This is a genomic window from Oliverpabstia intestinalis (assembly GCF_009696065.1).
Classification (GTDB): Bacteria; Bacillota; Clostridia; order Lachnospirales; family Lachnospiraceae; genus Oliverpabstia; species Oliverpabstia intestinalis.
On the sequence record NZ_VUMS01000007.1, the window covers coordinates 57672 to 139771 of the forward strand.

The following is an 82100-nucleotide window of genomic DNA, read 5'->3' on the forward strand; positions in this document are numbered from 1 at the left end:
GTACAATACGCTGAAAACCAGTTCTATCCGAAATAGAAATTTATATGATGATAATGGTACCGCATTATCCAATACAAACCCAAGATACAATGAAGCCCTTTACGATTTTAATGAAGGAAATAATTTCTACTTCGGCATGTATGGAACGGCAGATTTTTATCAGCCGGTAAACGGTCAGGTCAACGGCAGTGATATGATTTATGAATTCACCGGTGACGATGATATGGTTGTATACATCGACGGAACCCTGGTTCTTGACCTTGGTGGTATTCATGATGCACAGAGCGGTTTTATCAATTTTGCTACCGGTGTTGTCGGGTATACCAATCAGAAAACGAATCAAGCAGTGAACTGGAATTATACAACCATTAAAAATATGTTTGAAAAGGCTGGAACCCTGAATACAACCAGATGGGATGAAGACACCTTTGCCGATGGTACAGAGCACAAGATTCAGATTTTCTATCAGGAACGTGGTGCCGGTGCATCAAATCTGAAAATGAAGGTAAACATCCCTCCGATTCCGGATGGAAGTATTACCGTCAGCAAAACAGTAGAAGGCCTGGATTCTACTCAGGCAGCAGAAGAAACCTATATTCTTCAGTTAAAGAAAAAAGTTGCCGGAAGCAATGAATATGTCGGAGCCGCTAATCAGAAATATACCTTATCGGATGAAACGTCAGTATCTCATACCACAGATGCAGACGGCAAGTTCAGTATAAAGGCCGGACAGATTGCCACATTTGCAGGTATTGAAGCCGGAACTGAGATTCAGGTTGTGGAACCGGATACTGGAAGAATTTATGATGTTACTTATACCTCTACAGACAGCAGTGGTAACCTGATTAATTCGAGTGAAGGCGGTTCTGCCGTAGTTCCTGCCGCCGGTTATGTAGCGGTTAAGGTAAAGAATAATGCAGAGCGGCACTCGAAAAGCCTGACAATTAAGAAAAAGTTCTTTGTAGAAGGAAATGAAGTTGAGGCCGCACCTTCCACGGAAAAATATAACGGTGCAACCTATACCCTGAAAGAAAGCTCTGACAATGGTGCTACCTGGAATGAACTTTACACCATCAGCTATTCAAGCTTTACCAATGCAGAGTATACCTTCCGTCAGCTTGACCCGAGAAAACAATATCAGGTTATTGAAAATATCACCTCGGACACAGACGGAGCAGCAGCCGGAACCTATTATGAGAAGACAGAATATGAAGTGGCTGTCGGCAGTAATGGGAACGGAACGGTTGCTTCGGGAGTGAAGCTGGAAGATTCAAAGAATAACTTTATTGATAACACGGTTACCTTCAAAAACCATTATCAGAAAGATTATGTTTCCTTTATGAAGCATAACGAGGGCAATGACCCATTACCGGGAGCGGTATTTACCCTGTATCAGGCGGATGGAACGACTGTCGTAGAAGATAATCTGGAATCCGATGAGAATGGAGATTTTACGCCAGACCAGAATTACAAGCTCTCCGAAGGAACCTATTATCTGGTAGAAACATCCGCACCGGCGGGATATAATAAGCTTGCACATCGTGTAAAAATCGTGGTAGATGCCCTCGGCAGCATCTCCGCAACGATGGAGGGCACCTCCGTCGGAAAAGAACTGGCTGTATTAAACGCAAATACCAACACTTACGTTATTACAATACAGAATAACCCGGGAATTGAACTCCCGAACACCGGTGGTTCCGGTACCTTACCTTATACATTAAGCGGATTGGCATTAATGTTCATCGCCGCTTGGATGTACGGTTTCATCATGAGGAGTAGAGGAAGGAGGTTAAATTAATTGCCTCTGATCTCGACGAAAAAAACGCCGAATCTGAAACCAGATATAAATAATTAAATACATGGCTGTCTGGAAGATAGTCAGTCGAGTAATCAGACAAACAGCCATAATATACCAGCTGTGGTTAAACAGCAATAATAACCTGCCCTTCACGGGCGAACAACAATATGATTGTCCCAAAGGGACAGAAAAGAAAGGAATGAATAATATGAAGAAATTAAGAAAGATCTTCGCTCTGCTGATTGCTATGGTAATGGTACTTGGTATGAGCGTGAGCGCATTCGCTGCGACAGTTCAAGTCAAAGAAGTTATCAATGGAGAAGAGTATACTGCTTATAAGATTTTGAACTACTCTGACAATGGTAAGACTGGTGACGAGCGTGCGGTTTCTTACTATCTGACAAAAGCTGAATATGATCAGATTGGTACTGTTCTTACGGATGCAGGTTTCACATTTAAAGCTTCTTCCGATGGAACGCAGTATACAGTAAGTAATGCAGATTTAGTTGATGTTGCTGGAGCAGCTACGTATCTGAAAGAACACTTAACTGATCTGGGTAACGCTCTTGGCAAGTTTGGACCGGTAACTGGTGCAAATCATCAAGCTAATTTTACTGGTCTGGGAACAGGATATTTCTTTATTACATCTACTGCTGGTTCCTTCGCTGCTCTGCATGACGAAACCGACATTGCAACTGTAGTAGAGAAAAACACCGTTACTACTCCTGATAAAAAACAGGGCCTGGAAGATGGCACATATGCGGATGCACAGCTTGATGTCAACATCGGCGATACAGTTTATTACGATGCTGAGATCAAGATTGGTAAAGGTGCAAATTACGAAATCACTGCAACCGATACCCTTTCTACTGGCCTTACACTGAACCATACTGATGGTGAGATTACAGTAGAAGTAAATGGTACAGCTGTTCCGGCTGCAAACTATGAACTGACTGCTACAGATAGTGGATTTGAAATCGTTTTTGCTGCCAATTATATTGCTACACTGGCAGAGAATACTGTCATTAAGATTGAATATAGCGCTGTTGTAAATGAGAATGCAGCAATTGCAACTGCTATCCCGAACACATTTGAGATTGATTATTCTAAGCAGCACTTTGTGGATCACACCGATATTAAGACCTATGATGTGAATCTTAAGAAAACTGACGGAACGAATGCACTGGCTGGTGCTAAGTTCAACCTCTTCACATCCGAGAAAGGTGGCACTGCACTCACGTTCTCAAAAGATAATACTGGCTATTATCTTGATGCAGAAGGAACTGCTGAAATCGATGCTGGCGATGGTACTGGTGTAAACATCCGTGGTCTTGAGCCGGGTACTTACTGGTTCGAAGAGACAGTAGCTCCGGATGGATATAATAAGCTCGATGTAAGAAAATCTGTAGAAGTGGTTAAAGATGCTACTAATACAGCAGAAATCACTGTTATTAACGAGCAGGGTACAGTTCTTCCGTCCACCGGTGGCAGCGGTACCACAATCTTCTACATCATCGGTGCAATCCTTGTAATCGGTGCTGGCGTTGTTCTGGTAACTCGCCGTCGCATGAATGCTAACAAGTAATTGGAACACCTGATCAACGCACATGGCACCTCGGCATTTGAGCTTTGAAATCAGAGTGAAGAATGATAGGGGAACTAAGCAATACTATTGAGGCCACCTGCCACTTTTCCGGTAGGGCACCTCACCAAAACAAAACATTAACCCATCAAAAAGGGAGCCTGACCGACAGGCCGGGCTCCCGGGGGTTACAACTACTTACATGATGCCTTAGCATCACCGGAACGAAAAAGAACCGGGTGATACACCCGATCCGGACTTGGTTCCGACAACAACAGAAAATGGAACAACAACAGCATTAAGTGGTTCAAATACAGCAGCGATCGGTGATGTTGTTAATTATCAGATTACATTCAATGCAACAAACTTTGAAACAAATGATAAACTGACGAAAGCTATTACACAGTATGAAGTTGAAGATACTCCAACTGCTCTTGATATTGATGCGTCTAGTGTAGATGTTAAAGTTGGTAATACTACTTTAGAAACATCTAAATACACTGTTAATAAAGCAACAGATACAGGAAAATTAACTATTACTATCCCATGGCAGACAGACAATGGAGATGGTACCTACAATGCATTATATGATTCTCCATCTTTGGTTACTATAACATATTCTGCAACAGTTACTGGAGAAGCAATAGATTATGCAACGAATGCTGCAAAAGTTAAATATAATGACGAAGAATTAAATGGCGGAACAACAACTACAGAAACATATTATTTTGATATTGTAAAAGATAATGATAAAGATGAAGTATTAACAGGTGCAGAATTCAAACTTTATGATGCAGCAACTGGTGGAAACGAAATTCCTGTTGTTAAGATTTCTGATGGTGTTTATCGTGTAGCAGAAGCAACTGAAACAGGAGTAGCTATCGAAGCAGGTAAAGCACGAATTCAGGGTCTTGATGGAACAAAGACATATTATCTTGAAGAGACAACAGCTCCAGTTGGATATAATATTCTTACAAGTCGTGTTGAAGTAGCAATTAATAATAATGACAATCCAGCAACTGTAGAAAATGATCAGGATGTTACAAAATATGTAAGTGGTGGTGTTGAAATCGTGAACCAGCGTGGTGCTGAGCTTCCATCCACAGGTGGCATCGGTACAACAATCTTCTACGTAATCGGTGCAATCCTTGTGATCGGTGCCGGAATCGTTCTGGTAACCCGCAGAAGAATGTATCATAACTCATAATATGTCTATCTGAATCATCCATAGGAGGAGCGGCATTAATGCCGCCCTCCGGGGGTGATCGTCTGATTTATATGAGGATCTGTATCCATTAGTATAATTCGTTCTTGTTAATGGATAGAGATGTTCATATCGAACAGATGCATAAGATAAAAATAATTATGAACATGGCAGAATGGAGATTCCATTGTCGCGGCATTTGGATATACCGAGATAAATCGGTATATTTTTATCGTATAGGAAACCTTGTTCTAATATGGTAGAATAGTTGCGTGGGAATCCGTTGCCACAGAAGTTTGTTTAACAGGGGCATGAATTTATGAACTGGATGAAAAAAAATTGGACAACAATTCTTCTGGTCTGTATCTTATTGCTGGGAGTGGGGATATTTGCATATCCGACCTTCAGCGATTACTGGAACTCGTTTCATCAGAGTCAGGCAGTGACAAGCTACGTTGAGAATGTAGCAAATCTGGATACGGAACAGTATGAGGCATTGTGGAATGAGGCAGTGGCTTATAATAAGAAGCTGGCAAAGAACGGTATCCAGTGGAATATGACCGATGAAGAAAAAGCAGAATACAATAAGTATCTGGCAGTGGATGATTCCGGAATCATGGGATACATCGATATTCCGGTGATTGACTGTTCTCTGCCGATCTACCACGGTACTGATGAATCCGTACTTCAGGTTGCGATTGGACATATTGAAGGATCTTCACTCCCGGTTGGAGGAGAAGGAAGCCACTGTGTGATTTCCGGTCACCGTGGTCTGCCTTCCGCCAGATTATTTACCGATCTTGATAAGCTTGTTGAGGGAGATATATTTATTCTCCATACACTGGATGCGACACTGACTTATGAGGTGGATCAGATCCGTATCGTAGAGCCGACAGATCTTTCCGATCTGCAGATCGAAGAAGGTAAGGACTACTGTACATTAGTGACCTGTACACCATACGGAATCAATACACATCGGCTTTTGGTGCGTGGACATCGGATCGAGAATCAGAATGCTACAGACATTCGTGTCAGTGCAGATGCAACCCAGGTGGATCCTGTGCAGGTTGCACCATTTATCGCAACACCGATCCTGATCGTACTTCTGATCTGGGTATTTGTCGGAGGCAGGAGAAAACGCTAGTATACTGTAAGCGATGAATAATACACCGCCTACCATACTTCTAAATTTAATAAAAGCAGTAAACGACTCCCGTTTACTATCAATTCCTCTGCTACACATCCGGCAGGGGAATTCTTTTTTCCGGAACATTAGATTCCACATCAATTAGCCCTAAGCATTGCTCCTTTATAAATTCACTCCATGGCATCAACTGCTCTATACCTGCGGACGAATTCAAGTAATCCGGCATATACAGAAGTACCGTATAGAGATATTGGAAAATATTCAGATTGTTTGCTTTTGCCGTTTCTACGATGCTGTACATCACCGCACTTGCTCCGGCTCCGGCCTCTGATGTATGGAACAGGAAAGCTTTCCGTCCAATTGCATAGCTTTTGGCCTTTCGCTCAGCTCGATTGTTTGAGATCTCACATCTGCCATCCAACAGATAATTCATCAGCGTCTCATGGTGGTTTTGGGCATAGATCACCGCTTTCCCAAGCTTGCTTCCGCCAGTTGGATGAAGGGTATCCAGCCAGTTCCAGAACTGTTCCCATACAGGTTGTTCCAAAACTGTTCTTTGTTGTTTTCGTTCTTCGGGATCCAAATCCTTCAGTGTGCGCTCCAGATAGAAGAGTTTATTGCAATACAGCAGTCCGATTTCTGCAGGAAGCAACTGTTTTGCTTCTTCTTCATCTGGAAGATTGATATCTTCGATTGCCACATCGGAGTTGATATCCAATAGTTTCAGCCTTTTTCGCATGGCTGCCGGAACTGCCTCGAAGAACTTCCGTCTTGCATGTGCAAGACAGCATACCAGTATGACATCTTCCAGTTGGTTATAACCCTGGTATCCGTCACACTGTACCAGTCCATGAAATCCTTCCAGGAAGTTTTGTGCACAGGATCCTTTGCGGCTTGGCTGGTAATCACATTGATGCTCTGGGTGTCAGGTGTAATTAAAACTTGATAAAATTTCTAAATATCATTTCATAACACCTGACACCAACTAGTGTAACACATCCGGAGAGGATCGTTTATGTGAGCTGCGATTCCGCGACGCTGGCGCGGGATCTGAAGTATTTGTGCGGGCATGGGTATGAGCTAAAGAAGGCGACGGCAGCAGATATGTTCCCGCAGACGGTGCATGTGGAGACGGTATGTCTTTTGTCCAAATTCCATGAAGCGAAGCATCATGTGAATGTGACGGTGGATATGGATGAGATGGATCTGACCAGTGCGGAGAGTAAGGCTACGTATGAGGAGATTAAGAAATATGTAGCTGTGCATAATGATGGAATGAAGGTGTCTAACCTTTATATTGCACAGGTACAAGCTAAGTATGGAATCATAGAGCGTGAGAACTATAATTTGCCTAAGTCGGAAGATACAAAGCATCCACAGTGTCCAAAAGAGAAAGAGGATGCGATTGTGGACGCATTGAGATTTTTTCGGATGATTTAAAAATTTGATTGACAATTGAGTATTACAGTAGTAACCTAAATCTAATATTTTTTGAAAGGAAATTCTTCGGATGAGCAGATTTGTATCCAAATCTTCATACGTCAATGTGGTAGCCAAGCATGCGGTACACGTGCATGGTTTTGTTGGTGTATGTAAAGATAGTGGATACAGAGAAGAATAGGATTTCAGAATATATACGATATACGTATACGCTGACCACTTATCTTTTCTGGGTAGGTGGTTTTTTTATTATTTTGGCCGGATAATAAAAGCAATCAGATTAGAAAGTGAGGGATAAAACATGCATGAATATGTAATAGAGACAGAGCGCTTGATATTGCGCCCATTATGTGACAAGGATAGAGATGCTATCTTCAAATGGGTTAGTGATGAGGATGTTGCAAAGTATATGGTCTACAACACTTACACATCAAAAGATCAGGTTTCAGAATGGCTTACTTATTTGAAAAGCGTAGAGAATGAGTATCATTTTGGATTTGTGAGAAAAGAAGACAATGAGCTAATAGGAAGTGGAAGCATTGGACCGGATAGTAAGCGCGAAGATTTTTGGGGCTTTGGCTATAATTTTAGGAAAGACTGCTGGGGCTATGGATTTGCAACTGAAGCAACAAAGGCAATGATGCAATTTGCAAACGAAAAATTTGGTGTTAGTAAGTTTTCTTCAAGCCATGTTGAAGAAAATAAAGCATCAGGTCATGTAATGGAAAAATGTGGACTACATTTTGTTAATTATGGTCAATTTCAAAAACTGGATGGTAGCTGTAGGATGCGCTCTATGGAGTACGAAGGTACCCTTGAGAGTATTGAGTTGGTAGAACTTCAAATAAAATATGCTGAAGATATATGGAATTTCCGTCAGGAGATTATTGATAATGATGCAGATAGTGAAAATCAATTTGCAGGATGCGGTTGTCTTGATAAATGTAATTCTGCAGAGGAATGGATTCGTATATGTAAATTGAGAAATAGCGAGGAAACATGTAACGACGGAGGAACAACGGTACCTTCAGATATGTATCTTGCAGTACGAAAAAGCGATGACAGAATTGTAGGGATTATTGATTTGAGACACCACATTGATCCCCCTATTCTTGGAACATGGGGCGGCCATACTGGCTATTCGGTTCGCCCTTCAGAAAGAAGAAAAGGATATGCGAAAGAGATGCTTCGTTTGAACATCAGAAATGCAAGGAATTTGGGTATCAAAAAAATGCTTGTTACTTGTGATGAAACCAATAAAGCCAGCGAACAGACTATTATTTCAAACGGCGGTATTTTTGAAAAAAGTATTGAAGTTGAAGGAACTATTATAAAAAGATATTGGATTGACTTAACGAAAGTAGGTGAAGAGGGATGAGATACTATCGTATTCACACTGCTGATATAGCATATATCACGCAACAGCCGAGAGGAATTTTTACTGCAATTGGATAATTGGTTGAAGCAGGTATTCTATCCGAGGAGGAAACTGCAGAATACTGGAAGAATCGTGCCTATTTCGAAAAGGTATTGCCGGTGCCTCCCTTTTATGAAGAAGGTAATCCGGACAAGGCTATCACTTGGTTTAAAGATACTCCTGAGGGAAGTCAGATTTATTCTGAAATGACATTTACAGGGAGATGGCAAGAAAATATGGGACGCAGCTATATATGTCTGAGTGTGATGAGATTCCCGGGGAAATCATCTACGAGGATGATTTTCAGATTGCCATCAAGAATCAGAGGACCGATATTCGTATTACAACACATTAAATATAGGAGCATCTTATGAGAAAAATACTATGTTCGACAGGGGCATTGTTTCCGCGAACAACGCCCGAAAAGTATATTGCGCTTGGTGATATGGCAGACAAACTAAACTGCAATGGATTTGAGTTCATGGTGGACAGTACGATGTATGAAAATGTGCACAAGCTAATTCAAATCGTTAAGCCACTGAAGTTATGGATTCCGGTGGTGCACTGTCAGAAATCGCTGGGGGAATCTTTATGTGGTATGAAAGCTTGGTTTGACGAGACAGGATATCATGAATACAGAATGACGGATGAGGAGGATCGGACAGCCTTCCAAAACGGGATAGAACGCTTTCGAGTGAATTTGGAGATTGCAGGTGCCTTCGGTGCTGACAAAATGGTGCTCCACCTCTGGAACGGTATTGTATCTGATAAGAATCTTTCCAAAAACATCGAACGCTTTGGCGTGTTAAATGAACTGGCGAGAGCTTCCCGGGTAGAACTGATGATTGAAAATGTGGTATGTAACCACAAGAATCCTCTCGAAAACATAAGAAGAGTACACGAAGCATACCGATGCGCCACTTTTGTCTATGACACCAAGATGTCTGAGTTTCACAATCAGACCATGGAACTGTTTTCCTCTGAGTGGGACTGGTTGCTTCGCGAGTGTCTGGTATCGCACATGCACATTAATGACTATAATGGCGGGTACATGGACTGGAGCAATTTGAAAACACTTCCCGTCGGAGCGGGAAAGATTGATTTTATAGGCTTTTTTGATAAGCTTGCAAAATATGACTATGCAGGTGACTTCACGGTGGAAGCGACTGCTATTTGCAGGGAAACCGGTGAAGTGGATTACGATATGCTGAATGCATGTTTTGACAGGATTCGGAACCTGCTGCGACATACTGAAACACATAAATAAAGTAAATCAGAGGAGGAAAATCAACCATGAAAAAGAGAATGATTGAAATAATGGACAAATTTCATCAATACAATTCCGACAACATGGCATATCTTGCTTTCGGTCTTGATAAGAATGAACACTATGATGCGCTGGTTGTTGCGCCAAGCTTTTCTCCGTATAAACTTAAGATGGATAGCTATTGCAAGGTCACAACATTAAAGGAAGGCGCATATATTGCGGGATATCTCGTTGAAAAAGATGACCTGAAGATTGCATGGATAAAAACTGCATCATCAGATTCAAATTTGATTGATCATGTGGCAGTATGTGCAGAGCTGACTTTTGACAAAATGATTTTTATAGGTGCAGTTGGCGCATTAAAACCGGAGTTTGAGCTTGGCGATTTGTGCACGCCTTCTTTTTCAATCGCTGGAGGATTTGCACATACCTATCTGAAAGATTCTATCAAAGATTTTGTTCCTTTTGAAAGGGTAGAACCTGATATGGAATTTATAAATAATGTTGTTGGAATCGCGGAAGAAAGCGGTTATGAATTAAAGAAAGCATCTGTATTTTGCACACCTTCAATTGCTGCAGAATACTATCATCTTGAAGAAATAAAAGAGTTCGATACTGACTTAATTGAAATGGAAACAGCGTCTCTTTATCTTATGGCAGATTTATTGGAGATACCGACAGTTGCGCTTCTGGTAGTATCAGATAATTCTGCTACAGGAGCCGCTTTGGTAGGTCGGACAGATGAGGAACAGAGTAGATATGACTATGGGCGAAACGTAGTACTTCCTACAATGATATTAAAGACTGCAGATGCAAAGTGAAGCGTCATATATAGAAATGTAAGGTAAGTTCCTTATTTTGTACCATATGTTAATATGTTCGAGATATTAAATAGAAACTCTGAAAAATTCTTGACAAAAACGAACAAATATTCTATATTATCAACGGTGATTCTATACCCAAAAACAGAAAATGTGAATATACAAACAAAGCTCAAACCCGTGTGGTTTGGGCTTTTTCCAGTTTTGTAAGAATTCTGAGGACAACAATTTGAAAAAAGTCAATTAACACTTTGCGACAGGTTTTGGACAGAATTTTTCACAAAACTGTTTGTGCAACACTAACAAATTTTGGGGAATGTATAGTCTCGCAAAGGTAACAACATGGCAATCGAGTAGTATCGGTTGCTTTTTTGTTGCTCATTTTTAGAAATTATCGACTGTCCCGGAAGAATGATTTCTAAAAGATTACAAATGTGAAAAAAATGGAGGAAAAGAAAAATGAAAGAGTATTCAAAAGGTATTTATGTGAAATTTAAACAGGAGGAGGTGGAGATGATTCATGAACGTATGAAGGAGGCCGGAGTTCAAAATATGAGCGCCTTTATCAGAAAAATGGCTTTGAATGGATATTTGATCAATTTGCGATGGCCAGATTTGAGTAAGGTGTTGTTCTTGCATTCAAGAATTAGCAATAACCTAAATCAGTATTCGAAAAAAGCAAATGAAACCGGAAATATCTACAGAGAGGATATTGCTGAATTAAAAGAGATGCATGCTGAGCAAACTAAGTTACTTAGAAAAACGCTTAAGTCAGTTATTCATCTTTATGATGTAGATTTAAGGAAGAGAAATTAATTATTTTCAAAAAGCGTCAGCGTGGCTCTGCGGCTTGCCAGCAGTTCAAGGGGATTGGGGGCGCAAGACGTCCGGTGGACGTCTGTTCTGCGCGGACCGGAGTGGAACGGAGACTACTCCACAACAAGCAAAAATGCGCTGGGTATATACCGGTGCACTGCTTGCCGATTTGTGAAATAGCATGATAGTTAGTATGAATAATGTCAGAAAGGATTTTAATTATGGTTAAGAATAAAGTGGTTCTAAAAGAAAGAGATGCATGGAGTGATTTGGCAAATTTTATCGGAGAGATGGTAGCAAAGTATGCGGAAGCAATGGATTTGGATAGTTTACCGGATCCGGATCATTATCTTCTCATGAAAAGAATAAAACAGCTGTATGTCGAATTTTATAAAGAGAAGAATATTGAAAAATTCAGAAATACAAAAATCTCTATTGAAAGAAAAGTTGCGGCATGATATTATAACCGTAAAGACGGATATATTAATTATAATATACGGATATGCATAGAATGCTGACGGAGGAAAAATCATGATTATCAGTGAAAGAATTTTTTATGTGATGGAGCAGAAGAACATAACGCAGTTGGAACTCTCAAGAAGAACCGGAATTGCAACGAGCAACATCAGTGACTGGAAAAAGAAAAAGACAAATCCAAAAGCGGATTGTTTGCTTTCAATATGTGATGCATTAGATATTACTCCTGAACAGCTTTTGACAGGAAAAGGAATTGAACCGGAATATAAAGATTCAGATATGGATTATGAAGTTACTAGGTCAGATATTAAGATTTTAAAACAGATACATAGTCTAGGTGATGAGCAGTATAAACGACTGATGGCGTATATAAAGGCCTTGCAGAAGTTGGAACAGATGGAGAGTATTGTGGAGGATTGATTAATCTCAAGTTGCGTTAACGTTCAAGGTGAATTAACTGCACCTTGAATCAAAAATCCATGAAGTCACAATTTGTGACTTCATGAAATGGAATTGAAAAATCAATCTGACGGAACTAATAACCGGTTTGGTAGGGGGAAAAATGGAAGATACAAAGGAATTGATTACTACAGATGATATTCGTAGTAAAGTGTATATAATTCGCGGACAGCAGGTAATGCTAGATAAAGATTTAGCAGAAATCTATGGATATGAAGTCAAACGATTAAATGAGCAGGTGAAGCGGAACATTAGTAGATTTCCAGAGGATTTCATGTTTCAACTAAATAAAGAAGAAATACCGGAGGGATTTTCAAAGTCGCAATTTGCGACTTTGAACGAAAAGAGTAATAGACAGGGATCCAATATTAAAAAGATGCCTTTTGCGTTTACAGAGCAAGGAATCTATATGCTTGCTACAGTACTTCGCGGAGAATTAGCAGAGCAACAAAGCATTTTTATTATGCGTACCTTTAGAGAAATGCGACATTATATTAAACAGAACCAGCAATTTGTAACAAGATCTGAAATGGAGTTACTATCATCTAAAGTTACTGAAATATCAGTGCAGACAGCTGGGTTAATAGATAAACAGAAACAAACAGTCCAAAAGGTTAATTTGATTCAAAAGAATGTTGAACAGCTAAGTGAGAATTTTATTTCGGAAAAGGATGTCAAAAATTTTGTAATTTACAAAGGGCAGAAGTTAGAGGCTGACATTGCGTACATAGAAATCTATCAGCAAGCAAAGAAATCAATCTATGTTGTGGATGATTATATGAATGCAAAGTCATTACAACATCTTTCTCAAAAAGCTGGTGGTGTGGGGATTATTTTATTTACAGAGAATGGAAAAGGTAGTAAAGGATTTCTTACAAAATCTTTAGTAACAGATTTTCAAAATGAATATCCTTCTCTTCGAATTAAGCCTAATCCCGATTGTCATGACAGGTTAATTGTACTTGATTATGGTGAGGAGACAGAACTGGTTTATCACTGCGGGGCATCAAGTAAAGATGCAGGGAAGAAACTTTGTGCTATTAATCAGATTACAGAAACCGCAATTATTCATCCGGTAATAGATAGATTACTCTCGTTGCCAGATAAACAAATATAACTTGCGGCCGATTTTTCGACTGCAAGATTGATGTTATGAGGTGAAAAGAATGTCTAAAGAGAAGATAAAAGTGTATCTCTACACTCGTGTCTCAACAGCTATGCAGATAGATGGTTATTCACTGGAAGCACAGAAAACCAAAATGAAAGCATTCTGTGACTATAATGAATATGAAATAGCCGGCGAGTATGAAGACGCAGGAAAATCCGGTAAATCCATTGAAGGAAGAATTGCTTTTAATCAGATGATGGACGATATCAAATCAGGAAAAGATGCAGTATCCTATGTCCTTGTATTCAAGCTTTCCAGATTTGGAAGAAATGCAGCAGATGTACTTGCTACACTACAGGTGATGCAGGACTTTGGAGTTAATCTAATCTGTGTAGAGGATGGAATTGATTCATCTAAAGATGCCGGTAAACTTATGATATCTGTGCTGTCAGCAGTGGCAGAGATTGAGCGTGAGAACATTCGTGTTCAGACCATGGAAGGCAGGATGCAGAAAGCCAGGGAAGGCAAATGGAATGGTGGCTTTGCACCGTATGGATATTCGCTTATTGATGGCAAACTGGAAGTCAATGAGGAAGAAGCAGTTGCCATCAGAACGATATTTGATCAATATGTAAATACGGATTTGGGAGCGAATGGAATTGCTAAGTATTTAGAAAATCACGGAATCCATAAGATAGCCAGACAAAATGGTACCAATCCATTATTTGATGCTGCTCTTATCAGAAGAATTATTCAGAATCCGGTTTATTGCGGCAAAATCTCTTATGGCAGGAGACGGACAGAAAAGGTTCATGGTACGAGGAATGAGTATAGGAAGGTAAGGAAGGAGCTTCTTGTATATTGGGATGATGAAGAATTTGATTTCTCTAACAAAAGAATCATCAAGATGACTCTATTTGGGGATGAGATTGCTACCACTGATGTAACCGATGCCTACAAAAAAATTCATTCGGCGGTGTACGATTTTGATCCGGCCGAGTATCTTAGGGTAATTAATACTGTTTCTGGTGGGGGTGATATTCGGTGTCCTTACATGGTAGCAAATGGAGTTTACATTACTACAAATATTAGTTCCCAGGCAAAAATGGAAAATATACAGAGATTGTTTGAGGCTTTTGGTTTTGAATCAAAAGATTTAATATTTGAAGTGCGAGATATTCCTAAAGCTTTGAAGTTTGATATTTCTGATGAAAAAACATATTGTGTTTTGAAGGTTGGAGAATTGGCAAAAAGGCTAATAGGGAAAGCCTTGGTCGACAGGAGAATAACCGAGGAAGAAATAGCACTATTACATGATAAGAATTACTCAAAACGACTTTTTCCTCAAAATTACTATCCAGTGCTTGCAGACAGTGTTGATGCACATCGGGGTAAAAGTAAAACTACTCGATACTATAAAGATCCAGTAATTATTGATGGGAGAGAAATATTCGTTTCAAGTCAATGGTTTGAGGACGATAGGGATAATCTTTTAGAATGGTATAGAAATCATTCATAGCATTCTTAATAGAGCGGGCAATTTAATACTAAGTTGTCCGCTTTTTGTATTTTTCTGATTAGCATTTCATTTTCTTATGACCAAGTTTACTGGTCAGCAATCCATTTTTAAATTTAAAGGGGCTTTTTCTAATGGTTTTTAGGGGGTGCATTAGGGGGTGCAATCGTTCATTGTATCAAAATGGTGGTTACGATGAATGCAAAGTAGGCTGTTATCCGTACTCAAAATCTCCTTTATTTTCAATGATTTTTACATTTTTATATACAGTTAGCCTAATCTGAGTTATAATGAGAACAGCCTATACGGGTGTACTCCATAACGATAACGCAGGAGGGCATTATGGCTATCGTTAAAAAATTGAAACAGCATCCGCCATTACCGCCGTCAAGATATGAGGTTGGCATCTATTGCCGGGTCAGCACTGCAAGTAAAACACAAGTCGTGAGCGCTGTTCATCAGCTGTCCGGTCTTATTGCAGATGTGGCTAATAGCCAGCAGGCGCGGCTGTATGACGTCTATTTGGACATTCAGTCCGGCAGGACATCTGATAACCGTAAGAATTTAATGCGGCTCCTGGACGATTGCAGAACCGGGAGAGTGACTCTTGTGTACACCAAGTCCATCAGCCGATTTGCCAGAAATACGGTAGATGTTCTGGCTATTGTTCGGGAACTGAAGAAGATGAATGTCCCGGTCTACTTTGAGAATGAGCAGCTGTATTCCTTTGACAAGGAAGCGGAATTTGCAATCAGCCTTCATGGAACCATTGCCCAGGGCGAGTCTGAGAACAAGAGTGAGAATATCAAGTGGAGCCTGGATAAGGCTGCCCAGAACCCGGATGCTCAGCTCTATAATCGAAAATGCTACGGATACAGCAATGCCGAAGATGGCAGCCTGGTAATCAACGATCCGGAGGCAGAGGTAATACGGCAGATATTCCAGATGTACCTGGATGGATATAGTATCGGCGGGATTAAGAAGTATCTGGAAGAAAAGGGAATTTTGACTTCCAGAGGAAGAAGCACCTGGTCGAAGCGTACCATCGAAACCATACTGGCCAATGAGAAATATGTCGGTGATGTCATTCTCTATAAGACCTTCTCCCCTAACTTCCCGGAGAAGAAGCGAATACCAAACAACGGAGAGCATCAGAAATACATCCAGGAAGATCATCACCCGTCTATCATCTCACGAGAGATGTTCAGAGCCGTACAGGAAATGCGTGAGAGCAGAAGTAACATCGAGCGTCATGCAGATGGGACTGTAACCAGGAAGGCCAAGAGGTACACTGGGAAGAAAGAGTGAAAAGGTTACTGGAGAATTGTGAAAATCGATATTTCGCTGAGGATAGTATTCCCTTAACGAGAGGTAAATACATGGAATTAAAATTTTGCGCAAGAATTCTTCAAAATGAGAATACGGATGCTGCCTATGTAGAGATTCCTTACGATATCAAAGAACTTTTTGGCAAAGGGCTGCTGCTGGTGAATGCAACTTTTGATGGTATTCCGTATCGCGGGCAAGTGGTAAAAATGGGAACTCCGTGTTATATCATCGGCGTTTCAAAACAGATACGTAAGCAAATTGGTAAGAGCTTTGGTGATATTGTTGAAGTCGTTCTTCAGGAAAGAGACAGTGAGAAAATCCCTATATGGAAATGTCCAAAATGTGGAAGAGAGTTTAAGAAAAAGGGCAGAGTCATTACTGCGGTGAAAAGCCAAAGACGATTGATGAATATATCTTGAACCAGGATGAGGATAAGCAGGAAGATCTGCGTTATGTCCGTCAGATTCTTCACAGTGCATTACCGGAAGCGGAAGAACGTATCTCCTGGAGTATGCCGACTTATTGGAAAAAACATAATTTTTCTCATTGGCTGTCCTGATATCATTTCACAGACATCTGCACGGACATTATACTTTTTAGCCAGAAGATAAGATATATATCCATCCCTGAGTTGTTTATTCTCATCTACTACAATCGCATGCGGCAGTTGATGTTTTTTCTGATAATATTTTTCATAATACCATAGCTTCTCTGGCGAAGAATCCAACATCATGTCTGTTTGAATTTTTTCAATTGGGCAACGCCTCTGATCCGCCATATCTGTCAGATATGGATCCAGAATCCCATTCCCGTCATGTGTGCGGTATCACAAAGGAAATTATCCGAAAAGAAAATTTTCAGTTTCCCTTGACAAATTATTTAGAATGATTATAATTAAATTAGAATAATTCTAAAATGGACCATGAAAAGGGAGTTTATATGACCAAATACGAGAAAGAGATATTTTCCATCATAAATACCTCGCAGGAACATCTGGCCGCAGAGCAGATTTTCCGTAAACTGCGGGAGATCCATCCAAACGCAGTTCTCGCAACGGTATATAATAATCTGAACAGGCTTCTGGATGCAGAACTGATCCGCAGAATATCCATGGAAGGTATGCCGGATCGATATGACCGCACAGAGAAACATGATCACCTGGTGTGCAGAGTCTGCGGAAAGCTCGCAGATACAAAATTTCGGGATCTCACGGCATCCCTGCGTGAACAGATGGGTGATGGATTTCTGTATTATGATCTGAAAGTTTACTATGTGTGTCCCGAGTGCAGAAAAAAGCAGCAGGAGACAGCAGATAGGAACCTTACAGATGCAAAAACCTATTCATAATATAAAACAATGAGATTGGGAGGGATACAAAATGTTAAAAGGAAAAACTGCCATTGTAACGGGTGGAACCAGAGGAATCGGTTTTTCGATTGTGAAAAGATATCTGGAAAATGGTGCAAATGTTGCGATCGCCGGCTCCAGACAGGAATCTGTGGAAAAAGCCATGGAAAACCTTGGCGAATATCAGGGACGTGTAATGGGAATCTGGCCGAATCTGGGTTCGCCGGAGGAGGTAGCAGAAGCATTTGCTTCCGTAAAAGAAAAATTCGGAAGTCTTGATATTCTGGCAAATAATGCCGGAATTTCTTCCAGAACCAGTCTGTATGACTATACACTGGAGGAATTTCAGAAAATTGTTGATATTAACCTGACAGCTGTATTTATCTGTTCACAGGCTGCTGCCAGAATCATGAAGGATCAGGGCGGCGGAGTGATCATCAATACCAGTTCCATGGTTGGTGAATATGGACAGCCTTCCGGATGCGGTTATCCGGCAACGAAATTTGCGGTAAATGGTCTGACAAAATCACTGGCGAGAGAACTGGCAAAGGATCATATCCGTGTGAACGCAGTGGCTCCGGGTGTGACAAGGACAGACATGGTAGCCGCACTTCCAAAGGAAATGGTAGAAAGAATTTCTGCCGGAATCCCTCTGGGACGAATGGGAGAGCCTCTGGATATTGCCAACGCTTATCTCTATCTGGCAAGTGATCTGGCAAGCTATGTAACCGGAATTACCCTGCGTGTTGACGGCGCTGCGATGACTTGACAGGAGTGTGATGAATATGAATAAAAAAGCAATGTATCAGCTGACATACGGATTATTTGTACTGACATCCCGTATCGGAGTGAAGGATCACGGCTGTATTATTAATACGGCCGGACAGGTGACCTCCAGTCCGAACAGAATCAGTATTGCCGTAAACAAAGACAACCTGACACATGATGTGATCATGGCCAGCAGAAAATTCAATCTTTCCATTTTGAGTGAAAAGGCAGATTTTGAGATTTTCCGGCATTTTGGATTTCAGTCCGGAAGAACCACGGATAAATTTGCGGATTACCCGTTCTGCAGACGCAGTGAAAACGGACTGTTTTACCTTACGGAAGGAACGAATGCCTACATCAGTGCAAGCGTGGAACAGACCATTGATCTGGGCAGCCATACTCTGTTTATTGCAGCTGTAGAAGATATGGATGTACTGTCAGCAGTACCTTCTGCCACCTATGCATATTATCAGTCCAACATTAAGCCGAAACCGGAAAAGAAAGCTCCCTCCGGAAAAACAACATGGCGCTGTACCGTATGCGGATATACTTATGAAGGAGAAGAACTTCCTGCAGATTTTGTGTGTCCGATCTGCAAGCATCCGGCCTCTGACTTTGAAAAAGTGACGGATATGTAGACTTGCTGAAAGAATTCTATCCGATGTCACAAGTCATTGCCACAAAAATATGCGGTTTTTTGCCATAAAAATGGCTTAAAACCGCATATTTTCTGAATAGTTGCTTCTTTTCTCCGTACAGAAGCCTCCATCTCTATAATACTTTACTTCCATTAGCTGTAAGCTTAAACTTTGCACCCAGAAGTTCCGCTGCTTTTCTGCACATCATCATTCTTCCAAGAAAGATTTCAAAATACTCATACATGGTACAGATATCTTCATCTATTTGCAGGTTCAATGTGATAGAACGTTTCTGTACATTCACCTTCACTGTTGCATTTGTAACTGCATAATTCACACGGTCATGCTTATCAAAGCCGGATTTTTCTTCGTTTCTCACACGATTCCTTCTGACATCAGTTTTATCTGCCAGGATCAATACAGCAGATACTGCATCAACCGCTCCCCATGTAGATTTATCATGATTTCCAATGGCAGACACGATAATGCCCCTGTCTGTCAGCGGAATATCCAGTTTTTCTAGGAGCGAATACGCTAAAATAGCTCCATATTCACCATGATTTTTCCGGTTGATCGCATTTCCAATATCATGCAGAGCCCCTGCAATCTCTGCAAGCTCAATTTCATGCTCGGAATATCCAAACTTTTTCAGAATCATTCCTGCCCGTTTTGCTACAATCGCACAATGTTTTTCCGAATGATCCGTATATCCCAGCATCCCGAGATTGTCATTCCCTTTCTTCAGAAGTGATTTTACTTCTTTGTTTTGTAATATATCCTTTGTATTTCAATTTAACTTATCCTTAAGCTTCTTCCCCATCGTGATCGGAATATTTCAGGAAATACCTTAATCCAATCTGCCCCTGGACTTCATCCACCATATTCATACAACAGTTTCCTCTTTATTAATCCCGTCTTTCCTTTGCTTTTTTTCCCTTCTTTTCAACAACCTTACGCACATCAGCACCAAAGTTACGCTTTACAACCTGCTTATTTACGGACAAGGTTCTTTTTTCAAAATCAATATCATCCCAAGTCAGGGCAAAGGCTTCTGAAATACGCAACCCGGTATAGAAACCAATCATCAAAGGAATGAAGTATCTGCCTTTGATGAGGATCGCAAGGCTACGCTGGAGTGTGGTATGAATGGATTCATCTCGAAGCCATTAGACCTTAAGGAACTTATTCAGGTGTTGAATAGCGTATTGGATAAAAAACAGCAGTAAAAGCCTATTCGATGCTTGACAAATAAATTATAATGAGAAGAAAGAGATATTGACCTTGGCTCGTTGATATCTCTTTTTTCGTGGAAGAAAAGACTACTCTGCAATCCTTCATAAAATGAAGAGCAGTTTAATTCAAAGCCCGGATGGAGGAGGTGCATCTCCTGTATTTAGGGGAGCAAAAGGGGGTGCAACCGTTGAATTGTATCAAAATGGTGGTTGCGATGAATGCAAAGTAGGCTGTTACCCTATACTCCAGATTACCCGTATTTTCAATGTTTTTTACATTTTTATATACAGTTAGCCTAATCTGAGTTATAATCAGAACAGCCTATAGGGGTGTACTCTATAACGATAACGCAGGAGGGCATTATGACTATCGTTAAAAAATTGAAACAGCATCCGCCATTACCGCCGTCAAGATATGAGGTTGGCATCTATTGCCGGGTCAGCACTGCAAGTAAAACACAAGTCGTGAGCGCTGGTCATCAGCTGTCCGGTCTTATTGCTGATGTGGCTCATAGCCAGCAGGCGCGGCTGTATGACGTTTATTTGGACGTTCAGTCCGGAAGGACATCTGATAACCGTAAGAACTTAATGCGGCTCTTGGACGATTGCAGAGCTGGGAGAGTGACCCTTGTGTACACCAAGTCCATCAGCCGCTTTGCCAGAAACACGGTGGATGTTCTGACTATTGTCCGGGAACTGAAGAAGATGAATGTCCCGGTCTACTTTGAGAATGAGCAGCTGTATTCCTTTGACAAGGAAGCGGAACTTGCAATCAGCCTTCATGGAGCCATTGCCCAGGGCGAGTCTGAGAACAAGAGTGAGAATATCAAGTGGAGTCTGGATAAGGCTGCCCAGAACCCGGATGCACAAATATATAACCGAAAATGCTACGGATACAGCAATGCCGAAGATGGCAGCCTGGTAATCAACGAGTCGGAGGCAGAGGTAATACGTCAGGTATTCCAACTGTACCTGGACGGATATAGTGTGGGCGGCATCAAGAAGTATCTGGAAGGAAACGGCATTTTGACTTCCAGGGGAAAAATGATCTGGTCGAAGCGTTCCATTGAAACCATATTGACCAATGAGAAGTATATCGGTGATGTCATTCTCTATAAGACCTTCTCCCCTAACTTCCCGGAGAAGAAGCGTATACCAAACAACGGAGAGCATCAGAAATACATCCAGAAGGATCATCATCCGGCAATCATCTCACGAGAGACGTTCCGGGCAGTCCAGGAAATGCGTGAGAGCAGGAGCAACATCGAGCGTCATGCAGATGGTACGGCAACCAGAAAGGCCAGGAGGTACACTGGGAAGAAAGAGTAAATATTGGTTTAAAGAGTTTTATAACTCGAAATTTTTCTAACAGTTTTTCTGATTTAGGTAATCAATATATTCTTCGCCCCACTCACCAAGAGCATCGAGAACTTTCTCAAATTTTTTTCCGATACTGGTCAATGAATACTCTACTAAGGAAACAAATCGAAAACTTCCGCTTTATTAAACTGAATACCCATTATGAGCACTGGTTAGCAATAACTGGTGCTTTTCTTTGGGTTTAGGTAAACGGCCTATGATCCGGAATGTATTTTGGCTCCTTTTGCTGCAAAGTAAGTTGGAATATTTAGGATTTTTTCGAGTTCTTCATCTTCTTGTCGGTTTCCGTTTTGTATTTCTTGATATAACTTGGAGTCTGGATAAACTGTCAGTATGTTTGGACCACTCAGAAAAGGATGTGGCTGATTAAAAACGTCTGCGGAGGCTTTTTACACTGGCATCACCATTTAATGTCAAAATGACTTTATTATAATTTTAATATTGAAAATCATTATTATAATGGTTATAATAATACGTGCATGGAGGACGAAATGGCAAATTCATCAGATATACGAAAAGACAACAAGAAAAAAATATATAGATTAATGTTGGATCATCAACAATATACAAAACAGCAGATATCTGTAAAAACCGGTTTAAGTGTAGCAACCTGTAATACTTTGTTAAATGATATGACTGCCAATAAAGTACTTGTCACTGGAGAAGAGAAAGAATTTCGTGGTGTAGGAAGAAGTTCCTGGCTTTATGAGATTGATGGCGAGCATGAGCATTACATCCTTGTGAGTTTTGCAGTCAATCAGGGAATGAGGAATGTTGATTATTATGTAGTATCAGCAACAGGAAATATCATAAGAAAAGAATGTACAGTTTGTGAAACTATTGATTGTGAGAACGTTATTTCAGTGATTGATGGATTAATCTCTGATTGCAGCAGCATGAAACAGATTGTGTTGGGGATTCCTGGTGTGATCGACGGGGCAGAGATTGAGTTTTGTGATATTAAGGAACTTGAAATCGCTGATATTAAGAGAAAACTACAGGAACATTTCAAATTGATAGTATCAATGGAAAACGACATGCATTGTATGGCTTATGGATATGGGAGAAAAAAGCAGCTGGTGAACGAGGTTATTACTCTTGCAGGATTTCCAAGCCATATTCTGCCGGGAACGGTAACCATGCATAAGGGTCAGATTATCAGCGGATATAATGGAATCGCAGGGCTTGCAGGATTTATGCCTTTTGGAATTAATCCGGATGAAGTACCGGATATGATGGTGGAAGGTAAGTGCCTTGATATCATATCAAGGATTATAGGTGCTATCATAGCATTTCAAAATCCAAATGAAATTGTTTTTTCTGGAGATCTGATTAATAACAAGATTTTGTCTGAGGTGAAGGATTACTGCAGGAGGAGCATTCCGGAAAAATATATGCCAGTGTTCAAAATGGTTCCTGGTTTCACTGAATATCTGATTGAAGGTATGTTTCAGATTGCAGTAGAAAATAAAGAATTATAAATACAAGGGGCAAAAAGATGAAGGTAAATGCAAAAGAAATGAAATGGATCAGAGAACCAAAACAATATGAGGTTACCGAGGATAAGGTGGAAATAATTACAGAACCGCATACAGATCTTTGGCAAAGAACCTATTATCATTTCAGAAATGATAATGCACCAGTTCTTCAGCTGGAAACAGGGGAACAGTTTTTTTCATTTGTTGTAAAGACTGATTTTGACACGAAGGTTCGCTATGACCAGAGCGGTATCGTAATGTATCTTGACAGTGACAACTGGTTAAAAGCATCTATGGAATTTGAAAATGATCAGATTCAGAGACTTGGAAGCGTAGTAACAAATAACGGCTACTCTGACTGGTCATCTGTTGATGTTGATGCATCTGTTAAATCAATATGGTTCAGATTCAGCCGCAGAGAAGATGATTTTTGTATTGAAAATTCTGTGGACGGCGTGAATTTCAAACAGATGAGAATCTGTCATATGTTTCATGCAAAAGAGAAAATCAACTTTGGTATTTATGCATGTAGTGCTGAAGATTCATCATTCAAAGCAACATTCACTGATATGGAGATCACGGAATGTAAATGGCTTGCTCATGATGGACAGGCTCCTGATGAAGAAATATAAATCATGGTTGGATGTAGGAGAAATGAATATGAAAAAAAGATTGCTAGGAAAAACCGGTCTTCTTGTAAGTGAAATAGGATTTGGAGGTGAATGGTTGGAGCGCCACCCGGAAAGTGAATCCATAGAACTTATAAGGTATGCAGGGGAACAAGGCATAAATATCATCGACTGCTGGATGCCTGATCCGAAATCCAGGGATATTATCGGAAAGGCTATGCTTGGAAACAGAGAAAAGTGGTATGTACAGGGACATCTGGGATCTACCTGGCAGGATGGTCAGTATGTACGTACCAGGGATATGAAGTATGTGAAACCTGCATTTGAAGACCTGCTTATGAGACTTCAGACTGATTATATTGATCTTGGAATGATTCATTATGTGGATACGGAAGATGACTGGAAGTATCTTCAGAATTCTGAGTTTATGGAATATGTAAGAGAGTTGAAAGCGAAAGGTACGATCCGTCATATAGGAATGAGTTCCCATAATCCTAAGATTGCAAAACTGGCTGTGCAATCGGATTTCATAGAGATGATTCTTTTTAGCATTAATCCTGCATTTGATATGTTGCCTGCCAGTGAAAAATTAGATGATTTACTTTCAGAAGGATATAAATATGATCAGAAGCTTTCAGGCATTGATACTGACAGGGCAGAATTATACAAGCTGTGTGAAGAAAAAAATGTTGGGATCACTGTTATGAAAGGTTTTGCCGGTGGCAGATTGTTTGATGAACAACGCTCGCCGTTTGGGGTGAGTCTTTCACCAATACAGTGCATCCATTATGCGCTTACACGTCCCGGAGTATCTTCGATTTTATGTGGTTATGATACAAAAGAGCAGGTTGATCAGGCAGTGCATTATGAGAATGCTTCGGAAATAGAAAAAGACTATGCATCAGTGCTTGCGAATGCGCCATTTCATTCTTGCAGAGGGGAATGTACCTATTGTGGTCATTGTAAACCGTGTGCAGCAGAACTGGACATTGCAATGATCAATAAATATTATGATCTTGCGGCGATGCAGCCGAAAGTACCTGCAACAATAAAGTCTCACTATATGTTGCTGGAACATAAAGCCTCTGAATGTATCTCCTGTCAGGCATGCGAATCAAGATGTCCATTCGGAGTCCCTGTTGCAGAGAGAATGAAGAAAACAGTGGAACTATTTGGATGTTAGAATTGTGGAGGGATGGATGATGACAGAGTGGGAAAAGGCACAGGCTGGATTTTTGTATGATGCGAATTATGATTCCGATTTAATTGATATGCGTACTAAATGTGCTGATCTTTGTTATGAGTTCAACATGTGTAGACCATCGGATGTTACAAAGCAACAAGAAGTATTGCATAAGTTATTTGGACAGATTAAGGGGAATGTTGTTGTAACTGCACCTTTTTATTGCGACTATGGTGTGAATATTTCTGTAGGCGAGAATTTTTATACAAATCATAATGTAACAATTCTAGATGGTGCCAAAGTTACCTTTGGGGATAATGTGTTTATTGCTCCTGACTGCGTGTTTTCAACAGCAGGGCATCCGATTGACACAGAACAGAGAAATCTCGGATTGGAAATCGCTCTGCCGATTACGGTTGGTGATAATGTATGGATCGGCACGAATGTTTCAGTACTTCCTGGTGTAACAATTGGCAGTAATGTGGTAATTGGTGCTGGCAGTGTAGTAAATCGCAATATTCCAGATGGCGTAATAGCGGCTGGGAATCCTTGTCGAGTTATACGAAAGATAACGGAGGAGGATAAGAAAAAGTATCCAATTTATAATTTAAAGTCATTATAAAGAAAATTGTTATTTTATCTAGTGTGTCGACAAATTGATTTCTATATCAAAAATTTATGATATTTTTTGTAAGAATCCAGTACGTTTACAGTAACTTTTAAAAAAAGGTTTTCTTTGAAAATATTTTGTTTATACTAGGAAAAAGACATCGGCAGATTCCTGTTCGAGACTTGACAAGTGAATTATAATAAGAAGAAAGAGATATTGCTTCCCCAGCGTTGTAATATCTCTTTTTTCGTGAACGAAAAGACCACTCTGCAATCCTCCATAGAATGAAAAGTAGTCTAATCCAATGCCCGGATAGAGGGGATGCATCTCCTTGTATTTAGGGGGTGCATTAGGAGGTGCAATCGTTGGATTGTATCAAAATGGTGGTTACGATGAATCCCTGTCCGTGTGGTTATTTTCCATTGTTTCTCCATTGTTTTTTAGGTTCATGTTTCCCACATCCATCACAGGTCTGAGGCCAGTTGATTTTCCATTCAAAGTATTCATTTCTGGTAATCTCGCCAGATTTCAGTTCTTCTTTTCTGAGAACCCATTCTTTCATAAAATCATTGACAAGTCCATAATTAATCCATAATCCCACAGGCGGATGTGCAGGCCAGCTATCGTTATCGTGATAGCGGACAGAGGTATCTTCGCTGGAATTGCATTTTTCTCCGGGATAAGTTTCCATCTGGAACAAGTTTATAGCGGATGGGTTGAATTCATCGATCCAGAACAAGAGTTCCATGAATTCGGTAGCATCCATTGTCGTTGCATCATACAGTGTCCAAGGATTTACGTCCAGTATTTTTGCCATTTCGGTTACCAGTTCTTTTTTGGGAATCCGGTAGTTTGTCTCATACTGGGCAAGACGATTTGCTCCTTTTTCACTCCAACCGAGGGCTGCGCCAAGCTCTGCTTGTGTCATTTTCCGGAATGTTCGGATTTTTTTTATTTTATCTCCAATCGTCATATCAGATACCTGCTTTCCTATTGATAATACTATTTTACTTCCAAAATACTTTTTTGTAAACAGAAACATTCGCTAAAAAGCGAATTATTTTCTTGGCATTCGCAGAAAAGCGAATTATAATGGCGGTAAAGTTGGATTCGCAAAAAAGCGAATTGATGTACATTGAAAACTTCATGAGCTGTATAATCTGCCAACACAGATGCCATGACCCTGTAAGGCTTTATTCTCAGGCGAGCGTCGAAGATACTCCGGAAACGACTGGTAAGTTTGTGAAGAAGCTGCCAGTAATCAGAAATATTCTGATAGAGGTCAGTTGTAACACTGACAGCAGATGATACGAATGGAAGCCAAACCAAGTGCAAAATTTTGACTGAAAGGAAAAAAGGTGTCATGATGGAGCAGGATAGAAAAGAGTATTTGGATAAAGATGAATCGGAAAAAATGTGTTCATCAAAGATTGGCGAGGCTGGGGAAATGTGTTCTCCAGCCGATACCGACACATGTGGAGACGGTATGTTGTCTACATCGGGTGAATTCGTAGAAGTCCTTTGTTTTAGGCACTTTGCGAGATATATGAGTTTCGCACCTACAGGTAAACATGGACGAAAAAAGCAGATTATGGACGGAATCGAGGTATCGGTAGTTCTGCATCTGGTATGAGTGGACACATGAAAAAGAAAATTTCATTTTTATTTGAATATCGTTAAAACAGTCAAAAGGACGCTTGTTTTTCAGAATTTCTGAGAGGTAAGAGTCCTTTTCTTTTATTCAGATTAAATGGAGGATAATTGAGATGACAAAGAAAAGAGTAATGTGTTCATCAAAGGATTACGAGTCGGGTGCAGGTATTGTTCTGGTAAAGGTTTCAGAACTTCATGATTTTAAAGACCATCCTTTTAAGGTGGAGCAAAATCAGGAATTATTTGAATTACGCCAAAGCATGGAAAAGGAAGGGGTTTTGGTTCCGCTGTTAATCCGCCATAATACGGATGGTGACGGTTATGAAATTATCGCAGGACACAGAAGAAAGGCGGCAGCCATATGGGCAGGTATGGAAGAAGTGCCAGCCATTATCCGTGATTTGGACGATGACCAGTCAATCATTGCGATGGTAGACAGTAATCTCCAAAGAGAAAAAATTCTGCCGAGTGAAAAGGCATTTGCCTATAAGATGCGACGAGAAGCAATGAAACATCAAGGCAGAGTAGATGATTCGGCAGACGCAGACGGTCAGTACATGGTTTTGAAATTCTGGAGCTACGAGACCTTTGATAAGGATGCCGTCAATCAGATGAAGGTTGGAGATGTCCTGCTCCTGCGGGGAGAGCCACGAAGGATTGATGCACTGAAGCGCAGCGAGAACAGCCTCGGGGAAACCACCTGTGCGGATATCAACGGCGACATGGCAGAAGATGGCATCACGCTGGCATATGACTACGAGGAAAACTGCTTTCGGGAAGAAGCTGAAAACGATGCCTACGTTCTGTACAGCGTGGGGTCCCGGAAGGTAAAGCTGGCGGCGGATTTCCTGTATGCCGATCATTCCTCGGTGGCAAATCCCGGAGACCCGGAGCCGGAATGGGCCAGAGGCGATGCTGCTGCCTTCCCGGATTATATCGCAGGCAGAGAGCTGTATGGCAATAATTCCTACGCCCAGATTCGCGGCGGAGAACTTGCTGAGTTGAACATCGAGTAGGTGCCGTAAATAGAAAATGTGATTCAGGTCATCCCCGGAATATCATCTTCTGATCAGATGGTATTCCGGGGATTTTTGCGTTTTGGAATGCGTGCTCACAAAACAACACAACTGCATATCCTGCTGAACAAATATCTTTGTAACCCCTCATGAATGAGGGGTGGGGCGTTGAAGTGTCGGAGACACTTTTTTGTATCGTTAATATTGAACAACAAGGATGAAAACTTGCTGTGATTCGTTTTCATGACATATTGACTTCCTAACGAATATTAGGTATCATATTCCTAACGACTATTAGGAATATGAAGATTGGAGAAAAGAAATGGAAAAGATAAAAACAAAGGACAGAATTCTTTTCGCAGCGCTTGATTTGTTTTCTGAAAAGGGATATGACCAGACATCCATTGATTTAGTTGCAGAAGCTGTGGGAATAAAAGGTCCATCCATATACGCACATTATAAGGGAAAGGAAGATATTCTCGATTCCCTGATTGCCATGATGGAACATAAATATGACGAGAATTTCGGAAATAGCTCTCATTTGGATAAGATTCCGGAATCACTGGATGAATTCAAGGAAGATTGTCTGAGACGAGTTGGATTCACAATGAAGGATCCGCAGATACAAAAGGTCAGAAGATTTTGTACAAAGGAACAGTATAGAAATGAAAAGATTGCGGCACTTACATCAAAGCACCAGCTGACCGGAAATCAGGAAATGTATGCTCTGATGTTAGAAAAAATGATGGAAAAGAATTTGATTCGCAGGTTTGATGCCAATCTGCTTGCTCTGGAAATCGTAGCACCGGTAACAGTGATGATAGAGATTGCAGACCGGGAGCCTGACAGGACGGACGAAATGTGGACGCAGATAGGTGTGCATCTGTCACATTTTGTTGAAATTTATGGGATGAAGTAAGTTGATCGTACAAACCATCACCAGTGAACAGATGAATGACAGAAAATTACGGAATGTGTAAAAGCAAATATAGGCATTGTGCAGAGAAAATGAAAAGATATATTGCATTGTTATATTGGAACGCATTATAGGAGGTACAAAACAGTGAATTGGACGATTTATGGAATGGAATGTGTTGGGGCGCTGATCCTGTTCACCTGCATGATCATGATCCCGCTGTGCAAAAATCCGGTTTGGTGGATCCACGATTACCCCAAGGACATTCAGGAAAAATATTTTGAAACCCATGAGCGCATTCCCACCGAGGTGCTCAGTGCCCCGGTGTTCTTGAAAAAGGGCTTTGCAGTGTTTCTGGCTTTATCCATTCTGACGGCATTGGCGCTTGCGGCAGGAGCGACGGATTTCAAGACCGGCTTCCTGTACGCATACGGTCTATGGCTGCTGGTGGACTGGTACGACTGCTTTTTCCTGGACTGGGTGCTGTTTGCCAACGTCAAGCGCATCCGTTTGCCGGGAACGGAGCACATGGACAAGGCGTATCACCGGAAGAAGTATCATGTAGTGCGCTCGGTGATCGGCATGGCGCTTGGTCTAGTTCCCTGCTTGCTGTGCGCCCTGATTGTGGCGGTGCTGGGATAGAGAACGAACAGGGCTTTCTGCTTGTCGGATGAGATTGGAGAAATAGCTTTGATGTATTGTATGGATAGTATTTGGATGAATACGATATGGCAAGGGTAAGATAAATTCTCGTTTACACGACAATGACTTACGATAAAAGCAGATACTAAAATGATAAACGCGCCCCGATGGGCAAGGAAGGAGTATATGAAAATGAGCGTTTCGGAAAAAGAGCTTTGTAAATCGAACGAAGCGGACTTGTCTTCCTCGGAAAGACTTGGAAAGGCGATAATCGCGCTTCTTGTTATTGCGGCTGTGCTGATTGCAGCCCTTGCGGGAGCGTGGACCATGTTCGGCACCCAGCTCACGGCGGCCATGACCATCGAGAAGCTGGATGATCATCTGTGGAGTATGGAATATAAGGGAGACTATGGCTTCGATGGCTTTCTGGAGCAGGGCGGGGCAAAAAGCGATGCCGAGATGGGAGACTACATCGCCTCATTCCTCTCTCACGGCTTCTGGAAGCCGGACACCTCCACCGCCGGGGGAAACTACGGCTGCTCCACCGTCGCGGTGACAAGTCCCGACGGTGCGGCCCTCTTTGGCCGCAACTTCGACTGGGAAGAATGTGACAAAATGCTGGTACATACCATCCCCAAGAATGGCTATGAGTCCATCGCCACCTGCAATTTGGACTTCCTGGGCTTTGGGGAGGACTGGAAGCCCGATGGAAGCATGGGCGATAAGTTCATGGCGCTGGCTTCCGTCTACGCTATCCTGGACGGCATGAACGAAAAGGGCCTGTGCGTGGCTGATCTCATGGTGAGCCACGAGGAGGGTGTCGACCAGAATACCGATAAGCCCGACATTACCATTGTCTCCGGTCTGCGGCTGCTGCTGGACAAGGCGGCGAATGTAGAGGAAGCGTTGGAATTGCTTTCGCAGTATGATATGCACTTTTCTCTGGGCCGGGCGCAGCACTTCTCCCTCTCTGACGCTGCCGGGCGGAGCGTGGCGGTGGAGTGGAAAAACGGCGAGATGGTAGTGACCGACACCCCGGTGGTGACCAACTTCTATCTCCACGGGGACGACGGCACCTCCGGCAGCGGCCAGTCCTATGTGCGTTTTAACACGCTCACCCAGCGGCGGAATGCGGCAAAGGGTGTAATGACCGCCGAGGACGTTCGCGCCGCCCTGGCGGCTGTGGCGCAGAGCAACTTCCCCGGCGAGAACGGCGGAGAGAAAACCTGCTGGAGCTGCGTCTATGACCAGCTGGAATTGACCGCCACCTTCTACGACACCGAGGACTGGGCGCATCCCTACACCCTCTCCCTGGGACAAAAGGATTGGTGTAAAAAGGGAGAGTGAGGAAGTATGAACGAGAAAACATATTCGACACCATTGGGCAAAATCCATTATTGGGTGCATCTGATTTCACCGGACGCAATAACGTTGGTGTTTCTGCCCGGTCTGACGGCGGATCACCGGTTGTTTGAGAAACAAATCGTGTATTTTGAGGGGAAATACAATGTCCTTGTGTGGGACGCCCCCGGCCACGCCGCCTCCTGGCCCTTTGCCTTTGCCTTCGATTTGATGGACAAGGCAAGGTGGCTGGACGGAATTCTGGAGCAGGAGGGGATCACAAAACCCGTTATCGTGGGGCAGTCTATGGGCGGCTATGTGGGACAGGCGTATGCGCAAACTTACCACGAAAAGCTGAAGGGCTTTGTGTCCATCGACTCCGCGCCGCTGCAACGAAAGTATATGACAGAGCCGGAGCTTTGGCTGCTGAAACGAATGGAGCCAGTCTATCGCTACTATCCGTGGAAGGCCCTCTTAAAGTCCGGGACAAAGGGCGTCGCCCTGTCGGAATACGGAAGGAACCTGATGCGGGACCTGATGCTGGTGTATGACGGCGACCAGGAGCGCTACGCAAAGATTGCCGGTCACGGCTTCCGAATCCTTGCCGAGGCTGTGGAGCGGGATTTGCCCTATGAAATCAAATGCCCCGCCCTGCTCATCTGCGGCGAACAGGACAAGGCGGGATCTTGTGTTCGATACAACAAGGCGTGGCATAAAAATTCTGGCATACCGCTGGAATGGATCAAAGACGCCGGACACAACTCCAACACCGACCAGCCGGAAATCGTAAACCGGCTGATCGAACAGCTGGCTCAGCGGGCGAAGTGTCTGGAGGTTTGATTTTACGAAATCAGTGACTGAAAAGAGAAGGTGTAAGCGAATGTGGAGTTACATAGCGGGGGGAGTATTCCTTGCCCTGGCAATGTATTTCATTGTCCAGGGGATACGATGCGGTGCGGCGGTGAGGGAAAGTAAAAACCGTCTTGCCGCTTACAATGCCCAGACGGCGGCATTAAGCTACGGCGAAATAACCTATGTCGATTCGGGTGAGGGCGAGGTGATTTTATCCGTCCACGGCATTTTCGGCGGCTATGACCAGGCTTATGACACCTGTAAGGACTTTTGCTCCGACTATCGGATCATCGCTCCCTCACGGTTCGGATACCTGGGAAGCGACGTTTCCGGCGACGGAACGCCCGTCAGTCAGGCGGCGGCCTATGTGGAGCTGCTGGACAAGCTGGGCATTGACAAGGTGCACCTTCTGGCCACATCGGCAGGCGGCAGCGTCGCGATCCGATTTGCCCTTGATTATCCCCAGCGCACGAAGGGTCTGATTTTATACTGCTCCGCCATGCCGCCTGTGGAGAAGCCGGAGAAATATGCCGAATATGCCGGACCGCCCCCGTTCCTGTGCAACGATTACGTCATGTTCCTGTTAAGCCCTATGTTTGAGCCGATCATGGGGATGGAGCAGTCCACCATTTACAGTATGCTACCCATAAACGACAGAAAAGTCGGCGTGATACTGGACGCTTCCGTTACCAACCCCGATATGGCGAGGGACTTTGGGGTGTATCCGATTGAGGATTTACAGGTCCCCACGCTGATTTTCCACGCAAAGGACGATAAGCTGGCAAGCTACATCGAAACGGAGAGGGCGGTAGCAAGATTCCCAAATTGCACGTTCATTTCCTTTGAAAGTGGCGGGCATTTGCTGACAGGACACGCAGAGGAAATCAAAGAAGCGGTTTCCGATTTTGTGGAAGACAGATCGCATTGACAGAACTTCTTTTGGCACATTGCCGGGGAATGGAATGGGACAGGAGGCTCAAAATGAAAATGAAACGGAAAGACAGAATCGTACTGAAAACCGCCGGGGCAATGCTTGTGCTGCTGTTGTTCTTTTTCGCGCAAGGAGCAATCGTGGTGATCACGGGAATAGAGGGCATTCCCTCCGCGCTGATCAGGGGTGCTGTAATCTGGGGGCTTGTGATTATCACATTGGCGAATTCCATCATCCGATACAAAGGAATCTTAAAGCTGGGATTTCGCAGTGCGGAAAAAGGGGCAGCGAAGAGAATGCTCTATTTTTCGCCGCTTTTGCTCATTGCCCTTTCCCCTTTTACGGCGGGAATAAACTCTAACGGTGGTGCGGCATTGATTTTAGCAAACTTGTTTTTGACGCTTGGAATCGGTATGGCGGAGGAAATCTTCTTTCGGGGCATCATCTGCGGCCTGTGGTTGGAGCGCGGCGTGGGAAAGGCAATGATAATCTCATCTGTTCTATTCGGGTTCAGCCATCTCCTGAACATAGCTGGCGGTGCAGAATTGGGGGAAACAGTTCTCCAGATCTGCTTCGCTCTGGTCTACGGGATGGTATTTGCCCTGATTTTCGCTGAAAGCGGCAGTCTTCTCCTCTGCGTACTGCTCCACGCTCTGCATGACTTCTGTTCCTTCATCAGCGGGGAGGCTTCCGCTCAGTTTGAGATATTTCTGGGTGCGGTACAGTTTATCGTCTTGCTGGTCTATTTCCTCTATCTGTTCCGAATAACTGCTCGCAAAAGGGAACCGGCTATGAAAGGCAGGTGAAAACCGATGAAAAAGTATCAGGTCATGTACTATGCGGGAGCTGCGATCAGCCTGCTGGTGGGGCTGTGGCACTTTACCGTGCCGTGGATGTTTGGCTGGGCTTCCTATATCCCCTATGAGACATTGGTGGTTCCCATCAATTATGTAAACCTGTGCTTTTCCTTTTTGCTGTCTGGGCTGAGCCTTACCGTGATCCTGTGGGGCAAAAAGGTGTTTGCAGGAAACCCGGAGGCGTTCTATCTCTACGGCTTTTTGCTGGCCTTTTGGATTTTCCGGGTGGTTGTGGCGGCGATCTATCCCTGCCCGCCGGACTCAAATGTGTGGATGTCCTACGGGCAGCTGAGCGGCTCTGTTCTGGTATGTCTTCTGCTGCTTGTACCGTTTATCCGAGTGGCCTGCACAAGGAAGAATCAAAAAAAGTAACAGGTTGCCTTGCGCTTTGCTCATGGCTAAAACAAGATTCATTTGAGGAGTTGCATAATGAAATATCCGATGGAAGAACTTCTCCCTTATTCCCTGCTTGCCCTTTTTGTGCTGGCAGTGTTTTACGGCATATATTTTGCCAAGATGCTGGCGCAGAAGCGCCGCGGCATCCGGACGCGGCAAATCGGACAGCGGAAAGAAAAGTCCATTCACACAGTGGAACTACTGATGAGCATGGCCACGCTGGGCGTTGTGATTGCACAGCTTGTGTCCATAGCGTTAGGCTGGAGCTGCCTTGCGGCAAACGCTCGCTTTACCGGCTTTGGCACTGGGATGATCGGTGATCTGATCTTTCTCCTTTCCGTTCTCAGTATGAAGGATAGCTGGAGGGCGGGCATCCCGGATCAGGATCGCACAGAGCTGGTCACATCCGGCATCTATCGGTTCAGCCGCAATCCGGCCTTTCTCGGCTTTGACCTCATGTATATCGGTGTGATGCTGATGTACTGTAATTTGCTGACCGTGCCGCTTACGGTGTTTGCCATTGTGATGCTGCATTTACAAATTTTGCAGGAGGAACGGTATCTGGAGGAAACATTCGGCGCGGCGTACCGGGAATACAAGCGGCATACATTCCGCTATCTTGGGCGGCGATAAAGGATGGTGTATAACCATATTGATTGGACAGATTTTGTTGTAGAGTAAAGGCAACACCTCACAAAGCCGTCAGGCGGTCTTTGCGCAGTGGTGTCTTAAAAGAAAAAGGGAGTGAAAATTTATGCGTGACTTTATGATGGCGGCGCTGCCGCTGGTGGTGACCGGGATCGCTTGGCTGTGTTCTTCGCCGGACTGGCAGAAAAGAAAAAGAAGCAGGAAAAGAAAAACGGCTATGAGGCCATGGGGATGAGCCTGGGGATGTGCTTCGGGGCCGCCGTTGGCACCATTTTCCCGGAGTACATCGGCGTCACCCTGTCTATGGAGATGCTCGTCGGACTGCTGGTCGGTATGTGCGTAAAAAAATTGTGAGGAGGATACCAATGAATTTTTGCCAAAAGGAGGATTGGAGGGCAGCCGTATGGGTTCTTTGCTGAAATCAACGAGGAATACGAGAGCGCTGCCCACGGGAACCTTGCGGTATATCAGAAGCGATTATCCGGGGTGCCTTTCGGATGAAGAAGTCAGCTGGCTGCGAAAAAATGGCGTTACTACAATCATTGACCTGTGAGATAAGACTGAATATGCAGAAAAGCCGTGCAGACTGGAGACGGAAAGCGGGTTTACCTACTATCATCTGCCTGTTACCGGGGGCGGAGCCGTACCAGAATCTCCGGATTCTGTTGCCGATGCTTATATCAAGATGATAGATGGACAGATGGAGCGGATCATTTGTGCCATTGTGAAGGCGGAAAGCAATGTGCTGTACTTTTGCGGCGCGGGAAAAGACAGAACCGGCGTGGTTTCCGCGATCCTGCTGAAACAGCTCGGATTCAGCGACAGCGTGATCATCGAGGATTACATGAAAACGAAGGACAACCTGTTGGACTTCCTGAAAGCGTTCGCTGCGGAGCATCCGGAGGTAAACATTCATACCATTCTCCCAAGAGAGGAGAATATAAAAAAGGTTTTGGCTGCCCTTTCCCAAATCGAGGAGAAAGCGCAAAGCGTTTTTACCGGAGAAGCGGATATATAGAAACGAAATATCGGATCAAACCTGGAGGTATATAAGTGAGTATGGAGAAAAATGCACCGTTTATGATTACGCAGGCGCGGCCGGAGGACGCCGCCGCCCTGCTGGACTATTTGAAATGCGTCGGCGGAGAGACGGACAATCTCAGCTTCGGCCCGGAGGGCGTACCGCTGGATGTAGAGGCGGAAACGCAGTATCTGGCCGCGCAGGTCGCTTCAAAGGACAATGTGCAGTATCTTGCCTGGACGGACGGTCAAATCATCGGAGATGCCAGTTTGAACCGCAAGCCGAGGCGCATGAGCCATCGGGGCGAGTTCGGGATCAGCGTGCGAAAAGCCTATTGGGGCTACGGGGCCGCCTCCGCGCTCATGGAAGCCGTTCTTGCGTTTGCTGTGGAAAACGGCTTTGAGCAGATCAATCTGGAGGTCCGAAGCGACAATCTCCGCGCCATCCGGCTCTATGAGAAGTTCGGCTTCCGCAAGCTGTGTACCTTCCCGGCCTTCTTTAAGCTGAACGGGCAGTACATTGACTTTGATCTGATGAACCGGGACATGCGCTAAGCAGTCATGAGTAAGATTTTTTGAAAGAGGAGAAAATGAAATGAAAAAAATATTGAATAAACTTTTCATCATAGCAAGTTTAGGTTTGATCGCAGCGGGTGCAATCTTTCTGTGCGCCAGCATTTTTGACGGAAATGAGACCACGACACCATTGGCAATCGCATTGGCGTGCATATTGCTGTCAAACCTTTTTAATGTGATTCGGATGAATATGGATAAGAAATAGCAACTTGATCATGTTCAATCAAACCAAATCTGAATCCTGAAAGGAAACCATTATGAAACAGCAAAAATTTTTCGTTATTGTTATAACCGTCTGTGCCCTCCTGCTATCTCTGACCGGGTGCGCATCCAGCTCCGCCTTTGACGGCAGCAGCGCAAAGAACGCGGATTCCTACCACTTGGATGTCAAAATCATGAACGGCACGGACACCCACACCCTGGAGCTGAAGCAGGGTGATACGCTCAAAATTTTATTCGAGACGGTGAAAGGGGCGCTGGAGATGAAGATTACGTCACCGGATGGAACATCGCTCTATCAGGGAGACGGAACCGTGACGGAATTTACCGTGGAGGCTCCTGTGGACGGTCCCTACGCAATCGTCGTTGCGGGGCAGAATGCAAAGGGCAGGATCCACGTTGATGTGGAAAAAGTGCCTGCGAGTACGGAACCGGCGGAGACACCGGAGCCGTCGAATTCCACTGTGGAAGAAGAAATCCTTCCCGCTGAGGCTCCTACCAGGGAAACGACGGACACCTCCGTTTCCATCGCGCCACCGGTGCAGGAGCATAATATCCGGATGCCGTGACAGCGGACGATCTGGTTGTCCCGTGGCATCTGGTGGAAGATGAAAAAGACAATGCCACCGCTATGGAGGCGATCCCCGGCGCTATGGAGTTCGGCAGCAGCATGGAGATCACAAGCGATGGCCATATCTCTGGTATATCGGAGCGGACGGCGGAACCGGAACATATTCGCTGAGCGGCGATATTCTCTCCGCCGACATGACCAATGACTTTGACCAAAGCTCCATGAAAATGGAGTTTACGGCTGAGAAAACGGATGACGGGACTTTCCTGTACACAGAATATAAGGGGCTCTTGCTTTGCTGGTCGCAGGGCGAGGGCGAAACAGGAAAGGGTGGTGATGATGAAGCTGAGTCGGGTTATCCGGGAGCGGATGTGGTAGAGCTTGTGAATCTCCGCGGCGACACGACAACGGTATATAAATTAGCGGACGGCACCTATATGGATCGTATTGAACGCCGTTTTATCTATAACGGTACGGATACTTGGACTGACGAGGACGGGGCGGAGTGGAAATTGTTAGTTTTGAAAATGTAAATACCACATATCCTGAACATACACATATTGAGCCGTGTGTGATATCAGGTGTCAGATTTTTCGAAATTATAAGCGTGAAAAGATGAGAGGAGTTGGTTGACGGATGAAAAAAGATCATGCAAAAAAGCGATATATTGGAAAGATAATCGTGGCGTTTTTATTTGGAGCTGCAATCATGGCATTCATAAGATATATATCTTATGGTGGCATGAACTCCGGAACACAGGTAAATAATGAAGAATTTCTGAAAGTTGCAGAGGAAATCGATGATATTGCGATACCGGAAAATGTAAAGATATTTGCTCTTGGAGAGGCGACCCACGGAAATAAAGAATTTCAGGAATTAAAGCTTGATATGTTTAGAAAAATGGTAGAGGAATATAACTGTAAGGCCTTTGCCTTAGAAGCAGATTATGGTGGATGCTTATTGGTAAATCAATATATACACGGTGAGGGGAAAAATACGGAAGATGATGCAGTGGAAGCACTTGCTTTTCATATTTACCAGACGGATGAAATGAGGGCATTGATTCGCTATATGGCAGATTATAATAAACAGGCAAAACCGGAAGAGATGTTAAGCTTTTATGGGTTTGATATGCAAAACTCCGACTTGGATCAAAAATGTGTAGATGAAGCATTTTCAGAACTTAAGATGCAGTATACCGATATGGAAGATGCTGCGGAAACTTTAAAGAATATACCAGGGATGGAAATGTATGCGCAGGCAGCGAGATGTTATCTGCAAAATCAGGAGCTTAGTAATGCGTCAAATGTAGATTATGCAAAAATAAGGGATCATTATATGGCTGAAAACATCGACTGGATTTATGAGCATGTTCAGAAAGCAAACGAATCTATGCTTATGATTTCGGGGCATAACGGACATGTGGCAAAGAAGAGTACATATACTACATTCATGGGTGAAGAACTGTTTGAAAAATATGGTGATGATTATTTTGTCATTGGCACAGATTTTTACAAAACAGAATGCAATTTGCCTGGAAAAAATGGAAAAAGAATTACGCGAAAATTTTATTCTGCTGATCCTTTGGCAAATACAGCGTATGCCCTTGGGATGGATATGACGTATCTTGATTTTGATAAACTGCAAAAATCAGAAAAAATAAAGAAAATTATCAATCAGAGTATGCTGATGGGATCACTCGGAGAGGGTTATAGCCTTTTGAATAAGATCTTACCAAATAGCTATAGAATCAATGATGTCCCAGCAGAATTATATGACGGAATGATTATTGTGATAAATGCGACACCAACAGATATAAAGCATTAATGAAAAAATATGGAGGGAGGAACAAATGATGATATGATACAGAAAAGGTTTGGCTTGGATATTCCGGTTTTTGTTATTTTGCAGGAAAAGTTAGAAGATATATTAAGCAAGGCTCCCGATTGGTGGGGAACATCTGACAAAGATATATACGATAATCTAATTTTTGTGATGTCTCTTGCTACCGCTGAAATCATTGCGGAGAAAATTGGAGAACCGACAAAAGAATTGGAACAGATATGTATTTGTGATAACACTATTTTTTGGTCTTTCGACAGGAATAAATATTGTGGATTTGGTAAATCCCGAAAAATTATTTTTTATAGGGAACAGAAACTTTGAATTTTCATCTTGGGTATGGAGGTCATTATGGAGCTATTATTTGAAATAGATTTACATGATTATGAGTTAGATGATAATGTTTTTTCCAGACCATCAGCGCGAGGGGTTATTTTTGATGATTGTGGGAGAATAGCACTTGTTTATAGTCAAAAAGAAAAATACTATAAGTTTCCTGGTGGAGGAATTCTTTCAGGTGAGGATAAAAAAGAAGCATTGATACGTGAAGTCAGAGAAGAAACTGGATTGGTTGTTATTCCTAAATCAGTAAGGGAATTTGGAAGTGTTTTACGTCGTCAAAAAAGTAATAAGACCCCTAACACTATTTTCGAGCAGGAAAATTTTTACTATTTTTGCGAAGTGGAAAATATAGTAACAGAACAAAAACTGGATGAATATGAAGCAGAGGCGGGATTTATACTTAGATTCGCGCATTTAGATGAAGCAATTGATACCAATTTAAAGTATAAAACAGAAGATTTTTTCGATGAAATTATGATAAAAAGAGAGACGAAGTTGTTACAAATTCTTAAGAAGAAAAGAGGTACACATGACAACATTCTATTTTGTTAGACACGGACACATGGATACATCCATGGCAGGAAAAAAATTTTACAAAGACTTTAGTTACAACATGATGACATTATCTGAAAAGGGAATTGGCCAGATTAAGGAAACGGCAAAGGACGTAAGGCTGGCAAATGCAGAACTGATTATTGCATCGCCTTTTGGACGAACTTTGCATAGTGCAGCAATTTTATCCAAAGAGTTAAATATAGATATGAAGGTTGAAACGGATTTACATGAATGGTTAGCAGATGCAGTTTCATATGATTTTTTACCGGATGATATTGCGGAAAAGTCGTATAAAGCCTTAAGTGAGAATGAAGGCCGACATCCGATAGGAGAAACATGCTTATGGGAATCTGCGGAGCAGATGAAAAAACGTGTTATGAAAGTTTTGGATAAATATAAGGATTTTGATTCGGTGATTGTTGTTTGCCATGGAACACTAATGCAGTATGTTCTAGGAATACCACATCCTGAAAATGGGCAGATTGAAGTGTTAACATATTGATAGAGAGGAAAATTCTTTAGGCTACAATCAATAGCGGTGTAAACGAAAAAGCAGTCTTAAACTATAGAAGAACTGCCCTTTCGTTTGCACCGCGTTTGATTTTGCCAAAGTGAACAAAGTCGCGTCCGCGTAGCCGATATGTATGGACTTTCAATTCTTGCTTTTTTTATGAATACGAGTGAAATACTAGAATTCTCTGCATTGTTATATGGTGCTTTTGCAAAATCATGGCACGACAAAGAAACCTCATTGCTGAGGCTTTTTGAAATTATTTAGTTAGTCGGTTCTAAATGCGCAAAGGTATTCTCTGCTGTGGTTTTCCAAGATGACCACCACAGCATTTGCAAACAGTAACCTTGATACCATAAAGGGTTTCAAGGATCTGAGGTGTTTCCATATCTTTCAGTCGTGATAGATACTGCTTACAACCAAGAAGATTCCGACATAATGCCAGATGCTTGTTCTTGCTGCGTGTACATAGCAAGCCGTAGTGTCTGATTCTGACAAAGCGTTTTGGCGGCACATGCATAAGGAATCTACGAATGAATTCAACTCCGGAAATGGTGAATTCTTTCCACTTACCTTTTTCGCGATAATCTTTCACATAGTATGTAACAGCATTTTCGTCTATACGGATGATTCGGTGATTACTGATAGCGATTCTATGTGTGTACTTACCAAGATAGTTAATAACAGACTGGGCACCATTGAAGGTTTTCTTGCAGTGAGGGATCCAATCTTTTTCATAGCAGGTGTTAAGAAGCTCTTTGAAGGCATAGTGGTTGCGAGCAAGGTGAGGAAAAAAGCGTGTTCCTAAGTACTTTCTTCGACTGCTTGAGTATTAGGTGAAGGCGGAGCAGATGAATAAGGCGAAGGAGGAACAGAATAATGGCTAAGAATAGAGCTATTACAGTTCAGGGAATACCGGTTACGGTATCGTATGAAGACATAGATGACTTTATCTGTATTACAGATATTGCAGCTGCTAAATCGGATAATTCACGTGCAGCGGATGTTATTCGAAATTGGTTAAGAAATAGAAGTACGTTGGAATTCTTATCGACATGGGAAGAAATATATAATCCAAATTTTAGAGTGTTCGAATCTGAACACTTTAAAAAAGAGGCAGGACTTGTTACGTTTACACCAAGCGTATCAGAATGGGTAGAAAAAACTAATGCAGTTGGACTGTATGTTAAACGTGGAAAATACGGCGGAACATTTGCGCATAAGGATATTGCATTTGAATTTGCTTCTGCTATCAGTCCGGTGTTCAAATTGTACCTGATCAAAGAGTTCCAAAGACTAAAGGAAGCTGAAAATGATTTGCAGAAGTTGGAATGGGATGCAAAGAGATTTCTATCCAAGAATAATTATTTAATTCAAACGGATGCGGTTAAGAATTATTTGATTCCTGTATGCAATTATCGTAAGGATTTACAGTGGCTTCCTTATGCAGAAGAGGCGGATTTACTTAATGTAGCATTATTTGGTTTTACTGCAAAAGCTTGGAGAGGGGCTAATCCAGAGCTTGCAAAAAAGAGTAATGTTAGGGATTATGCAACAATAAATGAATTAACTGTTCTATCGAATCTTGAATCGCATAACGCACAAATGATTCGAGAGGGAATGGATAAGAAAGATAGATTCGAAGCGTTGAAGGAGATTGCAGAGTATCAGCTTCGTGTCCTGAATGAGGCAGAAAAAATCAATAATAGGATAGAGGAGCAATAATGTTCAACCATTTTCTCGGCATTGGCAAAATGGTTGAAATAGATTTTAGAGGAGTGATTATTTGAAAAAGCAACGATGTTACATATATACAAGAGTATCTACTGTCATGCAGGTAGATGGTTTCAGCTTAGATGCGCAGAAGGAAAAACTTAAGAAATATGCTGATTTTCAGGATATGGTAGTAGTTAGAGAGTTTTCAGATGAGGGTAAATCCGGTAAAAATGTTGATGACCGTCCACAGTTTAAGGAAATGCTTTGTTTGAATTGAGATGCAGTATTGAGAAAGAAGGGGTATTAGTTCCGCTTATGTTGAGAAAGAATCCGCATGGTGATGGATATGAAACAAGAATTGCAAAAGCAAATAATATGAGTGAAGAAAAAGTCAGAGCTATTATTGAAAAATGCACTGACAGTAGATTTTTAGGTGCTTTGGGAGAGAAAACAGTAATTGTTCTGAAAGTCAATTTGTTAGACGGTATCCTGTAACGAGTGCTCTCAAAAGATGAGCAAAAGATTTCAAACTTCTGCTCATCTTTATACAATCTTAATTTCAAAACAAACTTACTTACGCTCATTTAATACAAATAAAGATAGAATAAAGGCAATATAAAAAAGAAATTAGGGTTATGGGGATATAGTTATGCAACAGATAAACAAATCAAGACATCGACATATGACATCATTTCAAGTGATTAGTTTAGGGTTTTTATCCGTGATTCTCTTAGGCAGTCTGCTTTTGATGCTGCCGATTGCTACAAAAAGCGGCCAGTGTACCTCCTTTTTGGATGCTTTGTTTACCGCAACTTCTGCGGTTTGTGTGACGGGACTGGTTATTAATGATACGGCAACCTACTGGTCTTTATTTGGCCAAGGAGTTATTTTACTGCTGATTCAAATTGGAGGTATGGGAATTATTACGATTGCTATTGCGATTGCTGTTGTTTCCGGGCGTAAAATCGGGTTGATGCAGCGAAGTACCATGCAAGAGGCAATTTCGGCTCCAACGGTGGGTGGTATTGTACGGAGAACGCAATTTATTATTCGGACTACTATTCTAATCGAAATCATTGGTGCGGCTCTATTAGCCCCTGTTTTTTGCAGGGATTTTGGTTTTTGGAAAGGAATATGGTATTCGCTGTTCCATTCTATTTCTGCTTTTTGCAATGCAGGATTTGATCTGATCGGTATAAGAACACCGTTTTCCTCGTTAACATCCTATTCTGTACAGCCGATTGTAAATCTTGTGATTATGGTGCTGATTGTTGCAGGAGGTATTGGATTCCTTACCTGGGAGGATATAAAGAATCATAAATGGCATTTCAAAAAATACCGAATGCAAAGCAAGGTAATTTTTATGGTAACAGGATTATTGATATTCTTACCGGCTCTTTACTTTTTTTATTTTGAGTTTTCAGATGTGCCACTAAAGGAAAGAGTATGGGTTTCCTTGTTTCAATCCGTTACGCCGAGAACTGCAGGATTTAATACGGCAGATTTGACTTTATTCAGTGAAGTTGGGCAAATGCTTATCATTATGCTGATGCTCATCGGTGGCTCGCCCGGTTCCACTGCAGGTGGTATGAAAACGACGACTCTTGCAGTTCTCGTTTCATCGGCATTATCTGTATTTAGAAAAAAGGAACACACTCATTTTTTTGGCAGACAAATTCCGGATGACACTATCAGATATGCAGCTACGATTTTTTTGATGTATATCGTTTTATTCCTTGTTGGAGGAATGGTAATTAGTAGCACAGAAGATATTCCACTTATGACCGCTTTGTTTGAGACGGCGTCGGCAATTGGGACGGTAGGGTTATCGCTGGGAATAACTCCTGACTTGGGGCTTGTTTCCCATATAATCTTGATTTGCCTGATGTTTTTTGGCAGAGTGGGAGGATTGACCTTAATTTTTGCCACCGTTTCTGAAAAAAAGCCTAACGGTTCAAAATATCCTAAGGAAAAAATTACAGTAGGTTAAGGAGAATAAAAAATGAAATCAATATTACTTATCGGTCTGGGAAGATTCGGACGGCATATCGCTATAAAATTAGATGAATTGCATCATCAGGTGATGGCGGTAGATAAAGAAGATACTCGAGTTGATGCTGTACTTCCCTTTGTAACCAACGCTCAGATTGGGGATGCGACTAATGAAGATTTTTTGAGTTCGCTTGGTGTTGGGAATTTTGATGTTTGCATTGTGGCTATCGGAGATAACTTTCAGAATTCATTGGAAGTAACGTCCCTTTTGAAGGAACTCGGTGCAAGAATGGTGGTGTCTCGTGCCGCTCGTGATGTTCATGCAAAATTTCTTTTACGAAACGGCGCAGATGAAATTGTTTATCCCGAAAGGCAGCTTGCCGATTGGGTTGCGATCCGTTATAGTGCTGATCATATTTTCGATTACATAGAACTAGATGAAGAACATGCAATCTTTGAAATATCTATACCGGGAGAATGGATAGGAAAAACAATCGGTCAGTTGGATATACGAAAAAAATATAACATCAATATTATGGCACTGAAAACAAATGATATTATGAATTTGAAAATAAGTTCCGATACGCAGTTGTTAAAGGACAGTACCATGCTTGTTCTTGGGGAGACGAAACATATTCAAAAATGTTTTCATATTTAATTTTTGAAAGAAGTTGGTGATATGAAAGACTTTGCTTTACTTATAGTGGTGTTGGTAGTATTTATTTATGGTTATTTTCTTATGGAAAAGCTGGATAGATTTCTCGAGGAAAATCAATCCCAAAAACTTATTTCAGGTTCTAAGCTCAGGATTGGATTTGAAACACCTGTAATCATAGATTCTATTGCAGATCTATTAGAACAATTTTCAAGCGAATACCCAAACTATGAGCTGAATCTGTTCTACGGTTCTGTAAGTGAAATAATAAATGGGCTAAAAAATAATAAACTTGATTTTGGCTTTATCATAGAAAGCTCCAACGATATTTTGAAAGATGAGTATTGTTCCTTATCCCTTCAAATAAAGCAAAGTGTCATTAATCCAGACTCTGTAGACGTTGCGGTACATCCCATCAACACGATTGAGAAACCAGCGAGAGTGATATGGCAAAATGACATTAATTGTATAAAGAGTCTATTTGTCGAAAAATTGCGTGATTTTTCGGAGCGTTTTCCGCTTTCGGCTACACGCCCGAATGGAAAAAAGAAAGAAAAGGTGTTATAATCTTTATGCGATTTTAATGTCAGTGCTAAAATACTTTTCTGAATAGCTACTATTATTCTATATAATGTTTTTGTACAAGGAGATAACCGTATGGGTGAAAGCAGACACAACCCGGATCAGTTATTAAAGGAAATTCAAGCGGGTGAAGAAAACCGTAATAAAGGACTTTTGAAAATCTTTTTCGGATACGCAGCTGGTGTGGGTAAAACCTACGCCATGTTAGAAGCGGCTCATATGGAAAAACAGCAGGGAATTGACGTGGTAGCCGGTTATATAGAACCTCATGCACGCCCCAAGACAGCAGCTCTTTTGAATGGCTTAGAAGTTCTTCCTACAAGAGAAGTTCTCTATAATGGTATGATACTGAACGAATTCGACATTGACATGGCTCTGAAAAGAAAACCACAGATTATTCTTGTAGACGAACTTGCGCATACGAATGCCGAAGGATGCCGTCATGCAAAACGGTATCAGGACATTAAGGAACTTTTGAATGCAGGGATTGATGTCTATACGACTGTCAATGTTCAGCATATTGAAAGCCTTTGTGATACAGTTGCATCCATTACGGAAATTGTTGTACGGGAACGCATCCCGGATTCTATTTTTGATAATGCAGATCAGGTTGAATTAATAGATATTGAACCACAGGATTTGATCAACCGTTTGAACACAGGAAACGTATACAGACAGACACAGGAAAACCAGGCAGTAGAAAATTTTTTTACAATAGAAAATTTGACAGCTCTCCGGGAGATTTCACTGCGGCGATGTGCGGACCGGGTGAATATCCTCACAGAAAATACCCGCATAAAAAATCATGGAGATTATCACACAGGCGAACATATTCTTGTATGTCTATCTTCTTCTCCATCCAATGCGAAAATTATCCGTACCGCCGCAAAAATGGCTTCTGCTTTTAAAGGGGAGTTTACGGCTCTGTTTGTAGAAACCCCCGATTTTTCGGTGATGAGCGAGGAAAATGTAAAACGCCTGCGTTCAAATATTCGTCTTGCAGAGCAGCTTGGGGCAAAAATAGAAACAGTTTACGGAGAAGATGTTTCATTTCAGATTGCGGAATTCACCCGTTTGTCCGGTGTGTCAAAGATTGTGATCGGACGTAGTTCTGCTACAAAACGGCATTTGCTCAGCAAACCGACCCTGACAGAAAAATTGATTGATTATGCTCCTAACCTGGATGTGCATATTATTCCGGATACGGTTTCTAATGCGGCAGTGTATCAGTTAAGAGGGGGCAGGAAAAAGAACCATATCGTATTCTCTGTCACTGATACATTAAAATCTACTTCGATCCTGATTTTATCCAGTTTAGTCGGAATGATTTTCCAGAAATTTGGATTTGACGAAGCAAATATCATTACTGTTTTTGTTTTAGGAGTTCTTGTCACCGCTGTCATCACGAAACATCAGATATACAGCCTAATTTCCTCGATTGTAAGTGTTTTGGTCTTTAATTTCCTGTTTACGGAACCTCAATTTACCTTGAAGGCGTATGATCAGGGTTATCCTGTTACCTTTATTATCATGTTTTTGGCGGCATTTTTAACTGGTTCTCTTGCTATACGGATTAAAAACCAGGCAAAACAGGCGGCACAATCTGCTTACCGTACCAAGGTGTTATTTGACACAAACCAGCTATTGCAACAGGCAAAAGATAAAAATGAAATTGTATCTGCAACTTCAAATCAGCTCATTAAACTCTTGGGAAAAGATATCGTTTTTTATTTAGCTGATGGAGAAGTGTTGGATACGCCGCATATTTTTTCTGTAACTGAGGAAAATTTGGAATCGTGTATTTCCGAAAATGAAAAGGCCGTTGCCGGCTGGGTATTGAAAAACAATAAACGTGCCGGAGCTACAACAGGAACGCTTTCCAATGCAAAATGCCTGTACCTTGCTGTTCGCAGCAGTATGGTATATGGAGTTGTTGGAATCGTGATGGGGGAAATACCTCTTGATCCATTTGAAAACAGTATTCTACTGTCCATTCTCGGAGAATGTGCCCTGGCTTTGGAAAATGAGAAAAATGCCCGTGAGAAACAGGAGGCGGCTATCCTTGCAAAAAATGAACAGTTGCGAGCGAACCTGCTGCGTGCTATTTCACATGATTTGAGGACACCGCTGACATCCATTTCCGGTAATGCTAGCAACCTTTTATCCAACGGCGATTCCTTTGATAATGATACAAAAAAGCAGCTATACATGGATATTTATGATGATTCCATGTGGCTGATTAACCTTGTAGAAAACCTGCTGGCTGTAACCCGGATTGAAGAAGGACGGTTGAATCTCCATATAACGGAAGATTTGATGGAGGACGTGATCACAGAAGCGTTACATCATATTAACCGAAAGAGTGAAGAACATCATATTTCCGTTGAAAGCAAAGAAGAATTTCTTCTTGCAAAAATGGATGCAAAGCTTATTGTTCAGGTAATCATCAATATTGTTGATAATGCTATCAAATATACACCTAAAAACTCTCATATTGTTATTCGGACAGAAAAGCGGGGAAAACAAGCAATCGTATCTATATCGGATGACGGAAACGGAATTGCTGACGAAATAAAGCCACGGATATTCGACATGTTCTACAGCGGTGCAAATCAAATTGCAGACAGCCGCCGAAGTTTAGGACTTGGATTATCTTTGTGCAAGTCCATTATTAACGCCCACGGCGGAGAACTTACTGTTTCAGATAATCTGCCGCACGGAACAGTATTCACATTTACATTACCGGCAGGGGAGGTCAAAGTATATGAATAAGTCACTAATATTAGTTGTAGAAGATGACACATCAGTCAGAAATTTAATTACAACAACCTTGAAAGCGCACGAATACCGATATCTGACGGCACCCAATGGTCAATCGGCAATTTTAGAAGCATCTTCACACAATCCTGACATTATTTTACTTGATTTAGGACTTCCTGATATGGATGGTGTTGAGATTATTAAAAAAATTCGTACTTGGTCGAACATGCCAATTATCGTAATCAGTGCTCGCAGTGAAGATACCGATAAAATTGACGCGTTGGATGCCGGTGCAGATGATTATTTAACAAAGCCATTTTCTGTTGAGGAACTGCTTGCCAGACTACGAGTCACGCAAAGAAGGTTATCGATGATGCAAAAAGTATCCCCTGCCGAAGCGGTTGTTTTTGTAAACGGAAAACTTCGTGTAGATTATGTTGCAGGTTGTGCCTATTTGAATGAAGAAGAGTTACATTTAACACCTATTGAATATAAGTTGCTTTGCCTGTTGACAAGAAATATAGGAAAAGTTCTGACACATACTTTCCTTACGCAAAGTATCTGGGGAAGTAGTTGGGATAATGATATTGCCTCCCTTCGTGTGTTTATGGCGACACTTCGTAAAAAAATCGAGAAAGAACCGAACTCTCCACAATATATCCAAACACACATTGGCGTGGGGTATCGGATGTTGAAAGTTGAGTGAACTTCACAACACCATAGTTAAAGTTGGAATATAAGTTATAAACTGACATTTGTACTCAAATGCAATCAGACATTAAAGGTAGAGAATGCGAAAGCAGACTACAGAGCAAATCAGAAAGGGAAAGAGATGTCATAAATGGAGTAGAATAAGGCAAAGCGATTGAATGAAAATGTAACTGAAAAAATGTGTTCATCAGACGGTAACGTGGTTGGGGAAATGTGTTCCCCAGCCGATGCCGACACATGTGGAAACAGTCTGCTTATTATCACGTAAATAAGCGATTTTACAGGCTTTTATGAATGGAGTTCAGTCTATTTGCCACCGTAATTTTTAAAATTATCACTGAACAAATATTGGGAGTTTTTCGTTGATCCGAAAAACGGAACTTTGGAAACAAATAAACCACCTGCTGTGCGGATGGTTGAAGTTGCTTCAGCTTACAGTATAAAACCTCCTTTGTTAAATAATGTTAGGTTCGCCAACCGCATTATTTAACAAAGGAGGTATCCATATGGATAGTAATAGTTTATCACATACGAAATGGAATTGTAAGTATCATATCGTTTTTGCACCAAAATACAGAAGAAAAGTAGCATATGGAAAGATTAAGCAAGATATTGCAAATAGATTAAGTATGCTATGCAAAAGAAAAGGTGTAAAAATTGTAGAAGCAGAAATATGCCCAGATCACGTGCATATGTTGGTTGAAATTCCACCAAGCATAAGCGTATCGTATTTTGTCGGATATCTAAAAGGTAAGAGTACATTAATGATATTCGAACGCCATGCAAATTTGAAGTACAAATACGGAAATAGACATTTCTGGTGCAGGCAGTGCTTGCTATTCTTGATTAGTTAAAGGTTTTTAACTTTCCTGATTTTAAAATAATACCGATCAATAATATCCTGCAATGTAATGGATTTCATTTTTTCATCTACCATATTTTGAATTTCATGATAGAAGTCCCCAATAGCGAATTGAATGTTGATACCGATTCCACAATCCGGATTGGTATCTGTGTCTAGGTGAAACAGCGGCTTATTGCCCTCTACGGCTCGGTAGATGTCATACATATTAATTTTATCTGCCGATTTTACAAGAGTGGCATTCGCATGACCTTGTGTGTTGACAACAATGCCTGCATTTTTCAGGGTTGCCATAAGCTGTCTGACATAAGCCGGGTTTATCTTGATACTTTCTGCAATTTTTGTGCTTGAGAGTTGTTCGGCATCTCCAAGAGCAATAAATATAAGAATATGAATGGTGTCACTAAGCTTTGTGGAATATTTTATTTGTTACCTCGAAGCAAGCAGAAGAATCGAGACGAGAAGATTCGAGTAGTACCGCTTTATAGGGGGCCAGCAAAAGTGCTTGCGATACCGCCCTTTGGGGCGAGCAGTAACAATTGCCGGAAAGATTCCGGAGAATTCGTTTCTTTCAGCAAACAGTTTTTCAGGATCAGTGACGGAAAGAGAATAGAATAAAAGACAGGAAAGAGAGGGAAAAGCATGAAAATTTACTATCAGCATCCACAGACTTGGTTTGGCGATTGTATGCCTTTTGGAAAGGGTGATACTTTTTACCTGTTTCATCAGAGAGATACCAGAGTGCCGTGCCCTTTTGGAGAGCCGTTTGGCTGGGATCTGGCAACCACAAAGGATTTTGTGACTTATGAGGATTGCGGTGTGGCGATTCCGAGAGGAACGGATGAAGAGCAGGATCAGTTTATCTTTGCCGGAAGTATCTGCGAAGACAGAGAAGGAAAATATCATGCATTCTACACCGGTTACAACAGAGATTATCCAAAACAGGGAAAACCATCTCAGGTACTGATGCATGCGGTCAGTGAGGATCTGAAACACTGGACAAAGACGCAGGATGCAGTGACCTTTGTTCCGCAGCCGGGATATGATCCGGATGACTGGAGAGATCCGTTTGTACTGTGGGATGACGAATCTGAAAAATATATTCTGATCCTGGGGGCACGTCTGGAAGGAGACAAGCATAAAACAACAGGAAGAACCGTTTATTTTACATCAGATGATCTTGCAGACTGGGAGTTTCAGGGGGATTTCTGGGCACCGGATCTGTTTACCATGCATGAGATGCCGGATCTTTTCAAGATGGGAGACTGGTGGTATCTGATCACAACAGAATATTCCCATGCATCCACACAGGTGTACCGTATGGCAAAAAGCCTGAAAGGACCTTGGATCGCACCGGATGACGATGCTTTTGACGGAAGAGCTTATTATGCAGGAAGAACCTTCATGCTGAACAATCAAAGGATTCTGTTTGGATGGGTTCCGACACGTGCCAACGAGACGGACAGTGCAAATCTCTGGTACAGACCGGAGGCAGATAAAGAAGATTTTATCTGGGCAGGAACTTTTGTCGCACATGAACTGTATCAGAGAAAAGACGGCACTTTAGGCTGCCGGATTCCGGATACGGTGTGGAATGCGTTTAAGGATGAGAAAAAGCTGGAGGATGTAAAACTGGAAAAAGAATCAGGAAGAGAATTACGGCATGTAGTAACGGAGACCGGTGACTGCTATCGATACGAAGCAGATGTTACATTTGCTGAGGGAACACGTGGATTCTCCGTTGGCGTGCGTGCGCAGGAAGCGGATGATGAATTCTATTCTTTCACATTTGAGTGTCCGAAGGATCGTGTGATCTTCGAGAAATCTCCGAACTGGCCATGGCCACAGATGAATAATATGGGACTGGAACGCCTGATTCGTCTGGTTCCTGGAAAGAAATATCATGTACAGATTATCGTGGATGATACGATTGCTACACTGTATGTGGACGGAGTTGCTCTGAATACCCGCATGTATACAAACCCGGGGGAAGGAATCTGCCTGGGAGTTACAGATGGAAGTGCGGTATTTGAGAATCAGAGTATTGCATATCTGTAAAAGGGAATCGGGCCGCCGTACTGTTTTTGGTGCGGCGGCCCTGATTTTATCTCGTTCTTTTCAGAACACTTCGCGGGATATTACCTGCCGGACAGTTACAATATTTTAAAAGAGAAACGATGTACTGGTGATTCGAGGATAAGTATAATTCACAAAATGGGGTCTGAAAAAACAGGCTCCATTTTGCAATTGTTTACTGGTGAAAAGAAAAAAGTATGTTATAATAAGAAGAATACTGTAAAAAAAGAAATGCAATAAGGAGATGGAAATCCATGAAAGTATCTATGTGTAAAACCATGCGGACTTATGAGTGGAAAAATCTGTCGAAAGATCTTCTGGCGGGTCTGGTGATCATGGCAGTGTCGATTCCAATATCCATGGGATATGCGCAGATCGCGGGGCTTCCGGCGGTGTATGGACTGTACGGCTCAGTTTTTCCGATAGTACTGTTTGCCTTATTTTCTACTTCCCCGCAGTTTGTTTTCGGTGTAGATGCTGCTCCGGCGGCACTGGTAGGATCGGCACTGGTAAGTCTGGGGATTGAAGGAGGATCGAAGGAAGCAATTGCGGCAGTTCCGGTGCTTGCATTTTTTGTTGCTGTCTGGCTGCTGGTCTTTTATCTGTGTCGGGCGGGAAAACTGGTTAATTATATTTCAGCACCGGTGATGGGCGGATTTATCAGTGGAATCTGTACCACGATCATTCTGATGCAGGTGCCTAAATTATTCGGTGGTAAAGCAGGGGTCGGGGAACTCCCGGAACTGGTGCATCATATCTGGGAGAGTCGGACGATCTTTCATCTGCCATCCTTGCTTCTGGGTGTTGGTACACTGGTGATTCTTCTGGTGTCAAAAAAGCTGATTCCCAAATTTCCGATGGCAGTGTTTCTGATGGCAGCGGGTGCGATCGGTACGGCGTTTTTTCATCTGGAAAATCTTGGTATTCAGACGCTTGCAGCAGTGAAACCGGGGCTTCCCATATGGACGGTTCCGGAGTTTGGAGCAATCCCGTTAAAAGAGGTGGTGATCATCAGTCTTTCCGTGGCAGTTGTCATCATGGCAGAGACATTACTTGCGGAGAACAGTTTTGCACAGAAAAATCGTTACCGGATCGATGACAATCAGGAAATTCTTGCATTTGCCATGGGAAATCTGGCTGCTTCCGTTATTGGTTGCTGTCCGGTCAATGGATCCGTATCGAGAACGGCTATGGGAGAGCAGTACCAGGCGAAAACTCAGCTGACCGGTATCGTGGCCGGACTGTCTATGATTGTATTATTGCTTTGCGGAACCGGATTTATCGGGTATCTTCCGATTCCGGTGCTGACAGCGATTGTGATTTCAGCGTTACTGGGAGCGACAGAATTTGATCTGGCGGTGCGGCTGTGGAAGGTGAGCCGCACGGAATATTTGATCTTTGCTGGAGCATTTTTCGGTGTACTGATGCTTGGGACTATCAACGGAGTATTGATTGGAATCATCCTTTCTTTTTCAGAGATGATTATCCGGACATCCAAGCCTTCCAGAGGCTTTCTTGGGATTCAGCCGGGACACCGGCATTTCCGGGATCTGAAAGAAAGCGATCAGATCCATGCGATTGAAGGGGTGTTGATCTACCGGTTCAGCAGCAATCTGTTTTTTGCCAATATTCAGGTATTGCAAAGTGATATTGAGGATAATCTGCGGGAAGATACCAAAGCAGTGATTTTGGATGCCAGTGGAATCGGAAGTATGGATATTACAGCGGCAGATCGGTTAAAACTTTTATATGAGTCACTGAAAGAGAAAAATATACGTTTTTATATCACAGAACATATTGCAGGATTGAATGAACAGATGCGTCAGCTGGGACTTGGATGTTTGATTCAGGAAGGTTGTGTGCGAAGAACGACACATATTGCTTTGAAAGATATGGGTATTACCCGTCCGTATCCCTTAGAGGGCGGTGTGGATAACGAACAGCGCAGTGCGTCCAGAAAACGTGCCGACAACAGGGTGCAGGAATTTGTCTGGGCGTTTGGAAGTCAGGCAGAAGAGGAGATCGAACGACAGATCGGATGTCAGATTGAACAGTTGAAGAAAACCGGTGATGTGGAATATCTGCTTCACGGCCGATGGTCTCATATGGAGGATCTGGATCAGGATGAGTGGCTGGAACATCTGGAAGAGCATCTCAAAGAAATTGTCAATATTTCCGGAAAAGATCAAAAAACCCTGGCAATTCGACTGGAAAAACACCGTCAGGAAGTGCATGACCGTATTGCAAGAGAACATCCGGAACTTGCAGAGCGTTTCCGGGAAAGGCGTCATCTGTTGGATGAACATCTGAAGGAAAAGAGACCGGAAGTTTATGAACTTGTAATTCAGTTGCGCAAAAAGATCAGCGATGAGCAGAGAGAACAAGAGGAACAATAGTTACATTAGAGGGCAGTAAAAGATGACAGAACAAAAGATAACCATGACGATGGAGCAGGTGGAACAGGAGATGGAAGAGTATCGCAGGATTTTTGATGTGGTGCGGCTCATCGAAGAAGAAACGATCCAAATGATGGAAGAGGGCAGGGAGGAAGAAGTTGATCCTGAGAAAGTGGCCTGCTATTCATTCTGGAAGAAAAACAGGCAATGTAAGAACTGTATATCTGCAAGAGTACTCAGGGAAAAGAACCAGGGGACCAAACTGGAGTTTGCGGGAGAAGATATTTATCAGGTAACTGCCTGCTATATGGAAATAGATGGAAAAGCATATGTAATGGAACTGGTGAAAAAACTGAACGAAGAATTCCTTCTGGACGCAGAGGGATGTGAAAAACTGGTTCGAAAACTGGACGGATATAACCAGGATCTTTACATTGATGCTCTGACAGGCTCTTACAATCGAAGATATTATGAGGAACGACTGAAAGGAAAAGAAACTTCTGCCGGTGTGGCAGTTATAGATCTGGATGATTTTAAATTGTGGAATGATACATATGGACATGGAGCAGGAGATGTGGTGCTACAGACAGTGGTGAAAGCGATCCGTCAGTCCACACGGAAAACAGACAGTCTGGTACGCTATGGAGGGGATGAATTTCTTCTGGTCATGCCGGATGTTTCCGATGAAGTTTTTCTGAAAAAACTGGAATATATTCAGAAGCAGATCAGGGACGCGGATATTCCCGGTTTTTCCAGAATGCGTCTTTCTGTCAGTATCGGAGGCGTGACAGTCCGAGAAGAAGTTATGGAAGAGGCAGTACGAAAAGCAGACCGGCTGATGTATCAGGCGAAAATCCAGAAGAATATGGTGGTGACTGAAAGAAAATCAATTGATGCGGATGGAATGATTCATCTGGAAGAAGAGATAAAGCGGACAAAACAGCTGATCATGATCGTAGATGATTCTGAGATAAACCGTGAGATCCTTGCGTCGATTCTGGAAGAAGATTATCAGATCATTGAAGCAGAAAACGGAGAAGCCTGTCTACGTCTTTTGCAAAAGTATGGAACTGAGATATCGTTGATTCTTCTGGATATTGTAATGCCCGGCATGAATGGATTTCAGGTTTTACATGATATGAACAAAAATCACTGGATCGAAGACGTTCCGGTTATCATGATTTCCAGTGAAGACTCCGAAAAGAGTATACGACGGGCTTATGAAATGGGAGTATCAGATTATATCAGCCGTCCATTCGATGGAAAGGTTGTCTATCAGAGAGTATTCAATACGATCAAGCTGTATGCAAAACAAAGAAGACTGATCACGCTGGTAACGGATCAGGTTTATGAGAAGGAGAAAAACAACCGGATCATGGTGAGTATTCTGAGTCGGATCATAGAGTTTCGAAATGGTGAAAGTGGACTGCATGTGGAACATATAAACAAACTGTCCGGTATGCTCCTGGAACGTCTGGTACAAAAAACCGACAAGTATCATCTGACCTGGACGGATCAGTATCTGATCACAGTAGCTTCTGCTCTTCATGATATCGGGAAAATCGGGATCGATGAGAAAATCCTGAACAAGCCGGGTAAACTGACACCGGAAGAATTTGAACTGATGAAAATGCATACGATGATAGGGGCATCCATGCTGAAACGGCTGGAAATATATAAAGAAGAACGGCTGGTGCAGATTGCCTGTGAGATCTGCCGCTGGCACCATGAACGGTATGACGGAAGCGGATACCCGGATGGACTAAAGGGGGAAGAGATTCCGATTGCAGCTCAGGTGGTTTCTATTGTAGATGTCTACGATGCATTGACGAGCCCGAGAGTCTATAAAAAAGCATATTCTCATGAGAAAGCGATGCAGATGATCCTGACCGGAGAATGCGGTGTGTTTCAGCCTTTGCTTCTGGATTGTTTTTATGATATTCAGGAGGAAGTACGGAAGGTGATAAAGGAAAAAAGCGAAAAAGAAGGAAAAATATCCGGATTTGAACTGACAGATCTGAAAGAAACTCTGAAAAACAGTCATCTGATCGGTGATTTAAAACCAGAAAAGAATCACTGACAGGGTAGAAAAACTGGTAATTATGTGATAAGATAAATGCAACGTGTTAAAGTGAAAAAGTGTTAGAGGAGGAATAGTGTTATGTATATTACATGTCTGGATGTGGAAGGGGTGCTGGTTCCGGAGATCTGGGTGGCATTTGCCGAGGAGAGTGGAATTCCGGAACTGAAGAAAACAACCAGAGACGAACCGGATTATGATAAGCTGATGAAATGGAGACTGGGTGTACTGAAGGAGCATGGGCTTGGGTTGAAAGAGATTCAGGAAACCATCGAAAAGATTCAGCCACTTCCGGGCGCAAAAGAATTCTTAGATGAATTAAGAAGTTTCAGCCAGGTTATCCTGATCAGTGATACCTTTGCAGAATTTGCCAGTCCACTGATGGAAAAACTGGGACGTCCCACATTATTCTGCAACAGTCTGGAGGTTTCCGGGAACGGAGAAATCACAGGATATAAGATGCGTGTGGAACAGACAAAACTGACCACTGTAAAAGCACTGCAGTCTATCGGATTTGAGACGATTGCCAGTGGAGATTCCTATAACGATCTGGGAATGATCCAGGCAAGCAAGGCAGGCTTCTTATTCCGAAGCACGGATAAGATCAAAGCAGAGTATCCCCATATTCCGGCTTATGAGACCTATGACGAACTGCTTGGTGCTATCAAAAAAGCAATGGCAGAGTAAATAAAATATTAAAATCACAGGATGGAAGCAGGATTTTGCAAGAAAAAACATATTGACATAGTATGTAATTAATAATATGATAGCAATATCCGGTTCAGTTGCAGAAGAGACTGCGAAAAGAGACAACAGACAGCTGGACAGGATATAATTGTGACCGGGAGTACTACTGCCCGGTTATAATTATATTTACACAGGAATCGGTCCGGTGAACCGGTTCTGAGAACGAGAACAGGGAGAATGATATGTTAAATCAGTTTTCAAGAACACAGTTGCTGCTGGGTGAAGAAGCCATGGAAAAGCTGAAGAATTCAAGAGTGGCTGTTTTTGGTATCGGCGGTGTCGGCGGATATGTCTGTGAGGCACTGGTGCGAAGCGGTGTCGGAGCCTTTGATCTGATCGATGATGATAAGGTATGCCTGACCAATCTGAACCGTCAGATTATCGCTACGAGAAAAACCGTAGGAAAATATAAAACGGATGTGATGAAAGAACGGATGCTGGAGATCAATCCGAATGTGGATGTGCATATCCATAAGTGCTTCTTCCTTCCGGAAAATGCAGATGAATTTCCATTTGAAGAGTATGATTATGTGGTAGATGCAGTAGACACCGTGACTGCAAAAATTGAACTGGTAATGAAATGCCAGGAAAAAGGCGTGCCGATTATGAGCAGCATGGGAGCCGGCAATAAGCTGGATGCCAGCCAGTTCAAGGTGGCTGACATTTATAAAACCAAGGTATGCCCGTTGGCCAAGGTTATGCGCCGGGAACTGAAGAAGAGAAGAGTCAGAAAATTAAAGGTTGTTTACTCGGAAGAACTGCCGAAACGTCCGATTGAGGATATGTCCACCAGTTGCAGAACAAACTGCATCTGCCCGCCGGGAGCCGCACACAAATGTACGGAACGACGAGACATTCCGGGCAGTGTGGCATATGTGCCATCGGTAGCAGGATTGATCATTGCAGGAGAAGTCGTGAAAGATCTGACAACCGTGAAAAAACAGAAATAAAGCAGAAATCAACCAGAAATCAACCGGAAAGGAAAGACAGCATATGGAAGAAATGATTACAAGAGAACAGATGGAAAAACTGAAAAAACTGCAGGATTATTTGAGAAGTCTGGAATCTGTTGCAGTAGCATTTTCCAGTGGTGTAGATTCCACATTTTTATTAAAGGTGGCAAAAGACATGCTGGGTGATAAGGTGATGGCAGTGACTGCCCAGTCCTGCTCTTTCCCCAAAAGAGAGTTAAAAGAAGCGATTGCATTCTGTGAAAAAGAAGGAATCAAACATGTGATCTGTGAATCTGAGGAATTGAGTATCGAGGGATTTGCCCAGAATCCGAAGAACCGCTGCTATCTGTGTAAAAAGGAGCTGTTTGAAAAGATTAAGAAGATCGCCGCTGATAACGGTATGAAAGCCATCGTGGAAGGTTCCAATCTGGATGATAACGGAGATTACCGTCCGGGACTGCAGGCAGTCGCCGAGCTTGGAATCAAAAGTCCGTTACGTCACTGTGATCTGACAAAAGCAGACATTCGTGCACTGTCCCATTACTTGCATCTGCCGACTTGGGAGAAACAGTCTTTCGCCTGCCTGTCTTCCCGCTTTGTATACGGAGAGACGATCACAGAAGAAAAACTTGGCATGGTAGATAAGGCAGAACAGCTGCTTCTGGACATGGGATTTCATCAGGTACGTGTCCGCATCCACGGTATGATGGCGCGAATCGAGATTGATCCTTCCGAGTTTGGAAAACTGATGGAAGAGGAAAACCGGGAAAAAATTGCAAAAACACTGAAAGTGTACGGATTTACTTATGTAACGCTGGATCTGATGGGATATCGTACCGGAAGCATGAATGAAACATTATAAACATATAGTACGCATATTAATATAGAAGAAATAAATACATATACAGATCTGAGAACGATAAAAAGCCCCCGACAATGGAGAAAATTTTCCAGTGTCGGGGCTTCGTTTTTGCGAGCGGTAAGCCAAAAACAAATCTTTATTATGACAGCACTGACCGTGAGCAGGTGAATCAGATTTTATGATCGTCAGATACTGGATTGCCGGTAAATCGCATAGGAAATTCCGGCAGTATTGGAAAACAAAGGGTTTGTCAATAGAGTTTAAAAAATTTATAAAATTTTTCAGAAAAAGGTAGGCAGATGAAGAGAAAACAGATATAGTTATTATTTATCAAAGAAAGAAAAAATCAGAGAAGTTAAAGGAGAAGCGATGGAACATTTGGCGTGGTATGAACTGTTACTGCTGTTTTTTGCCGCATCTTTTCTTGGATGGGTGCTGGAGACTGCAGCGGCAGATATTAAACAGAAAAAATTTGTAAATCGTGGTCTGGTGACCGGTCCGTTCTGCGTGATGTATGGTATCACGACGGTACTTTTAACGGTAGGGCTTGGAGAATTGCGTGGTATCTGGTTGTTTTTATTTTCTGCAATTTATGCGACGGTGGTGGAATGGATCGGGGGTCACCTGATCGAACGGTTATTTCATCAGCGATGGTGGGATTATTCCGGGAAAAAAGGGAACTTGGATGGTTATATCTGCCTGGGTGCTTCTGTGTTCTGGGGTGCTCTGGGATTTGTGATGGTGACCTGGGGAAATGATCTGCTGTTCCGGTTGATGGCGCTGCTGCCGTTGCTGCTGGTAAAAATTTTACTTCTGGTACTGGCTGGCCTCCTGGTGGTAGACATTCTGGCTTCTTATATTCTGCTTCGTGGTTACGGAAACAACATCCGCCAGTGGGAGGAGGCAGATAACCGGATTCGCAAAGTCACGTTACGATTGCAAAACTGGATCGGAACGGTCATTGCACGACGAATCCGAAAGGCATACCCGAAAGCAGCGGAGACAAAAATCGAAGAGAAAAAGGCAGCGAAAGTGACCTCCACGGTATTTGCCGCCGGATGCAGTTTTTATAAAATTGTTCTTTTATTTTTCTGCGGAGCCTTTCTGGGTGATCTGACAGAAACCGTTTTCTGCAGGATCACTGCCGGTGTCTGGATGAGTCGCAGCAGTGTAGTCTGGGGACCGTTCAGCATCGTGTGGGGACTGGCAATCGCGCTGGTCACTGCCCTGCTATACAAATACAAAGATCGTTCTGATTCCTTCCTTTTCGGTATGGGAACCTTTCTCGGTGGCGCTTATGAGTATCTGTGCAGCGTCTTTACGGAACTGGTATTCGGTAAAGTATTCTGGGATTACAGTGAGATCCCGTTCAACCTGGGCGGCAGGATCAATCTGTTATACTGCTTTTTCTGGGGCATCGCTGCGGTGGTCTGGTTCAAACTCCTGTATCCGCGTTTGTCCGACTGGATCGAAAAGATTCCGATGAAAACGGGAAAAATCATCACCTGGGCACTGATCCTCTTCATGTGCTGCAACATCGTGATGTCCTGCATGGCACTGATCCGGTACGACGCAAGGGGAAAAGGCGTGTCTGCAGAAAATACACTGGAAGAATGGCTCGACGAACATTACGACGATGCCCGGATGCAGCGGATCTATCCGAATGCGATCACCGCATCATGAGCAGTGAACGGAAAAAATAAAGACCAAAAAACTCTGTCTCCAGTGGCATCAACCAGCAGCTGAAAAACCCGCGCTCCCGCCCCAGTTTCTCGGCGTCCGCGGAGCCGATAAATAAGAAAATTCAAGAATTTTCCCCTTTTAGCGCCTGCGTAATCCCCTTCACCGAAGAAGCATACTCCATCGGCGCCATCCCCGTAGCCTTCTTAAACTGCTTCGAAAAATAAGGCAGCGAACTATAAGACAAAAACCCTGCGATCTCCGTCAGATTTTTCCGTCCGTCCCGGATCATATCCTTTGCCCGCTGAATCTTCAGTCCGTTAAAAAAAGCGTCGAAAAGAGAGAAAAAAGACTGGATTGCCGCATATATCCTGATTGCATCCGTTACCCTGGGTCTGCTGGTGTTTTATATCTGGCCGTTTATCCAGAATGTCTGGTTCAGTTTTAATGATGTAAACAAATTTAATATGTCTACTTTTGTAGGTCTTGCGAACTACAAAGAAATGATCGGTGATAAAGAAGTATGGAGAACCTTCGGCAATACCCTGAAATACGTTATCGTAACCGTACCGGTAGGGCTGGCGTTATCCACTTTCCTTGCGGCTTTACTGAATGCAAAGATCAAAGGAAAATCCATTTACCGTACCCTGTATTTCCTTCCTTCGGTTACCATGTCTGCAGCTGTGGCCATGGTCTGGAAATGGATCTACAATGAACAGATGGGTATCCTGAACAGCGCTATCAAAGCCATGGGAGGAACCGGTCATAACTGGCTGACTGATTCCAAGACAGCATTGTTTATGATTATGATCGTAGGTCTCTGGATGACGGTTGGTTATAACATGATTATCTTACTGGCAGGTATGCAGGGAATCAACAGTGTGTATTACGAAGCAGCCGCTATCGACGGTGCAAGCGAAATTACTCAGTTTTTTAAAATCACGGTACCGATGCTGACACCGACAGTCTTCTTCGTTATGATTACATCCATCATCAGTGGTTTCCAGGTTTTTGATACTGTTTACATGATGATCGGCAAAGCAAGTCCGGCATTCGAGGCAACACAGACCGTTGTGGCACTGTTTTACCGGACAGCGTTCGACTATGGTTATAAAGGATATGCAGCAGCTATTTCTATTCTGATCTTCGCAGCGATTATGATCGTGACCGTGATCCAGATGATCGGACAGAAGAAATGGGTGAACTACGACTAAGGAGGAGTGAGAACATGAAAGGTAAATTTAAGCTAAATCACCTGATCGTCCATCTGATCCTCCTGGTCGGAGTGATCGTGGTTGTATTTCCATTTGCATGGATGATCCTGACATCATTTAAAACATCCGGTGAGGCGATGAAGATTCCGCCGACAATTTTCCCGGAAAAATTCGTTACAACGGCATATCATACCATTGTAACTTCTGCAATTCCGTTTGCAACTGTTTATATGAATACGATCATTACCACCGTGGTTACCACACTGGTACAGATTGTATTCTGCTCCATGGCAGGTTATGCGTTCGGACGTATCGAATTCCCGTTCAAGAATGCAATCTTCATTCTGGTGTTATCTGTACTGATGGTACCTGGACAGATCTTCCTTCTGCCACAGTATCAGATCGTTCAGAAACTGGGACTGCTGGATACGATCCCGGCACTGTTTCTGCCAAACCTGTTCAGCGCGTTCGGTACTTTCCTGCTGAGACAGTTCTTCATGTCTCTGCCGAAAGAACTGGAAGAAGCAGCCATTGTGGACGGATGCGGACGTTTCCGTATCTTCGCACAGATCATGCTGCCGCTGATCAAACCGGGTATCGTGGCAATGTCCATCTTTACCATCAAGTTTGCATGGAATGACTTCATGTGGCCTCTGATCGTCAACACTTCTATGAATAAGATGACACTGGGACCTGCACTGTCTACCTTACAGGGACAGTACACCACAGAGTATCCGATGCAGATGGCAGGTGCGGTTCTCGCCGTACTGCCGCTGGTAGTGATGTTCTTCATCTTCCAGAAACAGTTCATCGAAGGTGTTGCTCAGTCCGGTATCAAGGGCTGATGCTCAACCTATTGACAATGTAGGAAATCACATGCTACTATAATCCACAGAATTGTGGGTTTCAAATGAGAAAAAAAGATTTCGGGACTTTCAGTTCCCGGAATCTTTTTCTTACTTTACAGGAAATTGCTTTCCTGTAAAGTAAGAAAAGCTCCGCGAGGATGCGCACTACGGCGTATAAGGTAGATGTCGCAAGCGACCGCCCCAGGCGCGAGAATGTGCAAAGGCACATTCTTTGTTCTATATATAAGGAAAGTCATGAAGAGGACAGGGAGAAAAAAGAATGGAAATGACAATACAGGAAGTAAAACAACTGGACAAAGACAGCTATCAGATCATCGATATCCGTGATGATAATGAGATCGCCCACGGTGCGATTCCGGGAGCGGTTGCGCTGAAAGTGGAAGAGATTGCGGAGAACCCGCTGGTGGATAAAAGCAAAAAACTGGTGATCTGCTGCAGCAGAGGAAAATACAGTCAGGAAGTGGTTCCGGAACTGATCGAAAAAGGTCTGGATGCCGTCAGCTTAAAAGGCGGTTATATCGCCTGGCTGATGGATCTGATGCGGGAAGATCAGGAAAAAGACATCAGTGCCGATGTGGAAAAAAGCATCCGTAAAAAGTTCCGCAAATCCATCTGGTGCAAATTTACAAAAGCCATCAATCAGTATGAACTGGTTAAAGAAGGGGACTGTATCGCAGTCTGTATCTCCGGTGGAAAAGATTCGATGCTGATGGCAAAACTGTTTCAGGAGCTGAAACTGCACAACAAGTTTTCTTTTGATGTGAAATTCCTGGTGATGGATCCGGGATACAGCCCGGAAAACCGCAAGGTGATCGAAGAGAACGCAAGAAAACTGAATGTTCCGATTACAATTTACGAATCGGATATTTTTGAGGCAGTCTTCCATGTAGATCAGTCCCCGTGCTATCTGTGTGCGAGAATGCGAAGAGGGCATCTCTATCATTACGCACAGGAACTGGGCTGTAACAAGATTGCTCTCGGCCATCACTATGACGATGTCATCGAGACCATCCTGATGGGTATGCTGTACGGCGCACAGGTACAGACCATGATGCCAAAGCTGCACAGCACCAATTTCGGCGGGATGGAACTGATCCGTCCGATGTATCTGATCCGCGAGGACAGCATCAAGGCGTGGAGAGATTATAACAATCTGCATTTCATTCAGTGTGCTTGTAAATTTACTGACACCTGCACCACCTGTAATAACGAAGAAACAAAATCCAAACGTATGGAGATCAAACAGCTGATCCGGACACTGAAAAAGACGAACCCATTTATCGAGAGTAATATTTTCAGAAGTGTGGAGAATGTCAATCTGGATACGGTTGTTGGCTACAAACAATATGGAGAACGTCATTATTTCCTGGAAAATTATGATAAGATGGGTGAATTGAAACAAGAGGAACTGGAGAAGAAAGAAGCAGCACAGGCAGTGCAAGAAAGTTTTTCTGAACAGTACGACAGACAGAATCTGAGGTGAGCATATGGCAGCTACACTGGAAAAAATCTATGAGGTGGCACTTCATCATTATCATATGAAGCTGGTCGCAGGAAGAGAAGGACTTTCCAACCTGGTGGACTGGGTTCATGTGGTGGAAGAAATGGATTATGTGCATTTCTTAAAAGGACGGGAACTGATCGTAACTACCGGTATCAAGGAACCGGACGATGCACAGCTGCTGGAATTTACCCGGCGGGTGTATGCAACGGGAGCCAGTGGTCTGGTGTTTAATGTCGGACGGTATATCCGGAGTGTGCCAAAAGAAGTGCAGGAATTTGGTGAAAACAATGATTTTCCGGTGTTTGTTCTGCCGTGGGAAGTGCATCTGGTTGACTTTAACCGGGAACTGTGCAATCTGATCTACCGGTCAGAACAAGAGCAGGACGATCTGGAGAGTGCCATTCGAAAAGCGGTATTCTCTCCGGAAAAGAAAGAAGAGTATCTGCCGGTGCTGGCAAGAGAGGGGATTCATGGAGATACCGGTCTTACGATGGTGCAGTGTTATGTGCCGGCTTCCGGAAAGACCGATATTACCAGCTTTTATTACCGCTTTTTAAGGCAGTGCCAGCAGATTCTTACAAAACGGAATCTGACTCATGTAGTCTTTCATCACGACAGGTATCTGACTCTTGTGATGGCGGAATACCGAAAAGAGATTGTGAATCAGGTGCTGGATGCGATGAAACGGTGTGTGCATAACTCAGCAGAGGGAACAGAGATGTATCTGGCCGTCAGTGAGGGAGAAACGCTGATTGGAAATCTCAGGGAAAAGTATCAGACCCTTTCTTATCTGTGTCGCTGGGCTGCAGATAAAAAGCAGACGCTTTGTCGGGAGAGTGAAATTGGTGTGGCAAAACTTCTGCTGGCAGTTCCGGATCGGAGAAAACTATGGGAATATGAGACACAGACCCTGGGAGAGCTGGAGCGGATCGACCAGGAGACAGGAAGTGAATACCTGAAGATCCTGAAAATTTATCTCGAAGAAAACGGCAATATTCAGGAAGTGGCAGCAAAATGTTTCCTTCACCGGAATACGGTGGCATATCATCTGAAAAAGATCAGTGAGATTACCGGGAAGAATCTCGGGGAGACGAGAAACCGGACCCAGTGGGAACTGGCTTATCTGATCCGGAATCTGCGGAAACTGCTGGAATAAATGAGGCGGAGTGAACAGATAACAATGTGAACGGTGCACAAAAACCATGTGCACGGTGACGATGGACAGAACAGGAAAGTGTGATAATATAGGATACAAGCAAAGGCGCGATACAGTTAAAAAGCTGTGATCGTGCCTTTTTGATTTTTTAGATTAGAATTCCATTGGAATGAGACATAAAGGAGGAGACAGAAATGTTAAGAGAAGCATTACCTGAGCTTGTAACAGGAAGTGTACCGGGACCGAAAGCTGCGGAACTTTTAAAACGGCGTGATGCAGCGATTCCGAAAGCTATGTGCGGAACTACTTATCCGATCTGTATGGGAAGAGGAGAGGGAGCCATGCTGGAAGACGTGGATGGGAACCGTTTCCTTGACTGGATCGGTGGTGTCGGTGTTCTGAATATCGGATACAGTAACCCGGAAGTTGTTGAGGCAGTGAAAGCCCAGGCGGACAAATATTTCCACGGCATCTTCAATGTCTATGCACATGAAGGATATGTAAAACTGGCAGAGATGTTTGATGAGACAATGCCATGCCGCGGTGACAAGATGAAAACATATTTTGCAAACTCCGGAGCCGAGGCAGATGAAAATGCGATCAAGATTGCAAAAGCCTATACAGGAAGAAATAATATCATCTGTTTCTCCGGTGCATTCCACGGAAGAACCAACCTGACCATGGCACTGACTGCAAAGAAAGCCTACGCCCTTGGTATGGGACCTTTCCCGGCAGGCATCTACCGTGCGGAATTTCCATATCTGTACCGTGCACCGAAAGGATACACCGAAGAGGAAGCTATTGACTATTACATCGAAAAATTCCTGAAACTTTTCGATGAAGCCACACCTGCCAGTGATGTGGCAGCTGTTATCCTTGAACCATTACAGGGCGAAGGTGGATTCATCCCGGCGCCGATCGAATTTGTAAAGAAACTGAGAAAGATCTGTGATGATAACGGCATCATGCTGATCGCCGATGAAGTACAGTGTGGTAATTGCAGAACCGGAAAATACTTTGCATCCGAGTACTGGAAAGAAGCCGGCGCAGCACCGGATATCATCGCCACTGCAAAATCCATGGGAGCCGGCGTTCCGATCAGTGCGATCACCGCAAGAGCAGAAGTTATGGATGCGGCACCGGCAGGAACCATCGGCGGAACCTACTGTGGCAACCCGTTAGCCTGTGCGGCAGCCATCAAAACCATGGAAATCATGAAAGCAGAAGATTACTGTGGAAAATCGATGCATATCGGCAAAGTGGTCACAGAAGCTTTCGAAAAGATGAAAGAAAAATATTCCGTAATCGGGGATGTCCGAGGACTTGGCGGAATGATCGGTGTGGAATTTGTCAAAGACAAAGAAAGCAAAGAACCGAATCCGGAATTTGTAAAGCAACTGATCCAGTCGGCATTACAGAAAGGTCTGCTTCTTGAAAATGCCGGTTCCGCAGGAAATGTCATCCGTTTTCTGGCACCGCTGTGCATGACTGATGAGCAGATGGAAGCAGGATTAAAGATTTTCGAAGATGCTATCATAGAAAATCTGTAACCGGAACTTTAGAAATATTCATGAAAATCGCTATAGAATAAAAAACAGAAAATATAAAAAGACGGCAAAGGCGCTGAATAAACAGTTTCCTGCCGTCTTTTTGTTTTGATTTACGCGGGCAGCAAGTTAAAGTCCATGCTTGCATGAGACCTTGGTGACTGCTGCGATAACTTGAGAAACACGCTCCGCAGGGGTGCGTTATAAAACATATTTCATAAACAAAAATCAGGGAGGACAACACTATGAAATTAAAAGACACAGGACTCACATTCCAGGACATCAAAGACAAAGTAGACAAATATATGATCGAGACTTATGAGAGATTCGATTTTCTGGCTGAGACAGCAAAAGATCAGTATATGTATGACGAAAACGGAACTCCTTATCTGGATTTTTATGCAGGAATCGCTGTAAACTCCGCCGGAAACTGTAATGAAAAAGTGGTAGCAGCAGTGAAGGATCAGGTAGAAGATATCATGCATACTTTTAACTACCCTTACACCATTCCGCAGGCTCTGCTGGCAGAAAAAATCTGCACTACCATTGGCATGGACAAGATCTTTTATCAGAACTCCGGTACAGAAGCCAACGAAGCGATGATCAAGATGGCAAGAAAATATGGGGTAGAAAAATACGGACCGAAGAGATACAACATCGTAACCGCATCCATGGGCTTCCACGGAAGAACCTTCGGTGCCATGTCTGCAACCGGACAGCCGGATAACGGATGTCAGATCGGATTCGGACCGATGACGGATGGATTTACCTATGCAGAGTACAATAACCTGCAGGCATTCAAAGATGCATGTACCGAAGATACCATTGCGATCATGGTAGAGCCGGTACAGGGTGAAGGCGGTGTTCATCCGGCAACCATGGAATTTATGCGGGGACTGAGAGAATTCTGTGATGAACATGAGATGCTCCTTCTGATCGATGAAGTACAGACCGGCTGGTGCAGAACAGGTAAAGTGATGTCCTTTATGAATTATGGAATCAAACCGGATATTGTATCTATGGCAAAAGCTCTGGGTGGCGGAATGCCGATCGGTGCGATCTGTGCAACTGCAGAGGTAGCCAAAGCATTCACCCCGGGATCTCATGGTACGACTTTTGGCGGACATCCGGTATGCTGCGCGGCAGCGCTGGCAGAGGTCAATGAACTTCTGGATCGAGATCTTGCAGGAAATGCTGCAAAGATAGGTGCATATTTTATGGAACAGTTAAAGACACTTCCGCATGTAAAAGAAGTCAGAGGACAGGGACTCCTGGTTGGTGTGGAATTTGACGATACCATCTCCGGTGTGGATGTGAAACATGAATGTCTGCACAGACATCTGCTGATCACAGCCATCGGAGCTCATATTGTCCGTATGATCCCACCGCTTATCATCAACAAAGAGGATTGTGATAAAGCAGTGGCAATCATCAGAGAAGCCGTAGAAGCACTGGAAAAATAATGGAGGATGACCTATGAAACATAAAGTAATCACCATCGGATGTGAATACGGTGCAGGCGGTCCGGAGATCGGAAAACGGATCGCCCAGGCACTGGGAATCGAATTTTACGACCGTGATCTCGTGGATAAAGTTGTGGAACAGATTGGTGTTGACCGTGACCTGGTAAAAAAGGCAGATGCCGGAAGTAATGTTTTATACAGCTTTGAGACACAGTATGGTCCACGGTATGCAAATCTGACAAACCGTGTTATTTATAACCAGTTTGAGGTTATTCAGAAGTTTGCAGAGAAATCTTCCTGCGTCATCATCGGACGATGCAGCAACTATATTCTGAAAGATCGGAAAGATACCCTGAACTTTTTCGTCTATGCTCCGGAAGAAGTCCGGATCCAGGCAACGATGGAAAAGAAAAACATTGGCCGGAAAGAAGCGGCAGAACTGGTGAAATATCATGACGAGATGCTTCATTCCCGTTACAAATATATGACCGGTTCTTACCGGGGTGACCGGAAAGGACGTCATATGATGATCGACAGCAGCGTACTTGGCTGGGAGAAAACAGCACAGTATATGTTGCAGATGATCGATCTTCGATTCGAAGACTGAGGAGAGAATGAGAAAAGGAAGTGAGTGTTTATGGATAAGAAAAAATCAGAATTTGATAAAGTATTCAGTGCCTGGGATATTCTGGTCATAGCATTTGGAGCTATGATCGGCTGGGGCTGGGTCGTATCCTCTGGTGACTGGATCCAGAGGGGCGGCGTGCTGGGAGCCATGATCGGCTTTGCTCTCGGCGGCGTGATGATCTTTTTCGTTGGCCTGACTTATGCGGAATTGACCGCTGCCATGCCCCAGTGTGGTGGGGAACATGTTTTCAGCTACAAGGCAATGGGACCGATCGGATCCTTTATCTGTACCTGGGCAATCGTACTCGGTTATGTCAGTGTCGTATGCTTTGAAGCCTGTGCACTGCCGACGATCATTACCTATATTTATCCGGGATTTCTGAAGGGATATCTGTATACGGTGGCGGGATTTGATATTTATGCTTCCTGGCTTGCTGTGGCGATCCTGGTAGCCATCTTCATGACTATAATCAATATTCTGGGAGCCAAGACGGCAGCCGTGTTACAGACAGTGCTGACTGTGATCATCGGAGGTGTAGGTCTTCTTCTGATCGCATCTTCTGTGATTACCGGTGATGTGGCAAATCTGGAGCCACAGCTTTTTGTAGGCGACTCCGCTTCTACAGTGATCAAATCCGTCTTCAGTGTGGCAGTGGTAACACCGTTCTTCTTTATCGGTTTTGATGTTATCCCTCAGGCAGCGGAAGAAATCAATGTACCATTAAAAAAGATCGGTAAGATTATGATTTTTTCCATTGTCCTGGCCGTTGTCTTCTATGCGCTGATCATCTTCGGCGTTGGATATGTGATGAGTCCGGCCGATATTGAGATCTCTCTGTCCGGAAGCGGTCTGGTGACGGCAGATGCCATGGCGAAGGCCTTTAATAGCAGTGTTATGTCCAAGGTGCTGATCGTCGGTGGTATGTGCGGTATTATCACCAGTTGGAACTCATTCCTGATCGGTGGAAGCCGTGCCATGTATTCTATGGCAGAGTCTTATATGATTCCGCGTCCTTTCTCAAAATTACATAAAAAACACAAAACTCCGGTAAATGCTCTGCTTCTGATCGGTGGACTTTCTGTAGCAGCACCGTTTTTAGGAAGAAAGATGCTTGTCTGGATCGTGGATGCAGGTAACTTCGGTTGCTGTCTGGCGTACTGTATGGTAGCAGCTTCTTTCATTATCCTTCGCACGAAAGCACCGGAGATGGCAAGACCATATAAAGTAAAACATTATAAAATAGTAGGTGCCATTGCCGTACTTATGTCCGGCTTCATGGTTGTTATGTACATGATTCCAGGTTCCGGTTCCACACTGGTGGTTCAGGAATGGGCCATGGTAGGCGGCTGGTCTATCCTGGGTGTTGTCTTTTGTATAGGGTGTAAATTAAAATACAAAGAAAAATTCGCTTCTCATATCGATGTAGAGGTAGAAGAGCTGAATACCGAGCCGGATGCAGTGACAACAACACTGGAGAAAGCACTGGAAACTGTCCGTTCCGAAAAAGTGGAAAAAGAAGAAACACCGGCAATCGACTTTTCTTACTTTCTTCCGGTCAATATTGTATTTGGTTCCGGTAAGGTAAAGAAAGCAGGCGAACTGACGAAACCATATGGTAAGAAAGCATTGATCGTCACCGGACGAAGCAGTGCGAAGAAATCCGGTATCTATGATAAAGTCAAAGACAGTCTTGAGGCAGCAGGACTTACTACGGTGCTGTACGATAAAGTCAGCCAGAACCCGCTGACGACGACAGCAGAAGAGGGCGCAGCATTTGCAAAAGAAAACCACTGTGACGTAGTAGTTGCCATCGGTGGAGGAAGCATCATGGACTGCGCGAAAGCGATTGCATTCTTGAGTAAAAATAAGGGCGATATCAGCGATTATATTTATAACCGGTTAAGAAGTGATGAGGCACTGCCTCTGGTTCTGATTCCGACCACCTGTGGTACCGGATCGGAAGGAAACGGATTTGCGGTACTGACCAATCCGGAAAATGGCGATAAGAAATCTCTGCGCTGCAATGCGATCGTGGCAAAAGTGTCCATCATCGATCCGGAGTGCATGATGACAATGCCGAAGAAAGTGCTGGCTTCGGTTGCCTTCGATGCACTGTGTCATAATATTGAGGCGTATACATCGAGAATCGCACAGCCTTTTACCGATGCGCTGAGTTTATATGCGATTGATCTGATTGCCCATAATCTGGTGGATGTCTATAACGGTACTGCAGGTAAGGAAGGATGGGAGAAGATCACCCTGGCAAGCACCATCGGCGGTATGGTGATCAACACCGCCGGTGTTACCCTGGCACACGGGATGGAACATCCGGCAAGCGGCCTGAAAAATATCGTTCACGGTCAGGGACTTGCCGCACTGACTCCGGTGATCATCGAGGCATCCTACAAAGGAAACCGCGAAAAATTCAGTAAGATCGCAAGGATCATGGGTGGAATGACTGCAGAAGACTGTTCAACCAAGATCCGTACCCTGTTGAAAAAACTGAATCTGGATTGTACCCTGTCGGATCTTGGAATCAAAGAAGAAGACATCCCGTGGATGGCAGAAAACTGCATGAAAGTATCTGCCGCCGGTGTCATGAATAACCCGGTTGTATTCTCGAAAGAGGAGATTGCGGAGATTTACAGAAAAGCACTGTAAAAGAATAGTTCTCTGAAAAAAGATAAAAAGAAAGATACAGAAAGAATCCAAAACAGGAGGCCTTCTGTATCTTTCTTTTTTTAACATTCTACATGGATCATTCATTTGCGCAGATAACGAATCACAATCTGTGTCTGCACGGAGTCTGAAAAACCGTCAAATGAGTATAGTTTCCTGCAATTACTGTGTCACATATGTTTTCAGCAGTTCAAACGTATTCCGCACGCCATCCATATGAGAACGTTCATAGTTATGAGACGCATAGACACCCGGACCGATCAGGCCGTGGCGGATATCATAACCGGCACGGAGAGTTGCCTCCACATCAGATCCGTAATGCGGATAGACGTCAATGGCATAACCGAGGTGCTGTTCTTTTGCAACCGCAGAAAGAGCAGTTACCAGATCATAATTGTAAGGTCCTCCGGAATCTTTGGCACAGATAGATACCATTCGTTCGGTACAGGCAAGATCAGCACCGACACAACCCATATCAACGGAGATCATTTCCTCGGTATCCTCTGATACAAAGCTTCCGCCGTGCCCCACTTCTTCATAAACTGTAAATAATAAAGAAACTTTCCTGTTCAGGTTCAGTCCGTCTTCTTTTACCGCGTGAGCCAGTCCGAGCAATATTGCTGCGGAGAGCTTATCATCGAGAAAACGGCTTTTGATATAACCACTTTCTGTAATTACTGTGCGCGGATCCATGGCGATGATATCTCCGGTCTGGATCCCAAGAGCAAGGGTGCTTTCTCTGGAATCTGTATTTTCATCCAGGAGGATCTCCATATGCTCTTCAATCTGTTCCATTTTTTGATCAGCTACATGTGCAGATGGTTCGATGTTCAGGACAACGCCGGTATAGATCCTGCCGTCCCGGGTGTGAATCGTACAATTCTCCCCATCTGCGGTGGACCACTGATGACCACCAAGGGTTGTCGGGCGAAGGCGTCCGTTCTCTTTGATGGAGCGCACCATAGCACCCAGGGTATCTACATGGGCAGCCAGTACAAGCGGAGAGCCGGAGCCTCCCAGAGTGACAAAAACATTTCCTTTTCTGGAACGTTCCGGAGCGAATCCGAGAGCAGTCAGTTCAGATAAAAGATAATCGGTCACTTTCTTTGTGAAGCCAGAAGGGCTAGGAATACCGGTCAGTGCATACAGCTGTTCTTTAATAAAATCCATATGAGAATTCATGTGATGTTCCTCCTGAAATAGATAATAAGTAACTTCATTGTAAACAGCGAATGAAAAAAGGTCAACCGGAAAATAAAGTTATAAAGAGAAAAGAACAGGCATAAAATAGTAGTTATAGAATTGAACAATAAAAAAGAACAAAAAAAGGAAATCCCTCTTCTGGGGACAATTTTTAAAGAGTATCCGCGATGTGCGCACATGTGTGCGAAAAATAAAAACAAATTCGTCCATTTTTCTTGACATTACTACGTTAAAGTGGCTATAATATCGTATATTGTCGACAATCCACAATCGACAGGAGAGATGAAAAAGAGAGGAAAGGTGTAGAAAATGACAAAATACACAGTTCGAAGAGTCTGTATGGCATTTGTTACGCTGTTGCTTGTTGCCTGTATTACCTTCTTTCTGATGAATGCAATTCCCGGTAATCCGTGGTTATCAGAAAAGACGCCATCCGAGGCAACCATTCAGGCACTGAATGCAAAATACGGACTGGATCAGCCAAAATATATTCAGCTTGGTAAATATCTGAAAAACCTTGCACAGGGAGATTTCGGCACTTCCATTAAGATGCAGAAAAACCGTCCGGTTATCGAAATCATCAAAGAGATGTTTCCGGTTTCCGCAAAAGTCGGCAGCCTTGCTCTGCTGTGGGCGGTGATCGTGGGTGTTCCGCTGGGATGTCTCGCAGCTTTTAAGAGAGGAACCTGGGTGGACAGCTTTCTGCGTGTGCTGTGTACCATCGGTATTTCCATGCCGGGATTTGTAGTGGCAACCTTACTGTTACATACACTCTGTGGCGGTATCGAAGGAGTGAAAGTATTTCCGGCACTTTTTGACGGAACACCGGCAAGTTATGTACTGCCCTGTGCAGCGTTAGGCTTCTATCCGATGTGTTATCTGTCCAGACAGACAAGAACTGCCATGTTGGATTCTATTAATCAGGAATACATCAAGACAGCCAGAGCAAAGGGACTGAAAAACAGCAAGATCATTTTCAAACATGCACTTCGTAATGCGTTGATTCCGGTTATTACTTACCTGGGACCGCAGATCGCATTTACCCTGTGTGGTGGTCTTGTCGTAGAGACTGTATTTTCTATTCCGGGACTGGGACGTTATTTTGTACAGGCGATCCAGAACCGAGATTATCCGCTGATCATGGGAACTACCATTTTCCTGGCAGCATTTATCATTGTCATGAACCTGGTGGTAGACCTGTGTTACAAACTGGTAGATCCGCGAATTAATCTGGTGAAGGGAGGAAATTAAGGTTATGTCCGATAAGAAAAGATTTAACAAACCGGGCTCGCTTCAGCCAAATATCGAGGATATTCTGCAGTGGAACGATCTGCCGGCAGATGCATTTGATCCGGCAACATCAGAGGAAAAAGAAAACTTTATTCAGGATCGCAGAAGCGTATCTTACTGGAAGGATGCATGGAGACGTCTTCGTAAAAACACGGTTGCGATGGTGGCACTGGTGATCATCATCCTGCTTTCTGTTTTCGCTTTCGTGGGACCGTCTGTCGTTCCTTATACTTACAAACAGCAGATCCGTGGTTCCGAATCTTTACATCCATGGCACTACAGCCTGGAGGATCAGGATAAGATCAATGCTTACATGGAAGAACATAACGGTGCAGGAAACCTGACACCGGACGAAGCGGTAGAACAGGCACGGCAGGAAGCAGAAGCCAAAGGTGAGACCTTAAGCCGTGTAGATGAAGCAAAGATCCGTGCGAAAGCAACCGTATCTCAGCAGTCTGCTGACGAAGAGGCAGTGACAGAAGAAGAAGCTGCCAAAGTACTGGGTATCAAACACAGCATATTTGGATACTCCAACAAAGAACTGGAGCGCAAGGCAGCAGGAGAAAAGGTATTCCCGCATGTGTTCGGTACGGATGATCAGGGCCGTGATATCATGGTCCGCGTTATGGTTGGTTCCCGTGTATCCATCATCGTAGGTATCTGTGCAGCGATTCTGGTACTGATCATCGGTGCACTGTACGGTTCCATATCCGGTTACTGTGGCGGCATGGTGGACAACGTGATGCAGCGAATCGTAGAGATTATCTACTCCATCCCGGAGATGCTGATCATCCTGCTGTTATCCGCAACCTTAAAACCGGCACTGGAACAGTTCCAGAACTCCGGAGACGGCGTGTTCCAGAAACTGGTAACACTCCTTGGACCGAACCTGATCTCCATGTTTATCGCTTTTGGTCTTCTGTACTGGGTAACCATGAGCCGTATCATCCGTGGACAGATCCTGCAGTTAAAACAGCAGGAATATGTAACTGCTGCGAGAGCACTGGGTGCAAAGGGCGGACGTATCATCGGTAAGCATCTGCTTCCGAACTGTATCGGACAGATTGTTACCACAACATTCCTGCAGATTCCGTCAGCAATCTTCCTGGAATCTTTCTTATCTTTTCTGGGTGTGGGTGTATCTGCACCGCTGACCAGTCTGGGATCCATGTGTTCCGAAGCACTGAGCGGACTGAAAACCTATCCGTACCGACTGTTCATCCCGGCAGTGATCCTGAGTGTTATGATCCTGTCCCTGAATCTGTTTGGTGACGGTCTTCGTGATGCATTAGATCCGAAGCTGAAAAAATAAGAAAGGGAGAGACATAATGGAACAGAATAAAAAAGCTGACAAGTTGTTGGAAGTCAGAGATCTCCAGGTCTCTTTCTTCACTCCGGCAGGAGAAGTAAAAGCAGTAAACGGCATCAGTTACGATGTGAATTATAATGAAGTTATGGGCGTTGTAGGAGAGTCTGGATCCGGAAAGAGTGTGGAAGCATATTCGATCATCGGCCTGTTACAGAATCCAGGAAAAGTAATCGGTGGTTCTATCACTTTCGAGGGTCAGGATGTCCTGGCGAAGACACCGGCGGAGATGGTAAACTTCCGTGGAAATGAAGTAGCCATGATCTTCCAGAACCCGATGACCTGTCTGAATCCGGTATACACCATCGGTAATCAGCTGGTGGAGGCACTGAAAGCCCATGATAAAAATATCAATAAAGAAGAAGCACAGAAACGTGCGATGGAGATGCTTGAGGAAGTAGGAATCAATAACGTGGAAAAACGTATGAAACAGTATCCTCACGAACTTTCCGGTGGTATGCGTCAGCGTGTCATGATCGCTATGGGTCTGATCTGTCATCCGAAACTTCTGATCGCAGATGAACCGACAACTGCCCTTGACGTAACCATTCAGGCACAGATTCTGGAACTGATGAAGAAACTTCAGAAGACCAATCAGATGGGTATTATTTTCATTACACATAACCTGGGTGTTGTGGCTGAAATCTGTGACAAGGTATCAGTTATGTATGCAGGTAAGATGGTGGAGCAGGGTCCGGTAGATGATATCTTCTATGCACCGGGTCATCCGTATACCAGAGGACTTCTTCGTTCCATGCCGCGTGTGGATGCGGAAAGTTACGAACGTCTGATCCCAATCGAAGGAACACCGGTCGATATGCTGAATCCGCCGGAGGGATGTCCGTTTGCACCACGTTGTGAAAGTGCCATGAAGATCTGTCTGCAGAAGATGCCGCCGTATGTGGAACTTGGGGATAATCATCGTGCCGCATGCTGGCTGTGCGTACAGGAACAGATGAAAGCACAGAAAGCAGCAGAGAAAAATAATGAAAAAACGGAGGCAGGCAGCCATGAGTGAGAAAAATGATACCCTCGTTCAGGTTGAACACCTGAAAAAATATTTCCCGATCAAAGGTGTGAAGGGACCTGGTGTACAGGCTGTGGAAGATATCTCCATTAAGATTAAAAGAGGAGAAACCCTTGGTCTGGTAGGAGAGTCCGGTTGTGGTAAGACGACTTTCGGACGCACGGTATTACAGCTGTATAATCCGACTTCCGGAAAGATCATCTATGACGGCAAAACTATTTTTGAAGGAAAAGACCCGTGGCAGAAAGATGAAAATGGTATTCTGCGCCAGGTGAAAGTTCCAAAAGCAAAACAGGTGAATATGCTTCCTTACCGCCGGAAGATGCAGATCATCTTCCAGGATCCGTCAGCCAGCCTGGATCCACGTATGACAGTTGGTGAGATCATCGGTGAAGCATTGGATATTCACAAATTATATAAGAGTAAACAGGACAGAACAGACCGAATCAAGGAACTGCTTGGTCATGTGGGACTGAACACAGAGCATGCAAACCGGTATCCGCACGAGTTCTCCGGTGGACAGCAGCAGCGTGTCGGTATTGCCCGTGCGCTGGCAGTCAATCCGGAATTCATCGTCTGTGACGAACCGATCTCCGCACTGGATGTTTCTATCCAGTCACAGGTAGTCAACATGCTCGAAGACATGCAGCATGAGATGGGACTGACTTATCTGTTCATCGCACATGATCTGTCCGTTGTAAGACATATTTCCCACCGTATCGGTGTGATGTATCTGGGAACTATGGTGGAACTTGCGGAAAGTTATGAACTGAACCGTCATCCACTGCATCCATATACCAAGACGCTGCTCTCCGCAGTTCCGGTTCCGGACCCGCAGGTAAGCAGAAGCAGACAGCGAATCGTGCTCGAAGGAGACATTCCGTCTCCGATGAATCCGCCAAGCGGATGCCGGTTCCATACCCGTTGCCCGTATGCGACCGAAAAATGTAAACAGGTCGTACCGACCTTTAAGGAGTACGAAAAAGGTCACTGGGTAGCATGCCATCTGCTGGAAGAGTAGATGAAAAATAACCGGATAATGCAGGAAATCTGATAGTGGATGCTCCTGTTTATCAATAAAAGGAAAAGGAGAGAGGATAATATGAAGAAAAAAGTTTTATCCATCCTGTTAGCTGCAACATTTACCGTATCTATGTTTGCAGGTTGCGGAAACAGCAACACTACAGCAAAAGACGACAGCGCAGCTAAAACAGAAGACACTGCTGATGACGCAGCAGAGGAAGAAACCAAAGATGACGCCGCAACAGAGGACACAGCAAGCGACGGTGACTTCAACATTACTGTAAACCTGGCTTCTGAACCTATGACTATGGACCCGGCGCTGAACAGTTCTGTAGACGGTAGTATCATGGCCCTGCATCTGTTTGAAGGTCTGATGAAATGGGAAGACAGCGGAGAAGTTGCCAATGGTACTGACGGAACTGCTGACAGCGGAAAACTGGTTCCCGGACAGGCTGAAAGCTATGAAAAGACAGAGAATGATGACGGAACTGTAACTTATACTTTCAAATTGCGTGACGGCATCAAATGGTCTGACGGAAAAGATGTAACAGCAGGTGATTTCGAGTACTCCTGGAAACGTCTGGTAAATCCGGAAACAGCAGCAGACTACAACTACATGCTGGATGGCGTGGTAAATGCCAATGAGATCATGGCAGGTGAAAAAGATCCTGATGAACTGGCTGCTAAAGCATTAGACGAAAAAACATTTGAAGTAACTCTGGTAAACGACCTGAACTACTTTGAAGAATTGTGTGCATTCCCGGCTATGATGCCTGTACGTGAAGATATGATCGAAAAAGCAGGTGACCAGTGGACATTTGACACAGCAACTTATATCTCCAATGGTGCATACAAACTGAAAGAGTGGACACATAACTCTCAGATTGTAGTAGAGAAAAATGAAAATTACTATGATGTAGAAAACCTTGGACCGGAAACCATCACCTTCAAACTGATGGATGACCAGAACGCTATGCTGTCCGGTTTCAACTCCGGTGAACTTGATTTCATCGAAGATGTACCGCAGGCAGAGATCGCTAACCTGATCGCTTCCGGAGATATGAAGATCGTAGACTATATCGGAACTTACTATGTATGCTTCCAGACACAGAAAGCACCTTTCGACGATCCGAGAGTTCGTAAAGCATTCTCTCTGGCAATCGACCGTACTTACATCGTAAACCAGGTAACACAGTCCGGACAGGTAGAAGCCGGTGGATTTGTTCCATCCGGTGTATATGATGCAGACGGTGCAGAGGGCGACGATTTCCGTACAGTAGGCGGAGATTACTATAAACCGACCGATGCGGATTATGAAGCAAACTGTGACGAAGCAAGACAGCTTCTGGCAGATGCAGGATATCCGAACGGTGAAGGATTCCCGGTTGTAGAATACCTGTACAACACCAGTGATGCTCACAAAGCTGTAGCAGAAGCTCTGCAGTTCATGTGGGAAGAAGAACTGGGCGTAAAAGTAACCCTGAACAACCAGGAGTGGGCAGCATTCCTGCAGACACGTAAAGACGGAGACTACTCCATCGCACGTAACGGCTGGATCGCAGACTACAACGACCCGATCTCCTTCCTGGATATGTGGATGACAGGTGGCGGAAACAACGATGCACAGTATGCAAACGACGATTACGACGCTCTGATCAAACAGGCAAAGACAACAACAGATAACGCAGAACGTATGGATCTGCTGCACCAGGCAGAAGACAAACTGATCGGTGAAGACAGCGTACTGGCTCCACTGTACTTCTATACACAGAAATATATGCTGGCTGACGGCATTGAAGGTATGTACTACTGCCCACTGGGATATTTCTTCTTCGGATATACCCATCAGGCATAAATAAATGCAATGCAACGATACAGCCCGGATAAGCAGTCCGGGCTGTATTTTTCTAAAAGAAAAAGGGAAAATGCAGGGAGAAAAAAGATGAAAGCTTATGAACGCTTACTGAAATATGTTACAGTATGGACGACCAGCGACGAAAACAGCACAACGGTTCCAACTACAAAAAGACAGCTCGACCTGGGGAATCTTCTGGTAGAAGAGATGAAAGAGATGGGACTTTCGGATGTGTCGATGGATGAATATGGATATGTTTACGGATATCTTCCGGCCACGGAGGGAATGGAAGATGTGACGCCGCTTGGTCTGATCGCGCATCTGGATACCGCACCGGACTTTAACGGGCAGAATGTGAAACCACAGATCATTCAGGATTATAACGGAGAAGATGTGGTGCTCGGAACTTCCGGCAGAGTTCTGGCAGTAAAAGATTTTCCGAGACTGAAAGGTTACAAGGGAAGAACGCTGATCACAACCGACGGAACTTCTCTTCTGGGGGCCGATGACAAGGCCGGGATTGCAGAGATCCTGACAGCGGCAGAAGACCTGATGCGGGAAAAGACACCACACGGAAAAATCTGCATCGCATTTACCCCGGACGAAGAAGTGGGTGGCGGTGCACAGTATCTGAAAATCAAAGAATTCGGCGCAACGTACGGATATACGTTAGACGGAAGCCATGAAGGTGAGATCCAGTTTGAAAACTTTAACGCGGCAGGCGCGGAGGTCACTGTTCATGGTGTCAATGTGCATCCGGGGAGTGCAAAAGATATCATGAAAAATGCACAGACCATCGCGATGGAAATCCACGGACTTCTTCCAAAAGATGCGTGCCCGGAGAAGACGGAAGGGTATGAAGGATTCTATCACATGACCGAATTCAACGGCAATGTGGAACAGGCAGTGATGCGTTACATCATCCGTGACTTTGATCCGGTCACATTTGTGGAAAAACAGGAGAAACTCCGTCAGGCGGTCGCACAGATCAACGAAACCTACGGCGAGGGAACCGCGGAAGTAAAGATCGAAGAATCTTACCGCAACATGCGTGAGAAGATCGAGCCGTGCATGCAGTTGATCGATTACGCAAAAGAGGCGTGCAAAGAAGCAGGCGTGGAACCTGATATCGCCCCGATCCGCGGAGGCACAGATGGTGCACGATTAAGCTTTGTCGGTCTGCCATGTCCGAACCTGGGTACCGGCGGAGACGGCTTCCATGGTCCGTTTGAACACATCACGGTGGAAGGCATGGATCTGTCCGTGGAAATCATCAAAAACATTATTAAGAAAATGTAATACCGAATGGTTTGGCGGATTGCTGGAGTACGAAGTACGGAGCAATCTGGTGTTGTTAAATAGAAAAGAAATACTTTACAGTGCCCGGAAATTCAGATAAAATATTTCGTGGTAAGATAATAAAGTAAGACAGGAAGATACATGAGCGAATTATTATACCAAACATTAAGAGAAAGTGTAGTGAATGCAATCCGGACCAAGATCATGAATCATCAGATACACCCTGGGGAGCGGATTGTGGAAATGGAACTGGCACACGAATTTCAGACCAGCCGGGGGCCAATCAGGGAAGCACTGCGTCAGCTGGAAAACGAAGGAATCGTAGAGTATACCAGAAATGTAGGATGTTCCGTGCGGACATTTTCTTTCTGGGATTCCTATGAAGTATATCTGCTTCGTACCAACTATGAGGCCGTCAGCGTGCGGTTTCTGAACGGGAAAATACCAGGGGAAACGATACAGAAAATGGAAGAGATTCTGGAGCGAATGAGAAAAATTTCAACAGAAGAGTTCGAGAGCGTTTTTGAATACGACAACTGTTTTCATGAGCAGCTGGTGTTGATGTCCGGACTTCCGAGACTTGCCAAAGCGTGGAAAGAACTGTACTATGGAAATCTGCTGGCAGGGTACGAACTGGTAAATGAAAAAGAAAAGATTATGGCAAACCAGTACGACAATCATATTGCGATTCTGAAAGCCTGTAAGGAAGGCAATCCGGAAAAAATCTGCGATGAAGTGAAAAAACATTACTGGAAGACAATTTTCTGCATGATGCAGGAACAAAAGATTAAAGATCCTGATCTGGAACAGGCATGGATGATGGCAATCTAGAGCCTTTTTCAGACACGCTCTGGCAAAAGATGGAGAAAAAGCATGGAAGAATTATATCAGGCAATCGAAGAAAAAATTAAAGCTTCCGGATATCCGAGAGAAATATCCGGGGAACGGGTCTATGATGATATCTGTGATCAGATCGAAGGAAAAGAAAACGGAACGTATCTGGTACTTTCCAAATTTGAGGAAGATGTGGTATTTGAGTATCATATCACTGTTTCTGATGATAACTTTAATCTGGGAATTCTGACGATGAAGACACCGGAAGGAGTTTTTGAGACAGATTTTGATCTCTGAGCGTTGTGTCGTGAATGGGGAATACTAGTGTAATGACACGTTGATATTTAAACTAATCTTTGTATCCTAATTACAACTTAGGATACAAAGATGTGAGCTTTATACGCGCATCCTTTGTTTTAAATTGCCAGTTTACGCCATCTTCATTACTGTTGCGTTCGTTTTCCCAAACGGATAGTTCTCTTTGAAGATGTTCAATGGAACTGATTCGTCTTGAAAGACATTGCCGTGTCATTACAT

General features: G+C 43.4%; 81 protein-coding genes and 6 pseudogenes (1 of these 87 only partly in view). 78 read left to right on the forward strand and 9 right to left on the reverse strand.

Going from position 1 to position 82100, the window contains the following annotated elements; genetic code table 11:
- The 4 genes from FYJ57_RS04885 to FYJ57_RS04900 all read left to right on the forward strand — a co-directional run.
- On the forward strand, positions 1-1798 hold the 3' portion of the coding sequence (locus FYJ57_RS04885; RefSeq protein ID WP_154431735.1) for a SpaA isopeptide-forming pilin-related protein. Its footprint begins 2144 nt before the window's first position; only the last 1798 of its 3942 coding nucleotides appear in the window; its start codon lies beyond the left edge, outside the window; its stop codon occupies positions 1796-1798.
- 208 nt (positions 1799-2006) lie between these two features.
- Positions 2007-3383 carry an isopeptide-forming domain-containing fimbrial protein gene (locus tag FYJ57_RS04890; RefSeq protein WP_205839912.1) on the forward strand — a complete coding sequence of 459 codons (1377 nt, stop codon included), beginning with the start codon at positions 2007-2009 and terminating at the stop codon, positions 3381-3383.
- 256 nt (positions 3384-3639) lie between these two features.
- Complete coding sequence (locus tag FYJ57_RS04895; RefSeq protein WP_154431737.1) at positions 3640-4587, forward strand: SpaH/EbpB family LPXTG-anchored major pilin; 948 nt, start codon at positions 3640-3642, stop codon at positions 4585-4587.
- Between the two features lie 316 nt (positions 4588-4903).
- Entirely contained in the window at positions 4904-5728 is an 825-nt protein-coding gene (locus FYJ57_RS04900; protein WP_328597432.1) for a class C sortase, read from the forward strand.
- A gap of 91 nt (positions 5729-5819) precedes the next feature.
- On the opposite strand, the pseudogene tnpC reads toward FYJ57_RS04900, so the two are convergent.
- Positions 5820-6626: pseudogene (gene tnpC, locus FYJ57_RS04905) on the reverse strand (IS66 family transposase); the annotation flags it as partial.
- Between the two features lie 104 nt (positions 6627-6730).
- Between tnpC and FYJ57_RS04910 the strand changes: the two are divergent.
- The 15 genes and pseudogenes from FYJ57_RS04910 to FYJ57_RS04975 form a co-directional block, all read left to right on the forward strand.
- Positions 6731-7171, forward strand: a pseudogene (locus FYJ57_RS04910) (23S rRNA (uracil(1939)-C(5))-methyltransferase RlmD); the annotation flags it as partial.
- 301 nt (positions 7172-7472) lie between these two features.
- Positions 7473-8549 (forward strand): GNAT family N-acetyltransferase, encoded by a 1077-nt coding sequence (locus FYJ57_RS04915; RefSeq protein WP_154431739.1) that lies wholly within the window; start codon positions 7473-7475, stop codon positions 8547-8549.
- Positions 8550-8958: 409 nt separating this feature from the next.
- On the forward strand, positions 8959-9855 hold the full coding sequence (locus tag FYJ57_RS04920) for a sugar phosphate isomerase/epimerase family protein (RefSeq protein ID WP_154431740.1): 897 nt from the start codon (positions 8959-8961) through the stop codon (positions 9853-9855).
- Between the two features lie 26 nt (positions 9856-9881).
- Entirely contained in the window at positions 9882-10676 is a 795-nt protein-coding gene (locus FYJ57_RS04925) for a phosphorylase family protein (RefSeq protein ID WP_154431741.1), read from the forward strand.
- Positions 10677-11135: 459 nt separating this feature from the next.
- Positions 11136-11492 carry a plasmid mobilization protein gene (locus tag FYJ57_RS04930; RefSeq protein ID WP_154431742.1) on the forward strand — a complete coding sequence of 119 codons (357 nt, stop codon included), beginning with the start codon at positions 11136-11138 and terminating at the stop codon, positions 11490-11492.
- A 221-nt stretch (positions 11493-11713) separates the two neighbouring features.
- Positions 11714-11950, forward strand: a complete 237-nt coding sequence (locus FYJ57_RS04935) for a hypothetical protein (RefSeq protein ID WP_154431743.1) — start codon at positions 11714-11716, stop codon at positions 11948-11950.
- Between the two features lie 73 nt (positions 11951-12023).
- Positions 12024-12389 carry a helix-turn-helix domain-containing protein gene (locus tag FYJ57_RS04940; protein ID WP_154431744.1) on the forward strand — a complete coding sequence of 122 codons (366 nt, stop codon included), beginning with the start codon at positions 12024-12026 and terminating at the stop codon, positions 12387-12389.
- A gap of 142 nt (positions 12390-12531) precedes the next feature.
- On the forward strand, positions 12532-13545 hold the full coding sequence (locus FYJ57_RS04945) for an ORF6N domain-containing protein (RefSeq protein WP_154431745.1): 1014 nt from the start codon (positions 12532-12534) through the stop codon (positions 13543-13545).
- 49 nt (positions 13546-13594) lie between these two features.
- Positions 13595-15055, forward strand: coding sequence for a recombinase family protein (locus tag FYJ57_RS15315; protein WP_235904400.1), 1461 nt, complete (start codon positions 13595-13597; stop codon positions 15053-15055).
- Positions 15056-15394: 339 nt separating this feature from the next.
- Entirely contained in the window at positions 15395-16360 is a 966-nt protein-coding gene (locus FYJ57_RS04955) for a recombinase family protein (RefSeq protein ID WP_154431746.1), read from the forward strand.
- A gap of 71 nt (positions 16361-16431) precedes the next feature.
- Complete coding sequence (locus FYJ57_RS15320; protein WP_321067900.1) at positions 16432-16800, forward strand: DUF1905 domain-containing protein; 369 nt, start codon at positions 16432-16434, stop codon at positions 16798-16800.
- A complete protein-coding gene (locus FYJ57_RS15325) occupies positions 16797-16940 on the forward strand; it encodes a DUF1801 domain-containing protein (protein WP_235904401.1) in 144 nt (47 codons plus the stop codon). Before FYJ57_RS15320 ends, FYJ57_RS15325 begins: the two co-directional genes overlap by 4 nt.
- Before the next feature lie 380 nt (positions 16941-17320).
- Positions 17321-17728 carry a Fur family transcriptional regulator gene (locus FYJ57_RS04965; protein ID WP_154431747.1) on the forward strand — a complete coding sequence of 136 codons (408 nt, stop codon included), beginning with the start codon at positions 17321-17323 and terminating at the stop codon, positions 17726-17728.
- Between the two features lie 31 nt (positions 17729-17759).
- The gene (locus FYJ57_RS04970; RefSeq protein WP_154431748.1) at positions 17760-18497 is read left to right on the forward strand and encodes an SDR family NAD(P)-dependent oxidoreductase; all 738 of its coding nucleotides are present in this window, start codon (positions 17760-17762) and stop codon (positions 18495-18497) included.
- Between the two features lie 16 nt (positions 18498-18513).
- Positions 18514-19134 (forward strand): flavin reductase, encoded by a 621-nt coding sequence (locus tag FYJ57_RS04975; protein WP_154431749.1) that lies wholly within the window; start codon positions 18514-18516, stop codon positions 19132-19134.
- Positions 19135-19267: 133 nt separating this feature from the next.
- Here the strand turns inward: FYJ57_RS04975 and FYJ57_RS04980 are convergent, their stop codons facing one another.
- Together FYJ57_RS04980 and FYJ57_RS04985 are read right to left on the reverse strand one after the other, a co-directional pair.
- Positions 19268-19852: an HD domain-containing protein gene (locus tag FYJ57_RS04980; protein WP_235904403.1), complete on the reverse strand. Its 585-nt coding sequence runs from the start codon at positions 19850-19852 to the stop codon at positions 19268-19270.
- Between the two features lie 187 nt (positions 19853-20039).
- Positions 20040-20219 (reverse strand): tyrosine-type recombinase/integrase, encoded by a 180-nt coding sequence (locus tag FYJ57_RS04985; protein WP_154431856.1) that lies wholly within the window; start codon positions 20217-20219, stop codon positions 20040-20042.
- A 510-nt stretch (positions 20220-20729) separates the two neighbouring features.
- Here FYJ57_RS04985 and FYJ57_RS04990 point away from each other — a divergent pair.
- A complete protein-coding gene (locus tag FYJ57_RS04990) occupies positions 20730-21695 on the forward strand; it encodes a recombinase family protein (RefSeq protein WP_154431752.1) in 966 nt (321 codons plus the stop codon).
- A 36-nt stretch (positions 21696-21731) separates the two neighbouring features.
- On the opposite strand, the gene FYJ57_RS16190 is transcribed toward FYJ57_RS04990, so the two are convergent.
- Positions 21732-21827 carry a hypothetical protein gene (locus tag FYJ57_RS16190; protein WP_154431754.1) on the reverse strand — a complete coding sequence of 32 codons (96 nt, stop codon included), beginning with the start codon at positions 21825-21827 and terminating at the stop codon, positions 21732-21734.
- A gap of 398 nt (positions 21828-22225) precedes the next feature.
- Between FYJ57_RS16190 and FYJ57_RS05000 the strand changes: the two genes are divergently transcribed.
- From FYJ57_RS05000 to FYJ57_RS05015, 4 genes are read left to right on the forward strand one after another with little or no spacing between them, the layout of a single operon-like run.
- Positions 22226-23227, forward strand: coding sequence for an ROK family transcriptional regulator (locus FYJ57_RS05000; protein WP_154431755.1), 1002 nt, complete (start codon positions 22226-22228; stop codon positions 23225-23227).
- A gap of 17 nt (positions 23228-23244) precedes the next feature.
- Positions 23245-23856 carry a DUF1349 domain-containing protein gene (locus FYJ57_RS05005; RefSeq protein WP_154431756.1) on the forward strand — a complete coding sequence of 204 codons (612 nt, stop codon included), beginning with the start codon at positions 23245-23247 and terminating at the stop codon, positions 23854-23856.
- Positions 23857-23884: 28 nt separating this feature from the next.
- Positions 23885-25036 (forward strand): aldo/keto reductase, encoded by a 1152-nt coding sequence (locus FYJ57_RS05010; RefSeq protein WP_154431757.1) that lies wholly within the window; start codon positions 23885-23887, stop codon positions 25034-25036.
- A gap of 16 nt (positions 25037-25052) precedes the next feature.
- Positions 25053-25658: a sugar O-acetyltransferase gene (locus FYJ57_RS05015; protein WP_154431759.1), complete on the forward strand. Its 606-nt coding sequence runs from the start codon at positions 25053-25055 to the stop codon at positions 25656-25658.
- 400 nt (positions 25659-26058) lie between these two features.
- On the opposite strand, the gene FYJ57_RS05020 is transcribed toward FYJ57_RS05015, so the two are convergent.
- Complete coding sequence (locus FYJ57_RS05020) at positions 26059-26619, reverse strand: helix-turn-helix domain-containing protein (RefSeq protein WP_154431761.1); 561 nt, start codon at positions 26617-26619, stop codon at positions 26059-26061.
- Between the two features lie 390 nt (positions 26620-27009).
- Between FYJ57_RS05020 and FYJ57_RS05025 the strand changes: the two genes are divergently transcribed.
- The 22 genes and pseudogenes from FYJ57_RS05025 to FYJ57_RS05130 all read left to right on the forward strand — a co-directional run bounded on the left by FYJ57_RS05025 (position 27010) and on the right by FYJ57_RS05130 (position 40525).
- On the forward strand, positions 27010-27279 hold the full coding sequence (locus FYJ57_RS05025) for a hypothetical protein (RefSeq protein WP_154431763.1): 270 nt from the start codon (positions 27010-27012) through the stop codon (positions 27277-27279).
- A 133-nt stretch (positions 27280-27412) separates the two neighbouring features.
- Entirely contained in the window at positions 27413-28315 is a 903-nt protein-coding gene (locus tag FYJ57_RS05030) for a ParB/RepB/Spo0J family partition protein (RefSeq protein WP_154431765.1), read from the forward strand.
- Positions 28316-28637: 322 nt separating this feature from the next.
- The gene (locus tag FYJ57_RS05035; RefSeq protein WP_154431767.1) at positions 28638-29234 is read left to right on the forward strand and encodes a TetR/AcrR family transcriptional regulator; all 597 of its coding nucleotides are present in this window, start codon (positions 28638-28640) and stop codon (positions 29232-29234) included.
- Positions 29235-29378: 144 nt separating this feature from the next.
- Positions 29379-29873 carry a hypothetical protein gene (locus FYJ57_RS05040; RefSeq protein WP_154431769.1) on the forward strand — a complete coding sequence of 165 codons (495 nt, stop codon included), beginning with the start codon at positions 29379-29381 and terminating at the stop codon, positions 29871-29873.
- A 186-nt stretch (positions 29874-30059) separates the two neighbouring features.
- The gene (locus FYJ57_RS05045) at positions 30060-31220 is read left to right on the forward strand and encodes a linear amide C-N hydrolase (RefSeq protein WP_205839913.1); all 1161 of its coding nucleotides are present in this window, start codon (positions 30060-30062) and stop codon (positions 31218-31220) included.
- 6 nt (positions 31221-31226) lie between these two features.
- Positions 31227-32054, forward strand: coding sequence for an alpha/beta fold hydrolase (locus FYJ57_RS05050; protein WP_154431773.1), 828 nt, complete (start codon positions 31227-31229; stop codon positions 32052-32054).
- A 40-nt stretch (positions 32055-32094) separates the two neighbouring features.
- Positions 32095-32994, forward strand: a complete 900-nt coding sequence (locus FYJ57_RS05055; RefSeq protein WP_205839914.1) for an alpha/beta fold hydrolase — start codon at positions 32095-32097, stop codon at positions 32992-32994.
- Between the two features lie 53 nt (positions 32995-33047).
- Positions 33048-33803: a CPBP family intramembrane glutamic endopeptidase gene (locus FYJ57_RS05060; protein ID WP_205839915.1), complete on the forward strand. Its 756-nt coding sequence runs from the start codon at positions 33048-33050 to the stop codon at positions 33801-33803.
- A gap of 6 nt (positions 33804-33809) precedes the next feature.
- Complete coding sequence (locus FYJ57_RS05065) at positions 33810-34226, forward strand: hypothetical protein (RefSeq protein WP_154431777.1); 417 nt, start codon at positions 33810-33812, stop codon at positions 34224-34226.
- A gap of 57 nt (positions 34227-34283) precedes the next feature.
- Complete coding sequence (locus tag FYJ57_RS05070; RefSeq protein WP_154431779.1) at positions 34284-34883, forward strand: methyltransferase family protein; 600 nt, start codon at positions 34284-34286, stop codon at positions 34881-34883.
- A gap of 171 nt (positions 34884-35054) precedes the next feature.
- Positions 35055-35252, forward strand: a complete 198-nt coding sequence (locus FYJ57_RS05075) for a glycine zipper domain-containing protein (RefSeq protein WP_154431781.1) — start codon at positions 35055-35057, stop codon at positions 35250-35252.
- Positions 35253-35301: 49 nt separating this feature from the next.
- Positions 35302-35451, forward strand: coding sequence for a hypothetical protein (locus FYJ57_RS05080; RefSeq protein ID WP_154431783.1), 150 nt, complete (start codon positions 35302-35304; stop codon positions 35449-35451).
- Between the two features lie 21 nt (positions 35452-35472).
- A pseudogene (locus tag FYJ57_RS05085) lies at positions 35473-35916 on the forward strand (tyrosine-protein phosphatase); the annotation flags it as partial.
- Between the two features lie 41 nt (positions 35917-35957).
- Positions 35958-36473, forward strand: coding sequence for a GNAT family N-acetyltransferase (locus FYJ57_RS05090; protein ID WP_235904411.1), 516 nt, complete (start codon positions 35958-35960; stop codon positions 36471-36473).
- Between the two features lie 40 nt (positions 36474-36513).
- Positions 36514-36699, forward strand: a complete 186-nt coding sequence (locus FYJ57_RS05095; RefSeq protein WP_154431787.1) for a hypothetical protein — start codon at positions 36514-36516, stop codon at positions 36697-36699.
- A 52-nt stretch (positions 36700-36751) separates the two neighbouring features.
- Positions 36752-37282, forward strand: coding sequence for a hypothetical protein (locus FYJ57_RS05100; RefSeq protein ID WP_154431789.1), 531 nt, complete (start codon positions 36752-36754; stop codon positions 37280-37282).
- Positions 37279-37455: a hypothetical protein gene (locus FYJ57_RS05105; protein ID WP_154431791.1), complete on the forward strand. Its 177-nt coding sequence runs from the start codon at positions 37279-37281 to the stop codon at positions 37453-37455. Before FYJ57_RS05100 ends, FYJ57_RS05105 begins: the two co-directional genes overlap by 4 nt.
- Positions 37456-37511: 56 nt before the next feature.
- A complete protein-coding gene (locus FYJ57_RS05110) occupies positions 37512-37817 on the forward strand; it encodes a hypothetical protein (RefSeq protein ID WP_154431792.1) in 306 nt (101 codons plus the stop codon).
- A gap of 103 nt (positions 37818-37920) precedes the next feature.
- Complete coding sequence (locus FYJ57_RS05115; protein ID WP_154431793.1) at positions 37921-39111, forward strand: erythromycin esterase family protein; 1191 nt, start codon at positions 37921-37923, stop codon at positions 39109-39111.
- A 9-nt stretch (positions 39112-39120) separates the two neighbouring features.
- Positions 39121-39450 carry a DUF1697 domain-containing protein gene (locus FYJ57_RS05120; RefSeq protein ID WP_154431795.1) on the forward strand — a complete coding sequence of 110 codons (330 nt, stop codon included), beginning with the start codon at positions 39121-39123 and terminating at the stop codon, positions 39448-39450.
- Positions 39451-39477: 27 nt separating this feature from the next.
- Positions 39478-40020: an NUDIX hydrolase gene (locus tag FYJ57_RS05125; protein ID WP_235904413.1), complete on the forward strand. Its 543-nt coding sequence runs from the start codon at positions 39478-39480 to the stop codon at positions 40018-40020.
- Positions 39998-40525 carry a histidine phosphatase family protein gene (locus tag FYJ57_RS05130; protein WP_154431797.1) on the forward strand — a complete coding sequence of 176 codons (528 nt, stop codon included), beginning with the start codon at positions 39998-40000 and terminating at the stop codon, positions 40523-40525. Before FYJ57_RS05125 ends, FYJ57_RS05130 begins: the two co-directional genes overlap by 23 nt.
- Positions 40526-40811: 286 nt before the next feature.
- On the opposite strand, the pseudogene FYJ57_RS05135 reads toward FYJ57_RS05130, so the two are convergent.
- Positions 40812-41312, reverse strand: a pseudogene (locus tag FYJ57_RS05135) (IS91 family transposase); the annotation flags it as partial.
- A 101-nt stretch (positions 41313-41413) separates the two neighbouring features.
- Between FYJ57_RS05135 and FYJ57_RS05140 the strand changes: the two are divergent.
- The 9 genes and pseudogenes from FYJ57_RS05140 to tnpA all read left to right on the forward strand — a co-directional run.
- Entirely contained in the window at positions 41414-42259 is an 846-nt protein-coding gene (locus tag FYJ57_RS05140; protein WP_154431799.1) for a KilA-N domain-containing protein, read from the forward strand.
- A gap of 106 nt (positions 42260-42365) precedes the next feature.
- Positions 42366-42515: pseudogene (locus FYJ57_RS05145) on the forward strand (recombinase family protein); the annotation flags it as partial.
- Entirely contained in the window at positions 42515-42745 is a 231-nt protein-coding gene (locus FYJ57_RS16025) for a potassium-transporting ATPase subunit C (RefSeq protein ID WP_330687206.1), read from the forward strand. The pseudogene FYJ57_RS05145 and the gene FYJ57_RS16025, both read left to right, overlap by 1 nt.
- Positions 42746-42899: 154 nt before the next feature.
- Positions 42900-44240, forward strand: coding sequence for a TrkH family potassium uptake protein (locus FYJ57_RS05155; protein WP_205839916.1), 1341 nt, complete (start codon positions 42900-42902; stop codon positions 44238-44240).
- Between the two features lie 12 nt (positions 44241-44252).
- Complete coding sequence (locus FYJ57_RS05160) at positions 44253-44900, forward strand: potassium channel family protein (RefSeq protein WP_118725339.1); 648 nt, start codon at positions 44253-44255, stop codon at positions 44898-44900.
- A 21-nt stretch (positions 44901-44921) separates the two neighbouring features.
- On the forward strand, positions 44922-45464 hold the full coding sequence (locus tag FYJ57_RS05165) for a LysR family transcriptional regulator substrate-binding protein (RefSeq protein WP_154431803.1): 543 nt from the start codon (positions 44922-44924) through the stop codon (positions 45462-45464).
- Between the two features lie 90 nt (positions 45465-45554).
- Entirely contained in the window at positions 45555-48251 is a 2697-nt protein-coding gene (locus FYJ57_RS05170; RefSeq protein ID WP_154431805.1) for an ATP-binding protein, read from the forward strand.
- Positions 48244-48945: a response regulator gene (locus tag FYJ57_RS05175; RefSeq protein ID WP_154431807.1), complete on the forward strand. Its 702-nt coding sequence runs from the start codon at positions 48244-48246 to the stop codon at positions 48943-48945. The genes FYJ57_RS05170 and FYJ57_RS05175 overlap by 8 nt, the downstream gene beginning before the upstream one ends.
- Positions 48946-49456: 511 nt before the next feature.
- Positions 49457-49777: pseudogene (gene tnpA / locus FYJ57_RS05180) on the forward strand (IS200/IS605 family transposase); the annotation flags it as partial.
- Positions 49778-49800: 23 nt separating this feature from the next.
- On the opposite strand, the gene FYJ57_RS05185 reads toward tnpA, so the two are convergent.
- A complete protein-coding gene (locus tag FYJ57_RS05185; RefSeq protein WP_328597435.1) occupies positions 49801-50238 on the reverse strand; it encodes an Rrf2 family transcriptional regulator in 438 nt (145 codons plus the stop codon).
- A gap of 216 nt (positions 50239-50454) precedes the next feature.
- Between FYJ57_RS05185 and FYJ57_RS05190 the strand changes: the two genes are divergently transcribed.
- The 7 genes from FYJ57_RS05190 (at position 50455) to FYJ57_RS05220 (ending at position 60609) form a co-directional block, all read left to right on the forward strand.
- Positions 50455-51870 carry a family 43 glycosylhydrolase gene (locus FYJ57_RS05190; RefSeq protein WP_154431809.1) on the forward strand — a complete coding sequence of 472 codons (1416 nt, stop codon included), beginning with the start codon at positions 50455-50457 and terminating at the stop codon, positions 51868-51870.
- A 272-nt stretch (positions 51871-52142) separates the two neighbouring features.
- Positions 52143-54284: a SulP family inorganic anion transporter gene (locus FYJ57_RS05195; protein WP_154431811.1), complete on the forward strand. Its 2142-nt coding sequence runs from the start codon at positions 52143-52145 to the stop codon at positions 54282-54284.
- Between the two features lie 22 nt (positions 54285-54306).
- On the forward strand, positions 54307-56364 hold the full coding sequence (locus FYJ57_RS05200) for a diguanylate cyclase (protein ID WP_154431813.1): 2058 nt from the start codon (positions 54307-54309) through the stop codon (positions 56362-56364).
- A gap of 81 nt (positions 56365-56445) precedes the next feature.
- Complete coding sequence (gene thrH / locus FYJ57_RS05205) at positions 56446-57051, forward strand: bifunctional phosphoserine phosphatase/homoserine phosphotransferase ThrH (protein ID WP_118316222.1); 606 nt, start codon at positions 56446-56448, stop codon at positions 57049-57051.
- Between the two features lie 242 nt (positions 57052-57293).
- On the forward strand, positions 57294-58061 hold the full coding sequence (locus FYJ57_RS05210) for a tRNA threonylcarbamoyladenosine dehydratase (RefSeq protein WP_154431815.1): 768 nt from the start codon (positions 57294-57296) through the stop codon (positions 58059-58061).
- 52 nt (positions 58062-58113) lie between these two features.
- Positions 58114-58926: an ATP-dependent sacrificial sulfur transferase LarE gene (larE, locus tag FYJ57_RS05215; protein WP_235904425.1), complete on the forward strand. Its 813-nt coding sequence runs from the start codon at positions 58114-58116 to the stop codon at positions 58924-58926.
- Between the two features lie 369 nt (positions 58927-59295).
- Positions 59296-60609: a putative ABC transporter permease gene (locus tag FYJ57_RS05220; protein ID WP_154431817.1), complete on the forward strand. Its 1314-nt coding sequence runs from the start codon at positions 59296-59298 to the stop codon at positions 60607-60609.
- A 121-nt stretch (positions 60610-60730) separates the two neighbouring features.
- On the opposite strand, the gene FYJ57_RS16195 is transcribed toward FYJ57_RS05220, so the two are convergent.
- The gene (locus FYJ57_RS16195) at positions 60731-60898 is read right to left on the reverse strand and encodes a helix-turn-helix domain-containing protein (protein ID WP_154431819.1); all 168 of its coding nucleotides are present in this window, start codon (positions 60896-60898) and stop codon (positions 60731-60733) included.
- A gap of 16 nt (positions 60899-60914) precedes the next feature.
- Here FYJ57_RS16195 and FYJ57_RS05230 point away from each other — a divergent pair, with 16 nt between their 5' ends.
- The 8 genes from FYJ57_RS05230 to FYJ57_RS05265 all read left to right on the forward strand — a co-directional run bounded on the left by FYJ57_RS05230 (position 60915) and on the right by FYJ57_RS05265 (position 71648).
- Entirely contained in the window at positions 60915-61820 is a 906-nt protein-coding gene (locus tag FYJ57_RS05230) for a carbohydrate ABC transporter permease (protein WP_408636460.1), read from the forward strand.
- A 14-nt stretch (positions 61821-61834) separates the two neighbouring features.
- Positions 61835-62665, forward strand: a complete 831-nt coding sequence (locus FYJ57_RS05235; protein WP_106491783.1) for a carbohydrate ABC transporter permease — start codon at positions 61835-61837, stop codon at positions 62663-62665.
- A gap of 283 nt (positions 62666-62948) precedes the next feature.
- Positions 62949-64172 (forward strand): PP-loop family protein, encoded by a 1224-nt coding sequence (locus tag FYJ57_RS05240; RefSeq protein ID WP_154431823.1) that lies wholly within the window; start codon positions 62949-62951, stop codon positions 64170-64172.
- Between the two features lie 4 nt (positions 64173-64176).
- Entirely contained in the window at positions 64177-65349 is a 1173-nt protein-coding gene (locus FYJ57_RS05245; protein WP_154431824.1) for a PucR family transcriptional regulator, read from the forward strand.
- A 194-nt stretch (positions 65350-65543) separates the two neighbouring features.
- Positions 65544-66899: an aspartate aminotransferase family protein gene (locus FYJ57_RS05250; RefSeq protein WP_154431826.1), complete on the forward strand. Its 1356-nt coding sequence runs from the start codon at positions 65544-65546 to the stop codon at positions 66897-66899.
- A gap of 242 nt (positions 66900-67141) precedes the next feature.
- Complete coding sequence (locus FYJ57_RS05255; RefSeq protein ID WP_154431828.1) at positions 67142-68359, forward strand: aspartate aminotransferase family protein; 1218 nt, start codon at positions 67142-67144, stop codon at positions 68357-68359.
- A 13-nt stretch (positions 68360-68372) separates the two neighbouring features.
- Positions 68373-68966 (forward strand): cytidylate kinase-like family protein, encoded by a 594-nt coding sequence (locus tag FYJ57_RS05260; protein ID WP_022171942.1) that lies wholly within the window; start codon positions 68373-68375, stop codon positions 68964-68966.
- Between the two features lie 30 nt (positions 68967-68996).
- Positions 68997-71648 (forward strand): bifunctional amino acid transporter/iron-containing alcohol dehydrogenase, encoded by a 2652-nt coding sequence (locus FYJ57_RS05265; RefSeq protein ID WP_154431830.1) that lies wholly within the window; start codon positions 68997-68999, stop codon positions 71646-71648.
- Between the two features lie 180 nt (positions 71649-71828).
- Here FYJ57_RS05265 and FYJ57_RS05270 read toward each other — a convergent pair whose 3' ends face one another.
- Complete coding sequence (locus tag FYJ57_RS05270) at positions 71829-72848, reverse strand: M42 family metallopeptidase (protein ID WP_154431832.1); 1020 nt, start codon at positions 72846-72848, stop codon at positions 71829-71831.
- A gap of 330 nt (positions 72849-73178) precedes the next feature.
- On the opposite strand from FYJ57_RS05270, the gene FYJ57_RS05275 reads away from it, so the two are divergent.
- From FYJ57_RS05275 to FYJ57_RS05310, 8 genes are all read left to right on the forward strand, one after another.
- Positions 73179-74120, forward strand: coding sequence for an ABC transporter permease (locus FYJ57_RS05275; RefSeq protein WP_022171945.1), 942 nt, complete (start codon positions 73179-73181; stop codon positions 74118-74120).
- Between the two features lie 4 nt (positions 74121-74124).
- Positions 74125-75471 carry an ABC transporter permease gene (locus FYJ57_RS05280; protein ID WP_154431835.1) on the forward strand — a complete coding sequence of 449 codons (1347 nt, stop codon included), beginning with the start codon at positions 74125-74127 and terminating at the stop codon, positions 75469-75471.
- A gap of 16 nt (positions 75472-75487) precedes the next feature.
- Positions 75488-76543, forward strand: coding sequence for an ABC transporter ATP-binding protein (locus FYJ57_RS05285; RefSeq protein WP_154431837.1), 1056 nt, complete (start codon positions 75488-75490; stop codon positions 76541-76543).
- A complete protein-coding gene (locus tag FYJ57_RS05290) occupies positions 76536-77573 on the forward strand; it encodes an ABC transporter ATP-binding protein (RefSeq protein WP_154431839.1) in 1038 nt (345 codons plus the stop codon). Before FYJ57_RS05285 ends, FYJ57_RS05290 begins: the two co-directional genes overlap by 8 nt.
- An 81-nt stretch (positions 77574-77654) precedes the next feature.
- Positions 77655-79430 (forward strand): peptide ABC transporter substrate-binding protein, encoded by a 1776-nt coding sequence (locus FYJ57_RS05295; RefSeq protein ID WP_154431841.1) that lies wholly within the window; start codon positions 77655-77657, stop codon positions 79428-79430.
- Between the two features lie 87 nt (positions 79431-79517).
- Positions 79518-80729 carry a peptidase T gene (gene pepT / locus FYJ57_RS05300; RefSeq protein ID WP_154431842.1) on the forward strand — a complete coding sequence of 404 codons (1212 nt, stop codon included), beginning with the start codon at positions 79518-79520 and terminating at the stop codon, positions 80727-80729.
- Positions 80730-80870: 141 nt separating this feature from the next.
- Entirely contained in the window at positions 80871-81560 is a 690-nt protein-coding gene (locus FYJ57_RS05305; protein ID WP_154431844.1) for a GntR family transcriptional regulator, read from the forward strand.
- A gap of 42 nt (positions 81561-81602) precedes the next feature.
- The gene (locus FYJ57_RS05310; RefSeq protein WP_154431846.1) at positions 81603-81860 is read left to right on the forward strand and encodes a hypothetical protein; all 258 of its coding nucleotides are present in this window, start codon (positions 81603-81605) and stop codon (positions 81858-81860) included.
- Positions 81861-82100: the final 240 nt, after the last annotated feature.

Bases quoted from the DNA above. Each gene is read 5' to 3' on its own strand.
- FYJ57_RS04890 (WP_205839912.1), top strand. From the start codon at position 2,007: ATGAAGAAATTAAGAAAGATCTTCGCTCTGCTGATTGCTATGGTAATG.
- FYJ57_RS04900 (WP_328597432.1), top strand. From the start codon at position 4,904: ATGAACTGGATGAAAAAAAATTGGACAACAATTCTTCTGGTCTGTATC.
- FYJ57_RS04915 (WP_154431739.1), top strand. From the start codon at position 7,473: ATGCATGAATATGTAATAGAGACAGAGCGCTTGATATTGCGCCCATTA.
- FYJ57_RS04920 (WP_154431740.1), top strand. From the start codon at position 8,959: ATGAGAAAAATACTATGTTCGACAGGGGCATTGTTTCCGCGAACAACG.
- FYJ57_RS04925 (WP_154431741.1), top strand. From the start codon at position 9,882: ATGAAAAAGAGAATGATTGAAATAATGGACAAATTTCATCAATACAAT.
- FYJ57_RS04930 (WP_154431742.1), top strand. From the start codon at position 11,136: ATGAAAGAGTATTCAAAAGGTATTTATGTGAAATTTAAACAGGAGGAG.
- FYJ57_RS04935 (WP_154431743.1), top strand. From the start codon at position 11,714: ATGGTTAAGAATAAAGTGGTTCTAAAAGAAAGAGATGCATGGAGTGAT.
- FYJ57_RS04940 (WP_154431744.1), top strand. From the start codon at position 12,024: ATGATTATCAGTGAAAGAATTTTTTATGTGATGGAGCAGAAGAACATA.
- FYJ57_RS04945 (WP_154431745.1), top strand. From the start codon at position 12,532: ATGGAAGATACAAAGGAATTGATTACTACAGATGATATTCGTAGTAAA.
- FYJ57_RS15315 (WP_235904400.1), top strand. From the start codon at position 13,595: ATGTCTAAAGAGAAGATAAAAGTGTATCTCTACACTCGTGTCTCAACA.
- FYJ57_RS04955 (WP_154431746.1), top strand. From the start codon at position 15,395: ATGGCTATCGTTAAAAAATTGAAACAGCATCCGCCATTACCGCCGTCA.
- FYJ57_RS15320 (WP_321067900.1), top strand. From the start codon at position 16,432: ATGGAATTAAAATTTTGCGCAAGAATTCTTCAAAATGAGAATACGGAT.
- FYJ57_RS04965 (WP_154431747.1), top strand. From the start codon at position 17,321: ATGACCAAATACGAGAAAGAGATATTTTCCATCATAAATACCTCGCAG.
- FYJ57_RS04970 (WP_154431748.1), top strand. From the start codon at position 17,760: ATGTTAAAAGGAAAAACTGCCATTGTAACGGGTGGAACCAGAGGAATC.
- FYJ57_RS04975 (WP_154431749.1), top strand. From the start codon at position 18,514: ATGAATAAAAAAGCAATGTATCAGCTGACATACGGATTATTTGTACTG.
- FYJ57_RS04980 (WP_235904403.1), bottom strand. From the start codon at position 19,852: ATGCTGGGATATACGGATCATTCGGAAAAACATTGTGCGATTGTAGCA.
- FYJ57_RS04985 (WP_154431856.1), bottom strand. From the start codon at position 20,219: ATGATTGGTTTCTATACCGGGTTGCGTATTTCAGAAGCCTTTGCCCTG.
- FYJ57_RS04990 (WP_154431752.1), top strand. From the start codon at position 20,730: ATGACTATCGTTAAAAAATTGAAACAGCATCCGCCATTACCGCCGTCA.
- FYJ57_RS05000 (WP_154431755.1), top strand. From the start codon at position 22,226: ATGGAGGACGAAATGGCAAATTCATCAGATATACGAAAAGACAACAAG.
- FYJ57_RS05005 (WP_154431756.1), top strand. From the start codon at position 23,245: ATGAAGGTAAATGCAAAAGAAATGAAATGGATCAGAGAACCAAAACAA.
- FYJ57_RS05010 (WP_154431757.1), top strand. From the start codon at position 23,885: ATGAAAAAAAGATTGCTAGGAAAAACCGGTCTTCTTGTAAGTGAAATA.
- FYJ57_RS05015 (WP_154431759.1), top strand. From the start codon at position 25,053: ATGATGACAGAGTGGGAAAAGGCACAGGCTGGATTTTTGTATGATGCG.
- FYJ57_RS05020 (WP_154431761.1), bottom strand. From the start codon at position 26,619: ATGACGATTGGAGATAAAATAAAAAAAATCCGAACATTCCGGAAAATG.
- FYJ57_RS05025 (WP_154431763.1), top strand. From the start codon at position 27,010: ATGATGGAGCAGGATAGAAAAGAGTATTTGGATAAAGATGAATCGGAA.
- FYJ57_RS05030 (WP_154431765.1), top strand. From the start codon at position 27,413: ATGACAAAGAAAAGAGTAATGTGTTCATCAAAGGATTACGAGTCGGGT.
- FYJ57_RS05035 (WP_154431767.1), top strand. From the start codon at position 28,638: ATGGAAAAGATAAAAACAAAGGACAGAATTCTTTTCGCAGCGCTTGAT.
- FYJ57_RS05045 (WP_205839913.1), top strand. From the start codon at position 30,060: ATGAAAATGAGCGTTTCGGAAAAAGAGCTTTGTAAATCGAACGAAGCG.
- FYJ57_RS05050 (WP_154431773.1), top strand. From the start codon at position 31,227: ATGAACGAGAAAACATATTCGACACCATTGGGCAAAATCCATTATTGG.
- FYJ57_RS05055 (WP_205839914.1), top strand. From the start codon at position 32,095: ATGTGGAGTTACATAGCGGGGGGAGTATTCCTTGCCCTGGCAATGTAT.
- FYJ57_RS05060 (WP_205839915.1), top strand. From the start codon at position 33,048: ATGAAAATGAAACGGAAAGACAGAATCGTACTGAAAACCGCCGGGGCA.
- FYJ57_RS05065 (WP_154431777.1), top strand. From the start codon at position 33,810: ATGAAAAAGTATCAGGTCATGTACTATGCGGGAGCTGCGATCAGCCTG.
- FYJ57_RS05070 (WP_154431779.1), top strand. From the start codon at position 34,284: ATGAAATATCCGATGGAAGAACTTCTCCCTTATTCCCTGCTTGCCCTT.
- FYJ57_RS05080 (WP_154431783.1), top strand. From the start codon at position 35,302: ATGGGTTCTTTGCTGAAATCAACGAGGAATACGAGAGCGCTGCCCACG.
- FYJ57_RS05090 (WP_235904411.1), top strand. From the start codon at position 35,958: ATGGAGAAAAATGCACCGTTTATGATTACGCAGGCGCGGCCGGAGGAC.
- FYJ57_RS05095 (WP_154431787.1), top strand. From the start codon at position 36,514: ATGAAAAAAATATTGAATAAACTTTTCATCATAGCAAGTTTAGGTTTG.
- FYJ57_RS05100 (WP_154431789.1), top strand. From the start codon at position 36,752: ATGAAACAGCAAAAATTTTTCGTTATTGTTATAACCGTCTGTGCCCTC.
- FYJ57_RS05110 (WP_154431792.1), top strand. From the start codon at position 37,512: ATGGAGTTTACGGCTGAGAAAACGGATGACGGGACTTTCCTGTACACA.
- FYJ57_RS05115 (WP_154431793.1), top strand. From the start codon at position 37,921: ATGAAAAAAGATCATGCAAAAAAGCGATATATTGGAAAGATAATCGTG.
- FYJ57_RS05120 (WP_154431795.1), top strand. From the start codon at position 39,121: ATGGAGGGAGGAACAAATGATGATATGATACAGAAAAGGTTTGGCTTG.
- FYJ57_RS05125 (WP_235904413.1), top strand. From the start codon at position 39,478: ATGGAGCTATTATTTGAAATAGATTTACATGATTATGAGTTAGATGAT.
- FYJ57_RS05130 (WP_154431797.1), top strand. From the start codon at position 39,998: ATGACAACATTCTATTTTGTTAGACACGGACACATGGATACATCCATG.
- FYJ57_RS05140 (WP_154431799.1), top strand. From the start codon at position 41,414: ATGGCTAAGAATAGAGCTATTACAGTTCAGGGAATACCGGTTACGGTA.
- FYJ57_RS05155 (WP_205839916.1), top strand. From the start codon at position 42,900: ATGCAACAGATAAACAAATCAAGACATCGACATATGACATCATTTCAA.
- FYJ57_RS05160 (WP_118725339.1), top strand. From the start codon at position 44,253: ATGAAATCAATATTACTTATCGGTCTGGGAAGATTCGGACGGCATATC.
- FYJ57_RS05165 (WP_154431803.1), top strand. From the start codon at position 44,922: ATGAAAGACTTTGCTTTACTTATAGTGGTGTTGGTAGTATTTATTTAT.
- FYJ57_RS05170 (WP_154431805.1), top strand. From the start codon at position 45,555: ATGGGTGAAAGCAGACACAACCCGGATCAGTTATTAAAGGAAATTCAA.
- FYJ57_RS05175 (WP_154431807.1), top strand. From the start codon at position 48,244: ATGAATAAGTCACTAATATTAGTTGTAGAAGATGACACATCAGTCAGA.
- FYJ57_RS05190 (WP_154431809.1), top strand. From the start codon at position 50,455: ATGAAAATTTACTATCAGCATCCACAGACTTGGTTTGGCGATTGTATG.
- FYJ57_RS05195 (WP_154431811.1), top strand. From the start codon at position 52,143: ATGAAAGTATCTATGTGTAAAACCATGCGGACTTATGAGTGGAAAAAT.
- FYJ57_RS05200 (WP_154431813.1), top strand. From the start codon at position 54,307: ATGACAGAACAAAAGATAACCATGACGATGGAGCAGGTGGAACAGGAG.
- thrH (WP_118316222.1), top strand. From the start codon at position 56,446: ATGTATATTACATGTCTGGATGTGGAAGGGGTGCTGGTTCCGGAGATC.
- FYJ57_RS05210 (WP_154431815.1), top strand. From the start codon at position 57,294: ATGTTAAATCAGTTTTCAAGAACACAGTTGCTGCTGGGTGAAGAAGCC.
- larE (WP_235904425.1), top strand. From the start codon at position 58,114: ATGATTACAAGAGAACAGATGGAAAAACTGAAAAAACTGCAGGATTAT.
- FYJ57_RS05220 (WP_154431817.1), top strand. From the start codon at position 59,296: ATGGAACATTTGGCGTGGTATGAACTGTTACTGCTGTTTTTTGCCGCA.
- FYJ57_RS16195 (WP_154431819.1), bottom strand. From the start codon at position 60,898: ATGATCCGGGACGGACGGAAAAATCTGACGGAGATCGCAGGGTTTTTG.
- FYJ57_RS05235 (WP_106491783.1), top strand. From the start codon at position 61,835: ATGAAAGGTAAATTTAAGCTAAATCACCTGATCGTCCATCTGATCCTC.
- FYJ57_RS05240 (WP_154431823.1), top strand. From the start codon at position 62,949: ATGGAAATGACAATACAGGAAGTAAAACAACTGGACAAAGACAGCTAT.
- FYJ57_RS05245 (WP_154431824.1), top strand. From the start codon at position 64,177: ATGGCAGCTACACTGGAAAAAATCTATGAGGTGGCACTTCATCATTAT.
- FYJ57_RS05250 (WP_154431826.1), top strand. From the start codon at position 65,544: ATGTTAAGAGAAGCATTACCTGAGCTTGTAACAGGAAGTGTACCGGGA.
- FYJ57_RS05255 (WP_154431828.1), top strand. From the start codon at position 67,142: ATGAAATTAAAAGACACAGGACTCACATTCCAGGACATCAAAGACAAA.
- FYJ57_RS05260 (WP_022171942.1), top strand. From the start codon at position 68,373: ATGAAACATAAAGTAATCACCATCGGATGTGAATACGGTGCAGGCGGT.
- FYJ57_RS05265 (WP_154431830.1), top strand. From the start codon at position 68,997: ATGGATAAGAAAAAATCAGAATTTGATAAAGTATTCAGTGCCTGGGAT.
- FYJ57_RS05270 (WP_154431832.1), bottom strand. From the start codon at position 72,848: ATGAATTCTCATATGGATTTTATTAAAGAACAGCTGTATGCACTGACC.
- FYJ57_RS05275 (WP_022171945.1), top strand. From the start codon at position 73,179: ATGACAAAATACACAGTTCGAAGAGTCTGTATGGCATTTGTTACGCTG.
- FYJ57_RS05280 (WP_154431835.1), top strand. From the start codon at position 74,125: ATGTCCGATAAGAAAAGATTTAACAAACCGGGCTCGCTTCAGCCAAAT.
- FYJ57_RS05285 (WP_154431837.1), top strand. From the start codon at position 75,488: ATGGAACAGAATAAAAAAGCTGACAAGTTGTTGGAAGTCAGAGATCTC.
- FYJ57_RS05290 (WP_154431839.1), top strand. From the start codon at position 76,536: ATGAGTGAGAAAAATGATACCCTCGTTCAGGTTGAACACCTGAAAAAA.
- FYJ57_RS05295 (WP_154431841.1), top strand. From the start codon at position 77,655: ATGAAGAAAAAAGTTTTATCCATCCTGTTAGCTGCAACATTTACCGTA.
- pepT (WP_154431842.1), top strand. From the start codon at position 79,518: ATGAAAGCTTATGAACGCTTACTGAAATATGTTACAGTATGGACGACC.
- FYJ57_RS05305 (WP_154431844.1), top strand. From the start codon at position 80,871: ATGAGCGAATTATTATACCAAACATTAAGAGAAAGTGTAGTGAATGCA.
- FYJ57_RS05310 (WP_154431846.1), top strand. From the start codon at position 81,603: ATGGAAGAATTATATCAGGCAATCGAAGAAAAAATTAAAGCTTCCGGA.